The organism is Acinetobacter sp. ANC 4862, from assembly GCF_004336635.1.
Classification (GTDB): Bacteria; Pseudomonadota; Gammaproteobacteria; order Pseudomonadales; family Moraxellaceae; genus Acinetobacter.
In genome coordinates, this window is record NZ_SJXH01000007.1 from 1 (window position 1) to 115,343 (window position 115,343).

The 115,343-nt window shown below is 41.6% G+C and carries 109 protein-coding genes, 1 pseudogene and 1 riboswitch (1 of these 111 running past the window's edge); of the genes and pseudogenes, 48 read left to right on the forward strand and 62 right to left on the reverse strand.

Going from position 1 to position 115,343, the window contains the following annotated elements:
* Positions 1-240, forward strand: a pseudogene (locus tag E0409_RS04630) (transposase); the annotation flags it as partial.
* A 301-nt stretch (positions 241-541) separates the two neighbouring features.
* On the opposite strand, the gene E0409_RS04635 reads toward E0409_RS04630, so the two are convergent.
* Entirely contained in the window at positions 542-1,723 is a 1,182-nt protein-coding gene (locus E0409_RS04635) for an acyl-CoA dehydrogenase family protein (protein WP_131288262.1), read from the reverse strand.
* A gap of 132 nt (positions 1,724-1,855) precedes the next feature.
* Complete coding sequence (gene acs, locus E0409_RS04640) at positions 1,856-3,799, reverse strand: acetate--CoA ligase (RefSeq protein ID WP_131288265.1); 1,944 nt, start codon at positions 3,797-3,799, stop codon at positions 1,856-1,858.
* Between the two features lie 290 nt (positions 3,800-4,089).
* Between acs and E0409_RS04645 the strand changes: the two genes are divergently transcribed.
* Positions 4,090-4,671 (forward strand): DUF805 domain-containing protein, encoded by a 582-nt coding sequence (locus tag E0409_RS04645; RefSeq protein ID WP_131288268.1) that lies wholly within the window; start codon positions 4,090-4,092, stop codon positions 4,669-4,671.
* Positions 4,672-4,782: 111 nt separating this feature from the next.
* Positions 4,783-5,760, forward strand: a complete 978-nt coding sequence (locus tag E0409_RS04650) for a mechanosensitive ion channel family protein (RefSeq protein ID WP_131288270.1) — start codon at positions 4,783-4,785, stop codon at positions 5,758-5,760.
* Here E0409_RS04650 and E0409_RS04655 read toward each other — a convergent pair.
* From E0409_RS04655 to prfB, 5 genes are all read right to left on the reverse strand, one after another.
* The gene (locus E0409_RS04655; RefSeq protein WP_131288273.1) at positions 5,743-6,456 is read right to left on the reverse strand and encodes a 16S rRNA (uracil(1498)-N(3))-methyltransferase; all 714 of its coding nucleotides are present in this window, start codon (positions 6,454-6,456) and stop codon (positions 5,743-5,745) included. The genes E0409_RS04650 and E0409_RS04655 overlap by 18 nt on opposite strands.
* A 217-nt stretch (positions 6,457-6,673) precedes the next feature.
* A complete protein-coding gene (locus tag E0409_RS04660) occupies positions 6,674-7,954 on the reverse strand; it encodes a 3-deoxy-D-manno-octulosonic acid transferase (protein ID WP_131288275.1) in 1,281 nt (426 codons plus the stop codon).
* A gap of 110 nt (positions 7,955-8,064) precedes the next feature.
* Positions 8,065-9,141 carry an alkene reductase gene (locus E0409_RS04665; RefSeq protein ID WP_131288278.1) on the reverse strand — a complete coding sequence of 359 codons (1,077 nt, stop codon included), beginning with the start codon at positions 9,139-9,141 and terminating at the stop codon, positions 8,065-8,067.
* A gap of 39 nt (positions 9,142-9,180) precedes the next feature.
* A complete protein-coding gene (locus tag E0409_RS04670; protein ID WP_131288281.1) occupies positions 9,181-9,483 on the reverse strand; it encodes an ArsR/SmtB family transcription factor in 303 nt (100 codons plus the stop codon).
* Between the two features lie 233 nt (positions 9,484-9,716).
* A protein-coding gene (gene prfB, locus E0409_RS04675) for a peptide chain release factor 2 (protein ID WP_131288284.1) occupies positions 9,717-10,812 on the reverse strand; the annotation gives its coding sequence in 2 pieces (ribosomal slippage) (positions 9,717-10,739 and positions 10,741-10,812; 1,095 coding nt in all).
* Between the two features lie 182 nt (positions 10,813-10,994).
* Between prfB and E0409_RS04680 the strand changes: the two genes are divergently transcribed.
* The 3 genes from E0409_RS04680 (at position 10,995) to E0409_RS04690 (ending at position 13,884) form a co-directional block, all read left to right on the forward strand.
* Positions 10,995-11,807, forward strand: a complete 813-nt coding sequence (locus tag E0409_RS04680) for a putative porin (RefSeq protein WP_131288287.1) — start codon at positions 10,995-10,997, stop codon at positions 11,805-11,807.
* A gap of 323 nt (positions 11,808-12,130) precedes the next feature.
* Positions 12,131-12,910 (forward strand): putative porin, encoded by a 780-nt coding sequence (locus tag E0409_RS04685; RefSeq protein ID WP_131288289.1) that lies wholly within the window; start codon positions 12,131-12,133, stop codon positions 12,908-12,910.
* Positions 12,911-13,080: 170 nt separating this feature from the next.
* Positions 13,081-13,884: a putative porin gene (locus E0409_RS04690; RefSeq protein ID WP_131288292.1), complete on the forward strand. Its 804-nt coding sequence runs from the start codon at positions 13,081-13,083 to the stop codon at positions 13,882-13,884.
* Positions 13,885-13,938: 54 nt separating this feature from the next.
* On the opposite strand, the gene recJ is transcribed toward E0409_RS04690, so the two are convergent.
* From recJ to E0409_RS04740, 10 genes are all read right to left on the reverse strand, one after another.
* Complete coding sequence (gene recJ, locus E0409_RS04695; protein ID WP_131288295.1) at positions 13,939-15,642, reverse strand: single-stranded-DNA-specific exonuclease RecJ; 1,704 nt, start codon at positions 15,640-15,642, stop codon at positions 13,939-13,941.
* A complete protein-coding gene (gene pdxH, locus E0409_RS04700) occupies positions 15,643-16,299 on the reverse strand; it encodes a pyridoxamine 5'-phosphate oxidase (RefSeq protein ID WP_131288298.1) in 657 nt (218 codons plus the stop codon).
* A 9-nt stretch (positions 16,300-16,308) separates the two neighbouring features.
* A complete protein-coding gene (gene glmM, locus E0409_RS04705; RefSeq protein WP_131288301.1) occupies positions 16,309-17,640 on the reverse strand; it encodes a phosphoglucosamine mutase in 1,332 nt (443 codons plus the stop codon).
* A gap of 126 nt (positions 17,641-17,766) precedes the next feature.
* The gene (gene guaB / locus E0409_RS04710) at positions 17,767-19,233 is read right to left on the reverse strand and encodes an IMP dehydrogenase (protein ID WP_131288303.1); all 1,467 of its coding nucleotides are present in this window, start codon (positions 19,231-19,233) and stop codon (positions 17,767-17,769) included.
* Positions 19,234-19,410: 177 nt separating this feature from the next.
* Positions 19,411-19,776, reverse strand: a complete 366-nt coding sequence (locus E0409_RS04715; protein WP_131288308.1) for a YkgJ family cysteine cluster protein — start codon at positions 19,774-19,776, stop codon at positions 19,411-19,413.
* A gap of 96 nt (positions 19,777-19,872) precedes the next feature.
* Complete coding sequence (locus E0409_RS04720) at positions 19,873-20,670, reverse strand: oxygen-binding di-iron domain-containing protein (RefSeq protein ID WP_131288311.1); 798 nt, start codon at positions 20,668-20,670, stop codon at positions 19,873-19,875.
* A gap of 182 nt (positions 20,671-20,852) precedes the next feature.
* On the reverse strand, positions 20,853-21,428 hold the full coding sequence (locus E0409_RS04725; RefSeq protein ID WP_131288314.1) for a TMEM165/GDT1 family protein: 576 nt from the start codon (positions 21,426-21,428) through the stop codon (positions 20,853-20,855).
* 72 nt (positions 21,429-21,500) lie between these two features.
* Positions 21,501-21,643: riboswitch (yybP-ykoY riboswitch) on the reverse strand.
* A 190-nt stretch (positions 21,644-21,833) separates the two neighbouring features.
* Positions 21,834-23,831 (reverse strand): 2-oxo acid dehydrogenase subunit E2, encoded by a 1,998-nt coding sequence (locus E0409_RS04730; protein WP_131288316.1) that lies wholly within the window; start codon positions 23,829-23,831, stop codon positions 21,834-21,836.
* 2 nt (positions 23,832-23,833) lie between these two features.
* Positions 23,834-26,548, reverse strand: coding sequence for a pyruvate dehydrogenase (acetyl-transferring), homodimeric type (gene aceE / locus E0409_RS04735; protein ID WP_131288319.1), 2,715 nt, complete (start codon positions 26,546-26,548; stop codon positions 23,834-23,836).
* 352 nt (positions 26,549-26,900) lie between these two features.
* Entirely contained in the window at positions 26,901-27,584 is a 684-nt protein-coding gene (locus E0409_RS04740; protein ID WP_131288322.1) for a M23 family metallopeptidase, read from the reverse strand.
* Between the two features lie 107 nt (positions 27,585-27,691).
* Here E0409_RS04740 and E0409_RS04745 point away from each other — a divergent pair, with 107 nt between their 5' ends.
* Complete coding sequence (locus tag E0409_RS04745) at positions 27,692-28,132, forward strand: DUF721 domain-containing protein (protein ID WP_131288325.1); 441 nt, start codon at positions 27,692-27,694, stop codon at positions 28,130-28,132.
* Between the two features lie 97 nt (positions 28,133-28,229).
* On the opposite strand, the gene lpxC is transcribed toward E0409_RS04745, so the two are convergent.
* The 8 genes from lpxC to gshB form a co-directional block, all read right to left on the reverse strand.
* Positions 28,230-29,132, reverse strand: coding sequence for a UDP-3-O-acyl-N-acetylglucosamine deacetylase (gene lpxC / locus E0409_RS04750; RefSeq protein WP_131288327.1), 903 nt, complete (start codon positions 29,130-29,132; stop codon positions 28,230-28,232).
* Positions 29,133-29,257: 125 nt separating this feature from the next.
* Positions 29,258-30,451, reverse strand: coding sequence for a cell division protein FtsZ (gene ftsZ / locus E0409_RS04755; RefSeq protein ID WP_131288330.1), 1,194 nt, complete (start codon positions 30,449-30,451; stop codon positions 29,258-29,260).
* A gap of 161 nt (positions 30,452-30,612) precedes the next feature.
* On the reverse strand, positions 30,613-31,875 hold the full coding sequence (gene ftsA / locus E0409_RS04760; RefSeq protein ID WP_131288333.1) for a cell division protein FtsA: 1,263 nt from the start codon (positions 31,873-31,875) through the stop codon (positions 30,613-30,615).
* Between the two features lie 71 nt (positions 31,876-31,946).
* Positions 31,947-32,801 (reverse strand): cell division protein FtsQ/DivIB, encoded by an 855-nt coding sequence (locus tag E0409_RS04765; protein ID WP_131288336.1) that lies wholly within the window; start codon positions 32,799-32,801, stop codon positions 31,947-31,949.
* A gap of 3 nt (positions 32,802-32,804) precedes the next feature.
* A complete protein-coding gene (locus E0409_RS04770; RefSeq protein ID WP_131288339.1) occupies positions 32,805-33,734 on the reverse strand; it encodes a D-alanine--D-alanine ligase in 930 nt (309 codons plus the stop codon).
* A gap of 56 nt (positions 33,735-33,790) precedes the next feature.
* On the reverse strand, positions 33,791-35,239 hold the full coding sequence (gene murC / locus E0409_RS04775; protein WP_131288342.1) for a UDP-N-acetylmuramate--L-alanine ligase: 1,449 nt from the start codon (positions 35,237-35,239) through the stop codon (positions 33,791-33,793).
* A 13-nt stretch (positions 35,240-35,252) separates the two neighbouring features.
* On the reverse strand, positions 35,253-36,350 hold the full coding sequence (gene murG, locus E0409_RS04780) for an undecaprenyldiphospho-muramoylpentapeptide beta-N-acetylglucosaminyltransferase (protein WP_131288345.1): 1,098 nt from the start codon (positions 36,348-36,350) through the stop codon (positions 35,253-35,255).
* 493 nt (positions 36,351-36,843) lie between these two features.
* Positions 36,844-37,785 carry a glutathione synthase gene (gshB, locus tag E0409_RS04785; RefSeq protein ID WP_131288348.1) on the reverse strand — a complete coding sequence of 314 codons (942 nt, stop codon included), beginning with the start codon at positions 37,783-37,785 and terminating at the stop codon, positions 36,844-36,846.
* Positions 37,786-37,902: 117 nt separating this feature from the next.
* Between gshB and E0409_RS04790 the strand changes: the two genes are divergently transcribed.
* A complete protein-coding gene (locus E0409_RS04790) occupies positions 37,903-38,097 on the forward strand; it encodes a DUF3565 domain-containing protein (RefSeq protein WP_131288351.1) in 195 nt (64 codons plus the stop codon).
* 640 nt (positions 38,098-38,737) lie between these two features.
* Here E0409_RS04790 and E0409_RS04795 read toward each other — a convergent pair.
* Together E0409_RS04795 and pyrE are read right to left on the reverse strand one after the other, a co-directional pair.
* Positions 38,738-39,202: a MarR family winged helix-turn-helix transcriptional regulator gene (locus tag E0409_RS04795; protein WP_131288354.1), complete on the reverse strand. Its 465-nt coding sequence runs from the start codon at positions 39,200-39,202 to the stop codon at positions 38,738-38,740.
* Between the two features lie 928 nt (positions 39,203-40,130).
* Positions 40,131-40,781, reverse strand: coding sequence for an orotate phosphoribosyltransferase (gene pyrE / locus E0409_RS04800; protein WP_131288357.1), 651 nt, complete (start codon positions 40,779-40,781; stop codon positions 40,131-40,133).
* A 40-nt stretch (positions 40,782-40,821) separates the two neighbouring features.
* Here pyrE and E0409_RS04805 point away from each other — a divergent pair, with 40 nt between their 5' ends.
* Together E0409_RS04805 and E0409_RS04810 are read left to right on the forward strand one after the other, a co-directional pair.
* Positions 40,822-41,640 (forward strand): exodeoxyribonuclease III, encoded by an 819-nt coding sequence (locus tag E0409_RS04805; RefSeq protein WP_131288523.1) that lies wholly within the window; start codon positions 40,822-40,824, stop codon positions 41,638-41,640.
* A gap of 456 nt (positions 41,641-42,096) precedes the next feature.
* Complete coding sequence (locus E0409_RS04810; RefSeq protein ID WP_131288361.1) at positions 42,097-42,444, forward strand: Spx/MgsR family RNA polymerase-binding regulatory protein; 348 nt, start codon at positions 42,097-42,099, stop codon at positions 42,442-42,444.
* A gap of 84 nt (positions 42,445-42,528) precedes the next feature.
* Here E0409_RS04810 and E0409_RS04815 read toward each other — a convergent pair whose 3' ends face one another.
* A complete protein-coding gene (locus E0409_RS04815) occupies positions 42,529-42,966 on the reverse strand; it encodes a DUF2147 domain-containing protein (protein WP_131288364.1) in 438 nt (145 codons plus the stop codon).
* 154 nt (positions 42,967-43,120) lie between these two features.
* Here E0409_RS04815 and E0409_RS04820 point away from each other — a divergent pair, with 154 nt between their 5' ends.
* Positions 43,121-44,032 (forward strand): alpha/beta hydrolase, encoded by a 912-nt coding sequence (locus E0409_RS04820; RefSeq protein ID WP_131288367.1) that lies wholly within the window; start codon positions 43,121-43,123, stop codon positions 44,030-44,032.
* A 79-nt stretch (positions 44,033-44,111) separates the two neighbouring features.
* On the opposite strand, the gene E0409_RS04825 is transcribed toward E0409_RS04820, so the two are convergent.
* On the reverse strand, positions 44,112-44,678 hold the full coding sequence (locus E0409_RS04825) for an FMN-dependent NADH-azoreductase (RefSeq protein ID WP_131288370.1): 567 nt from the start codon (positions 44,676-44,678) through the stop codon (positions 44,112-44,114).
* Positions 44,679-44,938: 260 nt separating this feature from the next.
* Between E0409_RS04825 and E0409_RS04830 the strand changes: the two genes are divergently transcribed.
* Entirely contained in the window at positions 44,939-46,138 is a 1,200-nt protein-coding gene (locus E0409_RS04830; protein ID WP_131288373.1) for a GGDEF domain-containing protein, read from the forward strand.
* Here E0409_RS04830 and E0409_RS04835 read toward each other — a convergent pair.
* The 5 genes from E0409_RS04835 to E0409_RS04855 all read right to left on the reverse strand — a co-directional run bounded on the left by E0409_RS04835 (position 46,135) and on the right by E0409_RS04855 (position 50,553).
* Positions 46,135-46,815: a glutathione S-transferase family protein gene (locus E0409_RS04835; RefSeq protein ID WP_131288375.1), complete on the reverse strand. Its 681-nt coding sequence runs from the start codon at positions 46,813-46,815 to the stop codon at positions 46,135-46,137. The genes E0409_RS04830 and E0409_RS04835 overlap by 4 nt on opposite strands.
* 4 nt (positions 46,816-46,819) lie before the next feature.
* Positions 46,820-48,661: a protein-disulfide reductase DsbD gene (gene dsbD, locus E0409_RS04840; RefSeq protein WP_502699791.1), complete on the reverse strand. Its 1,842-nt coding sequence runs from the start codon at positions 48,659-48,661 to the stop codon at positions 46,820-46,822.
* Between the two features lie 17 nt (positions 48,662-48,678).
* On the reverse strand, positions 48,679-49,449 hold the full coding sequence (locus tag E0409_RS04845; protein ID WP_131288383.1) for a transporter: 771 nt from the start codon (positions 49,447-49,449) through the stop codon (positions 48,679-48,681).
* 14 nt (positions 49,450-49,463) lie between these two features.
* Positions 49,464-50,006 (reverse strand): ankyrin repeat domain-containing protein, encoded by a 543-nt coding sequence (locus E0409_RS04850; protein WP_131288386.1) that lies wholly within the window; start codon positions 50,004-50,006, stop codon positions 49,464-49,466.
* A 169-nt stretch (positions 50,007-50,175) separates the two neighbouring features.
* On the reverse strand, positions 50,176-50,553 hold the full coding sequence (locus tag E0409_RS04855) for an HPF/RaiA family ribosome-associated protein (RefSeq protein WP_131288389.1): 378 nt from the start codon (positions 50,551-50,553) through the stop codon (positions 50,176-50,178).
* Between the two features lie 491 nt (positions 50,554-51,044).
* Between E0409_RS04855 and E0409_RS04860 the strand changes: the two genes are divergently transcribed.
* The gene (locus E0409_RS04860) at positions 51,045-51,779 is read left to right on the forward strand and encodes an outer membrane protein OmpK (RefSeq protein ID WP_131288392.1); all 735 of its coding nucleotides are present in this window, start codon (positions 51,045-51,047) and stop codon (positions 51,777-51,779) included.
* 108 nt (positions 51,780-51,887) lie between these two features.
* Positions 51,888-52,391: a GNAT family N-acetyltransferase gene (locus E0409_RS04865; protein WP_131288395.1), complete on the forward strand. Its 504-nt coding sequence runs from the start codon at positions 51,888-51,890 to the stop codon at positions 52,389-52,391.
* A 141-nt stretch (positions 52,392-52,532) separates the two neighbouring features.
* Here the strand turns inward: E0409_RS04865 and parE are convergent, their stop codons facing one another.
* Together parE and E0409_RS04875 are read right to left on the reverse strand one after the other, a co-directional pair.
* Complete coding sequence (parE, locus tag E0409_RS04870) at positions 52,533-54,413, reverse strand: DNA topoisomerase IV subunit B (protein WP_131288398.1); 1,881 nt, start codon at positions 54,411-54,413, stop codon at positions 52,533-52,535.
* Between the two features lie 14 nt (positions 54,414-54,427).
* Positions 54,428-55,009, reverse strand: coding sequence for a YqiA/YcfP family alpha/beta fold hydrolase (locus E0409_RS04875; RefSeq protein WP_131288401.1), 582 nt, complete (start codon positions 55,007-55,009; stop codon positions 54,428-54,430).
* A 253-nt stretch (positions 55,010-55,262) separates the two neighbouring features.
* Here E0409_RS04875 and E0409_RS04880 point away from each other — a divergent pair, with 253 nt between their 5' ends.
* On the forward strand, positions 55,263-56,594 hold the full coding sequence (locus tag E0409_RS04880) for a PGAP1-like alpha/beta domain-containing protein (RefSeq protein ID WP_131288404.1): 1,332 nt from the start codon (positions 55,263-55,265) through the stop codon (positions 56,592-56,594).
* A 48-nt stretch (positions 56,595-56,642) separates the two neighbouring features.
* Here the strand turns inward: E0409_RS04880 and E0409_RS04885 are convergent, their stop codons facing one another.
* Positions 56,643-57,167 carry a disulfide bond formation protein B gene (locus E0409_RS04885; RefSeq protein WP_131288408.1) on the reverse strand — a complete coding sequence of 175 codons (525 nt, stop codon included), beginning with the start codon at positions 57,165-57,167 and terminating at the stop codon, positions 56,643-56,645.
* 17 nt (positions 57,168-57,184) lie between these two features.
* Positions 57,185-58,762 carry a glutamate--cysteine ligase gene (gene gshA / locus E0409_RS04890; protein ID WP_131288412.1) on the reverse strand — a complete coding sequence of 526 codons (1,578 nt, stop codon included), beginning with the start codon at positions 58,760-58,762 and terminating at the stop codon, positions 57,185-57,187.
* A gap of 212 nt (positions 58,763-58,974) precedes the next feature.
* On the opposite strand from gshA, the gene E0409_RS04895 reads away from it, so the two are divergent.
* The 3 genes from E0409_RS04895 to E0409_RS04905 are packed head-to-tail and all read left to right on the forward strand — an operon-like array spanning position 58,975 to position 61,458.
* Positions 58,975-59,514, forward strand: a complete 540-nt coding sequence (locus E0409_RS04895) for a DUF924 family protein (RefSeq protein WP_131288415.1) — start codon at positions 58,975-58,977, stop codon at positions 59,512-59,514.
* 51 nt (positions 59,515-59,565) lie between these two features.
* Complete coding sequence (locus E0409_RS04900) at positions 59,566-60,120, forward strand: CC0125/CC1285 family lipoprotein (protein WP_131288418.1); 555 nt, start codon at positions 59,566-59,568, stop codon at positions 60,118-60,120.
* Positions 60,121-60,150: 30 nt separating this feature from the next.
* A complete protein-coding gene (locus E0409_RS04905) occupies positions 60,151-61,458 on the forward strand; it encodes a DUF445 domain-containing protein (protein WP_131288420.1) in 1,308 nt (435 codons plus the stop codon).
* Between the two features lie 166 nt (positions 61,459-61,624).
* On the opposite strand, the gene E0409_RS04910 is transcribed toward E0409_RS04905, so the two are convergent.
* Positions 61,625-61,909 carry a DUF2798 domain-containing protein gene (locus E0409_RS04910; protein ID WP_131288525.1) on the reverse strand — a complete coding sequence of 95 codons (285 nt, stop codon included), beginning with the start codon at positions 61,907-61,909 and terminating at the stop codon, positions 61,625-61,627.
* Between the two features lie 197 nt (positions 61,910-62,106).
* On the opposite strand from E0409_RS04910, the gene argS reads away from it, so the two are divergent.
* Together argS and E0409_RS04920 are read left to right on the forward strand one after the other, a co-directional pair.
* Positions 62,107-63,897, forward strand: coding sequence for an arginine--tRNA ligase (gene argS / locus E0409_RS04915; protein ID WP_131288422.1), 1,791 nt, complete (start codon positions 62,107-62,109; stop codon positions 63,895-63,897).
* Between the two features lie 21 nt (positions 63,898-63,918).
* Positions 63,919-64,530: an SPOR domain-containing protein gene (locus tag E0409_RS04920; protein WP_131288424.1), complete on the forward strand. Its 612-nt coding sequence runs from the start codon at positions 63,919-63,921 to the stop codon at positions 64,528-64,530.
* A gap of 151 nt (positions 64,531-64,681) precedes the next feature.
* On the opposite strand, the gene asd is transcribed toward E0409_RS04920, so the two are convergent.
* From asd to pncB, 3 genes are all read right to left on the reverse strand, one after another.
* Entirely contained in the window at positions 64,682-65,533 is an 852-nt protein-coding gene (gene asd / locus E0409_RS04925) for an archaetidylserine decarboxylase (RefSeq protein WP_131288427.1), read from the reverse strand.
* Positions 65,530-66,378: a sulfurtransferase gene (locus E0409_RS04930; RefSeq protein ID WP_131288527.1), complete on the reverse strand. Its 849-nt coding sequence runs from the start codon at positions 66,376-66,378 to the stop codon at positions 65,530-65,532. Before E0409_RS04930 ends, asd begins: the two co-directional genes overlap by 4 nt.
* A gap of 114 nt (positions 66,379-66,492) precedes the next feature.
* The gene (gene pncB / locus E0409_RS04935) at positions 66,493-67,698 is read right to left on the reverse strand and encodes a nicotinate phosphoribosyltransferase (RefSeq protein WP_131288429.1); all 1,206 of its coding nucleotides are present in this window, start codon (positions 67,696-67,698) and stop codon (positions 66,493-66,495) included.
* A 344-nt stretch (positions 67,699-68,042) separates the two neighbouring features.
* On the opposite strand from pncB, the gene dtd reads away from it, so the two are divergent.
* Positions 68,043-68,483, forward strand: a complete 441-nt coding sequence (dtd, locus tag E0409_RS04940; protein WP_131288431.1) for a D-aminoacyl-tRNA deacylase — start codon at positions 68,043-68,045, stop codon at positions 68,481-68,483.
* Positions 68,484-68,492: 9 nt separating this feature from the next.
* Here dtd and E0409_RS04945 read toward each other — a convergent pair whose 3' ends face one another.
* The 4 genes from E0409_RS04945 to serB all read right to left on the reverse strand — a co-directional run bounded on the left by E0409_RS04945 (position 68,493) and on the right by serB (position 71,982).
* Entirely contained in the window at positions 68,493-69,128 is a 636-nt protein-coding gene (locus E0409_RS04945; protein WP_131288433.1) for a hypothetical protein, read from the reverse strand.
* A 243-nt stretch (positions 69,129-69,371) separates the two neighbouring features.
* Positions 69,372-69,851 (reverse strand): SCP2 sterol-binding domain-containing protein, encoded by a 480-nt coding sequence (locus tag E0409_RS04950; RefSeq protein ID WP_131288435.1) that lies wholly within the window; start codon positions 69,849-69,851, stop codon positions 69,372-69,374.
* Positions 69,852-70,004: 153 nt separating this feature from the next.
* Positions 70,005-70,340, reverse strand: coding sequence for a ciprofloxacin tolerance protein AciT (gene aciT, locus E0409_RS04955; RefSeq protein WP_131288437.1), 336 nt, complete (start codon positions 70,338-70,340; stop codon positions 70,005-70,007).
* 421 nt (positions 70,341-70,761) lie between these two features.
* Entirely contained in the window at positions 70,762-71,982 is a 1,221-nt protein-coding gene (gene serB, locus E0409_RS04960; protein ID WP_131288439.1) for a phosphoserine phosphatase SerB, read from the reverse strand.
* A gap of 77 nt (positions 71,983-72,059) precedes the next feature.
* Between serB and E0409_RS04965 the strand changes: the two genes are divergently transcribed.
* A complete protein-coding gene (locus E0409_RS04965) occupies positions 72,060-73,313 on the forward strand; it encodes a hypothetical protein (RefSeq protein WP_131288529.1) in 1,254 nt (417 codons plus the stop codon).
* 77 nt (positions 73,314-73,390) lie between these two features.
* Here the strand turns inward: E0409_RS04965 and E0409_RS04970 are convergent, their stop codons facing one another.
* The 3 genes from E0409_RS04970 to mhpT all read right to left on the reverse strand — a co-directional run bounded on the left by E0409_RS04970 (position 73,391) and on the right by mhpT (position 76,577).
* A complete protein-coding gene (locus E0409_RS04970; RefSeq protein WP_131288441.1) occupies positions 73,391-74,332 on the reverse strand; it encodes a bile acid:sodium symporter family protein in 942 nt (313 codons plus the stop codon).
* 66 nt (positions 74,333-74,398) lie between these two features.
* Complete coding sequence (pncA, locus tag E0409_RS04975) at positions 74,399-75,067, reverse strand: bifunctional nicotinamidase/pyrazinamidase (RefSeq protein ID WP_131288443.1); 669 nt, start codon at positions 75,065-75,067, stop codon at positions 74,399-74,401.
* A 301-nt stretch (positions 75,068-75,368) separates the two neighbouring features.
* The gene (mhpT, locus tag E0409_RS04980; protein WP_131288445.1) at positions 75,369-76,577 is read right to left on the reverse strand and encodes a 3-(3-hydroxy-phenyl)propionate transporter MhpT; all 1,209 of its coding nucleotides are present in this window, start codon (positions 76,575-76,577) and stop codon (positions 75,369-75,371) included.
* A 726-nt stretch (positions 76,578-77,303) separates the two neighbouring features.
* Here mhpT and dapA point away from each other — a divergent pair.
* From dapA to purC, 3 genes are read left to right on the forward strand one after another with little or no spacing between them, the layout of a single operon-like run.
* Positions 77,304-78,203 carry a 4-hydroxy-tetrahydrodipicolinate synthase gene (gene dapA / locus E0409_RS04985; RefSeq protein WP_131288447.1) on the forward strand — a complete coding sequence of 300 codons (900 nt, stop codon included), beginning with the start codon at positions 77,304-77,306 and terminating at the stop codon, positions 78,201-78,203.
* Between the two features lie 13 nt (positions 78,204-78,216).
* Positions 78,217-78,822 carry a lipoprotein-34 precursor (NlpB) gene (locus E0409_RS04990; protein WP_131288449.1) on the forward strand — a complete coding sequence of 202 codons (606 nt, stop codon included), beginning with the start codon at positions 78,217-78,219 and terminating at the stop codon, positions 78,820-78,822.
* Between the two features lie 36 nt (positions 78,823-78,858).
* Positions 78,859-79,578, forward strand: a complete 720-nt coding sequence (purC, locus tag E0409_RS04995; RefSeq protein WP_131288451.1) for a phosphoribosylaminoimidazolesuccinocarboxamide synthase — start codon at positions 78,859-78,861, stop codon at positions 79,576-79,578.
* 259 nt (positions 79,579-79,837) lie between these two features.
* Here the strand turns inward: purC and E0409_RS05000 are convergent, their stop codons facing one another.
* Complete coding sequence (locus E0409_RS05000) at positions 79,838-81,112, reverse strand: replication-associated recombination protein A (protein ID WP_131288453.1); 1,275 nt, start codon at positions 81,110-81,112, stop codon at positions 79,838-79,840.
* Positions 81,113-81,412: 300 nt separating this feature from the next.
* On the opposite strand from E0409_RS05000, the gene E0409_RS05005 reads away from it, so the two are divergent.
* Complete coding sequence (locus tag E0409_RS05005; protein WP_131288455.1) at positions 81,413-83,527, forward strand: sensor domain-containing protein; 2,115 nt, start codon at positions 81,413-81,415, stop codon at positions 83,525-83,527.
* A 126-nt stretch (positions 83,528-83,653) separates the two neighbouring features.
* Here E0409_RS05005 and E0409_RS05010 read toward each other — a convergent pair whose 3' ends face one another.
* Positions 83,654-84,106: a YcgN family cysteine cluster protein gene (locus E0409_RS05010; protein WP_131288457.1), complete on the reverse strand. Its 453-nt coding sequence runs from the start codon at positions 84,104-84,106 to the stop codon at positions 83,654-83,656.
* A gap of 192 nt (positions 84,107-84,298) precedes the next feature.
* On the opposite strand from E0409_RS05010, the gene E0409_RS05015 reads away from it, so the two are divergent.
* The gene (locus E0409_RS05015; RefSeq protein WP_131288459.1) at positions 84,299-84,457 is read left to right on the forward strand and encodes a DUF1328 domain-containing protein; all 159 of its coding nucleotides are present in this window, start codon (positions 84,299-84,301) and stop codon (positions 84,455-84,457) included.
* A gap of 196 nt (positions 84,458-84,653) precedes the next feature.
* On the opposite strand, the gene murJ is transcribed toward E0409_RS05015, so the two are convergent.
* Together murJ and ampD are read right to left on the reverse strand one after the other, a co-directional pair.
* Positions 84,654-86,204: a murein biosynthesis integral membrane protein MurJ gene (gene murJ, locus E0409_RS05020; RefSeq protein WP_171458783.1), complete on the reverse strand. Its 1,551-nt coding sequence runs from the start codon at positions 86,202-86,204 to the stop codon at positions 84,654-84,656.
* Between the two features lie 73 nt (positions 86,205-86,277).
* Entirely contained in the window at positions 86,278-86,853 is a 576-nt protein-coding gene (gene ampD / locus E0409_RS05025) for a 1,6-anhydro-N-acetylmuramyl-L-alanine amidase AmpD (protein WP_131288463.1), read from the reverse strand.
* A gap of 176 nt (positions 86,854-87,029) precedes the next feature.
* On the opposite strand from ampD, the gene nadC reads away from it, so the two are divergent.
* Positions 87,030-87,875: a carboxylating nicotinate-nucleotide diphosphorylase gene (gene nadC, locus E0409_RS05030; RefSeq protein WP_131288465.1), complete on the forward strand. Its 846-nt coding sequence runs from the start codon at positions 87,030-87,032 to the stop codon at positions 87,873-87,875.
* Here the strand turns inward: nadC and E0409_RS05035 are convergent.
* From E0409_RS05035 to E0409_RS05050, 4 genes are all read right to left on the reverse strand, one after another.
* Entirely contained in the window at positions 87,872-88,054 is a 183-nt protein-coding gene (locus E0409_RS05035; protein WP_131288467.1) for an ABZJ_00068 family colistin stress protein, read from the reverse strand. The genes nadC and E0409_RS05035 overlap by 4 nt on opposite strands.
* A gap of 167 nt (positions 88,055-88,221) precedes the next feature.
* Positions 88,222-88,938, reverse strand: coding sequence for a ribonuclease PH (gene rph, locus E0409_RS05040; RefSeq protein WP_131288469.1), 717 nt, complete (start codon positions 88,936-88,938; stop codon positions 88,222-88,224).
* A 174-nt stretch (positions 88,939-89,112) separates the two neighbouring features.
* Positions 89,113-90,258 (reverse strand): fatty acid desaturase family protein, encoded by a 1,146-nt coding sequence (locus E0409_RS05045; protein ID WP_131288471.1) that lies wholly within the window; start codon positions 90,256-90,258, stop codon positions 89,113-89,115.
* Positions 90,259-90,339: 81 nt separating this feature from the next.
* Complete coding sequence (locus E0409_RS05050; protein WP_131288473.1) at positions 90,340-91,362, reverse strand: ferredoxin reductase; 1,023 nt, start codon at positions 91,360-91,362, stop codon at positions 90,340-90,342.
* Positions 91,363-91,537: 175 nt separating this feature from the next.
* On the opposite strand from E0409_RS05050, the gene E0409_RS05055 reads away from it, so the two are divergent.
* Complete coding sequence (locus E0409_RS05055) at positions 91,538-92,194, forward strand: TetR family transcriptional regulator (RefSeq protein ID WP_131288475.1); 657 nt, start codon at positions 91,538-91,540, stop codon at positions 92,192-92,194.
* 58 nt (positions 92,195-92,252) lie between these two features.
* Here the strand turns inward: E0409_RS05055 and E0409_RS05060 are convergent, their stop codons facing one another.
* The gene (locus tag E0409_RS05060; protein WP_131288477.1) at positions 92,253-92,870 is read right to left on the reverse strand and encodes a thiol:disulfide interchange protein DsbA/DsbL; all 618 of its coding nucleotides are present in this window, start codon (positions 92,868-92,870) and stop codon (positions 92,253-92,255) included.
* A 181-nt stretch (positions 92,871-93,051) separates the two neighbouring features.
* Between E0409_RS05060 and ubiG the strand changes: the two genes are divergently transcribed.
* The 13 genes from ubiG to E0409_RS05120 all read left to right on the forward strand — a co-directional run bounded on the left by ubiG (position 93,052) and on the right by E0409_RS05120 (position 104,504).
* Complete coding sequence (gene ubiG / locus E0409_RS05065; protein ID WP_131288479.1) at positions 93,052-93,765, forward strand: bifunctional 2-polyprenyl-6-hydroxyphenol methylase/3-demethylubiquinol 3-O-methyltransferase UbiG; 714 nt, start codon at positions 93,052-93,054, stop codon at positions 93,763-93,765.
* Positions 93,765-94,463 (forward strand): HAD family hydrolase, encoded by a 699-nt coding sequence (locus tag E0409_RS05070; protein WP_131288482.1) that lies wholly within the window; start codon positions 93,765-93,767, stop codon positions 94,461-94,463. Before ubiG ends, E0409_RS05070 begins: the two co-directional genes overlap by 1 nt.
* A 33-nt stretch (positions 94,464-94,496) precedes the next feature.
* Complete coding sequence (locus E0409_RS05075; protein WP_131288484.1) at positions 94,497-95,243, forward strand: YciK family oxidoreductase; 747 nt, start codon at positions 94,497-94,499, stop codon at positions 95,241-95,243.
* A 198-nt stretch (positions 95,244-95,441) separates the two neighbouring features.
* Complete coding sequence (locus E0409_RS16460; protein WP_165541294.1) at positions 95,442-95,597, forward strand: hypothetical protein; 156 nt, start codon at positions 95,442-95,444, stop codon at positions 95,595-95,597.
* A 296-nt stretch (positions 95,598-95,893) separates the two neighbouring features.
* The gene (locus E0409_RS05080; protein WP_131288486.1) at positions 95,894-96,301 is read left to right on the forward strand and encodes an RcnB family protein; all 408 of its coding nucleotides are present in this window, start codon (positions 95,894-95,896) and stop codon (positions 96,299-96,301) included.
* A gap of 233 nt (positions 96,302-96,534) precedes the next feature.
* Positions 96,535-96,906: an RcnB family protein gene (locus E0409_RS05085; RefSeq protein ID WP_131288488.1), complete on the forward strand. Its 372-nt coding sequence runs from the start codon at positions 96,535-96,537 to the stop codon at positions 96,904-96,906.
* Between the two features lie 130 nt (positions 96,907-97,036).
* Positions 97,037-98,389 (forward strand): amino-acid N-acetyltransferase, encoded by a 1,353-nt coding sequence (gene argA / locus E0409_RS05090; RefSeq protein WP_131288490.1) that lies wholly within the window; start codon positions 97,037-97,039, stop codon positions 98,387-98,389.
* Between the two features lie 330 nt (positions 98,390-98,719).
* Complete coding sequence (locus tag E0409_RS05095; protein ID WP_131288492.1) at positions 98,720-99,682, forward strand: sulfonate ABC transporter substrate-binding protein; 963 nt, start codon at positions 98,720-98,722, stop codon at positions 99,680-99,682.
* 85 nt (positions 99,683-99,767) lie between these two features.
* Positions 99,768-100,700: a sulfonate ABC transporter substrate-binding protein gene (locus E0409_RS05100; protein WP_252151771.1), complete on the forward strand. Its 933-nt coding sequence runs from the start codon at positions 99,768-99,770 to the stop codon at positions 100,698-100,700.
* A 16-nt stretch (positions 100,701-100,716) separates the two neighbouring features.
* Positions 100,717-101,892 (forward strand): FMNH2-dependent alkanesulfonate monooxygenase, encoded by a 1,176-nt coding sequence (gene ssuD / locus E0409_RS05105; protein ID WP_131288496.1) that lies wholly within the window; start codon positions 100,717-100,719, stop codon positions 101,890-101,892.
* Entirely contained in the window at positions 101,892-102,707 is an 816-nt protein-coding gene (ssuC, locus tag E0409_RS05110) for an aliphatic sulfonate ABC transporter permease SsuC (RefSeq protein ID WP_131288498.1), read from the forward strand. Before ssuD ends, ssuC begins: the two co-directional genes overlap by 1 nt.
* A gap of 10 nt (positions 102,708-102,717) precedes the next feature.
* Complete coding sequence (locus tag E0409_RS05115) at positions 102,718-103,527, forward strand: ABC transporter ATP-binding protein (RefSeq protein WP_131288500.1); 810 nt, start codon at positions 102,718-102,720, stop codon at positions 103,525-103,527.
* Between the two features lie 362 nt (positions 103,528-103,889).
* On the forward strand, positions 103,890-104,504 hold the full coding sequence (locus E0409_RS05120; protein WP_131288502.1) for a TetR/AcrR family transcriptional regulator: 615 nt from the start codon (positions 103,890-103,892) through the stop codon (positions 104,502-104,504).
* A 78-nt stretch (positions 104,505-104,582) separates the two neighbouring features.
* Here the strand turns inward: E0409_RS05120 and E0409_RS05125 are convergent, their stop codons facing one another.
* Together E0409_RS05125 and E0409_RS16465 are read right to left on the reverse strand one after the other, a co-directional pair.
* Positions 104,583-105,146 (reverse strand): phosphorylase family protein, encoded by a 564-nt coding sequence (locus tag E0409_RS05125; protein WP_131288504.1) that lies wholly within the window; start codon positions 105,144-105,146, stop codon positions 104,583-104,585.
* A gap of 88 nt (positions 105,147-105,234) precedes the next feature.
* Positions 105,235-105,381: a hypothetical protein gene (locus tag E0409_RS16465; protein ID WP_165541295.1), complete on the reverse strand. Its 147-nt coding sequence runs from the start codon at positions 105,379-105,381 to the stop codon at positions 105,235-105,237.
* On the opposite strand from E0409_RS16465, the gene ribF reads away from it, so the two are divergent.
* The 6 genes from ribF to E0409_RS05155 all read left to right on the forward strand — a co-directional run bounded on the left by ribF (position 105,380) and on the right by E0409_RS05155 (position 112,483).
* On the forward strand, positions 105,380-106,381 hold the full coding sequence (ribF, locus tag E0409_RS05130; protein WP_131288506.1) for a riboflavin biosynthesis protein RibF: 1,002 nt from the start codon (positions 105,380-105,382) through the stop codon (positions 106,379-106,381). The genes E0409_RS16465 and ribF overlap by 2 nt on opposite strands.
* Before the next feature lie 63 nt (positions 106,382-106,444).
* Positions 106,445-109,291: an isoleucine--tRNA ligase gene (gene ileS, locus E0409_RS05135; RefSeq protein ID WP_131288508.1), complete on the forward strand. Its 2,847-nt coding sequence runs from the start codon at positions 106,445-106,447 to the stop codon at positions 109,289-109,291.
* Entirely contained in the window at positions 109,284-109,826 is a 543-nt protein-coding gene (lspA, locus tag E0409_RS05140) for a signal peptidase II (protein ID WP_131288510.1), read from the forward strand. The genes ileS and lspA overlap by 8 nt, the downstream gene beginning before the upstream one ends.
* Positions 109,819-110,301: an FKBP-type peptidyl-prolyl cis-trans isomerase gene (locus tag E0409_RS05145; protein WP_131288513.1), complete on the forward strand. Its 483-nt coding sequence runs from the start codon at positions 109,819-109,821 to the stop codon at positions 110,299-110,301. Before lspA ends, E0409_RS05145 begins: the two co-directional genes overlap by 8 nt.
* Positions 110,302-110,440: 139 nt before the next feature.
* The gene (locus E0409_RS05150; protein WP_131288515.1) at positions 110,441-110,983 is read left to right on the forward strand and encodes an NADPH-dependent FMN reductase; all 543 of its coding nucleotides are present in this window, start codon (positions 110,441-110,443) and stop codon (positions 110,981-110,983) included.
* Between the two features lie 459 nt (positions 110,984-111,442).
* On the forward strand, positions 111,443-112,483 hold the full coding sequence (locus tag E0409_RS05155; RefSeq protein ID WP_131288517.1) for a TauD/TfdA dioxygenase family protein: 1,041 nt from the start codon (positions 111,443-111,445) through the stop codon (positions 112,481-112,483).
* A gap of 67 nt (positions 112,484-112,550) precedes the next feature.
* Here E0409_RS05155 and E0409_RS05160 read toward each other — a convergent pair whose 3' ends face one another.
* Positions 112,551-113,714 (reverse strand): PQQ-dependent sugar dehydrogenase, encoded by a 1,164-nt coding sequence (locus E0409_RS05160; protein ID WP_131288519.1) that lies wholly within the window; start codon positions 113,712-113,714, stop codon positions 112,551-112,553.
* A gap of 139 nt (positions 113,715-113,853) precedes the next feature.
* On the reverse strand, positions 113,854-115,343 hold the 3' portion of the coding sequence (locus tag E0409_RS05165) for a sensor domain-containing diguanylate cyclase (RefSeq protein ID WP_165541296.1). Its footprint extends 229 nt past the window's final position; only the last 1,490 of its 1,719 coding nucleotides appear in the window; its start codon lies off the right edge, out of view; its stop codon occupies positions 113,854-113,856.

Below are 115,343 nucleotides of genomic sequence, written 5' to 3' on the forward strand. Positions count from 1 at the left end.
CTGATTAGTTGCATGGCGTGTGTAGTAACTTGGAGAATACAGCGCTGTACAGATGAACAAAATCAGAAAATCCGTATATTTCTGGCCCGTCTTTCAGGCAGGCAGCAGAAAAGGGGCAAGTTGGAAAGTGCACCTGCAATATTGGCAGGACTTTCGATTTTACTGAACACTCTTCAACTACTTTCGGAATATTCAATAGATGAACTGAATGAGATTGCTGCGATTGCATTAGGTACCTAAAGATGTGTAGATACCTATGCCCTCAAGGCTCGGCTTGAGGGTTTTTTTTATGCATAGACTTTTTTAATATTACTCATCTGCCCTTTCGATAAACATCTCACCTCTCCCTTGCTAACTCAGAATATATTCTGAGGGTTCTCATCTCCTAAAAGGAGAAACTTCCTCTCCCTGAGATAAATGGTTGGGGTGAGGGGAAAACGAAGGCTAAAGAGAAGACTACCCCTTTTTCGCTATTATTAAAAAAGAGCAGATACCTCAATAAAAAAGCCTCCCGAGATAGAGGCTTTTTTGAATAATCACATCAAGAATAAAAACTTGGATCAGGGACTTTACCTGTTAACACCCATTCCCCCACTTCCTGATATTTATAATCAATCGGGTCATGCAGCGTCTGGGTACGGACATTGCGCCAGAAACGGTCGAGATTCAGTTTGGCAGTCGTCGCGCGTGCACCCATCACCTGGAAAATATTTTGTGTCACAAACAGTGAAGTCTGGGTTGCAGCAATTTTTGCTGTGGCAATGGCAATACTCACTTCACCGCGCTGCTCGGCTGTTAATGCTTCACCCATGTTCCAGGCATTTTGCAAAGTCTCTACCGCTTTATTGGCCAGTAAACGCACGCCCTCAAGCTGCACATAAAACTCGGCAAAATGCTTTTGCGTAAATGGATCATTCACGGAATTTTCCACCAAAGATTTTGACCATGCTTTTTGAGTTTGCACGGTTTGTTTTGCTGTTTCAAAGGCGCCTTCTGCCACCCCTAAAAACAGATGCACAAAAATCAATTGTGCAATCAGCGGACGTAAACTCGAATACGGCGTACTCAGTGGGCCTGGATTTAACAGCAACTCATGCTGCTGGATTTTGACCTGCTCGAAATGACTGGTGCCGCTGTCGGTTTGGCGCTGTCCCATATTGTTCCAATCACCTAAAAAACTGACCCCGTCACGTACTGTGGGAATTACCCCAATCAGTAATTTCCCCTCATCATTATAGCCCGAGCAAAGCAGGATATCTGAATCCATCGAGCCTGAACAAAAGCTTTTATCGCCCTGAAATACATATTCCGTTTCAGAGACTTTGACTGCTGTAGTTCGTCGGTCTAAGGGATTTAAAGTATTGCCCCAAAACAGGTTTTCTTGTGCTGTTTGCTCCAACCATTTTCCATATTGTTCAGGTTGTGAAAACAGTTGCACCGTTGCAATCAGTAAATGGTGAAAACCATAGACATGCGCCAGTGAACTATCAGCTTGGGCAATGGTTCGAATGGTTTGAAAAACCGTTTTCCAGTCTGCCCCTTGCCCACCGTATTGGGTGGGAATAGAAAGACCCAGTAAGCCACTTTGACGGATTAAATCACGCTCGGATTTTGGATTGCCGCCTTGTTTATCACGTTCAGCAGCAGTCTTTGCAAACTGTTCCGCAAGTTGTTGAGCAATCTGTAATGGATTTGAATTTAAAAGTGGCGATGAGGCATTCATAATCATATCTATCTGTTTCTATATTTTTAGCTTAGCAGATGATGTTTTTCATCTTTATCTGAATGCCTGCAGTCCTTATACGTAAAATAAAAATACCGCCTGAAAAATGCAGGCGGTAATGACTAAAATGACTTAGTTCTTGGGATAGACTGTCGCGATCAGATTGTCCACCACCTGTGGATCTGCCAGGGTTGAGGTATCCCCCAAGGTATCCAGTTCATTGGCGGCAATCTTTCTTAAAATACGGCGCATGATTTTACCGGAACGGGTTTTCGGTAAAGCGGGTGCCCAATGCAAGGCATCGGGTGTAGCGACGGGTCCTAATACTTTACGCACCCAGTCGATCAGTTCTTTACGCAGCTCTTCGGATTCCTCAAAATCGGCCTGCAAGGTGACAAATGCACAGATACCCTGACCTTTAATGTCATGTGGCATACCGACTACCGCAGCTTCAGCCACATGCTCATGTGCCACCAAGGCACTTTCCACTTCTGCCGTGCCTAAACGGTGTCCAGAGACATTCAGTACATCATCCACCCGTCCGGTAATCCAGTAATAGCCATCCTTATCACGGCGGGCGCCATCTCCAGTGAAATAGCTTCCCGGATAAGTTGAGAAATAAGCTTCAATAAAACGTTCTGGATCACCCCAAATCGTGCGCATCTGACCCGGCCAGGAATCCTTGATGATCAGGTTACCTTCCGCTTCGCCTTCCAGTTCTTTGCCTTCAGCATCGACAATCGCGGGTTGGATGCCAAACAATGGTCGAGTAGCGGAACCCGGTTTTAAATCCGTGGCTCCCGGCAAAGGTGAAATTAAAATTCCGCCAGTTTCAGTTTGCCACCAGGTATCGACAATTGGACAACGGCTTTCACCGACCACGGTGTAATACCAGTTCCATGCTTCCGGGTTAATCGGCTCACCAACGGAACCAATTAAACGCAAGCTGCTGCGGTCACTTTCGCGGATAAAGGCATCACCTTCGCGCATCATGGCGCGAATCGCTGTCGGTGCTGTATACAGAATGGTGATATTGTGTTTGTCGACAATATGACCGGTACGCGCCCAAGTTGGATATTGTGGCACACCTTCAAACATTACAGTGGTTGTTCCAGTGGATAATGGCCCATACAGCACATAGGAATGCCCGGTAATCCAGCCCAAGTCTGCGGTACACCAGAACACATCATCCTGCTTGATATCGAACACTTCACGAAAAGTGGAGTTCACATAAGTGAGGTAGCCACCAGTGGTATGCAATACCCCTTTCGGCTTGCCGGTCGAACCCGAGGTATACAGAATGAATAAAGGATCTTCGGCATTCATCGGTTCAGGCGGGCAGATTTCATTGACCGACATGATTTCCATGTGATACCACAGGTCACGCCCTTCCTTGAGATCAATCGGATTGCCGGTACGGTACACCACAATCACATTTTGAACCGATTCGGTTCCCTGTACCTTGAGTGCCGCATCAACATTTTCTTTTAGTGGAATCGGCTTGCCACCACGCATGCCAGAATCGGCGGTAATCACGATTTTCGCCTGGCTGTCTTCAATACGACTGGCCAATGAGTCTGGTGAGAAACCACCAAATACGACACAGTGCACTGCACCAATTCGCGCACAAGCCAACATTGAAATGGCAGCTTCGGAGATCATTGGCATATACAACACCACACGGTCGCCTTTGGTCACCCCATTTTTTTTTAACACATTGGCAAAACGGCACACTTCATCATGCAATTCTTTAAACGAAATTATTTTATGTCGTGAAGGATGATCACCTTCCCAGATAATGGCCGGTTTATGCGGATGTTCTTTTAAATGACGGTCTAAACAGTTGGCACTGAGGTTCAGTTGCCCATCGGCGAACCATTCGATTTTGAAATTATCCTTATCAAAACTGGTATTTTTGACTTGGGTAAAAGGTTTAATCCAGTCCAGTTTATTGGCTTGCTCTGCCCAATACTCATCCGGCTGATCGATGGATTTCTGATAACGCTCGAAATATTCAGACTCAACGGTACGAGCGGTTTTTTTAAATTCTTCTGGTACAGGATAGATCTCTTTCATAAGTACTTCCTTGCTCTTCTTCATCTCATCACGAGATGCTATGCCACGTTATTGATTTTATTGACTGCATTTCCACAGTATGACGATTATTTTTCAACCACTCCAATCATGCTTTGGTCGTAGTTTATTTATACAATTTAAAACACAGACTGCTTATCGTATACAACAAAAAAAACAGTGTTATTCGTATCTGATCTGTTTATTTAATCTTATACTTTAACCATAAAATGTACTTTTAACTCTGCTAAATACAACATTTTTCTTATCTAAATTTTATCCGGAAAAAGCGTATGAACCCGCAAGACTCATCTCCTTTTTTTTCCCGACCTCAACCGAGCAGCTCAGATAATCCCCTGTCGCCAGAAGGTCGTTTTGGTCGTTTGAGTTCAATTGGCTGGTATGGTTTTGTGCATTTAATTACTTTCTTTGCCACGATTGCACTGAGCTTGGTCATGGGTATTTTCAACCTGAATACCCTGTCGGTAGACAATCAGTTTGTGAACACCATAACGGGAATCGCAGGACTCGGCTTCGTGGTTATTTTAGTGCTGTACATCTATCTGGTCATGGTCATTACCATACGCCGGTTGCATGACATGAACCGAAGTGGCTGGCTGATTCTGTTGTTTTTACTGCCTGTAGTAAATATTTTGCTCGGTTTATATTTACTGTTAGGTTCAGGTACAGCAGGAATCAACAACTATGGTTTGCCCCGTGAAACACCGGTCTGGGAAAAAATACTGGCCTGGTTGATGATTATTATCACTGTGTTAAGTTTCTTGGCTTCAGGCAGCATGGTGTCTTATATGTTCGGTAAGGGTGAACTGGAAATGCCGCAAGAAGTGATTCAAAAAGGCACTCAATATTTTTAAAAGCTGCTGACAGTTTCTTCACAAAACTACAGTGAATACCCCGTATGGCTGGTTAAATTATTGCTGAGTTTCAGGCAAAATAGCCCATAATTTTTATGATTCGGAAAACCAGTGGCTGAACAAAACAATGCCTTGAGTGAAGTGACTCAGGGCACATCCGATCTGTTGCAAGAAGCAGGTGAAAAAACGGCTCAAACCGTGCTTCAACATACCGCAAAATACAATGATGCCTACTCGACCATCGATAAATTTGTCGAGGCATTTTGGGAACGTTTACCTTATATCTGTATTGCGTTGGTGGTATTTACCCTCTTCTATTTACTGTCAAAATTGTTTAAATTTTTTGTCCGTAAAGCCTTGGCCGACCGCAGCTATACCAAACAAAATTTAGTTCTGGTACTCAACCGTGTTGGTAGTTCAGCCATTATTTTCTTTGGTTTCCTGATTGCCATGGTCATTGCCATTCCAGGATTCACCCCAGGTCAGCTGATGAGTGCCTTAGGGATTGGTTCGGTCGCGATCGGTTTCGCGTTCAAGGACATCTTCCAGAACCTGCTTTCCGGTATTCTGATTTTACTGGGCGAACCGTTTAAAATTGGCGATGACATTATCGTGTCGGGTATGGAAGGTACGGTTGAAGATATCCAGATTCGCGCGACCTTCTTGCGTTCACCCGATGGCCGTCGTATCGTGATTCCAAACGCAACGGTTTATACCAGCCCAGTAACGGTAAATACCGCCTATCAACGTCGCCGCTGTGAGTTTGTGGTCGGCATTGGCTATGAAGATGATGTGCAAAAAGCCAAAAACATCATCATGGGCATTTTGGATAAAGACCAAACCATCCTCAGCCAGCCAGCATTTAGTGTAAATGTCAGTGCGCTGGCAGATTTCTCAATTAACCTGAATGTGCGCTGGTGGGTAGATACCACTGAAACCACAACTTCAGCATCCATCAGTGACGTTCAAGAACATGTGATTGAAGCCTTTGCTGAACACAATATTTCTATTCCTTACCCAGTACAGGAAGTAAAAGTCTATCGTGGAAATGATGGAGCGGAAATGGCTGAATCAGCACGCGCTAAATAAGCGACCGAGCACATAAGGAATTACAGTTTCGGTTCGAATAATACGGTTGCCTAAGCTAACTGCTTGGCAGCCGTTTTTTATCAGTAAATCCACTTCATAAGGTATAAAACCACCTTCGGGTCCAATCACAATGGTACATGGATGATCAATTGCAAACGGCATTTTCAGGTCTGCATAAGGATGTGCCACATAAGCCGGATAATCTGCTGTAATTAAACCGGGCAAGATATCTTCAACAAAGGGTTTAAAACGTTTATAGATTTCAATTTTGGGTGCAATAGTATCCCCAGCTTGTTCTAAGCCAAGAGTTACATGTTGATCAAGCTGTTGTAAAAATGGGGTTTGCCAATAGCTTTTATCCACCCGATAACTGTGCAAAAGAATAATCTTTTCGACACCCAAGGTCACACTGTCCATAATTAAACGGCGTAGTACTTTCGGACGCGGCATCGCCACAATTAAAGTGACCGGTAATTTTGCCGGAACGGGTTCGATTTGAATCGGCTTGAGTTTAACCACTTGTTCAGTCACTTCGACCACTTCGGTCAGGTAACGTTGCCCTTCTCGAATACCGACTTTTAATGTATCACCTACTTGTATATTTATATGGTGTTTTAAATGTTCAAGCTGACGTTTAGAGCTAATCGACCAAAGCTCTGATTCAGTTTGGCGTGGGTCAAGAAGGACGATGTTCATAAATTATAAATCAACTATTAAAAGCAAAGTCACCTGCACAGCCACCTATCATTTCATGGCTTTATTTTACGTTGCGTAGGCATGTTCCTACTTTTGACAGAGCAAAAGTAGGCAAAACTCTTTGTTAGGCTAATGGTAAGTCCCTTTACCATAGCCTAACGGCGGCATCCATGCCGCCTCCGCGAAATAAATTTCAACGTAATGTATACAGGGCTTTTTAGAGATACTGATCAATCACCGCAATATGTTTGGCTAAAGAACCTGTATTTTTAAGCATGATCTGCTGTGCCTGTTGATTCAATTGCTTTGCAGCCACGTGATCATTTAACAGTTCAATTAAAACCTTCGCCGCCTGCTCTGCATCATCGACAACTTTTACCCCATCCACTGCGACAAATTCATTAACAATGGTCTGGAAGTTAAAGTAATTTTTACCCAAAACCGTCGGCACATTTAAGGCAATCGGCTCTAAAATATTATGTCCACCACCCGGTTCATTCAGCGAACCACCGACAAAGCAGACATGGCTTAAATCATACCACAGCCACATTTCCCCCATACTATCGGCTAAATATATTTGGGTGTCAGACTGAATAGATTCACCTAAACTACGACGTTGAGTTTTTAGATCTAGGCTTTCAGCAATCTGAAATACTTCATCGAAACGTTCCGGATGACGTGGCACCACAATCACCACAATTTCTGGATGTTGCGTCAGATAAGGCTTTAACGCGTTAAGTATTTTTTGTTCTTCTGGCGCATGCGTACTGGCAATGGTGATGATTTTACGTGCTGATAAATTCCAATCTTGTTTTAGTTGCTGAGCTTGTTGAATAAAGCTTTCAGGTGCTTGAATATCAAATTTAATACTACCCAACACCTGACTTTTATTTTCAGACATGCCCAAATTAAGAAAACGATCTAAGGTTGCTTGGTCTTGAGCCAGTAACTGGTCTAAACCACTGAGCATGCCTTGGCTAAGCCCTTGAACCTTACTGTAGCCTTTGGCTGATTTTTCCGAAAGTCGTGCATTGATCAATAAGCATGGCACTTTAAATTGCTGGGCTTGATCAATTAAATTCGGCCAAATTTCAGTTTCTACCAAGGCCAATAATTTCGGCTGATACTTTTGATAAAATGCCTGAACTAATTTTTTCTGATCGGCAGGCAAATACACTGCCTGAAACAAATGTTCATAGGGTGGTTTTAAAAAAAGGGACTTGGCACGAGCCTGTCCGGTCTTGGTGGTATTGGTCACTAAAACTGCATGACCCGATTTTAAATAGTGTTCGATTAAGGGTTGTGCCGCATTGGTTTCCCCCACCGAGACCACATGAAACCAGATGGCGTGCAAATTTTTCGGTGTCTGGAATGGGCCAAAACGCTCAAGACATTCTTGTTGCAATTGCTCCACATTCAACGCACGTTTTTTGATCCGCCATTGATACAATGGTTTAATGATTGATAATGCTGCGTTGTACCAAAAAGGAGTAGCCAAACAAGTTGCCTCAAATGATGTTCAATCAGCAAAATATAACAGAGCAGCCTTCACATGTTAATGAATTCTGCTCTGCCCAATGATTTATTCTGCTTTATTGATATATCAACTTAGCTTTCGGCTAGCTGTTTATTCAAGAAAGGATAATCGATATAACCTTCTGCTATATCGGTTCCAATCATATTTTCAAACTTCAATTCATTCAGTGGTTCATCTTCCACCAAGCGCTCAAACAGGTCAGGATTGGCAATATAGGCTTTACCAAAAGACACCGCTTCGGCTTTGCCCGATGCCAATAATTCAAGCGCATCTTCACGGCTTAAACGCATATTGGCAATATACGGCACACCGTTAGAACGTGCTTTCATATCCAGGCTGATGCTGTCTTCCGCCAAGTATTCACGGGTAAAGAAGAAAGCAATTTTACGCTGACCCAATTGTTCCAGCACATAACCAAAGGTTTCTTTTGGATTGGCATCGCCCATATCATGTTCATCACCACGTGGTGCCAAATGCACACCAACACGACCTGCGCCCCAGACTTCAATCAGGGCATCCACCACTTCAAGCAAGAAACGGGCACGGTTTTCAACCGAACCGCCATAGAGATCGGTACGTTTATTGGTTGAACTTTGCAAGAATTGGTCAATCAGATAACCATTGGCCGCATGCAACTCCACCCCGTCAAAACCCGCAGCTTTGGCACGAATGGCAGACTGTTTATATTGCTCGGTAATCGCTTGAATTTCAGAAATTTCCAGTGGACGAGGTACTACATATTCACGTTTTGGACGCAGTAAGCTTACATAACCCGCCTGTTTAACATCACTTGCAGAAACCGGTGTTTCACCGTTTAATAAATCAGGATGTGAAACACGACCAACATGCCACAATTGTGCCACGATCAAACCGTCTTTGTTATGCACAGCATCAGTAACCAGTTTCCAGCCTTCTACTTGCGCATCAGTAAATAAACCGGGGGTTTTTTCATAACCATTGGCTTCTTCTGAAATTACCGTTGCTTCTGAAATGATTAAACCTGCACTCGCACGTTGCGCATAGTATTCGGCCATCATTGGTGTAGGTACACGATCTACTGTGGCACGGCTACGTGTTAATGGTGCCATCACCACGCGGTTTTTAAGTTTAAGTTCACCAAATTGAATCGGTGTTGAAAAATCTGTCATCCAGCAATCCTCTTACAGCTTGCCCGGACTGATTAAAGTCTAAAGCGTATGCTGTAAATGTTGTAAAAACTCTTCGATCAGCGCTTCATTACGTGAGAAATAAGACCATTGCCCATATTTAGTAACATGAATCAGTCCTGCCTGTTGCAGCACCGATAAATGATTGGACATGGTCGATTGAGAGATATCGGCAATTTTTTCCATCTGCCCTGCGCACACGCCACGACTAAAATCTGTTCCACATTCTTCAACAGAAATATAGCGTTCAGGTTCTTTTAAACATTGCAGAATCTGACGTCTAATCGGGTTGGCTAAGGCTTTATAAATTGCTTCTGTGTCCATCTCATTTCACTCATGTTCATGATCAGCACCTTACCTAGAATCATTATATCGAATTTATACGATATTAATATCGAAATTTATCGATATTATATATTCATTTTGTAAATTGCTGCAATCTTGTACAAATTCACTCTATTCTAACATTGTCTGATCAATGGGTTGGATGAACTCGCATCACCCAATTTTAAAGCTAAAAAAACAGAGGACCGGCCTCTGTTTTTCCAGCAATAAACTTATAAACCCTGTTTTAAACTGGCTTCAATAAATTTATCCAGATCACCATCGAGGACTGCACCGGTGTTCGAGCTTTCCACACTGGTACGCAAGTCTTTAATCCGTGAGTCATCCAGTACGTATGAACGAATCTGGCTGCCCCAACCGATATCAGACTTGGTATCTTCCAGTGCCTGCGCAGCATCGGTACGCTTTTTCATCTCTAATTCATAGAGTTTTGCACGTAACTGTTTCCAGGCATGGTCACGGTTGGCATGTTGTGAACGCTGGTTCTGACATGCCACCACAATACCTGTTGGTGCATGGGTTAAACGTACTGCAGAGTCGGTTTTGTTAATATGCTGACCACCGGCACCCGATGCACGATAGGTATCGGTACGGACATCTGCCGGATTGATATCAATTTCGATGTTGTCATCGATTTCAGGTGATACAAAAACTGCAGAGAATGAAGTATGACGACGGTTACCCGAGTCAAATGGCGATTTACGCACTAAACGGTGGACACCGGATTCGGTACGTAACCAGCCATAGGCATACTCGCCTTCTACACGAATGGTCGCCGATTTAATCCCGGCAACATCACCGTCAGATTCTTCCATCAATTCTGCTTTAAAGCCGTGACGTTCAATCCAGCGCATATACATACGAAGCAACATGGATGCCCAGTCTTGTGCTTCCGTACCACCCGAACCGGCCTGAATTTCCACATAACATGGGTTCGGATCCATTGGATTACTGAACATACGACGGAATTCAAGTTTTGCCAGTTCCGATTCAGACGCATCTAACTCTGCTTGTACATCTTCAAGCAAGCTTTCGTCGTCTGCTTCAACCGCTAAATCAAGCAGCGCTTGCGCGTCTTCAAGCTGTGTTGATAAACCTTCAAGCACATTTAATACGTTTTCAAGCTCGCCTTTTTCTTTGGCCATCGCTTGCGCACGACTTTGATCATTCCAGATTGCTGGATCTTCTAACTCGCGGAGAACCTCTTCTAAACGCTCTTTTTTCAGATCGTAGTCAAAGATACCCCCGTAGTGTTTGACCACGGTCGTTTAAGTCTTTTAATTGGTTTAGATAAGGATTAATTTCCACGTGAATTACTCTCAATCAGAATATTAGGCTTAAATAGCCATCAATTATAACACAGAGCATGGATGCAATTTTAGAGGGCAGAGATGCAATAACAGTTGACCAAAATGTCTTTTTTATAAACAATTCGCATGTTTTTTATACATTATTACAATTTTATTACAACAATAACCTTTGGGGGTTTTATGAAACGCACTCTATTAGCGCTTGATCTTGCTGCAATTGCTTCTTCAAGTTTTGCTTATAATGCTCAATTAGATGGTGGCTTCACCTACACTGATCATGATGATAATTTTACCGATACAGACAATCAGTTTGAGCTAAAGGGTACTTTTTACTTTAATCCGGTTTCTACTAAAAATGCACCTCTTAATGAAGCCGCATTTTTAGGTCATAACAGCAATGCTTATCTTGGCTATACCTACAACTATTTAGAAAGCAAAACTATTTTAGCTACAAAATCTGAAGCTGATTTACATACAATTTATGGTGGAATTGAATATTTTATTGAACAATTTTATTTAAATGGTGAATTAGGTTTTGGTCAGAGTGAAATCAAAGTGACCTCTCCTTTGGGGAATGTCACTCACGATTCTGATGTTACAACTTATCGTGCATTAGTCGGTTATATGCCTGTATCGAATTTATTATTGGCGGCAGGTATTGATGGCTATCAAGGCGATAGTGACTTGGAAGATAATCGCTTCGCAGTACGTGCAAAATATGTAGCACCCATGGATCAAGGTCAATTTTTAAATCTGGAAGCTGACGGTGCATTTTGCGATGAAGATGAAGTGACCCTTGCTGCAGACTACTATTTCGACCGGGCTTTCAGCTTAGGTGCAGCTTATAATATTCAAGATGATGGCGAAGACGATGTTGATTTTTTCGCCATTCTTTCTAAATATTTCATTAATTCTAACTTTGCAGTGGGTGGTGAAGTTGGTTTTGGTAATGATATTCAAGCATTCAATATCAATGCAACTTATCGTTTTTAATTGAAAAAAAAGCACTCAAATGAATACTTAAAAACACGCTCAATTGAGGGTGTTTTTTTATGGTTAACTCATTATTATGTTACGAAATACTTAAAATTTTATTAAAAATTCACATAAATCCATTAACTCTCCACAATTTTAATAAAACAAAACATTTTAATATTCTTATATTTTTCAAATATTTATTAAATATTAATTACACAACATTACGTTAGAAACATTTCTGTAACTTTCCATGGATTGACCTGGTTTTGTTTTGCTCTAGACTGAAAGTTGTAACAAAAAATGTATTAATTTTAAACGAAATTTGAGGGGTAGTATCCATGAAAAAATTAGCCATTGCTTCAGCACTTCTTTCTGCTCTAGCTATTACGGGTACAGCAGCACATGCTTATCAGGCAGAAGTCGGTGCATCTGCAGGACTGATTGATCCTGATAATGGTAGCTCAAGCGGCTCTTTCGGTGTTGATGGCACCTACTACTTTAATCCGGTTCAAACCCGTAATGCTCCATTAGCCGAAGCAGCTTTCCTTGATCGTGCCAGTAACGTCAGCGCACAATATCAATATGATGAAGTCGGTGATACTGAAGCACATACTTATGGTGTAGGTGCAGAATACTTTGTACCTAATTCAGATTTTTACTTAAGTGGTAACGTGAATGGTCATGATCTTAAAGATAACGATGATCTAGACAATGATTTAACCACTTATGCTGCAGAAGTGGGTTATTTACCCGCACCTGGCCTGTTAATCGCCGCTGGTGTAAAAGGTTGGGATAATGACGTTGATGACGGCGTAGATCCAACATTACGTGCTAAATATGTCACCACACTCAGCAACGGTAAAGACATTAACTTGGAAGCCGGTGCCGCTTTTGGTGATCTAGATGAATATAATCTGGCAGCAGATTACTTTATTGATAAAACCATGAGCGTAGGCGTCGATTATCAAAGTAATGATATTTGGGATCAAAATGAATTCGGCGTGAGTGCACGTAAATTCTTTACCCCTCAAGTCAGCCTTGAAGGCCGTGTAGGTTTTGGTGAATACGGTAATAACGACTACAACAAATTTGGTGTAGCCGCAAAATACCGCTTCTAATCTCAACTCAAAATTAGTCAGTTATAAAAAACCCATCTTCGGATGGGTTTTTGCACTTCTAATAGGCGTTTAGGTATTTTTTGCACATTGACGGTGCGATTAATAGCTGTACAATCTGTTACAACTGTTCATCAAACAGTCATATTTTTATAATAAAGAGAGAAATCTAAATGCTTAAAAAACTTGCTCTTGCTACAGCGCTTTTGGCTGGTCTAGGAACTGCACACGCTTATCAAGCTGAACTTAACGTAGGCTATGAAAATACTGACTTTGACGATGTTAGTGGGGATTTAGATACTTTCTTCATCAATGGCAAATATTACCTAAATGGCGTTCAAGTTAAAAATGCTCCTCTTGCTGAAGCAGCATTCTTAGATAAAGCCAGCAATATTGGTTTAGGTTATGCCAATGCAAGTGGTGATGGGGATGAAGATATTGATGTTTTTGGTGTAAGCGGTGAGTTTTTTATTCCAAATACCCAATTCTATGTAAGCAGTGCAATTAACCAAGTTGACTTTGGTGATGATGACAATACTGGTTATGCATTTGAAGTCGGCTATCTACCAATCAATGGCTTATTATTAGCTGTAGGTGCAGCAGATGAAAATGTAGACCCTGTTCAAGTGGCTAATTATGGTTTTGTACCTAATCTTTTAAATGCAGTCACTGTAGGTGATGATACAGCAGTATCTCTACGGGCAAAATATGTGACTCAGATTGGTAACCATTATACCAATTTCGAAGGTTTAACTTATTTTGGTGATGAAACGACTTACCGTTTAGCTGCTGATCTTTATATCGATCCAACACTGGGTGTTGGTGTATCAATTGCAGATTCTACTGAAGATAATTCAGATACAATATTTGGTTTACGGGCACAAAAATTCTTTACTCCAACGATTGCTGCTGGTTTAAATTATACGACCACTGATGGCGTAGATTCATTCGGTATCAATGGTACTTTCCGCTTCTAATTCCCAGATTAAAAGCAAAAAAAACCGTTCAATTGAGCGGTTTTTTTACTGAAATCATTGTTCCAGATGTGCAATCCGCATCTGTAGGCTGACATTGCCATTAAATTCATTTTTATCGAGCTCATACACCAGTCGAACACTATCTTGCATGGCATCAAATTCGAATTTTTCACTGGCATTAAAGGCAATCGCTTCCACAATTTGACCATTTTCCAAAGCCAAACGCAGTTTTAAATGGGTTTCTTTTAACCAGCGATAATCTAAGACTTTGAATACACCTTCAAAAATCGGTGATGGAAATTTTTGTCCCCACGGCGTTAGATTTTGCAGCAGATCGACGGTGTCAATTTGAAAAGTTGCGGTCGGCAATTCACCATCGGTCCATAAGGTGGCATGAAACAGCGATTCATCCATAGTCGAGATGAGTTGCTCAAAAGCCTGTTTGAATTCTTCAAAATGCTGTTTCTGAATCGTTAAACCTGCTGCTGCGGCATGTCCACCAAAGTGACTGACTAAATGTGGATGTTGTTCCGCAATCAGTTCAATCGCATCTCGAATATGCACGCCTTCAATTGAGCGTGCAGAACCTTTGATATGAATGCCATCATCATCTGCCGCAAAAACGATGCTCGGACGATGAAACTGTTCTTTCAGACGACCCGCAACAATACCAATCACGCCTTGATGCCAATGTGGTTCAAATAAAATTAAAGCTGCAGGTAAATCTGCCTGATCCAATTGCAAGGTTGCTAATTCAGATAAAGCCTCTTGTTTCATCTGCGCTTCAACCTGGCGACGTTCAACATTGAGCTGATTCAACTGCTGTGCCAATGGATAGGCAGTTTGCATATCGCTCGCCATGAGACATTCAATCCCAATGTCCATGGTTTCCATACGCCCAGCGGCATTAATTCGAGGTCCAAGCACAAAGCCTAAATCTTGGGCTTTGAGTTGAGACGGTTCTCGTCCTGCAATATCAAGTAAAGCACTTATCCCGGCACGACATTGATTTTGCTGAATCCGTTTAACCCCGGCATCCACCAAGATCCGGTTGTTATAATCCAGACTTGCAACGTCTGCATAAGTACCCAGTGCAACCAGGTCTAAATACTGTGCAACCTTGGAAGTCGATTTTCCTGATTTACTTCGGTAACTCGACAGGTTGGCAAGCAAGTAAAATGCCACGCCTACCCCCGCCAAGGCCTTACTTGGAAATTCACAGCCCAATTGATTTGGATTGACTACGGCTTCAGCTTTTGGGGTTTCTTTGGTGGTCAGATGGTGATCAGTAATAATCACCTGCATGCCATGCGCTTGGGCTTGCTCAACCCCTGCATGACTGGAAATACCGTTATCCACCGTAATCAACAGGTCTGGCTGATACTTGGTAAAAGCCAGGTCGGCAATTTTAGGGGTTAAACCGTAGCCATATTTAAAACGGTCAGGAACTAAATATTCAACATTGCCGCCCATATCTCGTAAAGCTAGAACCATCAATGCGGTGCTGGTTGCACCATCGGCATCATAATCACCGACAATGACTATTTTCTTATTTTCATCAATGGCTTGATCCATAATTTGAATGGCTTGCTCTAAACCTTTCATATTTGGAGCGAGTAAATGTTTCAGTTTAAGTTCGAGTTCTTGTTCAGATTGCACACCACGGCGCGCTAAAATTTGCGCAATAAAGGGCGACACGCCCTGAATATTTTCAGGGCGTGTAATAAAAGGTCGTTGCTGAATCAGTGTTTTTGGCATTTAAGGCATGAGCCGTTGTAATTTCCATGTACCATCGATTCTTTCATAACTTAAGCGGTCATGTAAACGATTTGGACGACCTTGCCAAAATTCGTAATAGTCCGGCACCAAACGGTAGCCACCCCAGAATTCGGGTTTAGCCAACTCTGTTTTATCACTTACCTGATCTTGCAAGGTTTGGAAACGTGTTTGTAATTCTTCACGACTGGCAATGACACCACTTTGTGGCGTGCTAATATGCGCTGCAATCTGGCTATCACGTGGACGTTTATGATAATAGTCAGTCGATTCTTCTAAAGAGATCTTTTCAACTTTACCACTGACGCGAATTTGACGTTCCAGTTCAGGCCAATAAAACAACAATTCCGCATATGGATTCGCAATTAAATCCAAGCCTTTTTGACTGTCATAATTACTATAAAAGTCATAACCCGCTTCAGTTGCGCCACGCAATAATACGGTACGTACATGTGGACGACCTTGCGCATTTGCCGTTGCCAAATACATAGCATAGGGTTCATGCAATTTGGCTTCTAAAGAGGCGTTAAACCACGTTAGGAACTGCACATGTGGATTTTCATCCACGTGAGCTTCGTGTAATTCACCTTTTTGGTAACTTAAGCGAAGTTCACTCAAATCTTTAATTACATCATTCATATTGTTACCTTAAGCAGCATTGGTACGGACAGCATCTGCAAGATGGTTGGCTAAATCCGTTACTTCCTGAAGATCATCACCTTCCACCATCACACGAATGACAGGTTCAGTTCCTGATTTACGAATCAGTAAACGACCACGACCTTTCAGTTGTTGTTCAGCTTTTTCAAATTCAGTCAGCAGTGCAGGTACAGCATAGGGATCAAACATTGCCTCTAAACGAACATTCACCAGTACATTGGGCAATAAATGGAAGTCTGCAACCAATTCATGTAGGGCTTTTTTCTGTTCAACCATAACAGTCAACACTTGCAAGGCTGCAATAATCGCGTCACCTGTGGTGCTCTTATCTAAGGTCAGAATATGCCCAGATGGTTCACCCCCAATTACCCAGCCATTGTCATCCAGTGCCTGCAACACATAACGGTCACCTACACTGGCACGTACAAATGGAACTTGCGCTTTTTCTAAAGCCAATTCAAGTGCCATATTGCTCATTACGGTACCAACAATTCCTGCAGGTTTATGGTTGGCTTGTGTGGCAAGAATATAGAGGATGTTATCGCCATCAACTAACTGACCATTTTTATCGACCAAGACCACCCGGTCTGCATCACCATCAAAGGCAATACCTAAATCTGCCTGATGTTCAACTACTGCATTTTGTAGGTTTTCCGGATGGGTTGAACCACAATTTTCATTGATGTTTAAACCATTCGGTTCATTGTGAAGAGCAACAACAGTTGCACCCAATTCCTTAAATACCGAAGGACCTACGTTATAAGCTGCACCATTGGCACAGTCCACCACAATCTTTAAATTACTTAAATCAAAATGGTAAGGGAATGTTGATTTACAAAACTCAATATAACGACCGTTGGCATCTTTGACACGAACGCTTTTACCCAAGTTTGCGGTATCTTCAATTTTCAATTCTTTTTCAAGTTCTTGATTAATTGCGTCTTGAATTTCATCAGGCAATTTTTTTCCTTCACTTGAGAAGAACTTAATCCCATTATCAAAATAAGGGTTATGCGAAGCTGAAATCACAATGCCTAAACTGGCATGCATTGCACGAGTTAAATGTGCAATAGCCGGGGTTGGTAATGGACCCAATAAATGAACATAAACACCGGCAGCATTTAAACCTGCTTGTAGAGCTGATTCTAAAATATAGCCAGATAAACGGGTATCTTTACCCATAACAACGATGGGTTTTTTCTTATTGCTCATTTGTTTTAAAACTTTACCTGCTGCAAAGCCCAACTTGAGCGCAAATTCAGGTGTAATTGGAAGCTCCCCAAACTTTCCACGAATACCATCTGTTCCAAAATAACTCATTTTTTACTCACTTTTTATACATTTATGGGGGACATTGAGCATCCCATTTTGCTGTAAATACTTTACACCAAAATCAAAAAAGCCGTCATATAAATGACGGCTTTTCATAGCTTGGATTACTAAAAATCAACCAACACGGTAGTTTGGCGCTTCTTTAGTAATGGTCACATCATGCACATGCGATTCAGACATACCGGCTGAAGTGATTTTTACGAACTTCGCATTTTGACGAAGATCTTCAATCACTGCAGAACCCGTGTAGCCCATAGATGAACGTAAACCGCCCATCATTTGGTGCACGATATTACCCATAGGACCTTTGTAAGGTACGCGACCTTCAATGCCTTCTGGTACTAATTTTTCAGCACCCGCTTTAGAGTCCTGGAAATAACGGTCTGCAGAACCAGTCGCACCCGCCATTGCACCCAATGAACCCATACCGCGGTATGCTTTGTAGTAACGACCCTGGAAGAATTCAACTTCACCCGGTGCTTCTTCAGTACCTGCAAGCAGTGAACCGACCATGATCGTGCTGGCACCTGCACCAATAGCTTTCGCCATGTCGCCAGAGAAGCGAATACCACCATCAGCGATCAAAGGAATCTGTTCCTTCAATGCATTGGCAACAGAATCAATTGCAGAGATTTGTGGCATACCAATACCTGCAACAATACGCGTAGTACAGATTGAACCAGGACCAATACCGACTTTAACCGCATCCGCACCTGCATCAAGTAAAGCCAATGCAGCATCGCCCGTTGCAATGTTACCGCCAATCACTTGAACTTGCGGATAGTTGGCTTTAACCCAGCGAACACGTTCAATTACACCCGCAGAGTGACCGTGTGCAGTATCCACCACAATCGCATCCACACCCGCTTCAACCAGTGCTTCAACACGTGCAGGTGTTTCTATACCCGTACCTACTGCCGCACCAACGCGTAAACGACCAAGGTCATCTTTACAGCTATTTGGATAAAGCTCTGCTTTACGGAAATCAGTGACCGTAATTAAGCCTTTCAATTCGTTGTTATCACCAACAACCAATACTTTTTCAATACGGTTTTTTTGTAATAAGGCTTGGATATTTTCTTTAGATTCGTTTTCACGAACAGTCACCAAGCGGTCTTGACCAGTCATGATGTTGCTAACTGGCTGCTCTAAATTGGTGACAAAACGTGTATCACGACCGGTCACGATCCCGACAACTTTTCCATCTTTAACAACAGGTACACCGCTGATATTGTTGGCTTGAGTAATCGCAATCAATTCACGAACGGTTGTTTCTGGAGTCACAGTGATAGGATCTTTCACCATCCCTGCTTCAAATTTTTTCACACGACGTACTTCAGCTGCTTGAGCAGAAATATCCATGTTTTTATGCAGGATGCCGATACCACCGTTTTGCGCCATCGCAATTGCCATACGTGATTCTGTCACAGTATCCATTGCGGCTGAAACAAGGGGGATATTCAAATTAATGCCACGAGTAAGGCGTGTCTTTAAGGAGACATCTTTTGGGAGAACAGTTGAGTAGGCAGGGAGTAATAAGACATCATCGAAGGTTAGCGCTTCTTGAACGATGGTCAACATAACAGTCTCACTGGTAATTTCCGTGCGCCATTATAAACAAAAAAAACAGTTTTATTCATGTTAATTTCAAACAGCAATGCAAAATAAATTTGCATTGCTGAAGATTTACGATGTTTTCTTGTTCAAAAACAGTAACTCTGCTGCATTACGATGCTTAAGGTTTAATTTTATCTACTATTAAACGACCTGATCAAAATTATCATCATTGATCGGTTCTGCTGTTTCGATGGGTATAAATGGAATCATATTGTAGGCACGGCGGGCTTTATTACATTGCTCATCGGCGATTTGCACTTCTTTGCAACTGGAACTGCGCACTGTATAAATTGCACAACTGACCTGTTCACCAATTTTCCCCTCGAGCGCTACACAATAAGGCTGTGCCTGATTGGTGCCTTGCATACATGAATATACCGCAGTGAGCGGTTCAGTATACTGCTCGGGTATGGGAATGCCTTCCGCCCAATAGAATGAAACTCGGAAATGAGCACAACATGCTCCACAACTCAAACACGCATCCTGCGTAGCGACTTGAGACAACATTTCTTAAATTCTCGTCATCAAAGGTTTAATTTTTAGCGAGAAATTTTAAAAAATGTTGCTTTTATACGCAAGAAAAATCAGTGAACAGCAGAGATTTTATTCTGGACAGGTAAATACCGTTTCATCCATCAAGTCTGTACCGCACTGTAAAGTTTCAATCCAATCCAGGAACTGGTTAATCTGCTCTTTACCCATGAATGGGGTACCGTGCTGTGGCACGATCATTTCAATATCCATAGTACGAACCATATTGACCCAAAGACGAATCACTTTATTTGAACACATATAGCGTTGATGAAAGCTTTTCATCTTGGGAATATGCGCTGCAAAATTTTCCAGTGGCTTAGAAGCATCATCAACCATCGATGCGCCCATATCGCCTGAAAATAAAATTTTTGCAATCGGGTCGTAAAATTGGAAGTTGCCAACCGAATGCAGGAAATGCGCAGGAACAACAATAATACGTGATTCGCCCAAAGGAATGATTCCACCGTGGTCTGGCAATTCAATCAAGCGTTCCAGCCATCCACCTTTCATTCGGTCACTCATAAATGCCGAGTTCAAATGCGGTAAGAAACGCGCCCAAAGTTTAGAAGCCACTACTTTGGCTTCGGTATACACCAACCAGCGTGGCATTGAGGTAATAATATCGGGGTCTTGATGGGAAGCCATGACATAATCAAGATTGGTCAAGCGGGTATATTTATTCAGTTCCATAGTCAGTGGGACATAGGTTAAATCACCGCCTGGATCTAGCACTGCGGCACGTTCATTATCTAAAATCAGAAATTGGTTGGCTTGTACCCCTTCACCTTTGACCAGACTGGTAAAGCTAATACATTTATGTGTGCCATTATCAAATAACACTTGTGATGTAGTGCGATCAAATGCCATAACCCATTCCCCAAAATATCGTTGTAAAAGTGCATTTTTATGCCATACAACATATAGGGAATTATGGCGGTTTACAACAAACATGCATTGAAATATTGTCATATTTATCAGTAAATTGTGATGCGTTTTGCAATAAAAAATCCCGACTAAAATGCCAGGATTTTTTTCACTACGATTCAACTTTAGAAGAAATAATGTTGCACCAAGGTTGCAACACCAATAATTAAGAAAATGCTTGCGCCAATCTTATGAATCAGTGGAATTGGCAATTTATCAGCCAGTTTATTTCCGACAAAGACTGCCGGTGCATTGGCAATCATCATCCCAATTGTCGTTCCTAGCATCACCCAGAACACACTGTCAAAACGCGCAGCCAGAGCAACGGTTGCCACCTGGGTCTTGTCGCCTATTTCAGCCAGGAAGAACAGCACAAAGGTTGCTCCAAACACACCATATTTTTGCCATTTATTAATATTATCGGTTTCATCTTCCAGTTCATCTGGAACAAGCATCCACAGCGCCATCGCGATAAAACCAACTGATACAATCCACAGCAACACATCCGGATTAAGGACCGTGGTAATCCACTGACCAAGCATAGCCGATATCCCATGGTTCAATAAGGTTGCCAGTAAAATAGCAAGTAGGATCGGAACGGGTTTACGAAAGCGTGCCGCAAGTAAAAGTGCTAATAATTGAGTTTTATCGCCCATTTCAGCGAGGGCAACAATAGCGGTAGAGATAAGCAGTTCATGCATGTGATCTTTCTCTGGCTAGCAAAATTTGCCGATGACTTATCGCCCCTGCTAGCCAAAATCTGCGGAGTGATAAATCAAAGGTCTTGCCAACAAAAGAAGCTTTAAAAAAAGCTGATTTGGTTCTTTGCTATGATGACCATGTTCTGTTGAACAATTATGTTGACCATCACCTTTTTACATTGCGTAAAAAGCGGCTACTCCCCAATGAAGTGATGTGATTTTAATCGCAAAGCAGTTTTTTATCAAATCAATTTACTGCCTGGCTTTTAGAATATAGATTAAAAATAAATAAAATTAAACGATGAGGATTAGATGAGTCGTATGTTCCCGACATCTTCATTATCCGTGACCATAAAAAAACCCTGCCGAAGCAGGGTTTATAGCAATTCGAAATTGATGACCCGATTAGAGCAACAAAGTACGAATATCAGCGAGAAGCTTAGTCAATTTATGGGTGAAACGCGCAGCATCAGCACCATTAATCACACGATGGTCATATGACAATGACAATGGCAACATCAGACGCGGATCAAAACCTTCACCATTCCATACCGGTTGCATGGTGGCAGGTGAAATACCCAAAATCGCCACTTGAGGCCAGTTCACTAACGGAGTAAATGCTGTACCGCCAATTGAACCCAAGCTGGTAATGGTAAAATTCGCACCTTGTAAATCTTTCGGTGATAATTTTTTCTCACGCGCTTTTTTACTTAACTCACCCAATTCAATCGCAATTTGCTTGATTGATTTTTGGTCTGGGTTACGCAGTACAGGTACAGTCAAACCATCCGGCGTTGCCACTGCAATCCCCATATGGATTTCATTGCGCAGCAATACTGATTTCTGATCATCAGCCAAATGACCTGCAAAATAGGGCTCCTCTTTTAAAAGATGCGCCAAGGCTTTGGCAATGAAAGCCAAAATGGTCAGGCTAATGCCCTCTTTCTTAAAGTTGCCTTTCAACTCGCCACGCCAAGCCTCAAGCTCGGTAATATCGGCTGCATCAAACTGCGTGACTTGAGGAATGAAGTTATTCAATGACAATTGCGGAACAGAAACCTGTTGCAAGCGTGTCATGGCTTTTTCTTCAGTACCGCCAAAAGCACTAAAATCAGGAAGTTTAGGCAAGCCAGAAACTTGTGCTACAGCCTGTGCAACAGGCGCTGCTTGAGGTGTTGTTAAACGTGTTTTCACATAAGCAAACACATCTTCTTTCATCAAGCGATCATGTGCACCAGACGCTTTCACTTGAGATAACACCACACCCAATTCACGTGCCAATTTACGTACCGCAGGACCGGCGTAGACTTTGGCATTTGCCGCACTTTGCTCTTTGGTCAACTTATCAGAACCTGATGCAACGACTGGAGCTTGTGCTTGTACCACTGGCGCTGATTTAGCAGGAGCAGCTTCTGGTTTAGCTTCTGCTTTTGCAGCAGGTGCAGCTTGAGCGGCTGCCTTCACTTTGCCTTCAATGGTCACCAAAGCCACGCCTTGGCTGACGCTTTGGCCCAGTTCAACGTGAATGGCTTTAATCACACCGGCCGTTGAGCTTGGCACTTCCACAGTGGCTTTATCAGATTCAACCACAATGATGCTTTGATCTGCTTCAACCGTGTCACCAACTTTCACTAAAATTTCAGCAACGGTGGCTTTGTCCACACCCAGATCAGGCACGGTAATTTCAATTGCACCGCTTTGAGCTGGAACAGCTTCTGCCACAGGCTCAGATTTCGCTACGGCAGCGTGTACAGTTTCTGCTTTTGGAGCTTCAACAGCAGTTTTAGCCTGAGTTGTACCCGCAACTTTCACTTTAATCAGCACCACACCTTCTTTTACGGTGTCGCCTTCATGAACTTCAACGCTTTCCACAATACCTGAAACTGAACTTGGCACTTCTACAGTCGCTTTGTCTGATTCAACCACGACAATGCTCTGGTCAACGTCAATGACATCGCCTACTTGTACCAAAATTTCGCCTACCAACGCTTTTTCAACGCCAATGTCAGGGACTTGTACTTCGACAATGCTGCTCGATGTAGATGTCTGAGAAGTACTCGGCTGATACGATGCCAGTTCCTGCATAATTTCCTGATCAGGCAGTGAGGTCGGGGTATTTTCCGAGGTTTTTTGTGAAGCATCTGCCTGTTGAATTTCAGTTACTGTATTGGACGCATCTTCTGATTCAAGCTCGATTAAGGCTACACCTTCAGTGACCTCATCGCCCTGATTAACCAGAATGCTTTTCACCACACCTGCCGAAGTGCTAGGCACTTCAACAGAGGCTTTGTCCGATTCCAGCAAGACCAGACTGTCATCAACAGCAACGGTATCGCCCACTTTGATTAAAATTTCTGCAACGGTGGCTTTATCTACCCCAATATCAGGTGTTTTGATTTGCATGCTTAGTTCTCCTCACCTGATTGTTCTTTATAGTCTGCAACTGCCTGAACTTCAGGATGTGCTTGAGGGGCCCAAGCGACAGGACGATCAGTATCTAGCTCAAAGCTTGAAATCGCATCTTTGACTAAACGCGCATCCACTTCGCCTTCATCGGCTAATTTCTTCAAGGTTGCCACCACAATGTGCGCGGCATCCACACCGAAGTAACTACGCAAATTTCCACGCGTATCAGAACGACCATAACCATCGGTACCCAAGGCTACGAATGGACGGTTGTCTGGAAGATAGGCACGTATTTGTTCGCTGTATGCACGCATATGATCGGTTGCAGAAACCACAATACCATCAGTTTCACGCAACTGTTGAGACACCCAAGATTCCTTCGCTTCTTCAGCCAATGGATGCAGGCGGTTGTATTCTTCACAAGCCATGCCATCACGTGCCAGTTCATTGAAGCTGGTCACACTCCACACGTTCGAGTGAATCTGGTATTCATCACGTAAGATTTTCGCTGCTTTAATCACTTCACGAAGAATCACACCGGAACCCATCAGCTGAACAGTGGCTTTATCATCCTGTTCAAGCAGATACATACCACGCTTGATGCCTTCTTCCACACCTTGCGGCATTTCAGGATGCTCATAGTTTTCGTTCATGACGGTCAGGTAATAGAACACACGTTCCTGATTGACATACATGCGTTGCAAACCATCGTGTACGATGACCGCAAGTTCATAACCGAAACATGGATCATAAGACACACAGTTCGGAATAGTATTCGCCAGAATGTGCGAATGACCATCCTGATGCTGCAAACCTTCACCGTTCAATGTAGTACGACCCGCAGTTGCACCCAGCAAGAAACCTTGTGCCTGTGCATCACCGGCTGCCCATGCGATATCACCAATACGCTGGAAACCGAACATCGAGTAGTACATGTACATTGGAATCATTGGCAGGTTATTGGTTGAATAACTAGTGCCTAACGCCGCCCATGCGCTCATCGCACCGGCTTCGTTAATTCCTTCTTGCAACATATGACCATCTTTGGCTTCACGATAGTTCATCAGCTGTTCTTGGTCTTCAGGCGTGTATTTCTGACCATGTGCGGCATAAATACCCAACTGACGGAACATACCTTCCAGACCAAAAGTACGGGCTTCATCTGGTACAATCGGAACCACGCGGTCTTTAATTGCTTTTTCTTTCAGTAGTGCTGAAATTAAGCGAACCATGACCATGGTAGTTGATTGCTGTTTGCCATTTGAACCTTTTAATACCGCATCAAATACTGAAAGTTCTGGAATTGCCAAAACTTCACTGTCTTTACGACGTGCAGGCAGATAGCCACCCAATGCTTCACGACGCGCCTTCATGTATTTAATTTCAGGCGAGTTTTCACTTGGACGATAGAATGGCACTTCTTCAAGCTGCTCATCGGTAAATGGCAAGTTGAAACGGTTACGTACATACTTGAGTGATTCAAGCTGCATTTTCTTGATTTGGTGGGTTTTATTGACCGCTTCAATTTCTTCAGACAAACCATAGCCTTTTACAGTCTTGGCTAAGATAACTGTGGGCTGACCTGTCGATTTCATCGCTTCAGCATATGCAGCATAGACTTTGTATGGATCGTGACCACCGCGGTTCAGATTATCAATATCTTCATCGCTTAAGTTTTTCACCAGCTCTTCAGCTTCCGGATATTTGCCAAAGAAGTGAGCACGGGTATATGCACCACCTTTCACCTGATAACGCTGATAATCACCATCGACCGCTTCTTCCATCACGGCTTTTAAAGCACCCGATTCATCTTTGGCAAGTAATGGATCCCAATGACGACCCCACACGACTTTAATTACGCGCCAGCCGGCACCACGGAATAAAGATTCAAGTTCCTGAATGATTTTACCGTTACCACGTACCGGACCATCCAGGCGTTGTAAGTTACAGTTCACAACCCATACCAGGTTATCCAGCTTTTCACGACCAGCAAGTGAAATCGCACCTGTACTTTCTGGCTCATCCATCTCACCATCACCGAGATAAGCCCAGACTTTACGGTCTTCTTCTTTAATCAGGCTGCGGTTCATCAGGTATTTTTGAATATGCGCCTGATAAATCGACATGATTGGACCCAGACCCATGGATACGGTCGGGAACTGCCAATAATCCGGCATCAAGTACGGATGCGGATAACTTGGCAAACCATTGCCACCCACTTCACGGCGGAAATTATTCAGTTGATCTTCAGTCAAACGACCTTCAAGGAATGAACGTGCATAAATACCAGGGGCACAATGTCCTTGGTAATAAATCATGTCGCCACCAAAGTGGTCGCTATTGGCACGAAAGAAGTGGTTAAAACCAACATCATACAAGGTTGCTGAAGATGCAAAACTTGCCAAGTGACCACCCAGATCATCACCGGTTTTATTGGCACGTAGTACCATCGCCAAAGCATTCCAGCGAATCAGGGCGCGAATACGACGCTCCATATCCTGATCGCCCGGCATTGCCGGAGTTTCTTCAACCGAAATGGTATTGAGATAAGGAGTATTTAGACGCTGAATGGGAACATGAGTAGCAATTGCGCGTTGATAGAGTTTTTCTAATAAAAATGCCGCTCGCTCCGTTCCCATGTGTTGTAAAACCGAGTCAAAAGCATCTTGCCATTCTTGGGTTTCTTGCGCGTCAGTATCACCATAAAACGCCATATTCCACCTATTCCTTGAGCCTATTTATATTCTCTATATGTACCATACTTTAGAAGGCTTCAGTTATTGCTACAGCTGAATACGGAATAGCACTATTATTTAGATAATAAATACCTATTGACCATTCTTTACGCAATAAAACAAAAAACCGCCAATAAAGGCGGTTTTTTATACAATAAGTATTCTGTACAGTGATAATATAAGTATTCTGTACAGTGATAATATAAGACTTAAAAGTTATAGCGGCTTTTTACTCTACTCTTTAAATGAATTACCACACTCTTTAACGATCGTTACAACTCTTTAAATTAAAATCGACAGAATGGGTTTTAAGAATTTGTCATACTCAATCTTATGGCAACATCGCTAAATATGCTGAAGGGTTTTTACGCTCACCGTCTTTAACTACTTCATAATGTAAATGCGGACCGGTACAACGACCAGTACAGCCTACATTGGCAATATGCTCACCGGCTTGCACCCGATCACCGACACGCGCAATCAGACGGGAAGCATGTGCATAGCGAGTCAGGTAGCCATTGCCGTGGTTAATTTCCACATACTGACCATAACCAGTGCCCCAACCAGATTTGGTAACTACACCGGGGCCAGTTGCATAAATAGCAGTACCACTCGGTGCAGACATATCTAAACCTGAATGGTTTTCCGCACGTCCACCCATGGTACGACCACCATAAGATGAGCTAACGCGTTTCATGTCAGGAAGAGGATGGGCTACCAACCAAGAGTAAGCATTGTTAGAATAGCTTTTAGAGGTGCTCGAACCGTATTTTTTGGCGAGCGATTCATTGTTCAATTCAACAGTTTTTTCACGTAATTTAACGCTCATTTTGGTTTCAGCAGGAAGATCAATATCATTTGATTCTGCATAAGACCCTTGCGCTAAAGTACGGGTCAATTGTTCAAGACGATCTGTTGATACGTCATTAGAATTTAGTTCTACTAAATCAGCAAAAGCTACAGATGCAGCAGATGCTGCCAATGAAAACGCTAATAAAATACGTCGCGTATGCATAAAAAACCTCTTTTAACTGTTCTTAGTCAATGTCCTTGCGTGATCTCTTCCTTGATATCTACTGAAAGGAGCGCATAAGATAAGACACAAATATGAAGGAACAATGTATGTCTGAACCGGTAAAGCTCTTTCAACAAACAAGAAAACACTTAAAAACAGGAAACTTTACGTTTCTCTCTACACAAGTTGCTGCATGGCAGAAACTTACAAAACTTGTTCAACCGCTATTGCCCCAACCAGAGCAATGGCAAGTTGTATGTTATGAAAATGGCATTTTGACGATTACCGGTGCAAATCAAGCTATGATTAGTCAACTGGCATATCTTCAAAAGCAATATATAGCCCAATTATTACAATTGTCTGAATTTAAAGATTTGCATAAACTGCAAGTTCGTTTAAGAATTCAAACCCAAACACCCCTCAAGCCTGAATCTCTGACCAGATCCCTTAGTCCAGATACCCAAGATTTAATTCGTGGTGCTGCTGACTTTGTGAGCGACCCTAAGCTTAGCCAAGCAATGCTACGTTTGGCAAGCAATAAAAAGTAACCGACACTTTGATGTCTTTGAAATCAGTCAAAAATTCTGTGAACTGTTTAACAAACACATTTGTTATATTATAACACTAGCATTAAGAGACAATGACTTATGTCACACTCACATAAGAAATTGGACATTGCGTTTCGTCATCAAATGTTACAATTTCGTAATTGGTTGGATCGCTTTTAACATTGCGTAATAATTGATTATTTAAGGCATGACCCGATTTATAGCCATCAAACTTTGCAATAATTTGATGCCCCAGTAGGTATAAATCCCCAACTGCATCTAAAATTTTGTGGCGTACAAACTCATCCGAGAAACGAAGTCCTTCCTCATTCACCACGCCTGTTTCGTCTACTCCAATCGCATTTTCCAAGCTTGCACCTAACGCTAGATTATTGGCTTTCAGATAGTCTAAATCTTTCATAAAACCAAAAGTGCGTGCTCCACTGACTTCATAAACAAAAGTTTCAGTTGAAAAGTCAATGGTTGCGGACTGGTATTCTTTTTTAAATGCAGGGTGATCAAAATCAATGGTGAAGTTGAGCTGGAAACCTTCGTGCGGACGGAACACAGCACGTTTATCATCAATCAAAGCTTCAACCGGTTTTAAAATTTTTATAAATTTTTTCGGCGCATTTTGTTCAGCCAACCCCCCTTGCATTAGCAAGTAAATAAATGGGCCGGCACTACCGTCCATAATCGGCACTTCTGAGGCAGAGACTTCGATAATCAAATTATCAATGCCTAACCCTGCAATCGCACTCATGACATGTTCAATAGTACCGACTTTGGCATTTTCCTGAACCAAGTTAGAGCACATGAATGCCTCTTGAATCAGCATGGCATTGGCTTGAATATCCACAGGTGGATCTAAATCGATACGTCGAAATACAATTCCCCCATCCACATGGTGTGGCACAAAGTTAATCAAGACTTTTTGCCCACTATGAAGACCGATACCGCTCGCTTTCACGACACGTTTTAGGGTTCGTTGTTTCAACATGTTTTTTCTATCATCTGCTCATCAAACCGCTATACGTTAGCATATTTAGCCATTGTTAAAAAACAAAAAGGTAGTATTGCTACTACCTTTTGTAAACACACCAACTAAAACTTTAAAAATAAAGTTTATTTACGTTGCTGATTTTTCAAGTAATCTTGAATGCTCATTGGTGATGGACGTGCTGTACCCACTGCTGGAGCAGCAGTTGTACCGGCTTCATTTTGTTGACGCTGAATGGCTGGCACATCATCATCTTCAACCACAGCATGCGCAACATGATTATTTGCAGGACGTGTTGCAGACTGTGCAGATGGACGTTTCACCGTATCAGCAGAATCTGCTGAATTACGGGTTAAACCTGTTGCAATCACGGTTACACTCAGTTCATCGCGAGCATCTGGATCAAATACAGTTCCGTAGAATACTTGACCTTCATCCAAATCGACAATTTGATTGACTACATCGGTAATTTCTTCAATTTCACCGAAAGTCACATCATCACCACCGGTCACGTTAATCAAAATACCTTTGGCATTCATGATAGTTACGTTATCTAGCAATGGACTACGAATCGCTTGTTCAGCCGCCTGACGGGCACGTGTTTCACCACGACCTGAACCCACACCCATCATGGCATAACCACGAGTACTCATGGCAGTTTTCAAATCGGCAAAGTCAAGGTTGATGTGACCTGGGCGAACCACAAGATCAAAGATACTACGTACTGCATTAAGCAATACATCGTCTGCTTTTTTGTACGCGTCTTTCATTGAAATATCGCGGAATACTTTAAGCAAACGCTGGTTAGGAATAATGATTAAAGAATCAACATGTGCTTCTAAAGCTTCAATGCCTTTTTCAGCTGATTGCTGGCGACGTTTCCCTTCAAAGTTGAAAGGCGTAGTCACCACACCGACTGTCAAAATGCCCATTTCTTTGGCAATTTCAGCAACCACTGGCGCAGCACCGGTACCTGTACCACCGCCCATACCAGCAGTCACAAACACCATGTCTGTACCTTCCAGATGTTGGCGAATGATTTCACGGCTTTCTTCAGCAGCAGTTTGACCCACTTGAGGATTTGCCCCTGCACCCAAACCACGCGTGCTTTGCTCGCCTAACTGGATTTTGAATTGGGCATTCATACGATCTAAAGCTTGTTTATCCGTATTGGCACAAACAAATTTTACACCCTGAATATCTGACTCAAGCATATGTTGTACAGCATTACCACCAGCACCACCTACACCAAACACAGTGAAACGGGCTTGACCGTTGCTATCGTTTTGATCATCTTCTAAAAATTCAAATGAGGCCATGACCTTTGGATTTCCTAATTCGTAATTGGCAGTCACTTAAGCCCGTATACTGCCTTGATCTTAATAAAAAATTATGTTTTAGGATGCTGTTCAACTACACGCTTGTCAAGTCCAAGCCGTTAGACGTACAACTTCCTAACAATATTCCCAATAAATTCAACTTAAAATATCGATTTTAACTGATTATTTAATGCCGACCATGCTCGACCTACTCGCTTAAAAACAGACAGTTTTTCAGGATCCGTAGATTCTACAATAGTATCTTGCGTGTCACTTTGACTAAACATCAATAATCCTGCTGCTGTTGCATATTGCGAACGACGCAAAGCAGCCTGATTTTGCTCTTCAGCATATACCTGTACCGGTGGATTTCCCAAATGTGCTGAAACCCCTAACATCTGACGTGCCAGATTCACCATTCCTTCGATTTGGCTTGCATCACCTGTTAGTACCACACCATGATATAAACCATGAATTGCACCGTTGCGTTGTAACTCTTGATGAACTTGAGTCAAAATTTCTTCATAACGCGCAATAATAATTTCTGCCAATTCAATACGACTGATGGTTTGTGGACCATCAATGCCCTGGAATTGAATCATATGATCGGGTTTCACCACTTTCAGATCAACACAACCATACAATAACTTAATTCGTTCCGCTTCTTCCGTCGTGGTTTGCAAGACTGCTGCAATGTCACGCGTAACATGCTCACCACCACGTTGCAAAGTATGCGTCAATGCCAGACGACCATCTAGATAGACTGCAATATTGGTCGTACCCGCACCAATATCCACTAAGCATGCGCCATACTCCTTTTCATCTTTGAGTAGACTTGCTTCAGCAGTTGCCAAACAGGACACCACCATTTTCTCGACACCAATATTGGCACCTTTAAGCGCACGATCCAGATTCTGCATGGTACTGATCGGCAGCATCATCAACTGATAATGTCCGATCATACTATGTGCAGACATGCGAATCGGATTTTGTACCCATTCTGCCGAATCATCCAATTCAAAGCCTAACGGTACTGCACTCACCAAATAGTGGTCAGAGGTCAAATGACTGGCTTTAGCCAACTCTAACGCACGTACAACTTCACTTGTTGTAATTGTATGGTCGCTATTTTCAATGGGTGTGCGACCTGATGCATAAAAGCTTTTTAATTCTGCACTTGGAATCGAAATCCAAGCGGAATGCACCCGGCATTCAGCCATATCTTCTGCTTCTTGTACGGCATTTTTAATTGCAGTGATGACTTTATCGAGACTTACAATTTTCCCTTTATTCATGCCTCGGTTACGAGCTGTTGCCATCCCAATCACTTGGATATTGTCTGGCGCATGTACCTTACCAATCAAAACTGAAACTTTGTGTGTCCCAATGTCAATCGCAACAACCGAGGGAACAGCTTCATTCATTATCTACTACTACCATTACATGTTTGGTTAATTTATGGCCATAAGCCTCTATTTTATATAAAGCCGCTCAATTATGGCTTTACCGTTCTTACATCTGCAATGCTTGTGTCATCAATCGTTACAACAAAATGACCATTTACAATATTAGGTGGTGCTGAATTCTTCCATTGTATCGCCAATCCATTTCGATAACGTAAGTCAATTGACGAAATTTTAGACCAAACTGGTTTTAAATCACTTTGTGCCAGATGACTCAAGCGTTGAAGTTTACTCATGGTCTGATCTTGGTCCACAATAATGCGTAAACCCGAATCAAACTGCATAAACCAGGTCATACGTTCTGTTAAATATAATTCTTTTAAACGAACATTGACCGGCAGGAATAACTGATTAATTTCATTGTAGCGACGCATCATCATTTTGGATTGAGAAGCCGGACCGTGCAGCAAGGGTAATTTTTGATTATTTTGCGGAATCACTTCTGCAAAAATATCGCCACTATCGCTCAACAGTCGTCCAGTTCCCCAACGCGCAATGGCATGACGTGGCATCACCCGTACCCGAATTGAATTGGGCCACGCACGCGAGACCACCACGCGATCGACCCAAGACAACTCTAGCGCCTGATCTCGAATTTGTTCCAAATCAGAGGTAAAATAATTCGCTGTTACTGCTGGCGTAACATGCTTCATGACCTGACTATTTTCTGCGTCTGAACGCGTACCCACAACATTGAGTTCCGCGACATGTGCATCGGTCATGACTGTATATAAACCATAGACCCCTACAGCCAATACCATGAGTGCAACCAGCAATAATAACCAGCCACCGACATTCGCAAGCTTTTCCTTACGCGTTGGTGGCTTGTCATGTATTGATGTGATTGCTGCTCGTTTACGGCGCATTGAAGCAGGAAGTTGAGCCATAGTTTAGTGAGCCACACCTGTCAAAGTTTGTTCCAAAATGGCAACGCAAAGCTCATCAAAGCTATACCCCACCGCTTTCGCAGCTTTAGGTACCAATGAATGGCTGGTCATGCCTGGAACTGTGTTCACTTCTAACAACCAGAAGTTGCCATGTTCATCCTGCATCGCATCAATACGTCCCCAACCGCTTGCACCAACGGCTTGGAAAGCGCGTAAAGACAAGGCTTGTAAACGTTTTTCATCATCTTCCGATAGACCGCAAGGAATGCCATACTGCACATCGTTACGATTGTATTTGGCTTCATAATCGTAGAAAGCCACATCTTTTGGTGGCTCAAGACGAATCACAGGAAGCGCCTGACCATTCAGAATTACAATCGTGAACTCACGACCGCTAATCCATTTTTCAGCCATCACTACTGCATCATGTTCAGTGGCTTTTTCAATCGCTAGCGCAAAGTCTTCAATATGTTCAACTTTGCTCATACCGATACTTGAGCCTTCATGTACCGGTTTGATAATGAATGGCAAGCCGATACTGTCTACAACAGCATTCAAATCAGAATCTTTGGTCACAATACGGTAAGGTGCAGTAGGCAGTTCTGAACCTTGCCACACCTGCTTGGTTTTGACTTTATCCATACCAATGGCGGAACCTTGTACACCGGTACCGGTATATGGAAGATTCAACCATTCCAATGCACCTTGAATTTGACCATCTTCTCCGCCACGACCGTGCAACACAATAAATGCACGGTCATAGTTGACCAGTTCAGTCACGCTACGTTCTTGCGGGTCAAAAGCTTCTGCATTTACACCCGAGCGCACCAATGCTTCAAGTACAGCTTTACCACTATCTAGAGAAACCTCGCGCTCAGCCGATTTACCACCAAGCAACACGGCAACTTTGCCGAATTCTGAAGCATTTGCCACGTTTATATCCTTAAACTTTATAACTGAACAATCAAATTCAAAATCACATAAAGTGATTATTTTAAATACAATTTATTTTGTGCAAGCTCAATCGAGATAGCCCCCACATTACCTGCGCCTTGCGTTAATAACAAGTCATTCGCTTGTAACACTTTTTGCACCGCATTTTGTAAATTGCCTTCCACAGGATCAACCAAAATCGGCTCAACATCGCCACGTAAACGAATGCTACGCGCCAAGCTGCGACTGTCCGCGCCGACAATCGGTTTTTCACCGGCAGGATACACTTCCAGCAATAACAATTGATCGACTTGCGACAACACATCGACGAAGTCATCGAAGCAGTCACGGGTACGCGTGAAGCGGTGTGGCTGGAACATCATCACCAAGCGACGATCAGGATGGCTTTGACGCGCAGCTTTAATCGTTGCTTCCACTTCTTTAGGATGATGACCGTAGTCATCGACCAGTTTGACATTACCACCATCAAGTTCAAATTCACCTTGTACCTGGAAGCGGCGACCTACCCCACTAAAACCTTCCAATGCACGGCAGATTGCGCCGTCAGAAACACCTTCATCGGTTGCGATCCCAATCGCTGCCAAGGCATTGAGTACATTATGCAGACCCGGCTGGTTTACAGTGACACGAAGTGGTTCACGATTTTTACGCAGCACGGTAAAGTGAGTGCGCATACCGTCTTGATCAACATCGACCGCACGGATGTCATTATCTTCGTTAAAACCATAGGTTAAAAGTGGACGGCCAATACGCGGCATGATTTCACGGACATTGGCATCATCGCCACAAACCACTGCCAAACCATAGAATGGAAGTTTTTGTAAGAATTGTACAAAAGTATCTTTCAATACATCGAAGCTACCGCCATAAGTGTCCATATGATCGGCATCGATATTGGTCACAACTGCCGCCATTGGATGCAAATGCAAGAAGGTAGCATCAGATTCATCCGCTTCAGCCACAATATAACGGCTCGCACCGAGTGCAGCATTCACACCGGTACGATTCAGCAAACCACCGATCACATAGGTCGGATCCATGTTTTCTTCCGCCAACATACAAGTGATGAGACTTGTAGTGGTGGTTTTACCATGTGTACCTGCCACTGCGATACCGTGACGGTAACGCATCAATTCACCCAACATTTCAGCACGACGAACCACAGGAATACGGGTTTCAATCGCTGCCTTGATTTCCGGGTTTTCTGGATCAATTGCTGTAGATACGACCAGTACATTGGCATCTTTGATATTTTCAGCCGTATGACCGATATAAACTTTGATACCATTTTCTTCAAGTTGCGCAGTCGTTTTAGACGCTTTGATGTCTGAACCAGAAACTTTATAGCCTTGGTTTTTGAGCACTTCCGCGATGCCACACATACCAGCACCACCAATCCCTACAAAATGAATGTGTTTGATACGGCGCATTTCAGGCACTTTAATTAATTTTTTTGCTTGCTCAGCAGGAGTAGATGGAGACATATATCACTCTAATTTACAATTCTTGAATTAAACGAACCACATGCTGGGTTGCATCAGGTTGTGCTTTTTGACGTGCTTTGACTGCCATTTCTGACAGCAATTGGCGATTCATCAGTGGTGTTAGCAATTCTTTTAGACTATCCACAGTCATGCTGGCTTGCGGACAAATTTTCGCAGCATTGATACCCGCAAGGAATTTGGCATTTGCGGTTTGATGGTCATCCACGGCACTTGGCAGTGGAACAAAAACCGCAGCCACACCCGCAGTTGCAATTTCAGTGACGGTTAATGCGCCCGCACGGCAAATAATTAAATCAGCATCTGAATAGGCTTTAGCCATATCTTCAATAAACGGCTGAACTTCAACTTGCAAGGTTGCAGGTGCATCACTATAACGTGCTTGCGTTGCATCCTGATGGTTTTGACCACACTGATGGAATACCTGCATAGGCACATCAAGTTGTTTCAATGCTTCCGGCACACGTTCATTTAATGCTTGTGCACCTAATGAGCCACCGACAATTAAAATTTGTAAAGGCTTCGCCGCTTTTTCACGTTCTTGATAACGCCAAGACGGATTTAAAATTTCAGTAATTTCCTTGCGCACAGGATTGCCTGTGGTCACAATTTTTGCACTTTCGGCGAAAGTATCTGGAAAAGCCTGACACACAGTTTTAGCAATACGGGATAATTGGGTATTGGTAAAACCTGCAATCGCATTTTGCTCATGGATAATGACCGGAATACCTAAGGCACGCGCAGCTAGGCCACCCGGACCTGCAACATACCCCCCAAAACCTGCAACAGCATCAATATTTAGCTGCTTCATATAGCGCATAGCACTTAAAGTTGCTTTTAAAATTTTTAAAGGTGCCAATAATTTACGCACAACACCGTTGCCACGTACACCTTGAATATCAATTTGATAAATTGGAATATTGTGATTTTTTAACAGACGATTTTCCATGCCTGCTGGCGTTGCAAGCCAAGACACCTGTACCCCTTGTTGCTGTAATTCTTTAGCAACAGCGAGTGCTGGAAAAACATGCCCGCCAGTACCTGCGGCCATCATCATGACATGTTTGGGCTTTGTTTGCGTTGCTTCAGTCACAGTCTAATTCTTCAATTCTAAAATATGGATAACGAAATTCGATTTTAAGCGATCAATTGTAATCACAAACGTATAACCGTGAAAGGTTATTTACTTTTTTTCAACAGGCACTTCATTGTTTTTTTCTACAGATTTAAAAGTTTAAACTAGTTTTATTATTAATCGACGAAAAATATACAATTTTATGCATTTTTTATCCAATTTTGTGCCCTTTTTTTTGATCCGCTGATCAATTTAATACCCTCCTGCCCTAGAAGCTTCGCTAAAAAAAGAGCCCACATTGGACTCCTTTTTATTTCGTAATGATTCCATTAAATAAACGTAAAAGTATCTTGTCACTTTTGCCGTTATTTAGTTTGCACTACCGGAGGCTCCGTCGCATATCACTTACCTACTTTCTAAGATTTTAATTTCATTGAGCGCAACTTGTGTGCGCTCATCTTGAAAAAACTTTTGATCTTGTTTAGAGTTATTTTCATTGATCAAACCTGGCCTATTTTTGACCTGCTTCTAAAACATCAAATAAATCATCCGCAATAGATGTCCCAAATTGATCATCAATTTCACGAATACAGGTTGGGCTAGTGACATTGATTTCTGTCACGTAATTACCAATCACATCCAAACCGACAAAAACCAGACCTTTTTCTCTGAGATAAGGACCGACTTTTGCAGCAATGGCTTTATCATTTTCACTTAATGGACGTGCTTGACCTAAACCACCTGCTGCCAAGTTGCCACGCACTTCGCCATTTTGAGGGATACGTGCCAAACAGTAAGGTACAGGTTCACCATTAATCATTAAAATACGTTTATCCCCCTCAACAATTTCGGGGATATAACGCTGTGCCATAATCGGTTGAGTACCATTATGGGTCAGCATTTCAATAGTAGAACCAATATTTATGCCATCTTGATATAAACGGAAAATGCCTGTACCGCCCATACCATCAAGTGGTTTTACAATCACATCTACCTGTTCTTTCAGAAACTCTCGAATCAAACTTTCTTGGGAGGTGACTAAAGTAGGAACCTGAAGTTCAGGGAACTGAGTGGCGAATAATTTTTCATTACAGTCACGCAGGCTTTGCGGCTTGTTGATAATCCATGCACCTTCACGTTCTGCCTGTTCCAGAATATAAGTGGTATAGACAAAGTTCATGTCGAACGGTGGGTCTTTACGCATCAACACCACGTCATAATCTGCAATCGATTCTTTTTTCTTTTCACCCAATTCAAAGTAATGGTTGTAGTCTTCAAACACTTGCAACGGTGAAATTCGACCAAATGCCTTCCCTTGTTCGATATATAAATCTTGCTGTAATGCATAACCCAGCTCATGTCCACGACGGCTGGCTGCCCAAAGCATCGCCATAGAGGAATCCTTTTTCAGGTTTACATTTTCGATGGGATCCATCACAACAAGTACGCGCATATCGATCTGCTCATGTATTTTTAAATTGGGAAAAGTATAACGGAGTTTAATCTTTCTTTTTTCTCAATTTTGGTAAAGCTTTTATATGATTGTATAAAGTGGTTTCAGGAGCAGTTGATGCAACAAGCAATTATTGGTTTTCATTTGGATGAGGAAGGTCACTGGGTCGCAGACCTAGCCTGTGGTCATGCACAGCATGTCCGGCATAATCCACCCTGGCAAAACCGCCCTTGGGTGATCACGGAGCAAGGACGGAAAGAGAAGTTTGGCGTGATGTTGGAATGTAAAAAGTGTGATGAACAAATTGAGTAGGTTTTGTATAAGCGATCGGGGTTCAGTGAGTTATTTATGACTCATTTGATAGTGTAAATTTATTCGGCAATGCCTGAAAATGATCGGTCCAGATGACTTATTTATACGGAAGTATAGTAACCCTTTAAATAACAAAAATATGCCAAATTTCATCGGCAGAATTTCTAAACAGTTCCAAATATAAATGCTGTGAAAACCAAAAAAAAAACATTAAAAATTTATGATAAAAATATTCCAAATTAAACTTTTGAATAAGTTAATATTTTAGACTCTGCACTTAACACATTCCATATAAAAAATTACAACAATGAGCCTGTTATAAAAAATAATAGCAACGGATTTTTTATCGATTATTTATATTGCTTAACTAATCTCTAATGAGTGTTCCGTGAATTTGATTAAGTCATACACATAAAGGATCAGCATTTTTATTTTTATAGGGCTGATCTTTTATATTCTTTCCTGATTATTTTTAAATCTGAGTAAGAAGAAATTCTCATGCCAAATCCATCCAATAACGACCAAGATGAGTTATATAAAATATATCCTCTTTTCCTGACGTGAAATTGGATTATACATATCCCTCTAAAACAAAAATAAATCAGCAAACAATTCTAAACTTCTTTTGATTCAATTTAGTTTAATGGGCTAGGTTTTTGAAAATATGCTTAAGATTTTCTAACATTTTTTCAATTTGTAAGGGTGTTAAACCATCAAAAGATTTTTCCAGAACGATGTGACTCAGGTCATTAATCTTTTGGATCATTTGCTGTCCTTTCTCGGTTAATAAAACTCGAGTAATTCGACCATCATCTTCACAACAATAGGTATCCACCAACCCTTCATCTTTTAAACGGTAAACAATTTTGGTGGTTGTCGACATTTTAGAAATCACCATTTCTGATAGATCAGATACGCTCGCTTTATTTTTAGATTTTAAAGCCAGTAAAATACGACGACGAGAATTATCTAAACCATATTTTTTTAATGCATGATCAACATTTTGTATATATTGAGCATGCACTTGAGTGATCCAATAATATGGAGAATTTTCTAAATTAAAATCTGCAGTAGCAGATAAAAATTTATTGTACTTTTTTGTCATGACTTAACCCCTTTAATTTATTGGTGCCATTAAAATTATTTTCAATAAATAAATTTTATTTAGTAACAGCTACATCTATTGCATAACTTATATTGCTTATTTTGAGATTAAATCTCTTTTAAAGTTAACTCCCTCTCTCTTCATTCACTTCTCCGAGTATGTTTTGCAAAAAGAATGAGAGCATCAACGTCTAGATAAAGTCCTCTTTTTTGTATTGACTGTTGGTTTGTAAGCAAATTAAATCACTTTAATGGTTAAATGATCTATCACAAAAAATACCAATTTATTAGCTTAAATAAACAAATATATGACACAATTAACATTAATTTGTTTTATAAAAATCATTTATCTATGTAAGTTTTGACTTATTCGAATAAGTTTGAATGGGGGTTTTTGAGGCTTTAAACTAAAAATAAGATATTGTTTAATTTAATTTTTTTATTTATAAAAATTTCATACTCTTAATGCATAAAATTATACCCGTTAAAAAAATAGATGAAAAATCAACTATTTTTACCTGATAACAAGATGCATTTTGTATAATTAATTTTAACAGTCAGCAATTTTTAACTGTTTTTTATTCAAAAAATCTAAAATAGAAATTAATTTATTCTGAAGAAGGTTGACCTTTTTATTGGAGTTTAAAACACTGCTTCGCATACACGCTAGAATTAAATAAATCATTCCAAGTTTTATTTCAGTTTTTTTAGTTTACTAAATTTTTATTTAAATTTTGTGAATTGCAAGATCTCTAAAGAAACTGAATCTGGGTATTCCCAAACAATAGCGCTAATAATGTCATGAATATCTCCCAATATTGAACCAAATCTAACCCACTTTTTCATTTGAGTTTTTTTAATAATTGATCACTTTCTTAAAATCATAAAAAAGGAAGCACTTGGCTTCCCCCTTCTCAACTATCTAAGCATTAAATACCATATTTCACACGGTAAGCTTCCATTTTCGCTAAAGCGTCTTTGTCACCTTTAGCATCTAAAAAGTCCATCAAATCTTTCATGGTAATGAGCGCATGAACTGGAATTTCGAGTTCTTTTTGCACTTCTTGGATTGCAGACAAGTTACCTTGACCTTTTTCTTGACGGTCTAACGCAACCAACACACCTGCAATTTGCGCACCGGCATTTTTAAGAACAGTGACCACTTCACGAATCGCAGTACCCGCTGTGATTACATCATCAATGATCCAGACTTTTTTACCTTCAACAGAAGCACCAACAAGCACGCCACCTTCACCATGATCTTTAGCTTCTTTACGGTTAAAGCCCCAAGGTACGCTCACGCCATGATTTTGTGACAATGCCACAGCAGTCGCAGCGACAAATGGAATGCCTTTATACGCAGGTCCAAAAATCACTTCAACATTATCGCAAGTTATTAATTTATCGGCATAGCCTGAAGCCAATAACGTTAAAGCTTCACCATCATTGAGCAAACCCGCATTAAAAAAATAAGGACTCACACGACCCGATTTTAAAGTAAACTCACCAAATTTAAGCACACCACGTGATAATGCAAGTTCGATAAAAGCTTGAGGGTTAAATTGAGCTGGCGAGGTCATGAGGTGCTCCAAAATTCATAAATAGAGGTAAGACTTGCGCATGATACCAAAGAGTAGCTATCCAAGTGATCAAAAAATTCTAAGAGTCGTTTCAATTAACGTAAATGGCTTACGTTCATCAGTGACCAAAGGCTTACTTGAATGGATGGAACAGTCAGATGCCGATGTCATCTGCATGCAGGAAAGCCGGATCACGCATGCGCAGTGGACTGAAAAATTTAGACCTGAAGGTTGGTACACCCACCTGTTCCCTGCTGAACGTGCAGGCTATGCAGGTACTGCGATTTATAGCCGCTTGCCTTTTGTGTCAGTGACTGACGGTTTGGGTTTTGAATTAGCCGATTCTCAAGGGCGCTTTATTTCTGCTGAATTTGACTTGGGTTTGGAAAAACCGGTTCATATCTGTTCCCTTTATTTACCTTCAGGTTCATCCGGTGAAGAAGCCCAAGCCCGTAAAGACCACTTTTTAGATCAGTATCAAGACATTTTAAAACAATGGCGTGATGAAGATAAATCGGTCATTGTCTGCGGTGATTACAACATTGTGCATAAACGCATTGATATTAAAAACTGGTCGGGCAATCAAAAATCTTCCGGCTGTTTACCGCATGAACGTGCTTGGCTCGATCATATTTATGATGATCTGGGTTATGTCGATACTTTCCGTGAAGTGCGTAAGGAAGCGGAACTTTATTCTTGGTGGTCCAACCGCGGACAAGCCCGTGCCAAAAACGTCGGTTGGCGAATTGATTACCAAGCCTGTTCTCCAGGCTGGAAAGAGCGTACTGTCAATGCCTGGGTCTACAAAGAAACCTGGTTCAGCGACCATGCCCCAGTGGTTATTGATTATAAAATCTAATCAATCGAACCTATTTGAGTGAACATTTGTTCACTCAATACCATCCAAAAACCTACAGCACTTGACGCGTTTGTGTATTTTTATAGACGTATTTTAAGTGCATTATAGCTTCACGGCAAAGGGATAGGTCAGGATGACACGAAAGGACAGGACGCCGTAGGATGAAACAGAATAAACGACTTCAGTCGCTTATTTTGCAAGGATGTGACAATGGACGTTGAAATGAGACCCGCATGATCAGGATGATTAAATGCGGGTTTTCTCTTTTTCTGGATCTATTAAATCCATATTTTTAATCATAAAGTTATTCTAATCTATAGCACCATATTGGCAAATCTAAATGTCAATTTCATGACATTTCATTGGTTTTTAGTTTTAATACTTTTCATTCCCCTCTAGAGCTTCTAGATAATTTTCGCTAGGCTATCCAGCAATCGAAAATGGAATGATCATCTTATGCTTAAAATTTATGGCATCAAAAATTGTAGTTCAATGAAGAAAGCATTCGACCTGCTCAATGAACTGGGGCTGGCGTATGAATTTCATGATTACAAGAAACAAGGCATTGATGCTGAAACTGTAAAAAAATGGCTAGATGAAGTCGGACAAGATCTCATCCTGAATAAAAAAGGCACCACTTGGCGCAAACTGAGCGCAGAAGAACAACAAACGGCGCTTGAAAATGAAACAAACTTAATCACTGCCTTAACAACGCATAGCAGTTTGATTAAACGCCCGGTACTCGCAACTGAGCAAGGTTATGTCGTGGGTTATGATGAAGCTGCTTACCGAGCTTTAAAGTAAAACTGAAACATTCAAGCTCCCATATAAAAAAAGCCTAGCTGAATATCAACTAGGCTTTTTCTTAGTTTTTATTTTGGCTTGAAATTAGTTTGCACGAATCCAAGTTTGGTTACGACCTAAAACCGCTACACCAATAAAACCACGTAACTCTAATTTTTTACCACCTTCAACCACTTGACCTTTTAATCTGTAGGTTTTACCTGAAGAAGGATCTAAAATTGTTCCCTCTTCATAACTTGTACCACCCACATTTTTAAGACCATGAACAATTTTTAGACCTTTTAAAGATTTATTATTATATGGGCCTTCACATTTTGTACATGCGTTTTCTTCACCTGGTGTTAAAACCTTTTGAATACTCGCAGATAATGTGCCATTTTTTTGCTCAGTAAATTTTACTATCGCTTTCGGTTGTTTTGTTTTGTCATCAATCGTTTTCCAAACAGAACCATTTAGTGGATCAGCAGCATTAGCCAAAGCTGTTAATCCGAGCAATCCTAATGCAAGTGCAATTTTTTTCATTTTTTTTCGTTTCCCTAGTCTGGTATAGACGGCTTAGTATTAAAAAGTCACAACATTTTTGCAATTTTTCAGTGTGACCATTTAGTGTAATCTTGTAACTTGAATTGGTAAATATCCAGTCATCCTCTAAAAGATATAACAAGATGGAAAAAGCATGAAGATAAGTCCTTTATGGAAACAATTAATTACAGAAAGCATCTTAAAAACTACCATCCGTAAACCCAGCCAATTTAACTTGCCTCCCAACTCGATACGCTTTGCATTGGAGCAGATGTGTCGTGCCTTTCCAAGCAGCAAAGAAGTTCAAATCAGGCCGCTACGCTTGGCAGGTTTACGCGCTGAAGAAATCAAACCTCAAAGTGAATCTTCGCAACTCATTTTGCACATTCATGGCGGTGCATTCTTTTTGGGCTCACTCAAAACCCATCGTGCCTTTTTAACCCATGTCGCTGCACGTACACAAATGCAGGTGCTTCATGTCGACTATCCCTTAGCTCCCGAATCTGTTTATCCTGAAGCCAGCGATGCGATTTTTGATATCTATACCACTTTGTTAGGTCAAGGTATTCAAGCCAAAGACATTATTTTATCGGGCGACTCTTGTGGTGCCAATTTGGCTTTGACCTTGGCCCTTAAAATCCGTGACGAAGGCCTTCCGCAAGTTAGTGGCCTGATACTGCTATCACCCTTTCTTGACTTGACCCTGACCAGTGAATCTCTGCGCTATAACAGTAAACACGATGCCTTACTCTCCATTGAAACTTTAGAAGCAGGCATTGACTATTACATACCCAAATTTATGAATACCGCAGACCCTGCCATTTCACCGTTATTTGCAGACTTAAGCGGATTACCCCCAATCTTGGTTCAAGTCGGTTCTAAAGAAATTTTATTGGACGATGCGCAGCGCTTTAAAGAAAAAGCGCAACAAGCAGGTGTAGATCTGACCTATAAACTTTATACCGGTATGTGGCATAACTTTCAGATGTTTCATCCTTGGTTTGATGAAGGGAAACAGGCCTTGGCCGATCTGGCCGAATTTGCGCATCAACTCGATCGGGATTAGATCTGGGTGTTAAAAAGTGATGGGCATAAAAAAGGTCAGCCGAAGCTGACCCAAAAGGAATACTTTATATTTTCAATAATTACAGCGCTTGTACCTGAGTTAAAGCACTAGAAATTGCTTTGTCTTTCAACTCTGGTCCCATATTCACGCCTTCAGCACGAATAATTTCGACATCATTCACACCAGTGAAGTTAAATACAGTTTTCAAAAAGCCTTCCTGGAAATCGACTGGGCTATTTTCACCATAAACCCCACCACGGCTACTTGCGATATAAACTTTTTTCTCGCCCGCCAGACCGACAGGACCGTTTTCAGTATATTTAAATGTTTTACCAGCGACGCTAATACGGTCAATCCACGCTTTCAACGTTGAAGTCAAACCGAAGTTGTACATCGCCGCACCAACCACCACGATATCCGCATCAAGATATTGCTGAATAATTTTTTCACCTAACTCAGTTTGTTCAGCATCTTGCCCCATTAAAATGGCACCTGTTAAATGAGGAATAGGCTGTGCAGCTAAATCTAGATAATCCACGGCTAAATCTGCGTGTTTAGTCTGTAATTGATCAACAATTGCTTTGCTTAATTGGCGTGAAACTGAAGCATCACCTAAAATACTTGAATCGATATGTAAAACTTTCATGCTCAAAACCTTAATGTTTATTTATTCAATGAACGCAGTTTAATCGATCAACAAAAATAGAATAATATCCTTATGCACAACACACTGTTTTATATTTAGAACAATAAACATTCGGATAAAATGCATTTTTATACCTAAAAGTACAAAATATAGGCATTACTATTCACAAAAAAACGTGCTATGTTGTGAATTATTAAAAATAAATCAGATCAACTCATCATTAATACATAATTTGAAGATCTAAAGGTCATATCTATCGAATGAAGCCAACCTTTTCACCCAATCTCACCTCCTCATTCAAAGAAAAAATTGCGAAATATCTGATAGAAGATGAAGTCGTAATGAACTGGAGTGTCTTGAATAAATGCATCCTGATGCTTATTTTAGGAAGTCTGGTGCATGTAATCTGGATTGTCTGGAAAGTTTTTGTCCTTCTTTCACCCGAGGTATGGGACTGGGTAAATTTACCTTTGCTCAAGCTTCAACTTGGATTCAACATCCTTTCTCTAATGGTCTTTATTGGGCTGATTTACCCGTGTTCCGTCTGGCGAAAAAAACCTGCGGTACAGCAGTGGTTGCCTTATTTATGTGTGGCCATTTTTGTTATTTCATTATGTCGGGATGGCTATGTCGTCGGGGTTCTCAGTCCCGCCACCATGATCTCTTACATCAGTTTGGTGACTGTAGGCCTAGTGCTGTTTAACCGTAAAATTGTTTATTATGCATTGATTCCGGCCACACTATATTTGATCTTATGTGGCTATTTAAGCTTGCAAGGTCACATTCCCTACGCACCGATCTTTTACTTAAACAGCCTGCCCTACCAAAATATGTTTTGGGTTATCACGATGATGTATTTCATTGCACCCATTTTGATTACCTGTTTAATTTTATTTGAAATTTTACTCAGCCAATGGCGGCATAGAGAAAAATTAATCCAACATTTAAGTCAGATTGACCCGCTGACCAATGCGCTTAACCGTCGCAGTATTAGCTATTGCCTGGAAAAATTAGAGCGTAAACCGACCACATCTTATGCATTGGTATTAATTGATTTAGATCATTTTAAACGGATTAATGACCAATATGGTCATGATAAAGGCGATGAAACCCTGATTAAAGTCAGTGAAGTGCTTTCCCAAATCATTCGTGACAGCGATGTCGTAGGGCGCTTTGGCGGAGAGGAATTTATTCTTATTCTAAATAACTCTTCTTTAGAACAAGCACAAATTATTGCTGAGCGTTGTCGCCAAGCCATTCAACAACTGAATTTAATCAGTGGCTTGGGTGAGATGATTCAGGTCACAGCCAGTTTTGGGATTGCATTATCGAATACCCAACTTAGACCGCAGCAATTGTTAAGCCAAGCAGATAAAGCATTGTATGAAGCAAAAGCTTGTGGCCGTAATCAAGTCAAATGCTATCAAGAAGAATTCTTGAGTGAAGCCAAGCTGTGTTAAAGCGGTTTCTGTTGATACGACTCTAAATAATTCACCCAGACATCTTCTTGCAATGCACCATCGATCCAGGCTTGCATTGCAGGATGTTGCAGCATGATTTGCATATACTTTCGTGTATATTCACTTACAGGCAAAGCATAGGTCATTAAGCGCGTCACCACCGGTGCATAAAATCCATCGGCAATCGAAAATTCACCACATAAAAAACCGTTTCCGTTTGGACGTTCTGACCAAATCTGCTCGATACGTGCCACCTCCTGACGAAGCTCTGCATTGTCCTGCCACAAGCGTTTGCCTACCTCAGCTAAATGGGCGCGAATATTCATGCCACAGGCATTGCGTAAACTGGCAAATCCACTGTGCATTTCCGCCGTAATACAACGCGCCCGTGCCCGCTGTTTCACATCTTGCGGCCATAAAGCCTGATCTGGATGTTGTTCTGCCAAATATTCACAAATGGCCAAGGAATCCCAGAGCATCAACCCATCATCCAGCAACACCGGAACTTTACCATTTGGATTAATCGCCAGAACATCCTGTTTAAATGGACCTGTATTTCGTTCTGAAGGAAAGGGAATGATGATTTCTTCAAATGGTACATTAAATGCTTTCAGCAGCAACCACGGGCGCATTGACCAACTGGAATAATTTTTATTGGCAATATACAGCTGATACATAAAATTATTGTCCTGTATGCTTTTGAAACAGATCGAGCTGTTTCAGTAATTCGGCTTCGCTAAATGCACCGGTTAAACGTAAACCACGAATTTCTTGTTGTTTTGAATTTAAGAATAAATACGTGGGTGGACCTAAAATATCCCATTGATTGAGCAATGCCTGATGCGTTGCATCATAGTCACTCAAATCCAGTTTAATCAGAAAATACGCTGCCAAGGCTTGCTGCACTTGTGCTGATTTTAAGACACGATGTTCAATCGGCTGGCATGCCACGCACCAATCGGCATAGACATCAATAATAATACTTTGCTCAGAGGGCGCACTGGTTAATAACTGCTGAAATTCGTCGGCTGTTTTAGCCACATGCCATGTTGCCTGAGTACTGCTTTCTTTAACAAAGAAGCGTTGACTGTGTTGATACTGCGTATAGGCCAGATACGGAACTACCATGAGCAATGCCAAAATATACAGCCACTTGAATGGGGCGGTTTGTCGCATGATTCGAGGGCTTAAATAAGCAATAAAAATGATGCCTAAGCCCAAACTTAACCATTGTAGCCAAGCTTCAGAAATTAACGGACGAATAAAATACAGTGCCAGGACCAACATGATAAAGGCAAAGAACACCTTAATCTGGTGCATCCATAGCCCCGCTTTAGGCAGAACCTTGGAACCTAACACACTGGCCAGAAGCAAGGGAGTACCCATGCCAAAACCCAGTATGAACAGTAATAATGCCCCTTGCCACTGACTTTGGGTCTGGGAAATAAATAACAACGCCCCTGCTAAAGGTGCGGTCATGCACGGTCCAACCAACAGGGCCGAAATCATGCCCATGATGCCTGCACCAATTAAGCTGCCGCCTTTTTGTATCGACTGGGCCTGATCTAGGCGATTGACCCAGCCTTGCGGTAATTTAATTTCAAACAGGCCAAATAAATTCAGGGCGAACAAGATAAAGAGCGCGCTAAAAGCAATCAGTGTGGAAGGCTGTTGTAACCAGCGCTGGAAGTTCAGTCCTGCTGATGATGCGATTAAACCTAAAATGGCATAGACCATGGCCATGCTACAGACAAAGACCAAAGCAATCATCCAGGCTTTTAGGCCCTTGCTATCCCGTACAATTAACGAGGTCAAAATCGGTAACATCGGCAAGGAACACGGCGTGAAAGCCAGTAAAATCCCTAAGCCGAAAAATAGCAATAAGCTGTAAAATAAAGAATTTTCAGACAGTTTTTCCGACCACATTTGGTCTTGAGCGGTATCTAACGCAACTGGAAGTTGAGCATTTTCTGAAGTCTTTTGTTCAGCTGAAAAAGGTGTCTTAGTGCTTGTTATACTATTCGATGATTGGGAAAGATCGAGCAACCGTTTGCTGGATTTGGCCTGATTTTGCAGCAGCACCAAGCCATCCACATCGGTCTGAAACTCGACTGTTTGTGGTGGATAACAAATACGATCTTGGGCACAGCCCTGCCACGTCACCCGATAAGTTTTTGATGCTTCGGTCGGAATATTGAATTGGACATTGTGAAAATAAACTTGGGTTTGCCCATAGTTTTCATCATACAAATCGGTGGCTTTAGGCAGTTTTAAAGCAAGTTTCTGAGCCCCTTGCTGGACTTCAAATTTGTGCTGATATAAATAATAACGATCCGGGATTTTCCAATTCAGTTGTGCTTCATGCTCACGATTGGATTCAACTGAAAAAGAAAAAGCATCTTCTGCAGAGAGCAATTGATCTTGTGCTTGTAAAGTCATTGAAAACAATAAAATGAAGCTACAGATAAATCCGCTCACAGCAGAATAAAACAAGAACCCACTATTTTGAAGATGCTTTTTCATATGCATTTATTTTTTAATTAAAAGAGGAATGAAACACCCAAACCTGACTGGTAGCTTTTATCTTGGCCATTCAAGTCAACACCCACACTGGCATCCATTTGCACACGGTCATTCAGTGCATAGATAACACCTGAACCTAGTGCATATTCATGATCTTCACTTTCTGCTTTACGATAAACCAATTCAGAAAAACCTGACCATTTATCTGCAATTTTATATTCAATGCTTGGGACGGCAGTCACTGCCCAATTACTGTTTTGGACTTCATAACGCATGGTGATTGAAGTGGTAATGAGATCAGTCGCTGCATACGCTACGGCAGAGCTCAGGCTGTAAATATCATCTTCATTACTGAAACCGTTATTACCTGTGGCAACAATGGCTTCTGCCAAAATGGCCATAGAAAGCTTGTCATCATCCAGATTAATGGCCTTTTTCACACCAATGCTGACATCGCCCAAACCATCTTCTTCAACCGACTGACCTGCTGTTTTCATTTTTGACCAGGATGGACCTTGCCAACCCAATTGCAACTCCAGGTCTTTGGCCAAACCGGTACGCAACAACATATCCGCATTTAAGGTGGTGTTTTTAACTTTTATGCCGTTTTCATCTTTACTTTCCGAGTAGCTTAGACTCGGTAAACCTTGTTCCCAGGCCAATTGACCGACTGGGGTAATACCGGTACCGAAACCTGTCCCTGGCTGGTCAAAGGAAAATTCAGCAGCCAGAGTATTCATACTGAAACCTGCCGCAACAATCAAAGCTACTATTTTCACTGCTGACATTTTTTTCTCGCTAATTATGTTAATTCTTTGCTCATTTTAGCACCGTGACTGCGGAGCAATTCCAAGGTTTGTTTTTCTTCCGCCAAAGCTTCTGACCAGTTAATTTCATCAAAATCACAATCAAAGAATAAATCGCTAATTGAAGATAAAATGGTGAGTCCTTCTTCATCTCTGCTATTCGGATCTACTTTTTCATCGAGTAAGCGTTTCACTGCAGGCACACAGGCAGCGCTGGCAGCATCCCATAATGGACCATACAGTTCTTCAGCATCCCATAAATGTACATTGGCTTTGGCGTGAATCAGCGCTTCTAAAATTTCAATATGTAGCGCCAAATTTTGCTGTTTTTCTTGTTCAGATAAGGGTGAACCTGCTTCATAAGCTTCACAAATCTGTTCCCACCATTTAAACAAACCGTCTGACCAGACAGAAATGACAGGACCTTTTTCCGGATCAATAAAATTAGGGTCGAGACCTTCTGCCAAAAGGCGTTGCACTTGAGCAAGATCGAGTTCTTCTATTGCCTGTACAAAGACTTGTTGTTGCGCTGTTAACATGGAGAAAGCTCTCTTCAATCAGTTTTAAACTATTATGCCCAATAAAAGCTGATTTGTTTTGGCTAAATGTATAACGGACATATTTATTATTTATTTTTCTTTTATAACATCTGCACATAAAAAAAGCTCCGAAGAGCTTTTTTTCCTATCTAATCAAGCACGTTTCTGCCTAATCTTCTAAATCCTGTGCACCCTCGGTATCTCTGGCTTCAGCAAATGCCGGCACTGCAGCACGAGGGTCATCTAGTTTCTCAAATAAATGTTCCAGACTGCGTTTTAAGCGGTCGATGGCTCCATGTATGGCAGTATCGATATTATGACCATGATGATTCACTACCACAGGTTTCAACCCTGCTGGACGCGCTTCAATCATGCAATGAATATCATCTGCGCCACCTTTGGCTGCATTTTCGTCGCTAAAATGAACTGAAAAATGAGTAATACGTTCGCTATAACGTTGGAATTCTGCATTCAGTTCTGCACGAACATAAGTAATTAAACGTTCACTATTTTGAATGTTTTTATCTGTACGGATTTCAATGTTCATATAATTTCATCCTCTTTTATTCACATCTTTTGTGCAAAACTTCTTATCTTGGCACGCTTAAACTTGCTGTAAAAACAGCGCGAAACATCTTCAAATTAGTTTGGAACGAATTCCTCCACATTGAACGATGAACACTTGTGAGTCTGCAGAATCGTGTCCTTATACTTCGAATATAAGGGTCTAAGCGAAGCATATGCAAGTAGTATTTTGATATTTTTTTAATATACATATAGCAGTTATGTGATTCGACTTTATTTGCCAAGTTATTTGATAAATCTAATATTATTTTTTGTTGATCAAAAGTAACGGCTAACATCATTTTAGCTTTTTTTATCAGCCTGTATTTTTTAAGTATCAAAAGCTGTAGTGTAATTTTAACCTCAAGAATATCTGGGCGAGTTACATTTTTTTTGAACCATTGATCAATTTTGGCTTTATTTTTACTTAAGAATCTGTATGCTTTGCTTGCTTCTCGGGGGAGATCTTTTTTAATGAAACTTACACATTTTTTTGCTACATGCACATTGGCTTCAACTGCTGCACTCACTCAAGCTGCGCCAATCTGGCAAGACTTCAGCGTGACTGGTCTTTATGGTGAAAACTATGAAGTGATAGATGATCAGCAAACCACTATGACTGTTGAATATGCAGCCAAAGTTAAATATGCAGATGTATTCTTCTTTGCTGACCGTATGCGCGGTGGTGATGACCATAAATCAACTTATTTTGAATTATCACCTCGTTTAAGCTTGGGTGAAGTCACTGGTCAAAAACTTGCGTTTGGCCCAGTAAAAGACGTGTTGGTTTCTACGACTTGGGAAGCAAACAACGATGATTTCAGTAACTTTGATAACTTCTTATACGGCGTAGGCTTCGATCTAGATATTCCATATTTCCAATATGCGAGTGTAAACTTCTATCGTGCCAATAATGAACTTCAAAAAGATGACTATCAAATGACACTCACTTATGGTGTGCCATTTAAATTAGGCTCTGAAGACTTCCTTGTTGATGGTTTCCTTGACTGGTCTACTGCTGAAAAAGATACAGTTGCTCATGCAAGCGAACTGAACTGGACCACTCAGTGGAAATGGAATGCAGGTAAACACATTTCTCCAGACACACGTTTATATCTCGGTATTGAACATTCAGTTTGGAACAACAAATTCGGTATTCAAAATGCCAATGAAAACAACGTAAGCGCATTGGTTAAATACCACTTCTAATACGTTTGGTTCATCTCAAAAAAGCAAGGCTTCGGTCTTGCTTTTTTATTGCCCTAAAATGGAATTATTTCTAAAATAAAACCTCTATTTATTCATTCGGCATATGCAATGGACTTTCAAATACGTCCCGCTCAAACACACGATCTAGAACAAATACTGGATATTTATAATGCTGAAGTTCTAAATGGAACTGCGACCTGGAATGACAGAGAAAAGTCTTTAGATGATTTTCATCATTGGTTTAACACTCTCATCACTCAACAGTTTCCTTTATTCATTGCTGAAGATGTGGAATCTAAAAAAATTGCAGGCTACGCTGATTACTCTTCATTTCGCCAAATTCATGGCTTTAAACACACCGTTGAACATTCTGTGTTTATCCATCCTGACTTTGCACGACGAGGCTTAGGCAAAACTTTAATGCTGAAATTGATTGAGCATGCAAAACAGAAGCATATTCACGTTATGGTCGCTGCAATTGATCATGAAAATAAAGCATCCATTGTATTGCATGAAAAATTAGGCTTTAAGCAAAGCGGTTATATGCCAGAAGTAGGACAAAAATTTGGACAATGGCGTGATTTGGTGCTGATGCAGCTGATATTGGATTAAGGGTTAAGATAAATTTTTAGAAATTTAAGGATTTATAAAGTTTTAATATCTAAAGTTCATTTAACTCATATTTGATTGAATAACTTAAATAAGAAAGCCCGCGTTCAGCGGGCTTTCAATTAGCAAATAGTGAGTGAAAAATTACACCACCAAATCAGCCAGATTACCTTTTTGTTCGAGCCACTCTTTACGATCACTGGCACGTTTCTTGGCAAGCAGCTTATCCAGTAAACCTGCAGTAAAGTGTGTGTCATCTAAATCGAGCTGCACCAGACGGCGCGTATCCGGATCTAAAGTCGTTTCACGAAGTTGACTGGCATTCATTTCACCCAATCCTTTGAATCGGGTAATTTGTGGAGACTTGGTTTTGGCTTTCTTTAAAGTCGCCTCTAATTCAGCTTCATCCAGTGCGTAATGGACGTCTTTACCATCATCAATTCGGAACAAGGGTGGCATGGCCACATACAAATGCCCTTCTTCCACCAAAGTTGGGAAATGTTTTACAAACAATGCACACAATAAGGTCGCGATATGTAAACCATCTGAATCGGCATCGGCCAGAATACAAATTTTGCCATAACGCAATTCTGAAAGATCGTCGCTACCTGGATCTACACCAATGGCAATCGCAATATTATGTACTTCCTGAGAAGCCAAAACCTCATCCGAAGCTACTTCCCAAGTATTTAAAATTTTCCCGCGAATCGGCATGATGGCCTGAAAATTTTTATCACGCGCCTGTTTCGCAGAACCACCCGCAGAATCCCCTTCCACAATAAACAGTTCAGATTCATCCAGCGTATGACCGACACAATCCGATAATTTACCCGGCAAAGTTGGCCCGGCAACAATCTTTTTACGTTCAACTTTTTTGGCTGCTTTTAAACGACGACCCGCCTTCGAGATCGCCATTTCCGCCAATTGCATCCCGATATCAGAGTTCTGATTCAGCCACAATGCAAAGGCATCTTTGGCAATATTCAGCACAATGGCAGAGGCTTCACGACTTGAAAGCCGTTCCTTGGTTTGACCTGAAAATTGCGGTTCCTGAAATTTTAAAGACAGAATGTAGTTCACTCCATCCCAAACATCTTCCGCGGAAAGCTTTAAATTACGCGGCAATAAATTACGCAGTTCACAAAACTCGCGCATCGCATCCGTAACACCTGAACGAAGACCGTTCACATGCGTACCGCCTTGCGCAGTTGGAATCAGGTTGACATAACTTTCCTGAACCTGTTCGCCGCCTTCAGCATTCCAGCAAATTGCAAATTCAGCACTGGCGCGTTCTGCTTCCCCTGTCGCCACAAAAGCAGGACATGGAATAATGTCACGGTCTTGCAATTCATCCATCAAATAGTCGACTAGACCATTTTCAAATTGCCATTCAATTTTTTCGTTATTGATTTGATCGACATACACAATTTGTAAGCCTGCCGCTAAAACGGCTTTGGCTTTTAAATTATGCTTTAACGCTTTTAAAGCAAATTTGGGTGAATCGAAATATTTTACATCAGGCCAGAAATGAACCGTGGTGCCTGAGGCACGCTTGGGTGCTTTACCTTCTAATACTTCAAGTTGTGAAACCGGTTCACCATGCTCAAAGGCCATTTTATAGACATTGCCTTGACGCTGAACTTCAACTTCCACCCGGTTGGACAACGCATTGACAACAGAAATACCCACCCCATGTAAACCACCTGAAAACTGGTAGTTATCGGTACTGAATTTACCGCCAGCATGCAATTTGGTCAGAATGATTTCAATCCCGCTTTGACCATATTCAGGGTGAATATCGACTGGCATGCCACGGCCATTGTCTTCTACTGACAAAGAGCCATCTTTATAGACCGTCACGGTGATTTTATTGGCATGTCCTGCAAGTGCCTCATCCACTGCATTATCAATTACTTCTTGTGCCAAATGGTTTGGACGAGTGGTATCGGTATACATCCCCGGACGACGACGGACCGGATCTAAACCAGATAAAACTTCAAGTGATTGAGCCGTATATTGAGACACGTTGTACTGTTTCCTTATTTTATACAATCCGATAAAAACTGTAATGCCATCGGTATTTTGTCTGCGAAATTATCCATAGCATGCTTGCCATCCACTTCAGTGATGATCATGGACTGATGTGAAGTATGGCTATAATAACGCTGTGCTTCACGATAATCCAAAACTTCGTCACCTTGTTGCAGTAACACTAAAATTTTGTCTGCATCGTGTACAAATGGCAGCGCCATCTGCTGCAGTTGATCAAGTTGTGTATGATCCAAGGTCCATTCGGCATTCACCACATAGGGAATGTGCTCGCTGCCAAATAAATCATGAAACAATTGCCATGGTCGCATAGCAGGATTAATTAAGACAGCCGGAACACCATGTTTTGCGACCAGTTGTGTCGCATAAAAGCCCCCCAGACTGCTGCCAATCAGAACCACTTGATCTAAACTTGCAATCATATCCGAAACATAAGCCAAAACCTGTTTGGGTGGCATATTTAAATCAGGCAGATAAACCTGAAAATCGGTCTGCTGACAAAATGCTTTAATCTGTTGCCCTTTTATCGATAAGGTACTGCTTTGAAATCCATGTAAATAAATAATGTTCATCGCTTTTTATTTCATATTAATTTAAATGAATCTGATTTATTCTAAAATAAAACGAGAACGCCATTACCGCTTCGTTTTAATTTGCATTTTACAGGAATTGTCAGACAAAAAAATTACAACTAAAACTGAATCATCGTTATTGTAAAAGCTGTTCGAGATGAACCCTATAAGATTAAAAGCTAAGAATTTATACCGTGATCTCAAGAAAAAATAAAGTGCCTGGGGGACCTGGTCAGAAAAAGGATAGGATAAAATGCCAAGTTTAACGCCATTGCATGAAACCTATTGTAGATGGGATCGTACTCCACCTAGCCAAGCCGATGTATTGGAAGGTCTGGCTCAATTGGTCACGACCCGTTTAGGGGATGCGTTACAAGACCTCATCCAGGTCATTCAACGCGAAATCATGATCAGCTTGTTTGGCATGAGTGAACAACGCTCGATAAAATTACAGCGAATTCCGTATATTGAAAAAATGTACCAGTTCTCCTACGATACTTTGCTTAATTCCGGTCTCTATGTACTGGCACCCAGTCTACGCCAAATTATTGAAAAATATCCAAAATTGCATGATAAACCACTCACACCCCTACTGCACTTTTTAGTCGGTGTTCTAAACGGTTTACTCGGGGATTATTTATTAAAATATCAAAACCCGCTTGCCTTACCTATGGTGTTATACGATCACTATGGTGAACTGCAAAAAGGTGATCTATCCGGTCGGGTAGTGATCTTTGTCCATGGTTTATGCATGTCCCATTTAAAATGGTCCAAACATCGATATGGCGGCATTGGTGAGAAGCTTTTGGCACAACGTGACCATAACACCATGCTCTACCTCAACTACAACACCGGACGTCGTATCTCTGCCAATGGCCGTAGTCTTTCCCATACTTTAGAAGATTTGGTTCGTCGCAACCCGTTAATTACCAGCATTGATTTAATTGGACATAGTATGGGGGGCTTGGTGTTACGCAGCGCCTTATTTTATGGCAAACAGAACATGTACCCATGGGTACATCTGACAGAAAATCTGGTCTGTTTAGGTTCACCGCATCATGGTGCCGTTTTGGAACGTTTTGGTTTTATCCTGCAGGATAAACTGGGACATTTCCCCTTTGTGAAAATCATTCGACATATCGTCAATATTCGCAGTAACGGCATTCTGGATTTACGTTATGGCAGTGTACGTGATGATGACTGGGAACATAATCATGCCCGGATTGGCGGTATGGATGACAATCGTAAACCCGCACCCTTGCCCTCCCACCTCAACGCCTTTTTTATTGCCGGCTCAATTGCGTATGAAAACAGAAAAAATCGCCCTTTAAATGTACTGGGTGATTATCTGGTCAGTATTAAAAGTGCTTTAGGCGAACATCCCAATCCACGCTTTCAATTGAAAGTGCCTGAATCCCATAAAGCGATTTTTTATGGCTTAAATCATTTTGAACTTCACTATCACCCCAGTGTGGCTGAACAAATTGCGAAATGGCTTTATCCACCACAAGATGAGCAAGTGAAAGAACAGGTGCATGAATACAGGCTGCAATTGGAAGATTTGTCTGGTATTGCACTGACTTAAATTGATAATAAAAAAGCCAACTTAAAGTTGGCTTTTTTATGAAAATTTTTATTTCTTTTTCGCAGATTTATACGTCACAAAGGGATAACTGCGCAATAATTGCCATAAACTGATTAAAGCCAATACCGCAAAGAAAGCCAATGACCACACTGGAAGGGATTGCCCCAAGAAAGTCCAGTCCACTTTGGCACATTCGCCCGAACCTGTCAGCACTTGTTCAAATACTGACTTTAATGGCAAGGTTTCTACCCAGTAATCTAGGCCTGGACCACAACTTGGAACCTGATCGGGTGGCAAATTTTGCAGCCAAACATGACGTGCTGCCACGCCTGCTGACCAAAGAATACTGATTGAACCCAACAAGGTATAAATACGTTTAACCGCATTTGAACTCGGGTTATGCAAAAAAGCGACCAGAGAAACAATCCCCAACCCAATCAGGCCGATGCGTTGAAACACACACAGCGGACAAGGTTCAAGCCCTTGTACATGTTCCAGATATAACGCAAATGCCATTCCAATGACGCTGGCTAAAAACAAAAAACCACTCACGAAGCGATAACTCCATTGCATGGTGAATCCTCTTAATTTTATCGATAATCGGCAAGATATTGCTCAAAACTGAGACTGGTATCTTGCTCGAGTTGCTGTTGCTGTTGCAATGACTGCCCCGCTAAATCCTCAAAATAAGACAATGTATCCGGGCTTAATTTATGCTGCTCATAGGTCGTTGCATGTTGTTGTGCCATGAAACTACCAAAGCTCCATGTGCCGCCATTTTCTAAAGTATCGGCAATCACTTGGGCAGACAGGGTTTCATCTACTTCATCAATACGTTTCAACATGACAGTCAATGCGGCTGAATACATGTCTGTACTATAAGTCACATCCAGTAAATCAGCCAAAGGTTGCATTTCTGTGACCTGAACACGTGACCAGTCTTCAATGGCATGTTCACCTGTTGCATCAATAATCAATGCATTTGGTGCACGACCACGATTGACCACTTCCGCCTGATTGCGCTCAATCTGTTCTTGTTCTTGATCCAGTAATTCTGGACTCTCTTGTAATAAACAATGCAGTGCCAAAACTTCCAGGAAGGCCGCTGTGTTTTCATCGATCCCGATCGGGCTATATGGATTGACATCCACTGCACGCAGCTCGACATACCCCACACCACGATTTTCCAGCGCCTGAGATGGCGTTTCTCCGGCTTGAGGCACCTGTTTCGGACGGACTAAGCTGTAATATTCATTTTCAATTTGCAGCACATGGTCATTGATTTGAATTGGCTCACCCTGTTCATCGGTTAAACCTAAACGGCTAAAAGGTGCATAAGGCGTTTTTACTGCTTTCTGCAAGCCTTCTAGATAACCGGACAGGTTATTATAGTGAATGCCCAATTGTTTCTGTGCAGAATTCTGATAACCAAAATTACCCATACGCAGTGCTGTTGCATAAGGTAGGAACAAGGTTCCTTTTAATAATGGCAATAAATGATGCTCACGCCCAGTCATAAAACATTGACACACAGAAGGACTGGCACCTACCAGGAACATCACCAATGGGGTTAAACGAATAAAGTTACGAATTAAACCAAAGTAACGATGACTGCGATAATCCTGTAAATTTAAACTTTTTAAAGTTTCATCAGTTTCATGTTGTTGCAGCGCTTCAAAGACTTGCTCAGGGAAAGATAAATTATAATGTACCCCTGAAATGGTCTGCATGCGACGACCATAACGCACGCCTAAACCACGACGATATAAAGTCTTAAAGCGACCCACATTGGAGGTGCCATATTGGGCTAAACGAATACTGTTTTCGTCATCATCGAGCATGCATGGCATCGATAATGGCCACAGCTTTTCACCATTTTCCAAATGACGATGGGCAATGGCATGAATATCTTCTAAATAATCTAATGCTTTTTCAATGCTGTCTTGCGGAGGAGTAATAAACTCCATCAAGGCTTCAGAATAGTCCGTAGTGATGTGCGGATGTGTTAAAGCCGACCCGAGTGCTTTTGGATGCGATGCTTGCGACAAAAAACCATTGCTTTGCATACGCAGGCTTTCGCGCTCAATACCGCGCAACATGCCTTTAAACAGCGAAGAATCCACCCAAGCTGGTAATACCACTTGAGAGGTCGATTCGGGTTGACTCATTACAATCTCGCTTATCGGAAGATAACTAATAAAATAAAATCATCAGTTTATATCAGTATAACGTGATTTGGGACTGTCACATTACACCCTGTATAGTTTTCAAGCAAAATATCGATTTTATTTCTGGCAAATTTTTATCACAAAGTTACTCTATAAGACACCTACATTTTGTGATTGTATTGAATAATAAGTGCTAAGGAATTGTAAATATTATGAATTATCGGGATATTTTGGACTTTTGGTTTAACCCGGAAACACAACCCTTATGGTTTGCAAAAAGTGATGATTTTGATGCATTAATTAATCAAAAGTTTCGTGATATTCACCAGCAAGCTGCACAAGCCGAGCTTTGGTCCTGGCGCAAAACTGCGGAAGGCCGCCTGGCTGAAATTATTGTACTGGACCAGTTTTCGCGTAATTTATTCCGGGATCAAGCACAAGCCTTTGCTCAAGATGCTTTAGCCCTGACGCTTGCCCAAGAAGCCATTAGCCTGGATTTAGATAAACAATTAAGTCCGGAACAACGTGCGTTTTTATACATGCCCTTTATGCATAGTGAATCGAAACTGATCCACGAATTCGCGCTAAAATTATTTCAACGACTGGGTAATCCCATGAATCTGGATTACGAAAAAATGCATAAAGCGATTATTGACCGTTTCGGACGCTATCCGCACCGTAATCAAATTTTAGCGCGTCCCTCGACTGCAGAAGAGCTCGAATTTTTAACCCAACCCAACAGCAGTTTCTAAACATTTATTGTGCCTCCTCCCTCGCACAGTAAATTGGTATGGAGGTTTAACATGAAGAACAGCATTATGGGTCTGAGCATGGTCATGGCAATTGCCCTATCTGGCTGTGCAACCACACCTTCAAAACCGCTGACTTTTGACCAATTGGGTCAATTCAGCAATACGCCTTTAAATGCGCAATCCTATCGCATCAGCTTCCAGGCCCATCCCAATATGAGTTTTGGTACAGCGGAAGAAATCACCCTGGTTAAAGCCGCTCAAACCACGATACAAAATGGTTTCCGTTATTTTAAAGTGCTGAATGATCCGAGTAATCGTAACCAGCCACCACGCCAAGCCGTAGTCTACTCAACCCCAATGTACTATCCATACGGATATTATCGTCGTTACCCGGGTTTCTGGCCTGACCCATTTTATGATATGCCACGCGTGGTCACTATTGACCCGGTACAAGTTTCCTATACCATTGAATGTTATAAAGATCAGAAAAAAGCACCCAGTGATGCCTTCGATGCCTATTTGATTTTACAATCTTTAGGATCCAAATATGGACTCAGTCCCACTGGACAAGTCTTGGCACCGCCAGTGCCAGCCAAAACAAAATAACCATGTGCCACACATAAACAGGAATACTGCATGACCACAGCGGAAGCGACCATAACGCCTAGTTTGCAACGCAGTAAACGCTTTGCCACCATTGCCTTAGTCATGGCTGTTGTAACATGGTTAATGCTGATGCTGGTGGCTAAGCTGATGCCTGAATATGTATGGCTAATTCACATTCTCATGCTCGGTGCTGAAGCGGGTGTCGTGGGTGGCTTAGCGGATTGGTATGCCATTACCGTGCTATTCCGTAACCCATTTGGGAAAATGCCGATTCCTAAATTCATGCTCGATCACACCGAAATTATTCCGCGCAATAAAGCGCGAATAGCCGAGTCGATGGGTCGTTTTGTACAGGAAAACTTTTTATCGCCCCAAGTGGTCAAAAAAAGTCTACAAAGTACCGACCTCAGCCTTGCTGTTGGGCAATGGCTGGCCAAACCTGAAAATAACGCTCAAGTGACCCAAGTCATTCAGCAAACCGTGCCGAAAATTTTTGAATTTGTGGGACAGGAGCAAATTGGACGTTTCATTCAAAACAATAGCGTGCAATGGGTGCGCAATACCCAAATCAATACCTTGGCCAGTGAAATGCTGCGCGCGATTCTGGAAAATGACTTTCACCAGGATGTATTACAACGCGGACTAGATTTAGCGCATGAATGGGTGATGTCCCATCCCGAAGAAACCCGTCAACTCACCCGCACATTGTTCAAAGAATTAGGCGTGTGGAAACTGGCGAAGGGCGCAAGCTGGATTGGCATTGATGTACAGCAACGCACCATTGATTCACTGGTGGAACGGGTTGAATCAATGCTTGCCGACCCGCAGCATCCTTGGCGTCAAAAAATTGAAGACATGGGACATCAGTTGATGCTGGAACTGGCAGATGACGAAAGTAGTGCCAGTCATCGCTTAAATAGCACCAAGGATGCCTTGCTGGATAGTCCGCAAGTACTGAATTTTATTAGCGGTGCCGTGGTGATTCTCTGTGATGCGATTGAAGCCGATTTACGCAAACCAGATTCAGGCATTGCACAAAACCTGAGAGTTGCCATTCAGCAAGTGGGTGAAAATATCATTTCTAATCCAGCGGTACGTCAGTTACTGAATGACCGTATGAGTGGGATTGCGGTCAATTTGAGTGACCAGTACAGTGAAAAAGTCATTCGTTTTATTAGCGAACGGATTCACGAATGGGATTCACGAGAAATGATCGACAAAATTGAAAATGAAGTCGGTGGCGACTTGCACATGATCCGGGTCAATGGCGTGGTCGTAGGTGCATTTATTGGTTTGGTGCTTGGGATTATTCGCGCTTTGGTGGATTTGGTGCTTTAGTTTAAATATCATTTTAAAACTGGATGAATGGACAAAATCAGTCTTTAACCGAGCTTTAATCTGCAAGATGCCAATGGCAAAGAAATTTTTAACGCCTCAAAACTGTCCATCTTCCAAAATGCAAAAGCAGAATTATTGGATAAACCGGTTTACTGTAAGGACTTATTTACTTCTGTGGATGAGCAGCAGACAAATCTACCAGTTTGCCTGTCAATTTACGTACCAAAGGTAAAAGGGTTAATACAATTGGAAAAGCAAAAGCCCAAGAGATCATCCAGTTGTGGAACCATAAATTCATAAAACCGTCGATCCAACCCAGATTACGCAGCATATTAATCAAGGAAATAATGCCACTCATCAGGCAAGATAAAATAAATGGTATCACCACCATGGCCCATTTTGCTGGAAGTTTGGGAATATTGCCGATAATCGTTGGGCGTTCAGGTTGCATGTCGTCTGTTCTGTTCATTCCTTCAAGCCCTCCAATATGCCATAAATCATGCTTTTTGGGATCTTTTCCTTGTTTTATCCCCTTCTCCAGTATGGAGACTGTCGGACAAGATTCATTCAATACAAATGGGTTTACCTAAAGACGGTGAAATTTGCTATATTTGCTGTTTTTCCGCGACGTTTATTTTTCGACTGATTATGAATACGGCAATCCAAGCAGCTCTCGATCATGCAGTGCAATCTCTTCAAGCTGAAGGTGTACTCCCATCCGACTTTAATAACAGTAGCAACTTAACGCGAACCAAAGACCGAAGCCATGGCGATTTTGCGTCAAATATCGCGATGATCGGTTCTAAAGCTGCGGGGATGAAGCCTCGTGATCTCGCGGAAAAAATCCTCGCCAGTCTTCCTGAAGTTGCCGATATCAGCAAAGCAGAGATTGCAGGTCCTGGCTTTATTAATTTCTTTTTAAATGCCGACCAACGCTTTACTGTACTGGATCAAGTTCAAGCGCAAAAAGATCAATTCGGTCGTACCCAAGCCAATGCTGAAAAACGCATCCAGGTGGAATTCGTTTCAGCCAACCCGACTTCAAGCCTGCACGTAGGTCATGGTCGTGGTGCAGCGTATGGTATGACTGTAGCGAACCTGCTTGAAGCAACTGGCGCAAAAGTAGATCGTGAATATTATGTCAATGATGCCGGCCGTCAAATGGACATCCTAGCAACATCAACCTACTTACGTTATTTGGAACTCACCGGTCAAGAATTGGTATTCCCTAAAAATGCCTATCAAGGCGACTACGTTAAAGAAATTGCACAAAGCATTATCGACCAAGATGGTGATGCTTATGTACGCCCTGTTGCTGATGTCTATAAAGATGTCCCTGAAGATGTGCAATTTGCAGCCGAGCTTGATGCAGATGGCAACAAAGTTGTACTTTCAGGCGATAAAGAAAAACACATTGATGGCTTAATTCATAATTCGCAAAACTTGATTGGCACAGGCTATCGCGTGTTCCATCAAGCGGCATTAAAAGCCATTCTTGATGATATTAAAGATGACCTTGGTGAGTTTGGTGTAACTTTCCATCAATGGTTTAGCGAAGCTTCTTTAACTGAAAAAATTGACGAAGCCTTAGAAACTTTAGATCAACGCGGTTTCTTGTACGAACAAGACGGTAACATCTGGTTTAAATCGACTGAATTTGGCGATGAAAAAGACCGTGTAGTCAAACGCCGTAATGGTCAAACCACGTATTTCGCATCTGACATTGCTTACCATTTAAATAAATTACAACGTGGTTATACCGATATCGTGGATATCTGGGGTTCAGACCACCACGGTTATATTGCACGTGTAAAAGCTGCGATTGATGCACTGGGTTATGATTCTAAAAAACTGACCGTGCTTCTTGTTCAGTTCGTCAGCCTATGGCGTGGCGGCGAGATGGTGCAAATGTCATCTCGTTCAGGTCAGTTTGTGACTTTGCGTGACCTTCGTAAAGAAGTCGGTAATGATGCTGCGCGTTTCTATTATGTGATGCGTAAATCTGAACAGCACATTGACTTTGACCTTGACCTTGCAGTGTCACAAAGTAAAGACAATGCGGTGTACTACATCCAATATGCTCATGCACGTATTTGTCGTATGCTTGAAAAAGCAGCATCTACCGATGTGAATTTTGATGCCGTGAATGCCCGTCAATTTGCAGTAAAACTTGATCTTGATGCTGAAACTGAAATTTTAGCAAAACTTGCCGCGTATCCTGAAATTGTGATTCGTGCAGCGAATAGCTATGAACCGCATCAGGTGGGGAACTACCTGAAAGAATTGGCAGCATTATTCCATGGTTGGTATAATGAGCATAAAGTACTCAATGATGATGCTGAACTTACGCAAGCACGTTTACTACTTTCGGTAAATGTACAACAAGTCTTACGTAATGGTTTAGAATTATTAGGCGTATCTGCGCCTACATCCATGTAATTAAAATAAAAGGAAGTCCACGTGTTTGGAAAAACGCAACGCGGTGTATCTGAGCGACCGAATAAGCCTAAAAAGCCATTGATTCCGGCATGGCTGGGAACACTTGTCGTCATTTTAATCGTGCTGAGTTTTGCTGTAGCGTTGATGCTATGGAAACCGTGGGCACCGGTTCAGCCGAAGAATCAGATTAATTCTGAACATTACCAGGAAGACACCAACAAAGACTACCGTTTCTACGATTTATTGCCTCAACAACAAGTCACACCTATTCCTGATCAGGCTGTGCCTGAAACTAAAAACTCAGAAACGGTGGTGATTGTTGAAGCACCTGAAGAAAAACCAACGATGAATAGTGAAGCCACTGAGCCAAGTCTTGAAACTGCTGAAGCACCAGTTGCCCATCAGCCAAGCTATATTCTTCAAGTCCGTAGCTATGCTGATCCAGATAGCGCGGATGCTCGTCGCGCCGAAATTATTTTGAATGGTCTTTCTGCGGATGTGGTTAAATCGGTTGAAAATGGTCAAACCTGGTATCGGGTGATTTCTGGTCCTTATGATTCTGCTGAAGCTGCACTGATTGCACAGCAAACTTTACAGCGCAGTGGCATTGATTCTATTGTGGTAAAACGCTAAGTTGAATTCATAAAAAAGCGCCTCATTTGAGGCGCTTTTTTATGCTTTGTGCTTCCCCCTTTATTAAAGGGGGAATGAGGGGGATTTACTGATAAAAGTAAATTCTTTAAATCCCTCCAACCTCCCTTTAAAAAAGGGAGGCTAAAAGCATTTAAACCGTATGCCCCAAAGCCTCACCCATCACTACAGTTGAGTTGGCTTTGAATGCTGCATCCCATTCCATTTTATCTTGTTCAAATAAAATCACAGCGGTAGAACCTAGATAGAAACGCCCCAGCTCTGCACCTTTTTCAAGGAACAGGTTGTGCTGATTGAGTTCCAAACGACCTGTAGGTTTCACCTTCCCTGTCGCAACTGTTTCAATACCGGCAACGATCATGGCACCGACCAAAACCACAGCCATACGACCGAGTTCAGTATCAAACAAACATACCATACGTTCATTACGTGCAAACAAACCCGGAATATTTTCCGCAGTGGTTTGATTCACGGAGAACAATTCGCCGGGTACATATAAAGTTTCAATCAGAGTTCCCGCAAAAGGCATATGCACACGGTGATAATCTTTAGGTGATAAATATACGGTTGCGAACTGACCATTTTTAAACGGTTCAGCCAGTTGTGGATCGGCAATTAATTTTTCAACTGAAAAACTTTGACCTTTGGCCTGAAAAATATCGCCATCTTCAATTTTGCCCAATTGTGAAATTGCACCATCCGCAGGTGAAACCACGCTGTTAGGATTGGCATCAATCTCACGTATACCCTCTTTCAATGAACGGGTAAAAAATTCATTGAACGACTTATATTTCAATGCATCACCTTGTTCAGCAATCGACATATCAATGCCGTATTGGGCTTTAAAAGCCTGAATCACGGTATTTTTGACAATCGGGTTTTCACTGGCTGCGAGTTTCCCCACCACACGTGATAACTGGTGTTGTGGCACAACACGTTGTGCTTGAATAAATAGTTGTTTTTTTAAACGTGATGCGAAACTCAAGACGGTAACTCTCCGGTAATAATCGGACTGTCGAGGCGGTTGCCCCATTCACTCCACGCACCATCATAAGCCTGAATATTCCAACCGAGTAATCGACCCAAGATATAAGCCAAACCCGAACGGTGATGTGACTGACAATACACCACCACAGGCTCGTTTAAATTGAATCCCAATTGTTCTAAGCGTTGTTGAGTGCGTTCTAAGGGATGTAATTTTAAATGATTTTCACGATTAAGGGCAGTACTCCATTCAAAATGTCGGGCATTTGGAATGTGACCGCCGCGTCGCGCTGCCAGTCGAAGCCCTGTGTATTCATCTTCAGTACGGCAATCCCACACTTGAATGTTATTGTTTTTCACTTTTTCTAAAAGTTCTGCATATTGAATACGGTATTGATCAATATGTGCCTGGTTAATTTCAACCAAATTTTCAACAGGTGCTAATTTTTCAACCTCGGAAGAAGTTGGAAGACCTGCAGCCAACCAGGCATGAATACCGCCATTCAATAAACTGGTCTTTTCAAAACCAAGGCAATGTAAATTCCAGATCAGGCGTCCTGCCCATGCCCCACCTTCATCATCATAGGCCACCACGTGATGGTCTGGAGAAATATTTAAATATTCAATCAGTGCTTTCAAGCCATCAATATCGGGAAGCAAACCTGAAGCTTGTTCTTCTTGGCGAACCAGCTGCTTAGGCTTGACATGAATCGCATGCGGAATATGCAATTGATCATAAACAGAACTACGGCTTAAATCGACAATACGTAATTTCTCATTACCCAGATGTGGCAAGAGGTCTTCTGCTTCAATGAGCAGACCAAAATTAAATGCAGGAACAGTCATACTTTTTCGAGTTTTATTTAGATCAACATTGCTGATCTTAGCACAACTCATTTTCACTATTATGCTGATTTTTTGCATTCTTTTAGCAAAAAATCAGCTATAAAAAAGTCACTGTTATTTAGTTTCAGTGATTTGGAACACCTGACGTAAATAAGCAAGGAAAGTATCATTATCGGTCATGGTTTTTCCGGGACTATCGGAAATTTTAGCCACCGACTGACCGTTACATTCCACCAGTTTCAACACAATATTCAATGGGGTTTGTCCCAAATCATTGGTTAAATTGGTGCCGATACCAAAGCTCACCTGGAAGCGATCTTTAAAGTACTGATGCAAATTCCATGCTTTTTCCAAATTCAGCCCGTCACTAAAAGTCAGCATCTTGCTTTTGCTGTCGACTTTCAGTTTTTTGTAGTGGGCATACGCTTTATCGCCCCATTCGTAGGGATCGCCACTGTCATGGCGCAGACCATCAAACAGTTTGGCAAAATACAAATCGAAGTCACGCAGGAAGGCATCCATCCCCACCACATCGGTCAAGGCAATCCCCAAGTCACCGCGGTATTCCTGCACCCAGGTTTCCAGAGCCAGTTTTTGAAAATTACGTAAGCGCACATCTAAAGCTTGAAAGGCTTGCAGGAATTCATGTGCCATGGTGCCAATTGGGGTAATCCCCAGTTCTTTGGCAATTAATACATTACTGGTACCACGGAAAATATATGGCGAGGCTTGATTAAACTCGGTAATGACATGTTTCTGCCAGTCATAACTATAACGACGACGCGTACCAAAGTCGGACACCAAGAAAGGTGGATCATTCGGATTTTGTTCTTGTTCGTACTTTTTAAGCAAAGCCACTTTGGCTTGCAAACGACGTTCACCTTCTGCCAAAACCTCATCAGTACGGATACGGCGGAAATACAATTCGTTAACCAGCGCCAGCACAAAGATTTCAAACATCATCGCTTGTACCATCGGGCCTTCAACCCAAATATCCAAACGGCCTTGATCATCAATACTGGCTTTAATAAAGCGTCGTTTCAGTTGGAATAATTCCAAGTAATCGACAAAGTCACTTTTAATAAAACGCAAGCTACGTAAATATTGCAACTCATCTTCTTTAAACTTGAGCTGACATAAATAATCGAGCTGCTCATTCAAATCATCCAAAATATCCGTCAGTGGATAAACGGTATCTTCTAAATTACGACAACGAAAATGGTAGACGCTATGGGTTTGAGGAAATTTATGCAGAACCACCTGTAACATGGTGAATTTATACAGGTCGGTATCTAATAATGAATGGATGATTGCGGACATATCACTTTCAGTTTTTATCAACTATCCGCATTAAAGCATATTTTTTTCACTATAAAACCAATGTTTTCGTAAATACAGGAAACTATTGAATAAGTTATGCCTCATTTATCCATCACCAAAATAATATTTCATTCTTTCAAATCATTCCAATCCATCTTAAAACACAAGCTCGACCCTTTTAAAAAGGGTCTGTCTAAAGCACGGATGGCAAAAAGAGACTTTCATCTTTATCCATTCATTTATATTTTTTAAATTCACCTATACAAATCACGAGTTTTTAAAGCCTTTAAGCACGTATTTGCTACAATTCACCGCAAATTTGAAATAACTGATTTGGTTAAATTATGCGTGCCTTATTACAACGAGTTTTAGAAGCCAAAGTCGTGGTCGATGGTGAAACCACCGGTGAAATTCAACATGGCATTTTGGTATTTCTGGGGCTAGGTAAAGAAGACAATCTGGAAAAAGGCAAAAAGCTGATCGACAAGATCTTGAAATATCGTTTTTTTGATGATGAACAAGGCAAGATGGGCTGGAATGTCAGTCAAGCGGGTGGCGGATTATTATTGGTTTCGCAATTTACCTTGATGGCTCAAACGCAAAAAGGTTTGCGTCCTGACTTTGGTCCAGCGATGCCGCCAAGTGAAGCCAAAGCACTTTATGAACAATTGGTTGAATATGCAAAATCACAATTTGAGAATGTGCAAACTGGCATTTTTGCAGCCGATATGAAAGTGCATTTGGTTAATGATGGACCGGTGACTTTTAATCTGGAAGTTGAATAAACTATCAAATTACTTTTTAGATAGCTTATCCAACATTAATTGATTCTGAAGGGCTTGTTGGAGCATTGCTTCAGAAGCCTTCCCTCCACTTAATCCCTCTTCAATGCGAACCTTAAGCTTTGCTTCTAATACATTCTCTACGTATCTAAATTTCCCAATTTGTATTTTTTCAAATTCTTGTAATTCGGATTGGTTAAATATCATATTTAAATGATTTAAAATTACACCGTCTTTATGCCATCTAAGCTTTAACTGACGATTTTCTTTAGCTTTAGTTATTAAATAATATATTCGCAGCATTACAGCTCTATAAATAAATAAAAAAGTCCAAATATCATCATCAATATAAATTTTTAAGTTTTCAATTGGATCAACAATATCTGATAATTTTTTTATTAGTTGCCCCATATCATCTTCAAGTATAGGAAAATCTCTCATCGCAGGTATATCGAACAAATTTTCGTACTCCTGCGGAGTAAGAATGTCTAATCTGCCCCCAATTATTGAAGGTTTATTTTTAGATATATATAGAAAAGCATTCCATGCTTTTTCTAAAGCATCTAATTTTTTTGAATATAATAATGATTGTGTTGCACCATAAGTTGTATTAGCCAAATTTAAAGTAGAGATTTTTTTATCAACCAAATCTTTAAGCTGTATTAGCTCAATTTCTTTTTGAACCTCTAATTTGCTTTCTAATTGAGAGAGTTTTTCTTTATATTCATAATCAATACTTTGCTTTAGACGCTCTTGAATCCAATTTTTAAGTAAAAAATTACAATTGGAGCTAGAAGAACACCACCAATAGAAAAACTTAATAAATCAAATGACATTTATTTTTCCAAAAAATAAAGGAGGAATAATCCTCCTTTTTTCGCTTTTTCTTAATTACTTACCGGTTTTTTCACGGATAAATGAACGCACCAATTTCACTTTTTCTTGTACTGGCTTAGGTAATTTTGGTGGAATCAGTTTGGCTACTTTGTTAAACCAAACCAAAAGACCGAAATCGCCTTCCATTTTAATCGTGCCATTTTGCATGCCGGTCATGAAAGCGGTTGGATCGCCTTTCATTAAGGTTTTTACGCCTTGCTCACTGTCTGCAAACTGCAAAATAAAGTCCGCTTTTTCAGCATCACCAGACACAGTATCAATTTGTCCATTGTTTACGATAATTTGACGCGCAACACCCAAATCTGTACCAATTTGAATACGAAATTGACGTTCATGAACTAACTCAATAAATTTTGGACTGGTACGAGCCAATTGCTTCATACGCAAAGCCAAGCCCGCAACTAATAAATCAAGCGGATCCGTGCTTACATCGACCAGTGGTAATTTTACGACAGGAATCGAAGATAGTTTCATGACATTTAAGCCTATTGTAATTGTTGGAAAATTGACGACTTATCCTAACATAAGTTATGTTTTTTGAAGTAAGGCTTTGTATAACAATATTCAACGAACAAAAAAAAGATGTGCTCCTGGCACATCTTTTTTAGAATTCTTGAATACTTCGGTTTAACGGCTTGAGCAGTGCTGCTGGTCTTCTTCATATACCGGTGTATGTTCAATACAACGACGTTCAGTTAAAGCACGTTCTGCACGACGATCTTCGCGTACCAAAAGCATGGCGATCACAACCATTGCTGACATTAACGCAGTCAGATAGCTATAGGTCATGGGTAATTCAAATACCACTTGTGTACCGAAGCGGACAACTTCAATCAATCCCCAAAACAGCATACCTGCAAACATAAAACTTAACAAACGACGATAAGGCGAGAAGAAAACAGCTATCAAAGCAGCCGCAATCAAGCTTAAGCCTACGATGGTCGCTAAATTCGCTGTAACCATAAAAACCTCCGTCTAAGATCAGATTTGGACATTGAAGTTTGTCTAAACCTGATTCCCGATACCGTTAAATAAATGATGAATATGTCTATATCAATCTCTATGCAAGCATTATGCGTAGTTTTTTAAAGAAAAAAAGTCTTGTATTTTCAGAAAGCGACACACCTTGTCGCAACATTATTTTGTCATTACATTTTTTTATTTTTAACTTTTTCTGGAAGTGAGATGGGCACGGACTTGCCGTGTCATTACAAAAAAACAACGCCTTAAAAGCATTAAAAAAATATTTTTTTCGAACGGATTGATTGTTGTTTTTATCAGCAATTCAAGTCGACCGTTCATCGTGTTTTGACTCTTTTTCCAACAAAAAACGCGACATCAATGTCGCGTTTTGTCAATAAACTTCAATAGTTAGCTAGGATAGTTAGGCACGACTCAGGTCTTTATCGTGCACACCGAGTAGATATAACACACCATCTAAACCTACGCTTGAAATGGCCTGATTTGCATTTTGGCGAACTAAGGGTTTGGCACGGAATGCAACACCCAAACCAGCAATTGACAGCATCGGCAAATCATTCGCGCCATCCCCAACAGCAATGGCTTGTTCAAGGGATATGCCCATTCGTTCAGCAAGTTCACGCAGTAAAAATGCCTTACGTGCTCCATCGACAATATGACCTTTGACTTCACCGGTAACCATACCATTTTCAACATCCAGGCAATTGGCATGCACTTCATCAATACCCAATTTTTCTTGCAGGTATTCAGCAAAATATTGGAAACCGCCTGAAAGAATAGCCGTTCGATAACCCAATGCTTTCAAGGTGGAAATCAGGCGTTCTGCACCTTCTGTAACGGTTAGGCGTTCTGCAATTTGAGGTAAAACAGAAGCATCCATTCCTTTTAACAAGGCTACACGGGCACGGAAGCTTTGCTGGAAATCAAGTTCACCTTGCATCGCCCGTTCAGTAATTTCAGCGACTTGCTCACCCACCCCTGCTTCAATCGCCAACTCATCAATTACTTCTTGCTCAATTAAAGTCGAATCCATGTCAAAGCAGACCAAACGGCGGTTACGGCGGTAAGCATTGTCTTCTTGAACTGCGACATCGACATTAAGTTCAGTCGATAAACGCAGGCAAGCTGCACGCATTGCAGTGGCATCCAGCATTTGTCCTTTCAGACCAAATTGTACGCAAGAGCGTTTTGGTCCATCGGCTTGACCCGTTAGCTTTGGACGTTCCGACAAACGCGTTACGGTTTCAATATTAAAACCTTGGTTAGACACAATATTGGTGACTGCTTGTAATTGTGATGCGGTTAATTCTGGTGCAAGTGCGGTCACGATATAACGGGTCTGTCCGCCCTCGCTGACCCATTGATCATATTCTGATGTAGAGATTGGTTTAAAGCGCACAGTTAAACCAATATCATGTGCTAGAATCAAGATCTCCTTCATGGCTAATGCTGTAGCAGTTTGGTCATCTGACGAAACAACAATACCTAAAGTCAGTTGGTTGTGGATGACGGCTTGTCCAACATCCAAAATTTGTAAGGAATGTACGGACAATACCTGCATTAATCGTGTAAATTGATTAGGCTGGTCTGGTCCCAAAAATGATATAAGAATGATTTCTCGCATGAATTGACTCGGATCTGAGCTACAACTATTGTAAGAATCATAATCGAATTTGAATATAAATGCCTTGGAAGTTTACGTTGAATGCGCCTAGACAAGGGCTATTTGCTAGCCTACTGATTGTAAGTTTTGCTTTACACACCTTTTTACTGGTACTTGCGACGACGCATCAGCTGAATGCAAATCGCGCCAGTCAGGGACAGCTGATGACCACGCAACTGGTCACAGACAGCCTATCCGAGCTTGAACCGGCCAATACCGTGTCACTGGCATTATTGGCCGAGCGTTATGCAACCAACCCAAGCGTGGCTTCTATTCGTATTTTAGATGCGAATAATCAGGTACTTGCAACAGGTGGTTTAACCAAGACACGTCAAGGTGAAGTCTTTGTTCGTGAAGCACTGCAAAATGAAAAGAAAGTCGGCACGATTGAAATCACTTTAATCCAATCCAGTATTGGTGAAATTTTACGTACCCAATGGCTGGCGATTTTATTATCGCTGATGATTCACGGCCTATTATGGTTAGCTTATCGTGCGATTGCCCGTCCAAGTCGAACTGAATATTTGGCGCGTATCAATAATGAATCACGTCTCAAACATGAAATTCAAACCTTGACCCAAGCCTTAGAACAAGAGCAACACAATGCTGCTGTCGCAGTGGCTCAAGCACAGCATAATGCCCAAGCAAAGACCAAAACTAAAGAGTCTAAACCTGTCGTCCTTGATGACAACTGCGTTGCATTGAATATTCAGTTTTATGATCCAAAACAACTTCTGGATTCGGTCAATAAAACGGTATCTGTTCCTTATTTCAATTTATGTCAAATTTTTCTGAATAAAACGGCTGAATTGTGTGTTCAACACTACAAATTAAACAGCTCAGATATTTCAACCGTGCATAAATTTGATGAACATGGCGCAACCATTAGTATGTCGGTAGAAACACCCAATGCTGTGCAATGCTTGGTGATGATCAGTACTGTGTTCCAGCTATTGTCAGATGTGTTGTACAAACGCTATCGCGAAGAAAAGCGCTTTGTTTTACAAACCCGTAGTGCAATTTCAAGTCATGTCGAGGCTATGCATCTGACTCCTGTGCAAGCTGCAGAACGTCTGGTTCAACAGTTGGCGGCAAAAGAAAGTGCGATTCATTTACCAAATGAATTACTCAAAGATGTTTCCGACCGTTACCAGTTGGTCAACATGCCAAATCCAACCAATGTGCTGACCCGTCATGCCTTTATGATGAATGGAATGGACAGTGAAGTGGCAGAATTGGCACAGACGTTCAGGACTGAAATTTTAAAAGCCAAACAATCCAAAGCTTCTTAAAACGGATTCATAAAAAAAGCCGAGCACATAAGCTCGGCTTTTTTTCGTCTATTTAAAATAGAGATTTCATTAAACCGCTATTTCGTTTTATTGGCTTTACTGGCCCAATACGTCGCCAAGGCGGGTCCTGAAATGTTATGCCATAAACTAAAAATAGCACTCGGCACAGCAGTAACCGGGGATGCCGCAAAATGCACCGCAGCCAAAGCAACGCCCAAACCAGAATTTTGCATGCCAACCTCTATGGCAATGGCTTTACTGTCAGCATAAGGTAGCTTAAACAGTCGGCTTGCCCAAAAACCCAATAAATAGCCTAGACCATTATGTAACGCGACTACAGCTAAAATCAGTAAACCTGATTCCAAAATTTGCGTCTTACTGCCCCCAATAATGGCCGCCACAATGGCAACAATCGCAATCACGGAAATCAGTGGCATCACTTGAATATAGGCATCGACTTTTTGTTTTAGTACTGAACGAACGATTAAACCCAAAATAATCGGAAACAATACAACTTGCAAAATTGACCCCAGCATTGACATGGCATTAATTTCAATCCATTGGCTGGCTAGCAAATAAAAAATAGTAGGCGTCAACACAGGCGCTAAAATAGTCGAAACCGAGGTACAGGCAACGGATAAAGCGGTATTGCCTTTAGCCATATAGGTAATCACATTCGATGCTGTTCCCCCCGGACAACAGCCCACCAATATCACACCAATCGCAATTTCGGGTGGTAACTGAAATAACTGACACAACAGATAAGCCAGTCCCGGCATCACCACAAACTGTGCGACCACACCAATCACAACCGCTTTGGGACTTTGTAATACTCCTTTAAAGTCATCCACTGTCATGGTCATGCCCATTCCCAACATGATGATACCCAGCATCCAAATGATATAGACTTTGAGCCAGACAAAAGCTTCGGGCACAATTAAAGCAATACCTGCAAATAGCACTACCCACAGCGCAAAGGTTTTTTGAATAAATTGCGTAAAGCGCAAAAAAGCTGACATGATTCAATCCAATATTTATTCTAGCATCTGGGCCAAATGTTACCTTCTACAACAAGCACGGAGAAATTATTGACGATTCCTTTCGCCTAACTGCACACTTTTTGATGCCGCTTGCTGAATAATATCTTTGACCAAGATACGTTTCACCCCTGCTGTTAGCATATCTTGCCAGGCATGTTGCAATGAACCATCGAGGTCAATGCCCTTGGTCGCATCTGAAACCACATAAGCCTTAAAGCCTAATTTACAGGCATCTATCGCCGTCCACGCCACACAAAAATCTGTCGCAATGCCGACTATAAACACCGTATCAATGCCACGTTCTTTTAAATAACCCGCCAAACCGGTTGTCGTCTTTTGATCCGCTTCCATAAAGGCAGAATAACTGTCGATATGCGCATGGAAACCTTTGCGAATAATCAATTGTGCAATCGGTAAGTTTAGATCTGGATGCAGTTCGGCATCTGGCGTGCCTTGAACACAATGCGCAGGCCACAACACTTGGGTTCCATAATCTAATTTGATGGTTTCAAAAGGCTGTTTAGTCGGATGATTTTCAGCAAATGAAACATGATTTTCCGGATGCCAATCTTGGGTAATCACAATATTGTCAAAACACTGCGCCAATTGATTAATGTTCGGAATGATCTGATCGGCATTCGCTACGGCTAAATTACCCCCTGGGGTAAAACCATTTTGTACATCTACTACAATCAAGGCGCTATTTTTTTGCATAATTCGCAGTCCATTATTTGCATGTTGTCATTTTTGTTAAGCATATAACAAAATAAATTGCAGTATTGAGGCTTGGTGCTAAAAATAAAATGACTGCTGATTGAAATAATAAAGCGACTTGGGCAAATTCGATTCCATGCATTTTCGATACTATGCATGTTCGATACTGGGCATATTCAATCCTAGTCAGGATTCAAAGCATAGCCGGAAGTTTTTGATTTGTTTGTGGCTGCAGGATAGAAATAAATTTTAAGTTAAAAAAATAGCCCGCAATCTGCGAGCTATTTTATCGATCAAAAAATTAAGCTTGGGTTTGTAAGCGACGCACCAGAATCAACATAAATACGGCTGAAATCACGATACAAGGAATGGCTGCCGAGATTACCCCTGCTGCACCGAAACCTGCGGCAAGTAACTGACCTGCAATTGTGGGTCCAAGCATTGCGCCAACACGTCCCACGGCTGATGCCATGCCAACGCCTGTTGCACGCACTTCAGTTGGGTACACGATACTACCGAAAGCATAAAGTACACCTTGGCAACCAATAACGAATGCACCAACCAATGCCGAAGCCATATACATTTGCGTCAATGAACTTGCTGCATTCAAGCAGAATAAACCTGCCAAAATACCACCGTACATTAAGATGATCACATAGGCTTTTTTCCAGCGATCCGTCAACATGCCGAGCACGATCGTACCGATTGTTGCACTGACCATGAAGAAGAATTGCGCAGTACTGCCCTCTTTACGGCTAAAGCCCAGTTCCATAAACAATGAAGGCAACCAGCTCAACATGATGTAAACCACCATCAAGGTGAAGAAGTAACTCACTGAAATTAAACAGGTGCGCATCAAGTTCTGGCTGTTGAACAAATCTTTAAAAGAACCTTGAGTTGTTACCGTAGTTGTTTCAGCAGTATTTTGCGCTTTTAAGAATTCACGTGATTCTGGTAAGAATTTAATCATGATTGGAAGCACAATAATCGGCAGTAAACCGCCTAAATAGAAAATGTTTTTCCAATTTGAACCAAAATCTAAACTCGCAATGTAGGATAAAATTGCTGCACCTACAGGCATACCGCAATACATCAAACCCACAGCACGACCACGGTTTTCAGGTCTAACTGCTTCGGAAGCTAGGGTAATCAAGTTTGGCATGGCAGCGCCTAAACCTGCACCTGCTAAAAAGCGAACCAGTAAAAGGCTGTTAAAACTGTTTACCCATACGGTACATAAGGTAAATACAGCAAATACTGCAACCGACCAAATCAGGACCTTTTTCCGCCCGATACGGTCTGAATATCGGCCACCAATCAGCGCTCCAGGTAATAAACCCAGAATCCCTGCGCTAAAAAACACCCCCAATTGAGAACTATCTAAGCCAAAAGATTCACGAATACCGGCTGCTGCAATACCTGCCGCTTGAATATCCAATCCCTCAATCACCGCAATTAAAAAACAAATCGCGACTGTAATGACGGAATGTCTGTTATCTGATCTTTCCATTGGAAAATCCTTGTTCAATCAGTGTCCAAAATAGAGCGTCATCATCCATGAGTCTGGAAATACACATAACTACCAATAAGTGGAACAATCCACAATTTATGGATAAAAATAATAGATATTTAACGTTTTTAAATGCAATAACTCATAGTCGCAAAAACAATTAATCTGGATTTGATCTGGGTGAAAAAATGAACCATACAATAATGATTTCAATCCAAGAGCATCTGCCCATCGCAAAAGTGCAGCAATCTATTTATAGTTTTAACTAATTATTACCCAAGTTTTTAATGATGATATTTGTCGTTTAAATTCTTGGTTTATATAGCTTTCAAGTCTATTCTTATCTTTATTAAATCTTAAATCCTGATGTTTTTACATGGAATTACCGATATGATTGGCTTTAAAGCACTTTTATGACAGCTTTAACGGCACTTTTGAGTTATAACAAGTAGGCACTTAAACGATGCTGATCAAAATTTTAGTGAACCCAAATTTAAAAAACGTGACTTTTGTATTGTTCAGTAAATTTTTCCATTGCTTTTCATAAAGTTTTTATATGGTTTGACTAAAGCATATTGTTCTTCATCGTTTGTTCGTTCATAATTTGCATAAGCATTATTCAATTACGCTTAATCGTAGTGAAATTGCTATAAATCAAAATACGCACCCATCCAAATTTATGTTTTTCTACCTCAGCCGGATGGACAAATAGGATATTTTTTCAAAATGACTCAGCAAGCACAGATCATCCAAGGTTCAATTGTCGCAATCGTCACTCCGATGTTTGAAGATGGCAGCGTAGATTGGAAGGGTCTAGAAAAGCTCGTTGAGTGGCATATAGCACAAGGTACCAATAGTATTGTTGCTGTAGGCACAACTGGTGAAGCTTCAACCTTAAGCATGGCAGAACACACCAAAGTCATTGCCGAAATCATTCGTGTAGCCAACAAACGTATTCCTGTGATTGCAGGTACGGGGGCAAACTCGACCCATGAAGCGATCGAACTCACCAAAGAAGCCAAAGAACTGGGTGCCGATGCAGCGCTCCTCGTCACGCCTTATTACAACAAACCTACACAAGAAGGCTTATATCAGCATTATAAAGCTATTGCTGAAGCGGTTGATTTACCACAAATTCTTTATAATGTACCGGGTCGTACTGGCGTCGATATGTTAAATGAAACAGTGATTCGCCTTGCCGATATCCCGCAAATTATTGGGATTAAAGACGCAACCGGTGATGTACCTCGTGGTCAAGCACTTATTGAAGGATTACACGGTAAAGACATGACCGTTTACTCTGGTGATGATGCGACTGCATACCAGTTAATGGGCTTGGGCGCAAAAGGCAACATTTCTGTGACTGCCAATGTGGCACCGAAAGAAATGAGCGAAATCTGTGCTGCCGCACTTGCAGGTGATGCAGAACGTGCTGAAGCTTTAAATAATAAAGTTGCAAATTTACACAATATTCTATTTTGTGAATCCAACCCAATTCCTGTGAAATGGGCACTTCATGAAATGGGATTAATTGGTACCGGTATTCGCTTACCATTAACTCCTCTTGCAGAACAATATCGTACACCGTTGCGTGAAGCACTGAGCGCTTCTGGTGTCATTAAATAAAGAGCACAACACTATGCAATTACGTTTTGGTTTAACCCTTGCACTTTCAGCATTCAGTTTAGTGGGTTGTAGTTCAATCGGAATCAGTAATGGTTCATTGGATTATAAAAATACTGCAACCTCTGAACCCCTGAAATATCCTGAAGGCTCAATGGTTCGACCTGCAACGCCATTGTATCCGTCTCCGACGGTTGACCCACTTGCGATTGAGCATGCACCCAAGCTTGAAAATAAACGTGGCAACCGTTTTGCTCTACCTCGCCCTGACAAAGCTCAGGCAAATGCGCCAACAGATAGTCAAGATGACAGCACAAATGTCAGTCGTCCACAATTAGTGCGTGATGGAAATCAAAATCCATTGCTCAAAATTGATGGAAATTCTGCTACAATTTGGCAGTACACACTTGCTACCCTCAGCAGCCTTAACCATACCATTGTTGGTCAAAGTAAAAATCGTTACGAAGTAACCATTAAGGTCGATCAACAGATCTATGTATTAAGACTGACATCTGTAGGAACAAGCAACAACATCGCTGTGTTCAATGCCGATAATAGCTTTGCAGACCAAGAAAAAGCTGCAGAACTATTAACCCAGATTTACCAAAATTGGCCAGCCTAGTCGTACTAGGCATTTTTTTTTGAAAAAGGTTCCCCCATGTTGAAACAAACCTTGCTCTATACTGGTAAAGCGAAATCTGTTTATGAAACAGACAGTGCAGATCACCTCATCCTAGTCTTCCGTGACGATGCATCTGCATTTAACGGCGAAAAAATCGAACAGCTGGATCGTAAAGGCAAGGTGAACAACCGTTTTAACGCCTTCATCATGGAAAAATTGGCTGCTGCTGGCATTGAAACTCACTTTGAAAAACTTCTTTCTCCGACTGAAGTTTTAGTGAAAAAATTGAAAATGGTTCCTGTTGAATGTGTTATTCGTAACTACGCAGCAGGTAGCTTGTGCCGTCGTTTAGGCGTGGAAGAAGGTAAAGAGCTTGTTCCGCCTACTTTCGAATTGTTCTTCAAAGACGATGCACTTGGCGATCCAATGGTCAACGAATCTCAAGCGATTGCTTTGGGTTGGGCGACTGCTGAACAACTTGAACAAATGAAAGTACTGACTTATCAAGTAAACGACGTACTTAAAGATTTGTTCGACAAAGGCAACATGCTGCTTGTTGACTTCAAACTTGAATTTGGTGTGTTCCACGACCGTATTGTTCTTGGTGATGAATTCTCTCCAGACGGTTGCCGTCTATGGGACAAAGACACCAAGAAAAAACTCGACAAAGACCGTTTCCGTCAAGGTTTAGGTGGTGTTGTTGAAGCTTATGAAGAAGTAGCGACACGTTTAGGTATCGACCTTTCTGATATCTAATCCGTATGCTGATTCAAAAAACCGAGCCTGATGGCTCGGTTTTTTTATGCTTCATTAAATCGTAAAAATAAATGTTACTAATAAAAATGATCGTTTTTACATTCTTAAGTTAAGCCCGTAATATAATTTGTATACCAAACAACATCGGAATTGAATTTTCCTCTGATGTCTTGCCGAGCAGATTCCTGTTTACCCTCTAGGATGTATCTCCCCTAAGACATCCTATTTTCCGCCCAACTCGCCCTGAGTTGGGCTTTTTTTATTGCTGCTGTTGTTCCTGCTGCCAACGACGTTGCTGAAGTTTTTCACCTTCTACTTCACGTTTATTCCGCGCAGATTCATACAACTTGGTGCCTTTCAATTCAGGCGGCAAATATTCTTGCAAAACAAAATGCTCTGGGTAATTGTGCGGATAAAGGTAATCCACGCCATAGCCCTGCTCTTTCATCAATTTGGTTGGTGCATTACGTAAATGTAATGGCACGGGTAAATTTGCGGTTTTTTCAGCTAAATCTAAAGCCTTGTTAATAGCCAAATAAGTACTGTTACTTTTCGCACTGGTTGCCAAATACACAGCACACTGCCCCAAAATAATCCGGCATTCCGGCATACCCACGGCTTGTACCGAACGGAAACATTCTCCTGCAAGAAGCAGTGCATTCGGATTTGAGTTACCAATATCTTCAGACGCTGCAATCAGCATACGGCGTGCAATAAACACCGGATCTTCGCCGCCTTTAAGCATGCGTGCCATCCAATATAAAGTCGCATCCGGATCGCTACCGCGAATGGACTTAATAAAGGCAGAAACCAGATCATAATGCTGCTCGCCCGATTTGTCATAACGGGCAATATTCTGCTGCGCGACTTTCACCACAATGGCATTGGTAATGATATTTTCAAGTTCTGGTTCAAAGGTACTGGCGATGAGATCCAACAGATTAAGTGCCTTACGCGCATCTCCGGCAGCAAATTGAATCAGTGCTTCATATTCTTCAATTTGAATAGATCGTTCTTTTAAAAAAGCATCATTTTTCAACGCTTGATCCAATAGAGTCTGAATCGCATCGGCATCTAAAGCATTCAGGCTATAAACCTGACAACGTGATAACAACGCACTATTCACTTCAAAGGAAGGGTTTTCTGTGGTTGCACCAATCAGCGTGATTTTACCCTTTTCCACTGCATTCAATAAGGCATCTTGTTGTGACTTGTTAAAACGGTGAATTTCATCAATAAACACCACAGGTTTGAGTAAATCAGCACTTTCAGCAATGATTTCACGGAGTTCTTTCACTCCGGTATTCAAGGCAGATAAGCTGACAAAAGTTCGATCAACCGCCTGCGCAAGAAGCAAAGCAATGGTGGTTTTCCCGACTCCCGGTGGTCCCCAAAAAATAATCGAGGGTAAATGCCCTTGATCAATCATTTGGCGTAAAGGAGCCTGATCACCTAATAAATGATCTTGACCAATAATTTCTGATAAATCACGCGGACGAAGCCGTTCAGGAAGTGGAATATGACTATCTGACATCTTGTTATTTCTTGAGTGTGCTTAAAACAAGTCTACTATGTAATTTTAATATCGCGTATTTCAATTGAATTGTTTTACAAAAAAATCATACTGTTTTTTAAAAGAATGGGCAATATTATTAATCATTATTGTGCCTATTGTCTGAATTTACTTTTAAAAATAACCAAGTAGATTTACTGTGATAGTCAATATTAAGAAAAATATGCTTAATAATTCCACTTCTTATTGATGAAGTACATAATCATTGCGTGAAATGCATCACGCTTTTTGGCATTTTGGTCGTTTTAATGGGTGAGCTGCATGAGATATATTTTTAAAAACAAACCAGATCACACCATTCAAGCCAATAATGCTCAATTAAATACAGAAAATTTATTTCTTCAAAATGTATTAGATCAATTACCGCAACTCATCTGGATGAAAAACAAACAAAATAAGCATTATTATAATCAAGCGCTTTGTGGCTATCTTGGTATGACTCCCAATCTGTACGACGCTACTGATTGTAAAAAATTCATTCACCCTGAAGATTTCGAACATTTCAGTATTCTTTGGCAGCAAGCCCGACCAACACAACAAAATTTCGAAAAAGAATGCCGGATTAAACATCATGAAAAGGGATATCGAGTGTGTTTGATTGCAGTGCAACATCCGCAAAATTTAGACAATACTGAATGGCTGATGACAGCAACCGACATTCACGATCACTATTTAAAGCAATTTGAACTGAATCAACAAGTTCATACCCAAAGCAAAATGCTCGATACCAGTATGGATTGCATTAAGCTTTTGACACCCGATGGACGTGTTAGCCATAGGAATCGTTCAGGTGGTCTGGCTTTAAGTGTATCACTCAGTGAAAAAAAGTTTGGTAGGCCTTGGCTCCACTTATGGCCTGACAATATTCAAAATTCAGGACAACAGGCTTCAACTCATGTCGCAAAAGGTAAAAATGCTCGTTTTGATAGAATGAGTGTAATTTCAGGTCAAACGCCGCAATCTGGGGATCATATTTTACCCCCTGTGCAAAATGAAGATGGCTCAATACAAAGCACTCTCTGTGTCTCTCGAGATATGAGCCAACAAAAAATTGCTGAAAAAAACCTGCAACAATTCATCGAAATAGATGAATTAACAGGCTTATATAATCGTCGCGCATTTAATAAAATTTTCAAAAAGACCATTCAGAATGCACGCCATCAAAGCCAATCAATCGGCTTTTTGCTGATTAATTTAGACTATTTCAAGCATATCAATGACACTTTGGGACATATCGCCGGCGATCATTTACTCCAGATTTTAGGTCAACGTTTCAGTGGTTGTTTTAAAGATGAAATCGTTGTTGCACGCCTAGGCGGGGATGAATTTTCCATTATTGTGCCTCATCTGACTAATGAAGCTGAATTATTCGAAATTGCAAAAACAGCTCGGCAACAGCTGGATATCCCGATTTGCTATGCAGGACAATATATTAATGGCGGGATGAGTGTCGGCTGTGCCATTTATCCTCGCGATGCACAAAATAGTTCAAATTTACTGCGATGTGCAGATGTAGCCCTCAATGATCTTAAAATCAGCGGTCGCGGTGGCATCCGAATGTTTAAGAACGCCATGTTCCAGAGTATAGAGCTCACCACCAAACAACTCTCGCTCGCCCGAGCCATTATCCACAATGATAAGATTATTCCCTTCTATCAACCCAAAGTCAGTCTGAAAGATGGAACAGTCACCGGTTTTGAGGCTTTACTGCGCTGGTATGATGCTGAGGATCAAATCCAACTTCCTTCACATATTTTCTCCGCTTTTCAGGACTATGAACTGGCAACGCGTATCAGCGAGATCATGCAGTTAAAAGTGTTTAAGGATATGACCCAATGGCGTGAATCTGGACGGAAACTTTTACCCATTTCAATCAATGCCGCACCGGTCGAATTCTTAAGAGATAACTACGCAGAAACGCTATTAAATAGACTCGCTCAGTTTCATATTCCCCATGAAATGGTTGAAATTGAAATTACCGAGCAAAGCCTTTCGGAACGTGGCTCTGACTATGTTGTTCGCGCACTGGGGCTATTAAAACAAGCCGGTATTCACATTTCATTAGATGATTTTGGTACCGGACATTCGTCTTTAACCCGCTTAAGAAACTATCCGGTCGATTGCCTTAAAATAGATCGTCACTTTATAGAAAACATTCACGATGATCCTTCGTCACTGGCTATTGTCAAAGCGATCAGCCAAATTGGTGCTAGCATTTCCCTGGAAATATTGGTTGAAGGCATTGAACGCTTAGAACAAGTGGATGCGTTGAAAGCATGTGATTGTCATACTGGACAAGGTTTTTATTTTTATCGTCCCATGCCATCTAATGATGCCACTCAACTGTTACAGCCTGTGATGATAGCTCAATCGTAAGCCGCAACTATATGATTTAATCTGCTTGAAAAATAAGGTGTTATGCGATGACTGTTACCTGATTAAGGCCACCTGGTTTAGAGATGATATCCAAACAGACATTTTTGAGTTATTTCACCAACCAGATTAACGCACCCAACGGACAATATATTCCTCTAGATCCTCTTCATTGACTTCGACTTCTGAAATACAGCGTCCTGCTGCCGACTTTTTCGCTTTAATTATACTTTCACGGGTACAGGTATTTAGATAATGCCAAGACGGTAATTTCTTGCCTTCCTTTAAGCGACGGTAAGCGCAACTCGGTGGTAGCCAGTGAATTTCAGCTAATTTTTCAGGCGTCAGTTGAATACAATCAGGAACATAGTCAAAACGCTGTGCATAATTGCTGCAACGCGCTGTTTTGCAATCTAAAAGTTTACACGACACCTTGGTATAAGCCACTTCGCCGAGTTCTTCATCTTCTAGTTTGATCAGACAACATAAACCACAACCATCACAAAGCGCCTCCCACTCGGTAGGATTCAGTTCAGCTAAAGGATATTTTTTCCAAAATTCCGGACGTAATTGTTCAGTCATAAAACTAAAAAACAAGAGAAGTTAACTATTATTATAACGTGTTCAAGTTCACAATGTATGGATGTTATTTTTACTTTGAATCATATATTTACTGTCAAAGTGAACATTTTTTAAACACAAGCATAACAGTTTAGGAATTTCTAAGCCCTATACTAAATCTACTTTGAAAATAACAACACACGGAGAACGCTTATGTTTCGTTGGGCGATTATTTTTGCAGTGATTGCACTTATAGCCAGCCTACTAGGTTTCGCTGGTGTCGCAGGTTTATCTAAAGATTTTGCAATTATTTTACTCGTCATTGCGGTTATTTTAGCAATCGTCGGCTTCCTTTCCCGAGGAAAAATATAATTACTCATCTTTAAACAACATATTCACTTTAAGTAAAAGAGCCTAAATAGGCTCTTTTTCATATTCAAACTTCATCTTTTGGAGGATAAAAAACCTGAATTAAATTGAGCAAAAATTAAAGTAATTTTCACCCATTTAATTCAGGTCACTATTCCAAGATTATTCTAATATAAAGAATAAATTCTTGATCTGTTGATTATGGTCTTAAATGACGCGGTCTAAACCCGGTTACCAATAAGCCAATCGCATAAGCCAAAACACCGACCACGCAAAGTCCGATCACTTCGAAAATACGAATCCATTGCGATACATCGCCGTTATACCACGTCAAGGCATACCAAAGTGCCGCAATCATAGTGGCATTGGCGATGGCAAACTGGATGAAAAGTTTTTTCCAGTGTGCTCCAAAACGAAAAATATTGCGTTGGTGCAGATAGAAATACAGCATCCCGGCATTCACCAGTGCAGAACCTGAAGATGCCAAGGCCAACGCCATATGTTCTGCTTCCCAATGGATCAGTTTAAAGAAGCCAATAAAGATCACGTTTAAAATCGCATTGGCTGCAACGGCCATTAAACCTACACGTACGGGTGTTCGGGTATCTTGCTGTGCATAAAAACCCGGAGCAAAGACTTTAATCAACATGAAGGAAATCACCCCGGCACTCATACATTGCAAAGCCAATGCCGTCATTTGCGTATCTTCAAGGGTGAATTGCCCACGCTGGAACAGGGCTTGAATGATTGGAGTCGATAACATGAACAAGGCAATGCTGGCAGGAATACCGACCAGCATAATCACTTTTGCAGCCCAGTCGATCATGCCACGGAATTTGGACTGATCTTGTTCAGCATGACGTGCAGAAAGAGAAGGTAGAATCACCGTACCAATCGCCACACCGATCAATCCCAAAGGCAATTCAGTCATACGCTCGGCACTGTATAGCCATGACACTGAACCATCTTGCATGAAAGATGCCCAGATGGTGTTCAGCAGCAAATTGATTTGCGTCACCGATACACCAAATAATGCCGGAAGCATCAATTTCATGATGCGATCGACACCTTCGTGTTTAAAATCAACTTTAGGTGGAATCAGCAGATTTTTGCGCCATAGCTCCGGGATTTGAATCGCCAGTTGCAATACCCCTGCAGCCACGACCGCCCAACCCAAGGCCATAATCGGTTCGGCCATATACGGCGTTAACCACCATGCCCCTGCAATCATGGTGACATTCAGTAAAACTGGCGCAAAAGCTGGGGTCGAAAATGAACCATAACTATTTAAGATACTGCTCGCAAAAGCAGTCAGTGACATAAATAACAAATATGGAATGGTCAACCGGAACATATCGGTTGCTAAAGCAAATTTTTCGGGATCACTATGAAAGCCCGGTGCATAGATATACATAATTGCCGGGGCAGCAATCATCGCAATAAAAGTCAGCAGGGTCATAAAGGTCGCGAGACAACCAAATACCCGACTAATCAGAATTTGCACTTCAGCATGGGTTTTCGTGGTTTTATATTCGGTTAAAACTGGAATAAAAGCTTGCGAAAATGCCCCTTCGGCAAATAGCCGCCGAAAGAAGTTGGGGATACGAAAGGCAACCACAAAGGTATCGAAATCTTTACCTGCACCAAACACATTCAGCAAAACCACATCTCGGACTAAACCCAAAACCCGAGACAACATGGTCATTGCACTGACAATAAAGGTCGACCGCCACAGCGCCATCGTTTCCACCCAGTATTAAAATAAGTCGCTATTGTAAAGAAACTCGACAGGAATTTCGTTGTTAAATCTTAAAGTCGAGCAGCTATTGATTTGCTTTGCATTGTTGTATGAATGCTCTGGTTTTTGGCCAATCGAAATATGGACCCGGATCGGTTTTACGTCCTGGCGCAATATCCGAGTGCCCGGCCAAATGTTGCAATATCTTCGGATAGGCTGCCTGTAATGTTGCAATGACCTCTGCCAATACACTGTATTGCACCTCTTCAAAAGGCTGGTCATCACTGCCTTCAAGCTCAATGCCAATCGAATAATCGTTACATTCTTTTTTGGCTAAATAGCTCGAACGTCCTGCATGCCAGGCGCGGTCATTGAAATTCACGAATTGCAAAACTTCGCCGGTGCGCAAAATTAACAGATGGGTAGACACCTGCATCCCTTCAATGCTCTGAAAATAAGGATGCTTTGACCAATCCAGCTGATTTTGAAAAAATTGTTCAATATAGCCGCCACCAAATTGTGAGGGTGGCAAACTGATGTTATGCACCACCACCAACTGAATTTCGGTCTGTTCGGGACGTTGATTATAATTCGGGGATGCTACTTGCCTTGCACCGATTAACTGACCATCGATGACCTGAAAAGACGGTGCCTGTTGCATATTCCTATCCTGAGTCTTATTTTCGCGTAAGTAGATGATTTTAGCGCAATCCTAAAACTTTAAGCTTAAAATCTCAAATTCCAGAGATAAAAATCCGTGGAAAAAACATTTCTTTTAAATGAACAATGCTAATATAACGCGCAATTTTCATGGGCTAAAAAAGATACGGAATTCTAATGAGCATATCTCAATCTTTGTTGGAACACGCAATCCAGATCAATATTCAACAGGCTTTACAAGAAGATATTGGCGAGGGTGATATCACCGCTTTATTAACTCCTGAAGATGAGCAAGCCACTGCAACCATCATTAGCCGTGAAGACATGGTGCTTGCTGGTCAGCCTTGGGTCAATGCCCTCATTCAGGCTTATGATGCCAATGTGCAAGTAAAATGGCTGAAAAATGATGGCGAGCGCGTACAAGCCAATGAAGCCTTTTTAAAATTAGCCGGTTCGGCACGCAGCTTACTTACGGTTGAACGTCCTGCGCTGAATTTTGTACAAACGCTTTCTGCAGTAGCCACAAAAACAGCTGAATATGTAAAACAATTAGAAGGTTTAAACACCAAATTGTTAGATACCCGTAAAACCCTTCCCGGCTTACGTATTGCGCAAAAATATGCTGTCGCCATTGGTGGCGGTCAAAACCATCGTCTCGGTTTGTTTGATGCCTTTTTGATTAAAGAAAACCACATTATGGCCGCAGGCGGTATTGCGCAAGCGATTGCCAAAGCTCACAACATTGCACCAGGCAAACCTGTTGAAGTTGAAGTTGAAACATGGGATGAACTGAACCAGGCTTTAGAAGCCAATGCCGATATCGTGATGCTGGATAATTTCAGTCAACAACAAATGATTGATGCGGTTAAGCATGTTGCCGGTCGTTGCAAGTTGGAAGCTTCGGGCAACATCACCATTGAAAATTTACGTGAAGTGGCAACATCGGGTGTCGACTATATTTCGATGGGCGTTTTAACCAAAGATGTCAAAGCAATTGATTTATCGATGCGCTTTAATGCTTAAGTCTGCTCAGTATCATTTTGTGGTTTAGATTTCGGTTCAGCGCTTAAATCCTGCATTTCACTGGGTGGTGTATTCTGTTGCCAAGCGGATTGGATAGTTTTTTGTTCTGAAGCTCGCGGATCACTGGTCATTAGTGCCAGAGTTACCACGGATACAACCAAGATGATGATATTTAACATCTAATGCTCCTGTAAATAAGCATCAGTCTAGCCACTGAATATGAACTTGATCTTAAGCCTGCGTTTCAAAAGAGGTGGAAATTGCAGCCTTTTTGTATCCAGCTTTTGACTTATCCATAAAAAAACGCACCTTGAGGTGCGTTTTTTTTTATCTTCAAATAAACAACTTACCAGCCTAAAGCTTCCTGTTGTTTTTTAATCAATTCTTGAATGCCTTTTTCAGCCAATTCAAGCATCTCGTTACACTGTGCACGAGTAAATGGTTTCTCTTCGGCAGTACCTTGCACTTCAATAAACTCACCTGCTTGTGTCATCACCACATTTAAGTCAGTTTGGCAGCTTGAATCTTCTTCATAACACAGATCCAATAAGGCTTCGTCTTTGTACATACCCACAGAAATCGCAGCCACCAAGCCTTTAAGCGGATCTTGCTTGATTTTCTTTTTCTCAAGCAACACATTCATGGCATCAATCAATGCAACAGCCGCACCGGTAATTGAAGCGGTACGTGTACCGCCATCTGCCTGAATCACATCACAGTCGATGGTAATGGTGTTTTCACCCAGTTTTTTCAAATCGACCATGGCACGTAAGCTACGACCAATCAGACGCTGAATCTCTTGAGTACGACCACTTTGTTTACCACGGGCAGCTTCACGGTCACTACGGGTATGGGTTGAACGTGGCAACATACCGTATTCAGCGGTTACCCAGCCTTGTCCCTTACCTTTAAGAAAACGTGGCACTGAATTATCAATACTTGCAGTACAAAGAACTTTAGTATGACCAAATTCAATCAATACTGAACCTTCCGCATAACGCGTATAGTTACGGGTAATTTTTACGTCACGTAATTGATCTAAAGTACGTTGGTCGATACGCATAATGGGTTCTCTTTGGCTAAAATTCATTGCGGCTTAGTATAACAGAAGCAAGCTTGAAGGTTTTACCGGGACATTGTCGATTGGCAAAAACCATAAAATCATGCTGCTTTTATTTAGCCATCAGTTGAATGAGACACCTATTATGCGCGACCTCACATCTATCTCTATTCAGCCTTAAAAATGAAATAAGGTTTTTAACTTTTGTTTGGATTGTTCAACCGATGCCGTCCAGGAATTCGGTAATGAACATTTGGCTAAACGCACCCAAACACTGCCAAACTGTTTCATGAAACTGGCTTCGTTATAGTTAATTCCATACTCTGCGCATAAAGCACGAATTTTAGGTGCTGCTTCTGCATAACGGTTCGCCGGCATATCCGGGAATAAATGGTGTTCAATTTGATGGCTCAAATTACCACTTAAAATATGCAACCATTCTGTGCCGCTAAAATTACTCGATCCGCGAATTTGGCGTAAATACCATTCTGCACGGGTTTCATTTTCAGTATTGTCCAGTTCAAAGGTTTCCGCATCTTCAGTGAAATGACCATTAAAAATGACCGCTGATGCCCATAGACTACGAATCACATTGGCCACAGCATTACCTGCAAATACAGGAATGGCATTTGGACCGGCAATTAATGGGAAAAACACATAATCTTTTGCTACCTGACGTAGCGCTTTCTTACGGAATTTTTCAGAATCTGCCCAGACTTGTTTCCAGGTTTTAGTTTTATAAGCAATTGCATCTTCCAAGTGTAGGTTTTGTAAGCCCACATACCATTCAAAGAACACCATCAATTGAATGGTTAAAGGAATATTGAATAAAAAGCGCGGTTCCCATTTTTGCGACTCGCTAACACGAATTAAACCGTAGCCGACATCATGGTCTTTACCGACAATATTGGTATAAGTGTGGTGAATATAGTTGTGCGTGTATTTCCAGTCATCGCCGGTCGCCATGGTATCCCAGTCATAATTGGCACCGTTTAAAGTCGGATCATTGAGCCAGTCAAACTGACCATGCATCACGTTATGACCCAGTTCCATATTTTCGACGATTTTAGACAGACCTAATAAACCGGTGCCCGCTAACCACACTGGTGGAATCCAGCCACCAAACATCAACATTCCGCGTGACGCGATTTCGCTATAACGGACAAAATCACGAATTTTATAAATGTATTTGGCATCTTGTTCGCCAATGCTGTCCATAATTTCACGGCGGATCGCATCAATTTTTTGACCCAATTCAGCAATTTGTTCAGCACTCAAATGTTTTGATTTACTATCTTCTGGAAACTTAACTGACATATTCATTGTTTTTCTCCGAAGCGGGAATCAGGCACTGCTTTTTTGAAAAGTGCGAGAAGTCGCTTAAATGCCCTAAAATTATTTTATTTAAAGGTTAATCACTACAGGACTGACGGCTTGGCTAATACACAACTTAATTTGGGTATTGCTATCGTGATCAATTTCACCGGTCAGCAGATTTTTGGTTGAGCCGCTCACTTTAGTACAGGTACAAGTGTTACAAATCCCCATACGACAACCATGTGCCGGCTTCAAACCTGCCTGTTCAGCGCTTTCAAGTAAATTGGTTTTTGCTTCAAACTCTTGTTGTGCACGTAAGAATACTACCGGTTGTACTTGTGCAGTTTCATCTACAACTACCTGAAAATACTCTTGTTTCAGTTGATTTGAAATACCCAGTTGCTGATAAATCTGATTCAGGCTTTGCATCATGCCTTTGGCACCACAGGCATAACTTTGACGTTGCCCGAAATCAGCGACCGTACTTTCAAGCAGTTCTACGCTTAAATGTTGTTTCTGTACAAGTGTATTGAAATGATGGTAGTGAAACTGTGAATATTGTTCTGATAATTGCTGTAATTCGCTATGAAAAGCATCATCACGGGTAAAATAGATCAGATCAATTTGACTTACCTTTTGAGTAAGTGCCTGTTGCAATAAAGAATAAATGGCAGTGATACCGCTACCTGATGCCAGCAATAGAATAGAATCTTGAGATGACGTTAATGTGAAATCACCCTGAACTTGAGAGATTTCCACCACGCTGCCTACCGCCAAATGGGTTAAGGCATTGGATACTTTACCCTGACGTTTCACTGCAATCACGATGTTGCCCGTCTCGGTGATTTTCACAATGGAATAACTACGTTGCTGACGAACACCTGCAATCACTACAGTCACTAAAATACTTTGTCCAGCACGAAATACTTTTGCATGAAAGTTATGATTCGGCTGAAGCTGAATTTGATAAAAGTCTTCACTCAGCATGTGTACGTCGACAATACTAGCTTTCACTTTTTTCCATGCCCAAACTGGATTCACTTTTTCAGCAATAAAATCGACGAAATCTTCTCGAATCCATTGCGGTTGGTACTGCATCACATGACTCATATGAGGTTCCTCTTTTTTATTGCTGGTTATTTATTTGAGTGAACAGGTGTTCTTATAGTGAACACTTGTACACTATAATTATTTTTCAACTCAGTCAACACATGTTCACTGACATTCGTCGTTTAATTTGTTTTTTTTTGATAGACTTCATGCAGAATTTTTTTAGGGTACTCGAATGTCGATACGGGATGAGCGTAAACAACAAAGCCGCCAAGCACTTTTGGATGCCGCGCTTGCTTTAAGCACGTCTGGACGTTCTTTTAGTAGTATCAGTTTGCGTGAAATCGCTCGTCATGTGGGGCTGGTCCCCACTGCATTTTATCGCCATTTTCAAGACATGAATGAGCTTGGACTGGAATTGGTCGATCAGGTTGCCCTGCATTTAAAAGGCATTTTGCATCAACTTGGACAAGCCTATATCTATCAACCCAATACCAAAGCGAAAATCAGCCTGGACCTGTTTTTCCAGGCAGTTGAGCATAATCCTGAACCCTGGGTATTTATGATTGCCGAGCGTTGGGGGGGATCAGAAGTGATTCGTCAGGCCATTGCCCGGGAAATTAATTTTTTGATTGAAGATTTGGCCAATGATTTATGCAAAATGGAAACGGTACAGCACATCCGCAATGTACAAGACCTTCAGGTGATTTCGAATATTTTAATTAATTTATCTTTTACCTGGGCAATGACCTGGATGGACATCACTCGTCACTATCAAGCTGAAGAACGTTTAGAGCAACAAAAACAATTTAAATTACAAACCATGACCCAGGTACATGTGATTTTCCGTGGTATTTCGAACTGGGATACTTCAAAGGCAATCACTGAGTAATTCACTCAAAATAAAACATAAAAAACCCGCAATAAGCGGGTTTTTTAACACATAAAACTTATTTCGCTTTACGTTCTTTTTCCACCAGGTAGCTGACGACTTGAGTCACTTTGCCATCTTCACCTTGGACTACATATTTACCATTCACAACGACGGCAGGAACACCGCTCAATTGATATTGCTGTGCCAGTTTCTTAGATTGCGCCACTTTTGAAGTAATCGCGAATGAATTAAACATGCTGTTAAATTTTGCTTCAGGTACGCCATATTTCACAAAGAATTTTGCTTGTGATTTTTGGTCAAAAATCTGTTGCCCACCCGCATGAATCGCATGGAATAAAGGCAAGTGAGTTTGCTTACGAACACCTAATGCTTCAGACACATAATAACCGCGTGCACCTTGTTCCCAAACTGGATTCATCGCAGCAGGTGTGCGCACAAAGTTGACATCTTTAGGAATTTTTCTGAGCCAGGTCTGCATATGCGGCTCTAGTTTAAAGCAGTGTGGGCAGCCGTACCAAAAGAACTCACGTACTTCAATTTTGCCAGGAACGTCAACTTTACCCGGGTTGGCAACCACGGTGTAATCTTTACCTGCGACAAAATTGGCCGCCATTGCCGTGCCTGAAAAGGCAAAAATAGCAGTAGCAACACTACCTAAAAGGAATTTTTTCATTGAACTTATTGTCCTCTAAATCGTTATGATTAATTTATGCGATTAATATAAATCAATTATGCCGAATTCGTTTTCATTCTGTGAACTTTTTTACGGCTTTTATCGCTTTTTTGAGAATAAACGCTACACTAAGCCCCTATAACTTTTTTTAAAATATAACGACTTGATTGAGGTGATACCGATGTCGCAATTGAATGTTGATCCACAAGAAATTGCCAAATTTGAAGCATTCGCAGCCATATGGTGGGATCAGCATTCTGAGTTCCGTCCACTGCATCAAATTAACCCTTTACGCTTAAATTGGATTGATGAACATTCAGGTGGCATTGCCGGCAAGAAAGTCCTCGATGTCGGCTGTGGTGGCGGTATTTTGTCTGAAAGCATGGCGCGTCGTGGTGCAAATGTTTTGGGTATCGACATGGGGGAAGCACCCTTAAATGTGGCGCGTATCCATGCAGAACAAGAAGGCGTTCAGAATATTAAATATCGCCAGGTTCCAGTAGAACAATTGGCAGAAGAACAAGCCGGACTATATGACGTGGTCACTTGCATGGAAATGCTTGAGCATGTACCCAATCCAGCATCGATTATTCAGGCTTGCCAAAAGTTAGTCAAACCGGGTGGCCATGTGTTCTTCTCGACCATTAACCGTAATCCAAAATCTTATTTGTTTGCGATTATTGGCGCGGAATATGTGTTGCGCATGCTGGCCAAAGGCACGCATGATTATCATAAATTCATCAAGCCTTCTGAACTTGCGCATGACATCCGTAATGCAGGCTTAAAACTCAAAGACATGACCGGTTTACATTTCAACCCGATTACCAAACGTTACTGGCTGGCACCGAATGTGGATGTGAACTATATGGTTTATACGGTAAAAGAAGGTGCCTAATGAAAGCTGTACTGTTTGACCTAGATGGCACCCTGATTGACACCGCTGCCGACTTTATTCGCATTATTCAAGACATGTGCCGCGATAAACAATGTGAAATCGTGGCGGCTGATTTGATTCGCACCCAGGTATCTGAAGGCGCGCGCGCGATGGTGAAACTGGTCTATCCGGAACTGGATGTGGAAGATCCGGTGTTCCTTGCCCATCGGCAGCGCTTTTTGGACTTATATGGGCAAGATATTGCGGTAGATACTGACCTGTTCGAAGGCATGTATCCCCTGCTTGAAGAACTGGAAAGCCAGGATATTCCTTGGGGCATTGTCACCAACAAACCGCGCTGGTTAAGCGAATCCTTGCTTAAGGCGCTGAACTTGTCTGAGCGCTGTGCGGTTCTGGTTTGCCCGGAAGATGTCAGCAAAACCAAACCCGATCCTGAACCGATGTATCTGGCAGCCAAGCACATTCAGCTTCAGCCTGAAGACTGTATCTATGTGGGTGACCATCCCCGCGATATTGATGCCGGTCGCAACGCCAATATGTATACCATTTTGGCAGGCTATGGTTATTTACCATTGCAACACAAAGATGACTTAACAGCATGGCACGCTGATTGTATAGTCAAGACAGTTGCCGAATTACATCAAGTGATTAATCAGCTGGTTTCATCTAAACAACATAACAATTCTCTGATTTCATAACGACATAACAATATATAAACGAGGAGGTAGGCAATGAAATATTCAGAATATCAACCTCGCCCCGATCTGTTAAAAGATCACATTATCCTGATTACAGGTGCGGGCGATGGTATTGGTCGTGCAGCTGCAATTAGCTATGCCCTGCATGGGGCAACCGTCGTCCTGCATGGACGCACCTTAAACAAGCTTGAAGTCATTTATGATGAAATTGAAAGCCTGGGTGCACCACAACCGGCTATTCTGCCTTTGCAACTCTCCAGCGCCTCTCCTCGAGACTATGAGTTACTGGTCGATACTTTAGAAACACAATTTGGTCGCCTAGATGGCATTTTGCACAATGCCGGTATTCTGGGTGAACGCACAGAACTGGCTCATTACCCGATCGATGTCTGGGATGATGTGATGGCAGTGAATCTGCGTGCGCCATTTTTACTGACGCAAGAACTGCTACCGCTGCTACATAAATCAGAACATGCTTCTGTCGTTTTTGCCAGTTCAGGTGTAGGTCGCGAAGCACGTGAACGTTGGGGTGCATACTCGGTATCAAAAATTGCCATTGAAGCGATGAACAAGATTTTTGCCAAAGAAAATGTCTATCCAAATGTGCGTTTTAACTGTATTAATCCGGGGGCAACACGTACCGCCATGCGTGCCAAAGCCTACCCAGATGAAGATCCGAAAACCTTGGCGACTCCTGAAATGATTATGCCGGCTTACCTGTATTTAATGGGTGATGACAGCTTGCATATGAATGGTCAAAGCATTGATGCACAGGATTAATCCTTTAAAAGATCAAAAAAGGGAGTCATGCTCCCTTTTTATTTTATTGCCGCACTATTAAGGAAAAAACTTTCATATAATAAAAAAACCATAAATCGTATTTTCAAATCACTTTTACAATAATATTCGTTTTTCCAAATTAACAAAATAAGCCTATGCTCACTCTTATTGAAAAACACCCGATATGAGGAACAGGTTATGGCTGATCAAAAACGTAAAATTGAAACGATTCGTTGTATTAAAAACTTACAGCTTTCAAATACATTGATTGCAGGTCTGGATGATGCAGGACAAGCAGAAGCAATTGCAGAAGCTGTGAGCTCACTTCAAGACCTGGCTGAGCAATGGAACTAAAGCAATTTTATTGAACAGTCGCCATAGGGCTGTTCAAGCCTTTAGGCAGAACAATTTTGAATAAATAAAATCGACATCAAAAATTTGATACAAAGTTTTCATCAGTACTCTGTTTTTCTAGTATTTAATATCGACATAAAATTTATGAAGATTTTTAAATCGTGAGATATTTCTGCATAATATCCTTATTATCTCTGCATTTTTTAAGAAATGAGTGATTTATCTTCACAGTTTCTCTGCAATTTTTTCGTACATTAGCATTATTGAAATTAATAAATTTTCTATGAGGGTTCAACATGAAAAAGATTTTGACAATCTTGGCAATCTCTTTCAGTGCATTGATGGCAAGCAGTGTAACCACTGCTGCACCTCATGAGAAACACGATAACAATCGTGGCTGGGATCAACCCCGTTATCAGCAGTCGAATAATGGTCGAGATTTTCGTGGCCAGGATAATGACGATGATCGTATGCAAGATAAACGCCGTTTCCGTGAAGAACGCGGGGTAAAACGTTTACAGCAGCATAAATGGCAAACCGGTTATGTCATGCCGCAGCATTATCGGGGTAATGGTTATAAAGTCGATTACAAAAGCCATGACTTGCCAAAACCCTCTCGTAACCAGCAGTGGTACAAAATCAATAACGACTACATTTTAGTGGATACTAATAGTAATAATATTGTGCGTATTCAAGGTTTCTAAACTCAGTTCTAAATTCTCCAAGCTCAAACTCCGGTTTGAGCTTTTTTTATTTTGCATCCATCATTCATTTTAACAATAAGTCTTTAACTACAAGTTTTTCAACATTTTACAATCTTCTTTTTTTCTCCATGAATTTCACAATTCAACTATAAAGCTCTCATTTTTTATCTCTACTTTTTAGTTAATTTAGTTTCAACGAAATAACTGTTCTCTCTGAAAATTAGGTGAAAGATATGAAAAAAATTCTAACTACAATTGCGCTTTCTTTATCTGCATTGATAGCAACTTCAGCAATGGCAGCACCGGATCATCGTTATGATGATCATCAGCGTTATAACCATGCACCATCACATCAGGACAACCGCTGGGATAATAACAATCGTTACGACCACAATCGTTATGACAATAAAAAGGTAAATCCGAGTCGTGACTGGCGTGCAGGTCAAAACTTCCCGCGTGTATTCAGCTCATCCAGTTATAAAGTGAGCGACCGTGACGCACGCCGCTTACCGAATACCAACCGTTATCAACAGTGGTATAAAGTCAACGGCGACTATGTATTGGTAAACGAACGTACCGACCGTATTGTCCGCATTATCAACTAAAATCGGTTCAAGTTTCCTCTTCCCTAAAAAACACCTGAATGCAATTCAGGTGTTTTTTTAATTTTTAGCTTCCCCACAGTCATTTTTTGATTAGAATCACAGAAGGAAATTTTTTAATTTTGAGATAGGCATGCAAACGAATTCATCTGAAACATCACAAAGCACAACTTTGCAATATGTGCATTGGTTTCGACATTCTGCGCCTTATATCAATGCTCACCGCAATAAAACCTTTGTGATTATGTTTGATGGTGAAGCAGTTCAACATGAAAATTTCCAGCATATTATTCATGATATTGCCCTACTGCATTCTTTAGGCATTCGTCTGATTCTGGTGCATGGTGCACGTTCGCAGATCAATCAGAACTTAAAAGCCAGTGGCATTGAAACCCCATTCCATAATCATCGTCGTATTACCACACGTGAATCTTTAAGCTGCGTGATGAATGCCGTGGGTTCTATTCGTTTGCAAATCGAAGCGCTGCTTTCGATGGGTCTGGCAAATTCACCGATGTACGGTGCACGTATTGATGTCATTTCAGGCAATTTTGTCACTGCAAAACCTTATGGCATTCGTGATGGTGTGGATTTCCAGCTCACCGGTGAACTGCGTACCGTCGATACCGATGCCATTCAACGCCATCTTAAAAATCATAATATCGTATTGCTTGGCCCAACCGGTTATTCCAACACAGGTGAAGTGTTTAATCTGGTCGCGGAAGAAGTTGCAACCAATACCGCTATTTTGCTCAAAGCGGATAAGTTGATTTTCTTGGGTAAACAACAAGGCTTGGTGAATGAATTCGGGCAATTGCAACGTGAAATTCCACCGCATCAACTCGATCAGCATATTTTGCAATATCAGGACTCCAACCCAGATATTGCGCTGCAATTACGCGGTGCCAAAAATGCCTCACTGCAAGGCGTGCGTCGTGTGCATCTGATTTCTTATACCTATGATGGCGCATTGCTGGAAGAACTGTTCACCCGTGACGGTGCAGGCACTATGATGACCGATGCACATTATGAAGAAGTCCGTACCGCGAATATTCAGGATGTCGGTGGCTTAATGAATTTACTGCGCCCGCTCGAGGCTGAAGGCATTCTGGTCTATCGCTCACGTGAACGATTAGAAAGTGAAATTGAGCAATTTTCTGTGATTGAACGCGATGGCATGATTTTAGCCTGTGCCGCGCTTTACCCGATTCCAACTTCAGCCCATGAAATTAAATCGGCGGAGATCGCTTGTGTCGCGGTAGATCCAACCTATCGCAAATCCAATCGTGGTAGCCAGATTTTGCATTATCTGGAAGACAAGGCAAAAAAATTAGGCATTCAACAACTGTTTGTACTGACCACACGTACCGCGCACTGGTTTGTCGAGCATGGCTTTGAACCTGCGAGTGTCGATGATCTGCCGAATGCACGTCAGGCGCTGTATAATTACCAACGTAACTCATTGGTGTTCAAAAAGTCACTTTAAAGTGGCTTTTTTTTATGTCTGTTATATCTTTATTTTTTATATCTTTATCTATGCTTTTGCGAAATTTTTGACAATTTGCTTATGCAGTTTTTGCATAACCTTATAACAGCATGCTATTTAAAATTAAATTAAAATAATATCAACAACTTAAACCATTAAAGCAGCCTATTTTATTTTTCTTATAAATCACATTTTCACCTAAGTTTTTCTTTTTTTTATTTATCTTTTTTCCTCATTAAGAATTCCTATTTTTTTATTTTTTTCGAAAAAGAAAAGGCTTTAGCGTATGTGTTCAATATTCAACACTTCATTATTGCGGAGCACACATTCATGAGCGCCATTCAAGCAAAATTCTGGGCGAAATCGCTGGTCCTTTCTTCAGTAGTTGCTGGCGCAATGATGATGTCAGGTTGTGACAAAAAACAAGCTGAAACGGTCACTTTAAATATCGGTTTCCAAAAATATGGCTTGTTACCGATTATTAAAGAACGCGGCACTTTAGAAACAGCGTTGAAAAACCAAGGCATCAATGTGAAATGGGTCGAATTCCCTGCCGGTCCACAATTGCTTGAAGGCCTAAATGTCGGCAGTGTTTCCTTGGGTGAGGCAGGTGAAGCGCCACCTATTTTTGCGCAAGCTGCCAATTCGAATCTGGTTTATATCGCCAACCAACCGGAAGCGCCTAAAGCTGAAGCGTTAATTGTGCAAAAAGATTCAGCCATTCAAAGCGTCCAGGATTTAAAAGGTAAACGGATTGCCCTGAATAAAGGCTCAAACGTGCATTACTTATTACTTAAATTATTAGAAGCCAATAATCTGAAACTGGATGACATCCAGGTGGTGTATTTACCACCTTCGGATGCACGTGCTGCTTTTGAAAAAGGCGCAGTGGATGCCTGGGTGATTTGGGATCCGTTCTTTGCTGCTGCTGAAAAGCAGATTGGTGCTCGTGTCATTGCGACAGGTGAAAACCTGGTCAGCAATCATCAGTTCTATTTGGCAGACCGTAAATTTGCCGAACAACATCCGGATGTACTGAAAGCAGTCGTGAATGAATTAAACACGACTACACAGTGGGTATCACAGCATCAAGATGAAGCAACCAAACTTTTGGAAAAACCAACAGGTCTCTCTAACGATATCCTGAAAACATCTATTTCCCGTATGGGCTTTGGCGTGCAACCAATTTCAAACGACGTGGTTAAAAAGCAGCAATATGTTGCCGACGCCTTCTATAACCAGAAACTGATTCCAAACAAAATCAATATTCAATCCGCAATTTTAGCGAAGTAATGACAGAACAATAGAGGACTCGACTATGACTCAACATCAGCAAGATAACAAAGCAATTACCTGGTTCAAAACATCCAGTCATGGCATGAATGCGATGCTGATTGCTTGCGCAATGTTGGGTTCGAGTGCTGCCTGGGCCGTGGATCCTTCAGTCAAACAGCTACGCGTGGGCTATCAAAAAGCTTCTGTGAATCTGGTGATTGCCAAACAACAAAAGCTGTTTGAACAGGAATTTCCAAACGCAAAAATTTCATGGAATGAATTTCCGGGTGGTCCGCAAATTTTAGAAGCGCTTGCAGTCGGTTCGATTGATATCGGTGCAACGGGTGATACACCGCCTGTATACGCTCAGGCAGGCAACAAGCCACTACACTATTTTGCTTATGAAACTGCAAAACCTTTGGCTTCTGCCATTTTGGTACCAGGCACCTCGAAAATTACCCAGCTCAGCCAGTTGAAAGGTAAACGCGTTGGGGTTCACCGTGGTTCAAGCTCACATTATTTATTGGTGCAAGCAGTACGCAAAGCCGGTTTGCAATGGACGGATATTCAGCCGATCTGGCTCAGTCCTGCCGATGCACGCGCAGCTTTCCAGAAAGGTGCCATTGATGCCTGGGCCATTTGGGATCCGTACTATGCAGCGGCTCAAGTGGAAGATAAAGCCAAAGTACTGGCTTCAGGTAAAGGCTTGAGCCCGAATTACACGTTTTATTTAGCCTCTGATAATTTGGTCAAAACGCATCCCAAAGCCCTTAAAGGCATTATCCAGCAAATTAACCTTGCCGATAAATGGGTGCAAAGCAACAAGGCTGCAACGGCAACCCTATTTGCCCAAAGCACTGGATTAAAACCAAATGTCAGCCAGACCTTTATCCAACGTCGTCCTAATCCATCAAGTGCTGCTCCCCTCACTCGAAAAGTGATCGCAGATCAGCAAGAACTCGCAAACCATTTTAGCGAACTCAAGATCATTCCGAAATCTATCCACATTCAGCAAGCCGTTTGGGCAGGCAAATAATCTAAGGATCAAAGCAATGAAAATTTTCTGGTTTATTCCTACGCATGGTGACAGTCGTTATTTAGGCACAAGCAAAGGCGCGCGTCAGGTCGATCATGCTTATATGAAACAGATTGCCGTAGCGGTAGATAACCTGGGTTATGAAGGCGTACTGATTCCAACCGGTCGTTCATGTGAAGATCCGTGGATTACTGCCGCAAGCCTGATTGATGCAACCAAAAATTTAAAATTCCTAGTGGCTTTACGTCCAGGAGTAACGACTCCTGCACTCGCTGCGCGTATGGCTGCAACTTTTGACCGTTTATCCAATGGTCGTGTATTACTGAATCTGGTCACCGGTGGTGATGAACAAGAGCTGAAAGGTGATGGTGTGTATGAAGATCATGCAACACGTTATCAAACAGCAGCGGAATACACCAAAATTTGGCGTGAAATTTTAACCCGCTCTCATACAGGTGAATCATTTACTTTCCACGGCGACCGCTTACAAGTAGAAGATGCCAAACTGCTTTATCCACCGGTACAACAACCATATCCGCCACTTTGGTTTGGTGGCTCTTCAGATGCAGCCGTAGATTTAGCTACCGACCAAGTCGACACTTACCTGACCTGGGGCGAGCCACCCGCAGCAGTGAAAGAAAAAATTGAAAATGTCAGAGCCAAAGCTACCGCTAAAGGCCGCACTTTAAATTACGGTATCCGTTTACACGTGATTGTGCGTGAAACCAATCAACAGGCATGGGCTGCTGCTGAAGAGCTGATCCAGTATGTAGATGATGCAACCATTGCCGCTGCACAACAAAAATTCAAACAGATGGATTCAGTGGGTCAACGCCGTATGGCCGAATTGCATAACGGTGACCGTAGCAAGCTTGAAGTCTCTCCAAACCTTTGGGCGGGTGTAGGCTTAGTCCGTGGCGGTGCCGGTACAGCATTGGTCGGTGATCCACAAACCGTGGCTGCACGTATTCAGGAATATGCCGATTTAGGTATTGATACCTTCATTTTCTCAGGCTACCCGCATCTTGAAGAATCCATCCGTTTTGCAGAATTAGTATTCCCGTTACTGCCTTTAGAAACCCGCAAGAAACTGGCTCAACCGAACTTAACCGGTCCTTTTGGTGAAATCGTGGCAAATAACTATGTTGCTGATGAGGCTAAAAAGGAAGTTAAACATCAGGAGCCGGCTTAATGAGCAAAACGATTTCTGCTGAAAGCTTGGCCAAAACCAAGGTTTCACGTGGAACACAATTTGGGCAGCACTTGCTGCCCTGGTTGGTTCCGATTGCACTGATTTTAATCTGGCAAATTGCATCCAGTACCGGACTTTTGGAAAGCCGTATTTTACCGGCACCGAGTGCGGTGGTGACTGCATTCTGGAATCTGTTGATCAGTGGCGAGCTTTGGCAACATGTTCAGGTCAGTGCCGGACGTGCCCTGCTTGGTTTATTGGTCGGTGGCGGCTTAGGATTACTTCTGGGCCTGCTCAATGGTTCTTCGAAAATGGCATCCACCCTGCTCGATACAACTTTACAAATGATCCGTAACATTCCAGCCTTGGCTTTAATTCCTTTGGTAATTCTATGGTTCGGGATTGATGAATCTGCCAAGCTGTTTTTAGTCGCTGTTGGCGTATTCTTTCCGATTTATATCAATACCTATCACGGCATTCGCTCGGTTGATCCTCAACTCATCGAGATGGGTAAAAGCTATGGTCTGACCCGCTGGCAATTATACAAAGAAATTATTTTACCGGGTGCTATGCCTTCGATTCTGGTCGGTTTACGCTTTGCATTGGGTCTGGTTTGGGTGCTGCTCATCGTTGCAGAAACCATTTCCGCACAATCAGGCATTGGCTACATGACCATGAATGCACGTGAATTTTTACAAACTGATGTCGTGTTAGTGGGTATTTTGCTCTACGCCCTGCTTGGAAAATTGGCCGATGTATTGGCAGTAGGCTTGGAAAAATACTTACTGCGTTGGCATGCTGGATATCAAAAATAAGGAATAAGTTATGACTGATTTAAGTATAGGGCGACATGTAGCTGCAGATCCAACTGCAGCAGAACAGCCAGCCACTGCAGACATCAATCCAGCAGCGGTGGTCGGTGCAGAAATTTTGATTGAGCAACTACATAAATTTTATGGTGATGTTACGGTTCTAGAAGATTTAGACCTGCATATTCAACCCGGTGAATTCCTTGCCATTGTTGGTCGTAGCGGATGTGGTAAAAGTACCCTGCTTCGTCTGATAGCGGATTTAGAACAACCTAGCTATGGTGAAATCAAGTTTAAATCGGCACGACATATTCGCGAAGGCATTACCAGTGATGACATTCGTGTCATGTTCCAGGATCCGCGACTTTTGCCGTGGCGTAGCATTGAACAAAATGTACAATTGGGTTTAGCCAAAGAACATCAAGGTAATGCCTCTGCCCTGTTAGAAAAAGTCGGACTGAAAGAGAAAGCCGGATTGTGGCCGTCACAACTTTCCGGCGGTCAACGTCAGCGTACCGCGCTTGCACGCGCATTGTCACATAAACCTCGCATCTTGCTGTTAGATGAGCCACTCGGTGCGCTGGATGCTTTAACCCGTTTAGACATGCAGAGCCTGATTGAAAAACTCTGGCATGAGCAAGGCTTTACTGCCATTTTGGTGACCCATGATGTCAGCGAAGCAGTACAACTGGCCGATCGAATTATTTTGCTCGATAAAGGGCATATCGCTAAACAATTTAAAGTGGATTTGCCACGACCACGTAAAAAAGATTACGCTTTTACCGAGTTGGAGCAACAAGTTCTCAATGCTGTATTGGCAACATGATTTTTTACATTTAAAATGAGCACATTCTGACCATCAGTTTGGGCTCATCTCATGATCAGGCTGTCTAAACCTCATCTCATTCTTTAATTATTTTAATCACTCATTTATCAATCTAGTATTTAACTTAAGTATTCAAAAAAATATAAAAATTCAATCTTATTGAATTATTTAACGATCTTTATGGAGCTATTTTCTGCCCTATTTTAAAGCATCTTTTTACATTGCTCTAAAACTTGGTAATTTAATAGCTGATCTAAAAAATAAATCGTCAATATTCATAAAATTAAAACTTTTGTCTGTGCACAAATCTGATGATTTGCCGTACAATTTAGGGTTCCACTTTTAATTTTTTTAAATGGCCAATGGAACAAAAAAAGAGTACTCAAAAACGACATCAACTGCTAAATGCAGCACTGGATGTATTTTCCCTTTACGGTTTTAATGGGGCAAGCTTAGACGAGATTGCTCAAATTGCTGAAATGCACAAATCCAATATTTTCTATTATTATGAAAATAAGGAAGCATTGTATGTTGAAGTACTCACCACGGTATTACAAAAGTGGCTTGCTCCGCTGCAAATGCTAGAAACAGAGCTTGAGCCTGAAGAAGCGATCACCAATTATTTATTGCAAAAAATTGAGGTTTCGCGTACCCAGCCGAAAGCATCTCGACTGTTTGCTTTGGAAGTGATTCAAGGTGCGCCGCATATTTTGCCAATTTTAAAAGGTCCGCTCAAGAAACTGGTGAAGCGTAAAGCCAAAGTCATTACCATGTGGCAAGATCAAGGTAAAATTGCCAAGGAAATAGATCCTGAGCTTTTAATTCTGAATATTTGGGCCATTACCCAAAACTATGCAGATTTTGCGACTCAAATGGAAATGGTTACCGGCAAGACCTTGCGTAACCGCAGTATGCAGCAGCGTATCATCCAGCATACTGTCCATATGATGTTATACGGCGTTATTCCTCGCCCATAATTCTTAAATTATCGTCTAGATAATTTTGGCATACGACCATAGACAACTATGGTCGCCGAATTTCCAAATCCACTCTGCTTATTTGATCGTTTGATATAATTTTAATAATTTTTGCGCACCCAATAATAAATTATCTTCCCAATCTAAATGCGCTGTGTCATCCGCACCATCGGTAATATATTTCACTGAAATCAATCGTACACCCAGCTTCTTGCAGACCTTTGCAATTGCGTAGCCTTCCATATCCACCAAATGACAAGGTACTTTCGGCGTACCTGTTTCAAAGCTGTCACCGGTTCCGCAGGTGCCTTTTTCCAGGTGCTGAAAATAAGACTCTAAATGAATTTCTGCAGGATGGTCATCATCCATAGGGGTAACACCGACTTTAAAACCCAGGGGTGAAACATCCATATCACGTTGCACAAAAGTCGTCACTTCAACCAAGGCATGCGCATCAAATTGAGAACTTCCCGCTGAGCCCAAATTCAGCAAGGTTTTACAACCAGTTTTCTGAATCACTTCAAAGGCTTTAAAGGCAGCATTGACTTTACCAATACCACTGTAATGCACTTGAATTCCCGCCTGTTCAAACAAACCTTTCGATTCATTGGGAAGTGCCATAATTAAAGCCAAATCCGACATTGCAATACCTTATTTATTTGCCAACTCAAAACTGCCCCCATTAGAAAAGAATTAGAGGAAGAGTGCAAATTTAAAAATCTGCCCTGAATCAATCTGTATTTTTTGATGTTTCTACACCGCTACTTTTAGCCAGATATCCGATAATTTTTTTGGATGAAAACACAACAACAAGACGAACGCTCAAGATTATGGCAATATATAGCCCTGATAATTTTTCACTTATTGATTCGCCCATGAAGCTGCTCCGCCTGAATGCTTTAGCGCCAAATTTTCAATTGCCAAAAACTGCCGCTACGATTGGTAATTTTGACGGTGTACATTTGGGCCATCAGGCAATGATTGCACAATTAAAACAACTCGCCGCAGCACAAAATTTAAAAACTCTGGTGATGATTTTTGAGCCACAACCTTTGGAATTTTTTAAAGGTTATGAAGCACCGCCTAGAATCAGTTCATTGCGTGAAAAAGTCGAATACTTAACCGAACTGGGTGTCGACTATATTGCGATTGCAAAATTTGATAATCATTTCCGTAGCTTAGATGCTGAAAGCTTTGCCGATATTCTCAAACATAAACTCAATGCGGAACATCTGGTTCTGGGCGACGATTTCCATTTCGGTAAAAACCGTCAAGGCAATAGTGAATTTTTGCGAGCTTATGGTTTTCAGGTCACCAACTTGCATACCATTGCCTTGGAGGGACACCGTGTCAGCTCGACCCGGATTCGTCATACCCTGCAAGCGGGTGATTTAGCTTTGGCTGCAAAATTATTGGGTCGTCCGTATAGCATCACCGGCCGGGTGCAATATGGGGATCAGATTGGACGTACCCTTAATTTTCCAACCATCAACATCCGTCTAAACCGTCATAGACCCTGTTTAAACGGGATTTACGGCGTTGACGTATTATGTGAAACCGGATCTTTAAAAGATAAAGTGAAAGCCGACAATCCTGAAAAACTGGGGATTGCAGGCTATGAACCCACTGCCCTGTTTGGTGCAGGACATGTGGGTACACGACCAGCCATCAAACAGGAACATCCAGAATGGCGATTAGAAGTACATTTTCCTGATGTTTCTGCTAATCTGTATGGCCTGTTAATGCGGGTGACGTTCTTGAACTATTTACATGGTGAAAAGGACTACCCTTCGCTTGAAGCATTGAAAGTGGGAATTGATGACGATGTTGAGAAACTGCTTGAGTTTCGACAAAACACGCCCAATTTCCCCTTTTAAATCCCACATTTTTTATTGTAAAACGCGTCAGCCTAAGACTGATTAAATTGGAAGACAACTTGCATGAGCGATAAGCAAACTCCTGAAAATGCAGTGGATTATAAAGCCACGCTAAACCTCCCAGGTACTGAATTTGCAATGAAAGCAAATCTCGCAGTACGTGAAGCAAAATGGTTAGAAGAGTGGTATGCCGACAACATTTATCAGCAGATTCGTGCGTCGCGTATTGGCAAGAAAAAATATGTGCTTCACGATGGCCCTCCATACGCAAATGGTCAAATCCATTTGGGTCATGCGGTAAACAAAGTACTCAAAGACATCATCATCAAAAGCCGGATTATGGATGGCTTTGATGCACCGTATGTTCCGGGTTGGGACTGTCACGGTTTGCCGATTGAACTTAAAGTTGAAGAAAAAGTCGGTAAAGTTGGCGTTAAAGTCGATGCTGCAACGTTCCGTAAACATTGCCGTGAATATGCCTACACCCAAGTCGAATTACAGAAAAAAGACTTTGTGCGTATGGGTGTGTTTGGGGATTGGGACAATCCTTACCTGACCATGAACTTTGCCCAAGAAGCCAATATCGTGCGTTCATTGGGTGAAATCCAAAAACAAGGTCATATCCAGCCGGGTCTTAAACCAGTCAACTGGTGTTTGGACTGTGGTTCTGCATTGGCTGAAGCTGAAGTTGAATACGAAGATAAAAAATCGGATGCTATCGACGTGGGTTTCACTGTTGTTGATTTAGCAGATTTATCAGCGCGTTTAGGTGTTGAGGTTAAAGACTCAACCGACATCGTGATCTGGACCACGACACCTTGGACTATTCCTGCAAACCAAGCGGTTGCCCTGCATGCGGATATTGAATATCAATTGGTTAAAGCACGTGGCGACGAAAAAGCAGCACAAAACTTTATCTTGGCCAAAGATTTGGTTGAATCTGCAACTGAACGCTATGGCTTTACCACCGTTGAAGTAATTACTGATTTTACCGGTAGCAAACTTGAAAATCTGATTCTACAACATCCTTTAATTACTGAACGTCAGGTTCCAGTGATTTTAGGCGAACATGTAATTGCCACCAGCGGTACCGGTGCAGTACATACCGCACCTGGCCATGGTGTAGACGATTATAAAGTGGGCTTACTATACAACTTAAAAGTTGATAATCCTGTCGGTGGTAACGGTGTGTATTTACCGACCGCACCTGTTTTTGCAGGCGAGCACATCTATAAAGCCAATCCAAAAATTATTGCTGCATTAAGTGAAGCCAACAAGCTTTGGGCACATGTGGTGATTAAACATAGCTATCCACATTGCTGGCGCCATAAAACCCCGATTATCTTCCGTGCGACCCCACAGTGGTTCATCAGCATGGACGAAAAAGGTTTACGCCAAGGTGCTTTAAACGCGATTGAAAACGAGATCAGCTTCGTTCCAGATTGGGGTAAAAACCGTATCGAATCGATGATCGAAGGTCGTCCAGACTGGTGTATCTCGCGTCAACGTACTTGGGGTGTGCCAATCCCGTTCTTCGTACATAAAGACACCAACGAATTGCATCCACGTACCCCTGAACTGATCGAAGAAGTGGCAAAACTGATCGAACAGGAAGGGATTGATGGTTGGTATAACCGTGAAGCGAAAGACTTTATCGGTGCCGATGCTGAACACTACAATGCGGTTCGTGACACGCTAGACGTATGGTTTGACTCCGGTACAACGCACTATGCGGTACTTCGTCAACGTGAAGAACTGACTGATCCTGCTGATTTGTACCTTGAAGGTTCAGACCAACACCGTGGCTGGTTCCAGTCTTCATTGTTAACCTCTATCGCGATTAACAACCGTGCACCGTATAAAGGCTTGTTGACTCACGGCTTCGTGGTCGATGAAAAAGGCCGTAAGATGTCGAAATCCATCGGTAACGTGATCACACCGCAAGACATCATTAAAGATATGGGTGCAGATGGTTTACGTTTCTGGATTGCGTCTTCAGACTACCGTTATGAAATGACGGCCGGTAAAGAAATCTTTAGCCGTGCCTCTGATGGTTACCGTCGTATCCGTAACACCTTACGTTTCTTGTTGGCGAACCTGAATGGTTTCCAACCAGCGACTGATGCATTGCCAGTCGATCAGTTGATTGCGCTTGATCAATACATCCTGCAACGTGCAGCAGACGTTCAAAAAACCATCCAGCAAGCCTATGAAGATATGAACTTCCATATCGTGGCAAGTTCGTTAACCAACTTCTGTATTAATGACTTGGGTGGTTTCTATTTAGACATCATCAAAGACCGTCAATACACAACCAAAGCAGACTCGCAAGCGCGTCATTCTGCACAAACTGCCTTGTATCACCTGGTACAAGCTTTTGTCCGCTGGATGGCACCAATCTTGACCTTTACTGCGCAAGAAGCTTGGCCGTTAATTCCGGGTCAAACTGAGAAATACGTGTTCACCACTGAATGGTATGACATTCCGGTTGCATCGAAAGCCAACCTGGTTTCAGAAGCGGATTGGCAAACCATGATTGCGGTTAAATCTGCAGTGAACAAGCAAATTGAAGCAGCACGTAATGCCAAACTGATTGGTTCTAACCTGTCTGCCAAAGTTGAACTTTGGGCAAATGCTGAATTGAAAGCGGTGCTTGATCAGTTAAGTGATGAACTTCGTTTTGTTCTGATCACATCAACTGTGATTGTAAATGCATTTGATGAAGCACAAGGTGAAGCAACAGATCTTGAAGGCTTACGCGTGAAAGTATCGGCTGCTGAAGGTGAAAAATGTGCCCGTTGCTGGCATGTACTTCCTGATGTAAATACACATCATGAACATCCGGGCCTTTGTTCTCGTTGTATTATTAACCTTCCTACAGGTCAAGGCGAAGAGAGAAAATATGCCTAATCCGCAAACTAAAAAGGGCTTATTCCAGTTCTACCCACACAATCTGGTGTGGGTGGGTTTATCCATTGTCGCGATCATTCTCGACCAATGGACCAAATGGATTGCAGTGACAAATCTGAACTATGCAGATCCTGTTCCTGTACTGCCCTTTTTAAACTGGACATTGCTACATAACTATGGCGCAGCCTTTAGTTTCCTGTCCGATGCCGGTGGATGGCAACGTTATTTCTTTACTTCACTGGCAGGTTTAGTGTCTGTAATTTTTGTATTTTGGCTGATGCGTATGCCGAAAAAAATGGTGATTTTACCGATGGCGATTGCCCTGATTTTGGGTGGTGCGATCGGTAACTTAATTGACCGCATTTCTTTAGGTTATGTGGTCGATTTTATTCACGTTTACTACAACAACAGCCACTTCCCTGCTTTTAATATTGCAGATAGTGCCATTACCGTGGGGACTATTCTGCTGCTGATCGATACGTTTTTTCTAGAAAAACAACGTATTCAACGTGCGGAAGCGCAACACAATGACTGAAATTATTAATCCAAATGAAGAAATCCGTATTAATGATGGTTCGAAAGTAGAACTTCATTTTTCGGTAGCCATTGAAAATGGTGTGGAAATTGATAACACCCGTAGCCGTGAAGAACCAGTAAGTTTGGTGATGGGCGATGGCAGCTTATTACCCGGTTTTGAAAAAGCACTCTTTGGTTTACGTGCCGGTGACCGTCGTACCGTGAGTCTTCCTCCTGAAGATGCTTTCGGTCCCTGGAACCCTGAAAACGTACAAAAATTTGATACGGTTAAATTCGAACAAACACCGATTGTCGGTCATATGATTGAATTTGAAGATAAAGCCAAACAAAGCTTATTTGGTGTAGTGAAATCAGTCGGTGAAGATATTACCGAAATTGATTTCAATCACCCGCTTGCAGGCAAGGACATTACCTTTGAAGTGGAAATCTTTAAAGTGACCCCTGCCGGTCAGCAAGCTATTAAACTGATGTAAAAGATCATCTAAATCATGATTTTTTAAAAGCTCCTTCGGGAGCTTTTTTATGTTCTGGAGATACAAATCCCTAATATTCAGCCCTTAATAATCATATTAATTTAGACCTTGGCTAGCTTTATAAAAAAACAGGTTCAATATGAAAATTCACATTATTGTCGGTAGTGTTCGTGAAGGTCGTATTGCGATTAAAGTCGCGCGCTGGGTACAACGAAGTATCGAAAGAGCCAATTTCAGTACTGTTCAGGTTGAACTGGTCGATTTAAAAGAATGGAACCTGCCTATTTTTTCAGGTGCACATCCACCGATTACGGGTATTTATGATCAACCGAAACAACAGGAATGGGCAGACAAAATTGCTTCGGGTGATGCCATTATTTTTATTAGCCCTGAATATAACCATGGCTATAGCCCGGCTCTCAAAAATGCTTTGGATTACTTAGGCAAAGAATGGCAAGGCAAACCCGCTGCCTATATTGGCTATGGTGCAACCAATGGCTCACGCTCGATTGATCAAATCCGTCAAGTCGGAACCCAACTCGGTTTAGTCGACAGTAATGCTGTGATTGAAATTCGTGACATTTTCTCACGCAATAAAACTGAAGAATTTGAACCCAATGAATTCGATAACAAAAATCTCAGATCTGTTTTGGATAAACTGATTCAATACGTGAATTCCTGATATTTTTTGAGTACCTGTGTAGGTTTAAGCTTACAACAGTTGCCGAATATCTCCACTTTTCACATATTATCCAAAGCGCTATATTTAAAGCATACAGAGACAGGAAGTCTCTTAAGCAAAAAACAATAATGATAAGCAATAAACAGCAGGATGCTGATGGGTACGACAGGAGTTATACCTTTAAAATGAATATAAAAAAGCCTCGACAGGATGTCGGGGCTTTTTTTTCAAAGTCATTTAATTATTCTGGTCATTTAATATCGTGATTTAAAGTGAACCCGCCACTTGTCGAAAAGCTCAATTAAACGACCAAAATTTACATCATGCTGAAATATCAAACTTTATAATCAAATTCAGCAAAAACAATTATCCATACTATCTTTATGAATGATTAGAATAGAGTTAAAAATCATTCTAAGTATCATAAGTAAAACAATAAAAATGCTTGAGAGAAAAATTATGCAATTAGAACATCATTTTCTGAATGATTACGCCAAAGTATTCATAGCTCACCCCGACAACAATGCATGTCATGATTTAGCCCAATATATCGAGAACAATCTTGAAGAGCTGATGCAACAGATCCATCAGCATGGCATCTTGATTTTTCGAGGATTTAACATTCAGCAAACGGATGAATTTCATCAACTTATTGAACAAAAATTCAAGTTACAGCCGTGGAATTCCTTCAATCCGAATATGCCGGGTTGGGTTGCATCATGGATGCGTAAATACAGTGAAAGTATTTTAGGTGCGGGGGATTATCGACGCTATATTGACCGTAATACCGTTCAATTAGGGCCAGTGGAGAACGCTGTACAAGGCCCGCATGTGGAAGGTGGTGTCCGTTCTGAACGCTCACGCTATATCGCTTTATATTGTCAGGAACCCTCAACTTATTTGGCTGAAACTGGCTTTAATAATCTTGAGAAAATTTGGGAAAATTTTCCTGAATCGGTTAAACAAAAATACCAAGGCACTTGGAATCATTTTTCTTATGTCTCATCGCGTAAAATTAATTTTATCGATCGGATCTTACTGAAAAAGAGTCCTTTTAGCGTGAGCATACTGCCTGACAAGAAAGCCAAACTCACCTTGCAACGTGCACCGCTGGTGATTAAGCATCCTGTTACCCAAAAGCTTGCGCTACAACCTTGGGCATTTGCCAACAATACCAATCCATTCGCTTATCAGGCTGCACAAAATTGTTTTGAAAATCGTGGTGATATCCAAATCGATTCCACTGCTGATGGTATGCAGCTAACCTGGGAAATTTTCAATCAACAGGGTCATAAAATTGAATGGACGGATCAAGAGAAACAAGCCTTTTTTGATGCGATGTATCGTGATGCACTGTTATTAGAATGGCAGAAAGGCGATGTTGCCATTGTCGATAATATTAAAATTGCCCATTGGCGCATGAATGGCGAACAAGGCAACCGTAAACTCATTCAAATTCAGGCCAATGTATTTAATGCTGATGATCATTATGCCGCGTAATTCAAGCAGATGATTGACGCAGATACGTTTAAAAGCCCGATATTTCCATAAGGGCTTTTGGATGAAATTATTTCGCAGTCATTTTGAGTAATCTGGCGTTTTTACCATCTTCAATGACCCAAATTGCACCGTCTGGAGCTTCCAGCAGGCCACGAATACGTTGTTTCATATTTAAGCGCTGGACTTCCTTCACAGGCTTCATTTCGGTATCAACCACTACAATAGCTTCAGAAGACAAGCCACAGATCAGGGCCTTATTTTTCCATGCAGGAAATTGGTTGCCTTTATAAAACATCAGACTGGATGGAGAAATCACAGGCGTCCAGCTGATCTCTGGGGCCTTAAATTCAGGGCGGGTATTATGGTCAGGGATTTCTTTCCCATCATAATGATCCCCATTTGAAACAATAGGATAGCCATAATTTTCAGCTTTTATGATGAGATTGAGCTCATCGCCCCCTTTAGGTCCCATTTCAGCCACCCACAGCTTACCTTTACCATCAAATGCAATCCCGAGAGGGTTACGATGCCCCAAAGTCCAGACCTGTTTGGCAACCTCGCCTCGGTTCATAAAGGGATTCCCTAAAGCAGGTGTACCATCATCATTTAAACGCAAGATTTTGCCTAAATTCGATTGCATATCTTGAGCAGGATCAAACTTCTGACGTTCTCCTGAGCTGATCCAGAGCTTGCCATCTGAGCCAAATAACAACCGATGTCCATAATGTCCCTGACCTTGAACTTTAGGCACTTGTTGCCAAATCGTCCTTAAATTCTTAAGTTGGGGCTGTTGAGGATTGGATAAATCCAATTCGCCACGCGCAACCACAGCGCCATAGCCACCCTGTCCTGCTGCTGCATAGCTGATATAGACTTGACGGTTCTGTGCAAATTGCGGATGCAAGGCAATATCTCCCAAGCCACCTTGTCCACCATAAGCCACTTTAGGAACACCTTTGACTTCGACTTTTTGCTTGGTTTGGGGATCAAATAATTGTAATTTGCCTTTTTTCTCAGTAATCAGTAAACGGCCATCTTTTAAAGAGGCAATCGCCCACGGCTCATTAAACTGTGCAATCGTACTAAGTTGATAACCTTGTTGTATTTTTGAGGAAGACTGCTGTTTTTGTTTTGACTGCTCCTGTGGAATGTCATTTTGTGCATGACAAGCCGTTAAACCATAAAAAGTTAAACTTAAACATATAATGGCAGCTGGGTGAATTTGGTTCATACTTTATGCTTCTTTAATGAACATCATGACCAATTTAGCATTACCAGACAAACCACTACATATAAAAAACCAAGTAATGGTAAAAGGATATGACATTTCACTTGAAGAATTGATCAAACCCAATCAGGTTTTCTGTGGCTTACTGAATACAGGCTTGATCACGTTGATTTTTTGCTTGGTAGAGTTGCTGATCTGCTGTTTTCATCAAGCAATCGACACTTTTATAGCAATGTATAGCATCCATAATGGCCACGCCTACACTAATCGTAATAGAGTCTTTTCCATCTTCCCGGTTGATATGTTTGAGTTGCAGTTCACGTATAACCCGACACAATTTTTCTGCAAATTTTTGAGTCTGTTCCCTATTCAAATCAAATAACAAAATTGCAAATTCTTCTCCACCATAGCGCGCTAAAAAACCGGATGCCGGCAAAATTGAATCTATCATCTTGACCAAAGCCTTTAAAATCTCGTCACCTTTAAGATGACCATAATAATCGTTATATTTTTTAAAGTAGTCGACATCAATCATATAGAATCCCAATGAGGATCCTGCTTGAATCGCCTGCTCAAAGCGTTGTTGTATCTCTATATTTAATGCATAACGGTTATAAGCACCGGTTAAGGCATCGGTACGAACTTGATGTGCCAATTGCTCATTCAGTTGCGTTATGGCCTGCGTACGTTCCTGGACTTTTTTATCGAGGGTTTTGTTCCACTGCAACAGTTTCTTATTCAGCAATTCAGTTTTATAGCTCTGCACCGCATAATCACGGCTAAGCTGTAAAGTGACCACCATAAAATACACACACGAACTATAAAAAGCGATTTCAACCGAATCAATCAGCTTTAGTCCCAATAAATAGTCATGTATAAAGGTAAGACACACTAAAACAATGGCAAAGGCATTGGCCTTGGAATAGGGAATTTGATCCCGATAGATCCGGTAAACCGCATATAAAAGATTAGCAAAAATCAGGAATGAAATTGCAAAACTTTGAAAAAATAAGCTTTGAAAAACTAGAGGTTGTTGAGTCAGAGTCACGACTATATTAATACCGATCATTACACAGGTGATCTGTAATAAGAAACGGTGAATGAGCTGATGAGGCAATAGAAAAATATAGAGCAGGAAGAATAGGCAAACCAATTCAGTCAATAAATATTCAAGTCGAGTTCCCCAAAGCCAAGAAATATTGGTAAATAAAGTATAAATAAAGGGAACAGCAAAGAAACTACGCAGACTCAGACATAAAATAAAGAGTCCCAAGAACAGCCAAATATGACTAGACTGCTTGTGGGCAATACGATATAGCGCAAACAACACCATAAAGCAGCCAATCATTAGCAATACACCACTCACAAGAGTGAGAGGAATTACTTGGCGATAAAATTTGTGCAGAATCGGTTTATTGAAACCCATATAAATACTGTTTTCTAGACCACCCCGAATATGCTGAAAACTTGAGACCTGAAGGGTAATTACTACATCGGTTTTATTTGGAAAAAATGACACCAATTTAGGTGCCATTTCTGTTTGATGATGTCCCTCTACACCTACTTGCCCAACTTTTGTGAGTAAACGATCATCTACAAATAATTGATAGGCACCATACGGATATGGGATAT

What these genes read in the sequence shown, in the direction of transcription:
- E0409_RS04635 (WP_131288262.1), bottom strand. Translation starts at nt 1,723, where the DNA reads ATGAATGCCTCATCGCCACTTTTAAATTCAAATCCATTACAGATTGCT.
- acs (WP_131288265.1), bottom strand. Translation starts at nt 3,799, where the DNA reads ATGAAAGAGATCTATCCTGTACCAGAAGAATTTAAAAAAACCGCTCGT.
- E0409_RS04645 (WP_131288268.1), top strand. Translation starts at nt 4,090, where the DNA reads ATGAACCCGCAAGACTCATCTCCTTTTTTTTCCCGACCTCAACCGAGC.
- E0409_RS04655 (WP_131288273.1), bottom strand. Translation starts at nt 6,456, where the DNA reads ATGAACATCGTCCTTCTTGACCCACGCCAAACTGAATCAGAGCTTTGG.
- E0409_RS04665 (WP_131288278.1), bottom strand. Translation starts at nt 9,141, where the DNA reads ATGACAGATTTTTCAACACCGATTCAATTTGGTGAACTTAAACTTAAA.
- E0409_RS04670 (WP_131288281.1), bottom strand. Translation starts at nt 9,483, where the DNA reads ATGGACACAGAAGCAATTTATAAAGCCTTAGCCAACCCGATTAGACGT.
- E0409_RS04680 (WP_131288287.1), top strand. Translation starts at nt 10,995, where the DNA reads ATGAAACGCACTCTATTAGCGCTTGATCTTGCTGCAATTGCTTCTTCA.
- E0409_RS04685 (WP_131288289.1), top strand. Translation starts at nt 12,131, where the DNA reads ATGAAAAAATTAGCCATTGCTTCAGCACTTCTTTCTGCTCTAGCTATT.
- E0409_RS04690 (WP_131288292.1), top strand. Translation starts at nt 13,081, where the DNA reads ATGCTTAAAAAACTTGCTCTTGCTACAGCGCTTTTGGCTGGTCTAGGA.
- recJ (WP_131288295.1), bottom strand. Translation starts at nt 15,642, where the DNA reads ATGCCAAAAACACTGATTCAGCAACGACCTTTTATTACACGCCCTGAA.
- pdxH (WP_131288298.1), bottom strand. Translation starts at nt 16,299, where the DNA reads ATGAATGATGTAATTAAAGATTTGAGTGAACTTCGCTTAAGTTACCAA.
- glmM (WP_131288301.1), bottom strand. Translation starts at nt 17,640, where the DNA reads ATGAGTTATTTTGGAACAGATGGTATTCGTGGAAAGTTTGGGGAGCTT.
- guaB (WP_131288303.1), bottom strand. Translation starts at nt 19,233, where the DNA reads ATGTTGACCATCGTTCAAGAAGCGCTAACCTTCGATGATGTCTTATTA.
- E0409_RS04715 (WP_131288308.1), bottom strand. Translation starts at nt 19,776, where the DNA reads ATGTTGTCTCAAGTCGCTACGCAGGATGCGTGTTTGAGTTGTGGAGCA.
- E0409_RS04720 (WP_131288311.1), bottom strand. Translation starts at nt 20,670, where the DNA reads ATGGCATTTGATCGCACTACATCACAAGTGTTATTTGATAATGGCACA.
- E0409_RS04725 (WP_131288314.1), bottom strand. Translation starts at nt 21,428, where the DNA reads ATGCATGAACTGCTTATCTCTACCGCTATTGTTGCCCTCGCTGAAATG.
- E0409_RS04730 (WP_131288316.1), bottom strand. Translation starts at nt 23,831, where the DNA reads ATGCAAATCAAAACACCTGATATTGGGGTAGATAAAGCCACCGTTGCA.
- aceE (WP_131288319.1), bottom strand. Translation starts at nt 26,548, where the DNA reads ATGGCGTTTTATGGTGATACTGACGCGCAAGAAACCCAAGAATGGCAA.
- E0409_RS04740 (WP_131288322.1), bottom strand. Translation starts at nt 27,584, where the DNA reads ATGCATACGCGACGTATTTTATTAGCGTTTTCATTGGCAGCATCTGCT.
- E0409_RS04745 (WP_131288325.1), top strand. Translation starts at nt 27,692, where the DNA reads ATGTCTGAACCGGTAAAGCTCTTTCAACAAACAAGAAAACACTTAAAA.
- lpxC (WP_131288327.1), bottom strand. Translation starts at nt 29,132, where the DNA reads ATGTTGAAACAACGAACCCTAAAACGTGTCGTGAAAGCGAGCGGTATC.
- ftsZ (WP_131288330.1), bottom strand. Translation starts at nt 30,451, where the DNA reads ATGGCCTCATTTGAATTTTTAGAAGATGATCAAAACGATAGCAACGGT.
- ftsA (WP_131288333.1), bottom strand. Translation starts at nt 31,875, where the DNA reads ATGAATGAAGCTGTTCCCTCGGTTGTTGCGATTGACATTGGGACACAC.
- E0409_RS04765 (WP_131288336.1), bottom strand. Translation starts at nt 32,801, where the DNA reads ATGGCTCAACTTCCTGCTTCAATGCGCCGTAAACGAGCAGCAATCACA.
- murC (WP_131288342.1), bottom strand. Translation starts at nt 35,239, where the DNA reads ATGTCTCCATCTACTCCTGCTGAGCAAGCAAAAAAATTAATTAAAGTG.
- gshB (WP_131288348.1), bottom strand. Translation starts at nt 37,785, where the DNA reads ATGCGCGTACTTGTTGTGATGGATCCCATCGAAAATGTAAACCTGAAA.
- E0409_RS04790 (WP_131288351.1), top strand. Translation starts at nt 37,903, where the DNA reads ATGCAACAAGCAATTATTGGTTTTCATTTGGATGAGGAAGGTCACTGG.
- E0409_RS04795 (WP_131288354.1), bottom strand. Translation starts at nt 39,202, where the DNA reads ATGACAAAAAAGTACAATAAATTTTTATCTGCTACTGCAGATTTTAAT.
- pyrE (WP_131288357.1), bottom strand. Translation starts at nt 40,781, where the DNA reads ATGACCTCGCCAGCTCAATTTAACCCTCAAGCTTTTATCGAACTTGCA.
- E0409_RS04805 (WP_131288523.1), top strand. Translation starts at nt 40,822, where the DNA reads ATGATACCAAAGAGTAGCTATCCAAGTGATCAAAAAATTCTAAGAGTC.
- E0409_RS04810 (WP_131288361.1), top strand. Translation starts at nt 42,097, where the DNA reads ATGCTTAAAATTTATGGCATCAAAAATTGTAGTTCAATGAAGAAAGCA.
- E0409_RS04815 (WP_131288364.1), bottom strand. Translation starts at nt 42,966, where the DNA reads ATGAAAAAAATTGCACTTGCATTAGGATTGCTCGGATTAACAGCTTTG.
- E0409_RS04820 (WP_131288367.1), top strand. Translation starts at nt 43,121, where the DNA reads ATGAAGATAAGTCCTTTATGGAAACAATTAATTACAGAAAGCATCTTA.
- E0409_RS04825 (WP_131288370.1), bottom strand. Translation starts at nt 44,678, where the DNA reads ATGAAAGTTTTACATATCGATTCAAGTATTTTAGGTGATGCTTCAGTT.
- E0409_RS04830 (WP_131288373.1), top strand. Translation starts at nt 44,939, where the DNA reads ATGAAGCCAACCTTTTCACCCAATCTCACCTCCTCATTCAAAGAAAAA.
- E0409_RS04835 (WP_131288375.1), bottom strand. Translation starts at nt 46,815, where the DNA reads ATGTATCAGCTGTATATTGCCAATAAAAATTATTCCAGTTGGTCAATG.
- dsbD (WP_502699791.1), bottom strand. Translation starts at nt 48,661, where the DNA reads ATGAAAAAGCATCTTCAAAATAGTGGGTTCTTGTTTTATTCTGCTGTG.
- E0409_RS04845 (WP_131288383.1), bottom strand. Translation starts at nt 49,449, where the DNA reads ATGTCAGCAGTGAAAATAGTAGCTTTGATTGTTGCGGCAGGTTTCAGT.
- E0409_RS04850 (WP_131288386.1), bottom strand. Translation starts at nt 50,006, where the DNA reads ATGTTAACAGCGCAACAACAAGTCTTTGTACAGGCAATAGAAGAACTC.
- E0409_RS04855 (WP_131288389.1), bottom strand. Translation starts at nt 50,553, where the DNA reads ATGAACATTGAAATCCGTACAGATAAAAACATTCAAAATAGTGAACGT.
- E0409_RS04860 (WP_131288392.1), top strand. Translation starts at nt 51,045, where the DNA reads ATGAAACTTACACATTTTTTTGCTACATGCACATTGGCTTCAACTGCT.
- E0409_RS04865 (WP_131288395.1), top strand. Translation starts at nt 51,888, where the DNA reads ATGGACTTTCAAATACGTCCCGCTCAAACACACGATCTAGAACAAATA.
- E0409_RS04875 (WP_131288401.1), bottom strand. Translation starts at nt 55,009, where the DNA reads ATGAACATTATTTATTTACATGGATTTCAAAGCAGTACCTTATCGATA.
- E0409_RS04880 (WP_131288404.1), top strand. Translation starts at nt 55,263, where the DNA reads ATGCCAAGTTTAACGCCATTGCATGAAACCTATTGTAGATGGGATCGT.
- E0409_RS04885 (WP_131288408.1), bottom strand. Translation starts at nt 57,167, where the DNA reads ATGCAATGGAGTTATCGCTTCGTGAGTGGTTTTTTGTTTTTAGCCAGC.
- gshA (WP_131288412.1), bottom strand. Translation starts at nt 58,762, where the DNA reads ATGAGTCAACCCGAATCGACCTCTCAAGTGGTATTACCAGCTTGGGTG.
- E0409_RS04895 (WP_131288415.1), top strand. Translation starts at nt 58,975, where the DNA reads ATGAATTATCGGGATATTTTGGACTTTTGGTTTAACCCGGAAACACAA.
- E0409_RS04900 (WP_131288418.1), top strand. Translation starts at nt 59,566, where the DNA reads ATGAAGAACAGCATTATGGGTCTGAGCATGGTCATGGCAATTGCCCTA.
- E0409_RS04905 (WP_131288420.1), top strand. Translation starts at nt 60,151, where the DNA reads ATGACCACAGCGGAAGCGACCATAACGCCTAGTTTGCAACGCAGTAAA.
- E0409_RS04910 (WP_131288525.1), bottom strand. Translation starts at nt 61,909, where the DNA reads ATGCAACCTGAACGCCCAACGATTATCGGCAATATTCCCAAACTTCCA.
- argS (WP_131288422.1), top strand. Translation starts at nt 62,107, where the DNA reads ATGAATACGGCAATCCAAGCAGCTCTCGATCATGCAGTGCAATCTCTT.
- E0409_RS04930 (WP_131288527.1), bottom strand. Translation starts at nt 66,378, where the DNA reads ATGACTGTTCCTGCATTTAATTTTGGTCTGCTCATTGAAGCAGAAGAC.
- pncB (WP_131288429.1), bottom strand. Translation starts at nt 67,698, where the DNA reads ATGTCCGCAATCATCCATTCATTATTAGATACCGACCTGTATAAATTC.
- dtd (WP_131288431.1), top strand. Translation starts at nt 68,043, where the DNA reads ATGCGTGCCTTATTACAACGAGTTTTAGAAGCCAAAGTCGTGGTCGAT.
- E0409_RS04950 (WP_131288435.1), bottom strand. Translation starts at nt 69,851, where the DNA reads ATGAAACTATCTTCGATTCCTGTCGTAAAATTACCACTGGTCGATGTA.
- aciT (WP_131288437.1), bottom strand. Translation starts at nt 70,340, where the DNA reads ATGGTTACAGCGAATTTAGCGACCATCGTAGGCTTAAGCTTGATTGCG.
- serB (WP_131288439.1), bottom strand. Translation starts at nt 71,982, where the DNA reads ATGCGAGAAATCATTCTTATATCATTTTTGGGACCAGACCAGCCTAAT.
- E0409_RS04970 (WP_131288441.1), bottom strand. Translation starts at nt 74,332, where the DNA reads ATGTCAGCTTTTTTGCGCTTTACGCAATTTATTCAAAAAACCTTTGCG.
- pncA (WP_131288443.1), bottom strand. Translation starts at nt 75,067, where the DNA reads ATGCAAAAAAATAGCGCCTTGATTGTAGTAGATGTACAAAATGGTTTT.
- mhpT (WP_131288445.1), bottom strand. Translation starts at nt 76,577, where the DNA reads ATGGAAAGATCAGATAACAGACATTCCGTCATTACAGTCGCGATTTGT.
- dapA (WP_131288447.1), top strand. Translation starts at nt 77,304, where the DNA reads ATGACTCAGCAAGCACAGATCATCCAAGGTTCAATTGTCGCAATCGTC.
- E0409_RS04990 (WP_131288449.1), top strand. Translation starts at nt 78,217, where the DNA reads ATGCAATTACGTTTTGGTTTAACCCTTGCACTTTCAGCATTCAGTTTA.
- purC (WP_131288451.1), top strand. Translation starts at nt 78,859, where the DNA reads ATGTTGAAACAAACCTTGCTCTATACTGGTAAAGCGAAATCTGTTTAT.
- E0409_RS05000 (WP_131288453.1), bottom strand. Translation starts at nt 81,112, where the DNA reads ATGTCAGATAGTCATATTCCACTTCCTGAACGGCTTCGTCCGCGTGAT.
- E0409_RS05005 (WP_131288455.1), top strand. Translation starts at nt 81,413, where the DNA reads ATGAGATATATTTTTAAAAACAAACCAGATCACACCATTCAAGCCAAT.
- E0409_RS05010 (WP_131288457.1), bottom strand. Translation starts at nt 84,106, where the DNA reads ATGACTGAACAATTACGTCCGGAATTTTGGAAAAAATATCCTTTAGCT.
- E0409_RS05015 (WP_131288459.1), top strand. Translation starts at nt 84,299, where the DNA reads ATGTTTCGTTGGGCGATTATTTTTGCAGTGATTGCACTTATAGCCAGC.
- ampD (WP_131288463.1), bottom strand. Translation starts at nt 86,853, where the DNA reads ATGCAACAGGCACCGTCTTTTCAGGTCATCGATGGTCAGTTAATCGGT.
- nadC (WP_131288465.1), top strand. Translation starts at nt 87,030, where the DNA reads ATGAGCATATCTCAATCTTTGTTGGAACACGCAATCCAGATCAATATT.
- E0409_RS05035 (WP_131288467.1), bottom strand. Translation starts at nt 88,054, where the DNA reads ATGTTAAATATCATCATCTTGGTTGTATCCGTGGTAACTCTGGCACTA.
- rph (WP_131288469.1), bottom strand. Translation starts at nt 88,938, where the DNA reads ATGCGTATCGACCAACGTACTTTAGATCAATTACGTGACGTAAAAATT.
- E0409_RS05045 (WP_131288471.1), bottom strand. Translation starts at nt 90,258, where the DNA reads ATGAATATGTCAGTTAAGTTTCCAGAAGATAGTAAATCAAAACATTTG.
- E0409_RS05050 (WP_131288473.1), bottom strand. Translation starts at nt 91,362, where the DNA reads ATGAGTCATGTGATGCAGTACCAACCGCAATGGATTCGAGAAGATTTC.
- E0409_RS05055 (WP_131288475.1), top strand. Translation starts at nt 91,538, where the DNA reads ATGTCGATACGGGATGAGCGTAAACAACAAAGCCGCCAAGCACTTTTG.
- E0409_RS05060 (WP_131288477.1), bottom strand. Translation starts at nt 92,870, where the DNA reads ATGAAAAAATTCCTTTTAGGTAGTGTTGCTACTGCTATTTTTGCCTTT.
- ubiG (WP_131288479.1), top strand. Translation starts at nt 93,052, where the DNA reads ATGTCGCAATTGAATGTTGATCCACAAGAAATTGCCAAATTTGAAGCA.
- E0409_RS05070 (WP_131288482.1), top strand. Translation starts at nt 93,765, where the DNA reads ATGAAAGCTGTACTGTTTGACCTAGATGGCACCCTGATTGACACCGCT.
- E0409_RS05075 (WP_131288484.1), top strand. Translation starts at nt 94,497, where the DNA reads ATGAAATATTCAGAATATCAACCTCGCCCCGATCTGTTAAAAGATCAC.
- E0409_RS16460 (WP_165541294.1), top strand. Translation starts at nt 95,442, where the DNA reads ATGGCTGATCAAAAACGTAAAATTGAAACGATTCGTTGTATTAAAAAC.
- E0409_RS05080 (WP_131288486.1), top strand. Translation starts at nt 95,894, where the DNA reads ATGAAAAAGATTTTGACAATCTTGGCAATCTCTTTCAGTGCATTGATG.
- E0409_RS05085 (WP_131288488.1), top strand. Translation starts at nt 96,535, where the DNA reads ATGAAAAAAATTCTAACTACAATTGCGCTTTCTTTATCTGCATTGATA.
- argA (WP_131288490.1), top strand. Translation starts at nt 97,037, where the DNA reads ATGCAAACGAATTCATCTGAAACATCACAAAGCACAACTTTGCAATAT.
- E0409_RS05095 (WP_131288492.1), top strand. Translation starts at nt 98,720, where the DNA reads ATGAGCGCCATTCAAGCAAAATTCTGGGCGAAATCGCTGGTCCTTTCT.
- E0409_RS05100 (WP_252151771.1), top strand. Translation starts at nt 99,768, where the DNA reads ATGAATGCGATGCTGATTGCTTGCGCAATGTTGGGTTCGAGTGCTGCC.
- ssuD (WP_131288496.1), top strand. Translation starts at nt 100,717, where the DNA reads ATGAAAATTTTCTGGTTTATTCCTACGCATGGTGACAGTCGTTATTTA.
- ssuC (WP_131288498.1), top strand. Translation starts at nt 101,892, where the DNA reads ATGAGCAAAACGATTTCTGCTGAAAGCTTGGCCAAAACCAAGGTTTCA.
- E0409_RS05115 (WP_131288500.1), top strand. Translation starts at nt 102,718, where the DNA reads ATGACTGATTTAAGTATAGGGCGACATGTAGCTGCAGATCCAACTGCA.
- E0409_RS05120 (WP_131288502.1), top strand. Translation starts at nt 103,890, where the DNA reads ATGGAACAAAAAAAGAGTACTCAAAAACGACATCAACTGCTAAATGCA.
- E0409_RS05125 (WP_131288504.1), bottom strand. Translation starts at nt 105,146, where the DNA reads ATGTCGGATTTGGCTTTAATTATGGCACTTCCCAATGAATCGAAAGGT.
- ribF (WP_131288506.1), top strand. Translation starts at nt 105,380, where the DNA reads ATGAAGCTGCTCCGCCTGAATGCTTTAGCGCCAAATTTTCAATTGCCA.
- E0409_RS16465 (WP_165541295.1), bottom strand. Translation starts at nt 105,381, where the DNA reads ATGGGCGAATCAATAAGTGAAAAATTATCAGGGCTATATATTGCCATA.
- ileS (WP_131288508.1), top strand. Translation starts at nt 106,445, where the DNA reads ATGAGCGATAAGCAAACTCCTGAAAATGCAGTGGATTATAAAGCCACG.
- lspA (WP_131288510.1), top strand. Translation starts at nt 109,284, where the DNA reads ATGCCTAATCCGCAAACTAAAAAGGGCTTATTCCAGTTCTACCCACAC.
- E0409_RS05145 (WP_131288513.1), top strand. Translation starts at nt 109,819, where the DNA reads ATGACTGAAATTATTAATCCAAATGAAGAAATCCGTATTAATGATGGT.
- E0409_RS05150 (WP_131288515.1), top strand. Translation starts at nt 110,441, where the DNA reads ATGAAAATTCACATTATTGTCGGTAGTGTTCGTGAAGGTCGTATTGCG.
- E0409_RS05155 (WP_131288517.1), top strand. Translation starts at nt 111,443, where the DNA reads ATGCAATTAGAACATCATTTTCTGAATGATTACGCCAAAGTATTCATA.
- E0409_RS05160 (WP_131288519.1), bottom strand. Translation starts at nt 113,714, where the DNA reads ATGAACCAAATTCACCCAGCTGCCATTATATGTTTAAGTTTAACTTTT.